This is a genomic window from Shewanella sp. 10N.286.52.A9, assembly GCF_041468985.1.
Lineage (GTDB): Bacteria > Pseudomonadota > Gammaproteobacteria > Enterobacterales > Shewanellaceae > Shewanella > Shewanella japonica.
In genome coordinates this window covers 115,344-230,686 of record NZ_JBFRJQ010000012.1, presented here as the reverse complement: position 1 = coordinate 230,686, position 115,343 = coordinate 115,344, and the positions used below count along the sequence as shown (strand labels likewise).

Annotated in this window: 107 protein-coding genes, 1 tRNA gene and 1 pseudogene; 25 read left to right on the top strand and 84 right to left on the bottom strand. The window is 40.8% G+C overall.

Going from position 1 to position 115,343, the window contains the following annotated elements; genetic code table 11:
• Nucleotides 1-59: 59 nt before the first annotated feature.
• Both xni and AB4128_RS11915 read left to right on the top strand, forming a co-directional pair.
• The gene (gene xni / locus AB4128_RS11920; protein WP_372037764.1) at nucleotides 60-836 is read left to right on the top strand and encodes a flap endonuclease Xni; all 777 of its coding nucleotides are present in this window, start codon (nucleotides 60-62) and stop codon (nucleotides 834-836) included.
• Between the two features lie 4 nt (nucleotides 837-840).
• Complete coding sequence (locus tag AB4128_RS11915) at nucleotides 841-1,308, top strand: DUF3192 domain-containing protein (protein ID WP_082420081.1); 468 nt, start codon at nucleotides 841-843, stop codon at nucleotides 1,306-1,308.
• Nucleotides 1,309-1,456: 148 nt separating this feature from the next.
• On the opposite strand, the gene AB4128_RS11910 is transcribed toward AB4128_RS11915, so the two are convergent.
• The gene (locus tag AB4128_RS11910; RefSeq protein ID WP_372037763.1) at nucleotides 1,457-4,219 is read right to left on the bottom strand and encodes a prolyl oligopeptidase family serine peptidase; all 2,763 of its coding nucleotides are present in this window, start codon (nucleotides 4,217-4,219) and stop codon (nucleotides 1,457-1,459) included.
• 486 nt (nucleotides 4,220-4,705) lie between these two features.
• Here AB4128_RS11910 and AB4128_RS11905 point away from each other — a divergent pair, with 486 nt between their 5' ends.
• On the top strand, nucleotides 4,706-5,716 hold the full coding sequence (locus AB4128_RS11905; protein ID WP_055024975.1) for an isocitrate dehydrogenase: 1,011 nt from the start codon (nucleotides 4,706-4,708) through the stop codon (nucleotides 5,714-5,716).
• A 115-nt stretch (nucleotides 5,717-5,831) separates the two neighbouring features.
• On the opposite strand, the gene rlmM is transcribed toward AB4128_RS11905, so the two are convergent.
• The 4 genes from rlmM to AB4128_RS11885 form a co-directional block, all read right to left on the bottom strand.
• On the bottom strand, nucleotides 5,832-6,923 hold the full coding sequence (rlmM, locus tag AB4128_RS11900) for a 23S rRNA (cytidine(2498)-2'-O)-methyltransferase RlmM (protein WP_055024976.1): 1,092 nt from the start codon (nucleotides 6,921-6,923) through the stop codon (nucleotides 5,832-5,834).
• Between the two features lie 213 nt (nucleotides 6,924-7,136).
• Entirely contained in the window at nucleotides 7,137-7,514 is a 378-nt protein-coding gene (locus AB4128_RS11895; protein WP_055024977.1) for a DUF423 domain-containing protein, read from the bottom strand.
• Between the two features lie 19 nt (nucleotides 7,515-7,533).
• Nucleotides 7,534-8,268, bottom strand: a complete 735-nt coding sequence (locus tag AB4128_RS11890) for an alpha/beta family hydrolase (protein WP_372037762.1) — start codon at nucleotides 8,266-8,268, stop codon at nucleotides 7,534-7,536.
• 145 nt (nucleotides 8,269-8,413) lie between these two features.
• Nucleotides 8,414-9,325, bottom strand: a complete 912-nt coding sequence (locus AB4128_RS11885) for a transcriptional regulator GcvA (protein ID WP_055024979.1) — start codon at nucleotides 9,323-9,325, stop codon at nucleotides 8,414-8,416.
• Nucleotides 9,326-9,506: 181 nt separating this feature from the next.
• On the opposite strand from AB4128_RS11885, the gene AB4128_RS11880 reads away from it, so the two are divergent.
• Nucleotides 9,507-9,743: a hypothetical protein gene (locus AB4128_RS11880; RefSeq protein ID WP_055024980.1), complete on the top strand. Its 237-nt coding sequence runs from the start codon at nucleotides 9,507-9,509 to the stop codon at nucleotides 9,741-9,743.
• 163 nt (nucleotides 9,744-9,906) lie between these two features.
• Here AB4128_RS11880 and thiI read toward each other — a convergent pair whose 3' ends face one another.
• From thiI to pomA, 3 genes are all read right to left on the bottom strand, one after another.
• Nucleotides 9,907-11,361, bottom strand: a complete 1,455-nt coding sequence (gene thiI, locus AB4128_RS11875; protein WP_119968977.1) for a tRNA uracil 4-sulfurtransferase ThiI — start codon at nucleotides 11,359-11,361, stop codon at nucleotides 9,907-9,909.
• A 424-nt stretch (nucleotides 11,362-11,785) separates the two neighbouring features.
• Nucleotides 11,786-12,718 carry a flagellar motor protein MotB gene (locus AB4128_RS11870; RefSeq protein WP_055024982.1) on the bottom strand — a complete coding sequence of 311 codons (933 nt, stop codon included), beginning with the start codon at nucleotides 12,716-12,718 and terminating at the stop codon, nucleotides 11,786-11,788.
• Nucleotides 12,719-12,721: 3 nt separating this feature from the next.
• Entirely contained in the window at nucleotides 12,722-13,489 is a 768-nt protein-coding gene (pomA, locus tag AB4128_RS11865) for a flagellar motor protein PomA (RefSeq protein ID WP_055024983.1), read from the bottom strand.
• Between the two features lie 414 nt (nucleotides 13,490-13,903).
• On the opposite strand from pomA, the gene xseB reads away from it, so the two are divergent.
• The 3 genes from xseB to dxs are packed head-to-tail and all read left to right on the top strand — an operon-like array spanning nucleotide 13,904 to nucleotide 16,910.
• Entirely contained in the window at nucleotides 13,904-14,140 is a 237-nt protein-coding gene (gene xseB, locus AB4128_RS11860; RefSeq protein ID WP_055024984.1) for an exodeoxyribonuclease VII small subunit, read from the top strand.
• Between the two features lie 2 nt (nucleotides 14,141-14,142).
• Nucleotides 14,143-15,024: a (2E,6E)-farnesyl diphosphate synthase gene (ispA, locus tag AB4128_RS11855; RefSeq protein ID WP_372037761.1), complete on the top strand. Its 882-nt coding sequence runs from the start codon at nucleotides 14,143-14,145 to the stop codon at nucleotides 15,022-15,024.
• A gap of 20 nt (nucleotides 15,025-15,044) precedes the next feature.
• Nucleotides 15,045-16,910 (top strand): 1-deoxy-D-xylulose-5-phosphate synthase, encoded by a 1,866-nt coding sequence (gene dxs, locus AB4128_RS11850; RefSeq protein ID WP_372037760.1) that lies wholly within the window; start codon nucleotides 15,045-15,047, stop codon nucleotides 16,908-16,910.
• Between the two features lie 214 nt (nucleotides 16,911-17,124).
• Here dxs and grpE read toward each other — a convergent pair whose 3' ends face one another.
• Nucleotides 17,125-17,742: a nucleotide exchange factor GrpE gene (gene grpE, locus AB4128_RS11845; RefSeq protein ID WP_372037759.1), complete on the bottom strand. Its 618-nt coding sequence runs from the start codon at nucleotides 17,740-17,742 to the stop codon at nucleotides 17,125-17,127.
• A 98-nt stretch (nucleotides 17,743-17,840) separates the two neighbouring features.
• Between grpE and nadK the strand changes: the two genes are divergently transcribed.
• Nucleotides 17,841-18,719, top strand: coding sequence for an NAD(+) kinase (gene nadK, locus AB4128_RS11840; protein ID WP_055024988.1), 879 nt, complete (start codon nucleotides 17,841-17,843; stop codon nucleotides 18,717-18,719).
• Between the two features lie 58 nt (nucleotides 18,720-18,777).
• Here the strand turns inward: nadK and AB4128_RS11835 are convergent, their stop codons facing one another.
• Together AB4128_RS11835 and AB4128_RS11830 are read right to left on the bottom strand one after the other, a co-directional pair.
• Nucleotides 18,778-19,848 carry a GTP-binding protein gene (locus AB4128_RS11835; protein WP_372037757.1) on the bottom strand — a complete coding sequence of 357 codons (1,071 nt, stop codon included), beginning with the start codon at nucleotides 19,846-19,848 and terminating at the stop codon, nucleotides 18,778-18,780.
• A gap of 44 nt (nucleotides 19,849-19,892) precedes the next feature.
• Nucleotides 19,893-21,176, bottom strand: a complete 1,284-nt coding sequence (locus AB4128_RS11830; RefSeq protein WP_119968982.1) for a DEAD/DEAH box helicase — start codon at nucleotides 21,174-21,176, stop codon at nucleotides 19,893-19,895.
• A 232-nt stretch (nucleotides 21,177-21,408) separates the two neighbouring features.
• On the opposite strand from AB4128_RS11830, the gene AB4128_RS11825 reads away from it, so the two are divergent.
• The 4 genes from AB4128_RS11825 to AB4128_RS11810 all read left to right on the top strand — a co-directional run bounded on the left by AB4128_RS11825 (nucleotide 21,409) and on the right by AB4128_RS11810 (nucleotide 26,062).
• The gene (locus AB4128_RS11825; protein ID WP_192021304.1) at nucleotides 21,409-22,035 is read left to right on the top strand and encodes a peptidylprolyl isomerase; all 627 of its coding nucleotides are present in this window, start codon (nucleotides 21,409-21,411) and stop codon (nucleotides 22,033-22,035) included.
• A 289-nt stretch (nucleotides 22,036-22,324) separates the two neighbouring features.
• The gene (gene yiaY, locus AB4128_RS11820; protein WP_119968983.1) at nucleotides 22,325-23,473 is read left to right on the top strand and encodes an L-threonine dehydrogenase; all 1,149 of its coding nucleotides are present in this window, start codon (nucleotides 22,325-22,327) and stop codon (nucleotides 23,471-23,473) included.
• 379 nt (nucleotides 23,474-23,852) lie between these two features.
• A complete protein-coding gene (locus AB4128_RS11815) occupies nucleotides 23,853-24,218 on the top strand; it encodes a hypothetical protein (RefSeq protein ID WP_055024993.1) in 366 nt (121 codons plus the stop codon).
• A gap of 542 nt (nucleotides 24,219-24,760) precedes the next feature.
• Nucleotides 24,761-26,062, top strand: a complete 1,302-nt coding sequence (locus AB4128_RS11810; protein ID WP_055024994.1) for an NAD(P)/FAD-dependent oxidoreductase — start codon at nucleotides 24,761-24,763, stop codon at nucleotides 26,060-26,062.
• Nucleotides 26,063-26,145: 83 nt separating this feature from the next.
• On the opposite strand, the gene AB4128_RS11805 is transcribed toward AB4128_RS11810, so the two are convergent.
• From AB4128_RS11805 to AB4128_RS11790, 4 genes are all read right to left on the bottom strand, one after another.
• A complete protein-coding gene (locus tag AB4128_RS11805; protein WP_055024995.1) occupies nucleotides 26,146-26,514 on the bottom strand; it encodes a hotdog domain-containing protein in 369 nt (122 codons plus the stop codon).
• Nucleotides 26,515-26,731: 217 nt separating this feature from the next.
• Nucleotides 26,732-27,769: a low-specificity L-threonine aldolase gene (gene ltaE, locus AB4128_RS11800; RefSeq protein ID WP_327272452.1), complete on the bottom strand. Its 1,038-nt coding sequence runs from the start codon at nucleotides 27,767-27,769 to the stop codon at nucleotides 26,732-26,734.
• Nucleotides 27,770-27,939: 170 nt separating this feature from the next.
• On the bottom strand, nucleotides 27,940-28,764 hold the full coding sequence (locus tag AB4128_RS11795; protein WP_055024997.1) for a mechanosensitive ion channel family protein: 825 nt from the start codon (nucleotides 28,762-28,764) through the stop codon (nucleotides 27,940-27,942).
• 22 nt (nucleotides 28,765-28,786) lie between these two features.
• Nucleotides 28,787-29,371, bottom strand: coding sequence for an OmpA family protein (locus AB4128_RS11790; protein WP_372037756.1), 585 nt, complete (start codon nucleotides 29,369-29,371; stop codon nucleotides 28,787-28,789).
• Nucleotides 29,372-29,991: 620 nt separating this feature from the next.
• Here AB4128_RS11790 and AB4128_RS11785 point away from each other — a divergent pair.
• On the top strand, nucleotides 29,992-31,464 hold the full coding sequence (locus AB4128_RS11785; protein WP_055024999.1) for a peptide MFS transporter: 1,473 nt from the start codon (nucleotides 29,992-29,994) through the stop codon (nucleotides 31,462-31,464).
• A 147-nt stretch (nucleotides 31,465-31,611) separates the two neighbouring features.
• Here the strand turns inward: AB4128_RS11785 and AB4128_RS11780 are convergent, their stop codons facing one another.
• Nucleotides 31,612-32,757, bottom strand: a complete 1,146-nt coding sequence (locus AB4128_RS11780) for a response regulator (protein WP_055025000.1) — start codon at nucleotides 32,755-32,757, stop codon at nucleotides 31,612-31,614.
• Nucleotides 32,758-32,806: 49 nt separating this feature from the next.
• On the bottom strand, nucleotides 32,807-33,592 hold the full coding sequence (locus tag AB4128_RS11775) for a VacJ family lipoprotein (protein WP_055025001.1): 786 nt from the start codon (nucleotides 33,590-33,592) through the stop codon (nucleotides 32,807-32,809).
• Between the two features lie 386 nt (nucleotides 33,593-33,978).
• Here AB4128_RS11775 and AB4128_RS11770 point away from each other — a divergent pair, with 386 nt between their 5' ends.
• Together AB4128_RS11770 and AB4128_RS11765 are read left to right on the top strand one after the other, a co-directional pair.
• Nucleotides 33,979-36,120 (top strand): hypothetical protein, encoded by a 2,142-nt coding sequence (locus AB4128_RS11770; protein ID WP_372037755.1) that lies wholly within the window; start codon nucleotides 33,979-33,981, stop codon nucleotides 36,118-36,120.
• 90 nt (nucleotides 36,121-36,210) lie between these two features.
• Entirely contained in the window at nucleotides 36,211-36,510 is a 300-nt protein-coding gene (locus AB4128_RS11765; RefSeq protein ID WP_372037754.1) for an EscU/YscU/HrcU family type III secretion system export apparatus switch protein, read from the top strand.
• A gap of 12 nt (nucleotides 36,511-36,522) precedes the next feature.
• Here the strand turns inward: AB4128_RS11765 and AB4128_RS11760 are convergent, their stop codons facing one another.
• The 50 genes from AB4128_RS11760 to AB4128_RS11515 form a co-directional block, all read right to left on the bottom strand.
• Nucleotides 36,523-36,921 carry a DUF2802 domain-containing protein gene (locus AB4128_RS11760; RefSeq protein WP_372037753.1) on the bottom strand — a complete coding sequence of 133 codons (399 nt, stop codon included), beginning with the start codon at nucleotides 36,919-36,921 and terminating at the stop codon, nucleotides 36,523-36,525.
• An 85-nt stretch (nucleotides 36,922-37,006) separates the two neighbouring features.
• Nucleotides 37,007-37,501 (bottom strand): chemotaxis protein CheW, encoded by a 495-nt coding sequence (locus AB4128_RS11755; RefSeq protein ID WP_055025005.1) that lies wholly within the window; start codon nucleotides 37,499-37,501, stop codon nucleotides 37,007-37,009.
• Nucleotides 37,502-37,509: 8 nt separating this feature from the next.
• Nucleotides 37,510-38,742, bottom strand: coding sequence for a chemotaxis protein CheW (locus AB4128_RS11750; RefSeq protein ID WP_372037752.1), 1,233 nt, complete (start codon nucleotides 38,740-38,742; stop codon nucleotides 37,510-37,512).
• Complete coding sequence (locus tag AB4128_RS11745; RefSeq protein WP_055025007.1) at nucleotides 38,726-39,517, bottom strand: ParA family protein; 792 nt, start codon at nucleotides 39,515-39,517, stop codon at nucleotides 38,726-38,728. The genes AB4128_RS11750 and AB4128_RS11745 overlap by 17 nt, the downstream gene beginning before the upstream one ends.
• 41 nt (nucleotides 39,518-39,558) lie before the next feature.
• Complete coding sequence (locus tag AB4128_RS11740) at nucleotides 39,559-40,029, bottom strand: membrane anchored protein in chemotaxis locus (RefSeq protein ID WP_372037750.1); 471 nt, start codon at nucleotides 40,027-40,029, stop codon at nucleotides 39,559-39,561.
• On the bottom strand, nucleotides 40,022-41,161 hold the full coding sequence (locus tag AB4128_RS11735) for a chemotaxis response regulator protein-glutamate methylesterase (RefSeq protein ID WP_372037748.1): 1,140 nt from the start codon (nucleotides 41,159-41,161) through the stop codon (nucleotides 40,022-40,024). Before AB4128_RS11735 ends, AB4128_RS11740 begins: the two co-directional genes overlap by 8 nt.
• 24 nt (nucleotides 41,162-41,185) lie before the next feature.
• Entirely contained in the window at nucleotides 41,186-43,492 is a 2,307-nt protein-coding gene (locus tag AB4128_RS11730) for a chemotaxis protein CheA (protein WP_372037746.1), read from the bottom strand.
• 16 nt (nucleotides 43,493-43,508) lie between these two features.
• Entirely contained in the window at nucleotides 43,509-44,246 is a 738-nt protein-coding gene (locus tag AB4128_RS11725; RefSeq protein WP_372037745.1) for a protein phosphatase CheZ, read from the bottom strand.
• 14 nt (nucleotides 44,247-44,260) lie between these two features.
• Nucleotides 44,261-44,644 (bottom strand): chemotaxis response regulator CheY, encoded by a 384-nt coding sequence (gene cheY, locus AB4128_RS11720; protein WP_080916243.1) that lies wholly within the window; start codon nucleotides 44,642-44,644, stop codon nucleotides 44,261-44,263.
• 41 nt (nucleotides 44,645-44,685) lie between these two features.
• Nucleotides 44,686-45,405 (bottom strand): RNA polymerase sigma factor FliA, encoded by a 720-nt coding sequence (locus AB4128_RS11715; protein WP_055025013.1) that lies wholly within the window; start codon nucleotides 45,403-45,405, stop codon nucleotides 44,686-44,688.
• Nucleotides 45,398-46,279, bottom strand: coding sequence for a MinD/ParA family protein (locus AB4128_RS11710; RefSeq protein WP_055025014.1), 882 nt, complete (start codon nucleotides 46,277-46,279; stop codon nucleotides 45,398-45,400). The genes AB4128_RS11715 and AB4128_RS11710 overlap by 8 nt, the downstream gene beginning before the upstream one ends.
• Before the next feature lie 4 nt (nucleotides 46,280-46,283).
• On the bottom strand, nucleotides 46,284-47,672 hold the full coding sequence (gene flhF / locus AB4128_RS11705; RefSeq protein ID WP_065108527.1) for a flagellar biosynthesis protein FlhF: 1,389 nt from the start codon (nucleotides 47,670-47,672) through the stop codon (nucleotides 46,284-46,286).
• 30 nt (nucleotides 47,673-47,702) lie between these two features.
• Entirely contained in the window at nucleotides 47,703-49,802 is a 2,100-nt protein-coding gene (gene flhA, locus AB4128_RS11700) for a flagellar biosynthesis protein FlhA (RefSeq protein WP_055025016.1), read from the bottom strand.
• Nucleotides 49,803-49,938: 136 nt separating this feature from the next.
• The gene (gene flhB / locus AB4128_RS11695) at nucleotides 49,939-51,069 is read right to left on the bottom strand and encodes a flagellar biosynthesis protein FlhB (protein WP_372037744.1); all 1,131 of its coding nucleotides are present in this window, start codon (nucleotides 51,067-51,069) and stop codon (nucleotides 49,939-49,941) included.
• Between the two features lie 7 nt (nucleotides 51,070-51,076).
• Nucleotides 51,077-51,883: a flagellar biosynthetic protein FliR gene (gene fliR, locus AB4128_RS11690; RefSeq protein ID WP_055025018.1), complete on the bottom strand. Its 807-nt coding sequence runs from the start codon at nucleotides 51,881-51,883 to the stop codon at nucleotides 51,077-51,079.
• Nucleotides 51,884-51,887: 4 nt separating this feature from the next.
• Nucleotides 51,888-52,157, bottom strand: coding sequence for a flagellar biosynthesis protein FliQ (gene fliQ, locus AB4128_RS11685; protein ID WP_055025019.1), 270 nt, complete (start codon nucleotides 52,155-52,157; stop codon nucleotides 51,888-51,890).
• A gap of 9 nt (nucleotides 52,158-52,166) precedes the next feature.
• Nucleotides 52,167-52,913, bottom strand: a complete 747-nt coding sequence (gene fliP, locus AB4128_RS11680) for a flagellar type III secretion system pore protein FliP (protein WP_055025020.1) — start codon at nucleotides 52,911-52,913, stop codon at nucleotides 52,167-52,169.
• 5 nt (nucleotides 52,914-52,918) lie between these two features.
• Nucleotides 52,919-53,332, bottom strand: coding sequence for a flagellar biosynthetic protein FliO (fliO, locus tag AB4128_RS11675; RefSeq protein WP_065108528.1), 414 nt, complete (start codon nucleotides 53,330-53,332; stop codon nucleotides 52,919-52,921).
• Between the two features lie 41 nt (nucleotides 53,333-53,373).
• Complete coding sequence (gene fliN, locus AB4128_RS11670) at nucleotides 53,374-53,760, bottom strand: flagellar motor switch protein FliN (RefSeq protein WP_055025022.1); 387 nt, start codon at nucleotides 53,758-53,760, stop codon at nucleotides 53,374-53,376.
• 9 nt (nucleotides 53,761-53,769) lie between these two features.
• Nucleotides 53,770-54,798: a flagellar motor switch protein FliM gene (gene fliM, locus AB4128_RS11665; RefSeq protein WP_055025023.1), complete on the bottom strand. Its 1,029-nt coding sequence runs from the start codon at nucleotides 54,796-54,798 to the stop codon at nucleotides 53,770-53,772.
• Nucleotides 54,799-54,825: 27 nt separating this feature from the next.
• Nucleotides 54,826-55,350, bottom strand: a complete 525-nt coding sequence (gene fliL, locus AB4128_RS11660; RefSeq protein ID WP_055025024.1) for a flagellar basal body-associated protein FliL — start codon at nucleotides 55,348-55,350, stop codon at nucleotides 54,826-54,828.
• A 95-nt stretch (nucleotides 55,351-55,445) separates the two neighbouring features.
• On the bottom strand, nucleotides 55,446-56,948 hold the full coding sequence (locus AB4128_RS11655; protein ID WP_372037740.1) for a flagellar hook-length control protein FliK: 1,503 nt from the start codon (nucleotides 56,946-56,948) through the stop codon (nucleotides 55,446-55,448).
• Nucleotides 56,949-57,161: 213 nt separating this feature from the next.
• Nucleotides 57,162-57,608 (bottom strand): flagellar export protein FliJ, encoded by a 447-nt coding sequence (gene fliJ, locus AB4128_RS11650; protein ID WP_372037738.1) that lies wholly within the window; start codon nucleotides 57,606-57,608, stop codon nucleotides 57,162-57,164.
• Nucleotides 57,608-58,945, bottom strand: a complete 1,338-nt coding sequence (fliI, locus tag AB4128_RS11645; RefSeq protein WP_055025027.1) for a flagellar protein export ATPase FliI — start codon at nucleotides 58,943-58,945, stop codon at nucleotides 57,608-57,610. Before fliI ends, fliJ begins: the two co-directional genes overlap by 1 nt.
• Nucleotides 58,914-59,987 carry a flagellar assembly protein FliH gene (gene fliH / locus AB4128_RS11640; protein ID WP_372037736.1) on the bottom strand — a complete coding sequence of 358 codons (1,074 nt, stop codon included), beginning with the start codon at nucleotides 59,985-59,987 and terminating at the stop codon, nucleotides 58,914-58,916. Before fliH ends, fliI begins: the two co-directional genes overlap by 32 nt.
• A 71-nt stretch (nucleotides 59,988-60,058) precedes the next feature.
• Nucleotides 60,059-61,105 carry a flagellar motor switch protein FliG gene (gene fliG, locus AB4128_RS11635; RefSeq protein ID WP_055025029.1) on the bottom strand — a complete coding sequence of 349 codons (1,047 nt, stop codon included), beginning with the start codon at nucleotides 61,103-61,105 and terminating at the stop codon, nucleotides 60,059-60,061.
• A complete protein-coding gene (gene fliF / locus AB4128_RS11630; protein WP_218919256.1) occupies nucleotides 61,095-62,714 on the bottom strand; it encodes a flagellar basal-body MS-ring/collar protein FliF in 1,620 nt (539 codons plus the stop codon). The genes fliG and fliF overlap by 11 nt, the downstream gene beginning before the upstream one ends.
• A gap of 107 nt (nucleotides 62,715-62,821) precedes the next feature.
• A complete protein-coding gene (gene fliE, locus AB4128_RS11625) occupies nucleotides 62,822-63,163 on the bottom strand; it encodes a flagellar hook-basal body complex protein FliE (protein WP_055025031.1) in 342 nt (113 codons plus the stop codon).
• A 228-nt stretch (nucleotides 63,164-63,391) separates the two neighbouring features.
• On the bottom strand, nucleotides 63,392-64,738 hold the full coding sequence (locus tag AB4128_RS11620) for a sigma-54 dependent transcriptional regulator (protein ID WP_065108531.1): 1,347 nt from the start codon (nucleotides 64,736-64,738) through the stop codon (nucleotides 63,392-63,394).
• Nucleotides 64,731-65,954 carry a PAS domain-containing sensor histidine kinase gene (locus AB4128_RS11615; RefSeq protein WP_240433822.1) on the bottom strand — a complete coding sequence of 408 codons (1,224 nt, stop codon included), beginning with the start codon at nucleotides 65,952-65,954 and terminating at the stop codon, nucleotides 64,731-64,733. The genes AB4128_RS11620 and AB4128_RS11615 overlap by 8 nt, the downstream gene beginning before the upstream one ends.
• Nucleotides 65,955-66,086: 132 nt before the next feature.
• On the bottom strand, nucleotides 66,087-67,517 hold the full coding sequence (locus AB4128_RS11610) for a sigma-54 dependent transcriptional regulator (protein WP_055025033.1): 1,431 nt from the start codon (nucleotides 67,515-67,517) through the stop codon (nucleotides 66,087-66,089).
• A 438-nt stretch (nucleotides 67,518-67,955) separates the two neighbouring features.
• Nucleotides 67,956-68,360: a flagellar export chaperone FliS gene (gene fliS, locus AB4128_RS11605; protein ID WP_055025034.1), complete on the bottom strand. Its 405-nt coding sequence runs from the start codon at nucleotides 68,358-68,360 to the stop codon at nucleotides 67,956-67,958.
• A gap of 14 nt (nucleotides 68,361-68,374) precedes the next feature.
• Nucleotides 68,375-68,695, bottom strand: coding sequence for a hypothetical protein (locus AB4128_RS11600; RefSeq protein ID WP_055025035.1), 321 nt, complete (start codon nucleotides 68,693-68,695; stop codon nucleotides 68,375-68,377).
• 5 nt (nucleotides 68,696-68,700) lie between these two features.
• The gene (fliD, locus tag AB4128_RS11595) at nucleotides 68,701-70,068 is read right to left on the bottom strand and encodes a flagellar filament capping protein FliD (RefSeq protein WP_055025036.1); all 1,368 of its coding nucleotides are present in this window, start codon (nucleotides 70,066-70,068) and stop codon (nucleotides 68,701-68,703) included.
• Between the two features lie 61 nt (nucleotides 70,069-70,129).
• Entirely contained in the window at nucleotides 70,130-70,513 is a 384-nt protein-coding gene (locus AB4128_RS11590; RefSeq protein ID WP_119969042.1) for a flagellar protein FlaG, read from the bottom strand.
• A gap of 114 nt (nucleotides 70,514-70,627) precedes the next feature.
• Complete coding sequence (locus tag AB4128_RS11585; RefSeq protein ID WP_080916253.1) at nucleotides 70,628-71,446, bottom strand: flagellin; 819 nt, start codon at nucleotides 71,444-71,446, stop codon at nucleotides 70,628-70,630.
• Nucleotides 71,447-71,710: 264 nt separating this feature from the next.
• Entirely contained in the window at nucleotides 71,711-72,532 is an 822-nt protein-coding gene (locus AB4128_RS11580) for a flagellin (protein WP_065108534.1), read from the bottom strand.
• A gap of 112 nt (nucleotides 72,533-72,644) precedes the next feature.
• A complete protein-coding gene (flgL, locus tag AB4128_RS11575) occupies nucleotides 72,645-73,847 on the bottom strand; it encodes a flagellar hook-associated protein FlgL (RefSeq protein ID WP_055025040.1) in 1,203 nt (400 codons plus the stop codon).
• Nucleotides 73,848-73,858: 11 nt separating this feature from the next.
• Nucleotides 73,859-75,793, bottom strand: coding sequence for a flagellar hook-associated protein FlgK (gene flgK / locus AB4128_RS11570; RefSeq protein ID WP_372037730.1), 1,935 nt, complete (start codon nucleotides 75,791-75,793; stop codon nucleotides 73,859-73,861).
• On the bottom strand, nucleotides 75,793-76,872 hold the full coding sequence (gene flgJ / locus AB4128_RS11565) for a flagellar assembly peptidoglycan hydrolase FlgJ (RefSeq protein WP_282166714.1): 1,080 nt from the start codon (nucleotides 76,870-76,872) through the stop codon (nucleotides 75,793-75,795). Before flgJ ends, flgK begins: the two co-directional genes overlap by 1 nt.
• Before the next feature lie 17 nt (nucleotides 76,873-76,889).
• Nucleotides 76,890-78,002, bottom strand: a complete 1,113-nt coding sequence (locus tag AB4128_RS11560) for a flagellar basal body P-ring protein FlgI (protein WP_372037728.1) — start codon at nucleotides 78,000-78,002, stop codon at nucleotides 76,890-76,892.
• Nucleotides 78,003-78,012: 10 nt separating this feature from the next.
• On the bottom strand, nucleotides 78,013-78,687 hold the full coding sequence (gene flgH / locus AB4128_RS11555; protein WP_055025043.1) for a flagellar basal body L-ring protein FlgH: 675 nt from the start codon (nucleotides 78,685-78,687) through the stop codon (nucleotides 78,013-78,015).
• Between the two features lie 23 nt (nucleotides 78,688-78,710).
• Nucleotides 78,711-79,499 (bottom strand): flagellar basal-body rod protein FlgG, encoded by a 789-nt coding sequence (gene flgG, locus AB4128_RS11550; RefSeq protein ID WP_055025044.1) that lies wholly within the window; start codon nucleotides 79,497-79,499, stop codon nucleotides 78,711-78,713.
• An 11-nt stretch (nucleotides 79,500-79,510) separates the two neighbouring features.
• Nucleotides 79,511-80,254 carry a flagellar basal-body rod protein FlgF gene (gene flgF / locus AB4128_RS11545; protein ID WP_065108537.1) on the bottom strand — a complete coding sequence of 248 codons (744 nt, stop codon included), beginning with the start codon at nucleotides 80,252-80,254 and terminating at the stop codon, nucleotides 79,511-79,513.
• Between the two features lie 206 nt (nucleotides 80,255-80,460).
• The gene (flgE, locus tag AB4128_RS11540) at nucleotides 80,461-81,825 is read right to left on the bottom strand and encodes a flagellar hook protein FlgE (protein WP_055025046.1); all 1,365 of its coding nucleotides are present in this window, start codon (nucleotides 81,823-81,825) and stop codon (nucleotides 80,461-80,463) included.
• A gap of 75 nt (nucleotides 81,826-81,900) precedes the next feature.
• Complete coding sequence (gene flgD / locus AB4128_RS11535; RefSeq protein WP_055025047.1) at nucleotides 81,901-82,671, bottom strand: flagellar hook assembly protein FlgD; 771 nt, start codon at nucleotides 82,669-82,671, stop codon at nucleotides 81,901-81,903.
• Nucleotides 82,672-82,695: 24 nt separating this feature from the next.
• The gene (flgC, locus tag AB4128_RS11530; protein ID WP_055025048.1) at nucleotides 82,696-83,112 is read right to left on the bottom strand and encodes a flagellar basal body rod protein FlgC; all 417 of its coding nucleotides are present in this window, start codon (nucleotides 83,110-83,112) and stop codon (nucleotides 82,696-82,698) included.
• A 2-nt stretch (nucleotides 83,113-83,114) separates the two neighbouring features.
• Entirely contained in the window at nucleotides 83,115-83,513 is a 399-nt protein-coding gene (flgB, locus tag AB4128_RS11525) for a flagellar basal body rod protein FlgB (RefSeq protein ID WP_065108539.1), read from the bottom strand.
• A 149-nt stretch (nucleotides 83,514-83,662) separates the two neighbouring features.
• A complete protein-coding gene (locus AB4128_RS11520; RefSeq protein ID WP_055025050.1) occupies nucleotides 83,663-84,496 on the bottom strand; it encodes a protein-glutamate O-methyltransferase CheR in 834 nt (277 codons plus the stop codon).
• A 153-nt stretch (nucleotides 84,497-84,649) separates the two neighbouring features.
• Complete coding sequence (locus tag AB4128_RS11515; protein ID WP_055025051.1) at nucleotides 84,650-85,570, bottom strand: chemotaxis protein CheV; 921 nt, start codon at nucleotides 85,568-85,570, stop codon at nucleotides 84,650-84,652.
• A gap of 299 nt (nucleotides 85,571-85,869) precedes the next feature.
• Between AB4128_RS11515 and flgA the strand changes: the two genes are divergently transcribed.
• The 3 genes from flgA to AB4128_RS11500 all read left to right on the top strand — a co-directional run bounded on the left by flgA (nucleotide 85,870) and on the right by AB4128_RS11500 (nucleotide 87,501).
• Nucleotides 85,870-86,592, top strand: a complete 723-nt coding sequence (gene flgA, locus AB4128_RS11510; RefSeq protein WP_080916258.1) for a flagellar basal body P-ring formation chaperone FlgA — start codon at nucleotides 85,870-85,872, stop codon at nucleotides 86,590-86,592.
• Nucleotides 86,593-86,664: 72 nt separating this feature from the next.
• Nucleotides 86,665-86,994, top strand: a complete 330-nt coding sequence (gene flgM / locus AB4128_RS11505) for a flagellar biosynthesis anti-sigma factor FlgM (protein ID WP_055025053.1) — start codon at nucleotides 86,665-86,667, stop codon at nucleotides 86,992-86,994.
• 81 nt (nucleotides 86,995-87,075) lie between these two features.
• Entirely contained in the window at nucleotides 87,076-87,501 is a 426-nt protein-coding gene (locus tag AB4128_RS11500) for a flagella synthesis protein FlgN (protein ID WP_055025054.1), read from the top strand.
• Between the two features lie 141 nt (nucleotides 87,502-87,642).
• On the opposite strand, the gene AB4128_RS11495 is transcribed toward AB4128_RS11500, so the two are convergent.
• Nucleotides 87,643-88,101: an LPP20 family lipoprotein gene (locus AB4128_RS11495; RefSeq protein WP_065108543.1), complete on the bottom strand. Its 459-nt coding sequence runs from the start codon at nucleotides 88,099-88,101 to the stop codon at nucleotides 87,643-87,645.
• Entirely contained in the window at nucleotides 88,098-88,805 is a 708-nt protein-coding gene (locus AB4128_RS11490) for a FlgO family outer membrane protein (protein WP_055025056.1), read from the bottom strand. Before AB4128_RS11490 ends, AB4128_RS11495 begins: the two co-directional genes overlap by 4 nt.
• 296 nt (nucleotides 88,806-89,101) lie before the next feature.
• Here AB4128_RS11490 and AB4128_RS11485 point away from each other — a divergent pair, with 296 nt between their 5' ends.
• The 3 genes from AB4128_RS11485 to AB4128_RS11475 all read left to right on the top strand — a co-directional run bounded on the left by AB4128_RS11485 (nucleotide 89,102) and on the right by AB4128_RS11475 (nucleotide 93,027).
• Nucleotides 89,102-90,283 (top strand): flagellar assembly protein T N-terminal domain-containing protein, encoded by a 1,182-nt coding sequence (locus tag AB4128_RS11485; RefSeq protein WP_372037723.1) that lies wholly within the window; start codon nucleotides 89,102-89,104, stop codon nucleotides 90,281-90,283.
• A 59-nt stretch (nucleotides 90,284-90,342) separates the two neighbouring features.
• A complete protein-coding gene (locus tag AB4128_RS11480) occupies nucleotides 90,343-92,826 on the top strand; it encodes a 6-hydroxymethylpterin diphosphokinase MptE-like protein (RefSeq protein ID WP_372037722.1) in 2,484 nt (827 codons plus the stop codon).
• A gap of 125 nt (nucleotides 92,827-92,951) precedes the next feature.
• Nucleotides 92,952-93,027: transfer RNA gene (locus AB4128_RS11475), tRNA-Arg, on the top strand.
• Nucleotides 93,028-93,094: 67 nt separating this feature from the next.
• Here AB4128_RS11475 and AB4128_RS11470 read toward each other — a convergent pair.
• The 13 genes from AB4128_RS11470 to AB4128_RS11410 form a co-directional block, all read right to left on the bottom strand.
• Nucleotides 93,095-94,159 carry a putative sugar O-methyltransferase gene (locus AB4128_RS11470; RefSeq protein ID WP_372037721.1) on the bottom strand — a complete coding sequence of 355 codons (1,065 nt, stop codon included), beginning with the start codon at nucleotides 94,157-94,159 and terminating at the stop codon, nucleotides 93,095-93,097.
• Between the two features lie 134 nt (nucleotides 94,160-94,293).
• Nucleotides 94,294-95,331 (bottom strand): pseudaminic acid synthase, encoded by a 1,038-nt coding sequence (gene pseI, locus AB4128_RS11465; RefSeq protein ID WP_372037720.1) that lies wholly within the window; start codon nucleotides 95,329-95,331, stop codon nucleotides 94,294-94,296.
• Complete coding sequence (locus AB4128_RS11460; protein WP_055025067.1) at nucleotides 95,324-95,557, bottom strand: acyl carrier protein; 234 nt, start codon at nucleotides 95,555-95,557, stop codon at nucleotides 95,324-95,326. The genes pseI and AB4128_RS11460 overlap by 8 nt, the downstream gene beginning before the upstream one ends.
• 13 nt (nucleotides 95,558-95,570) lie before the next feature.
• Nucleotides 95,571-96,494, bottom strand: a complete 924-nt coding sequence (locus AB4128_RS11455) for a ketoacyl-ACP synthase III (RefSeq protein ID WP_372037719.1) — start codon at nucleotides 96,492-96,494, stop codon at nucleotides 95,571-95,573.
• Entirely contained in the window at nucleotides 96,494-97,078 is a 585-nt protein-coding gene (locus tag AB4128_RS11450) for a hypothetical protein (RefSeq protein WP_372037718.1), read from the bottom strand. The genes AB4128_RS11455 and AB4128_RS11450 overlap by 1 nt, the downstream gene beginning before the upstream one ends.
• Nucleotides 97,079-97,093: 15 nt before the next feature.
• Entirely contained in the window at nucleotides 97,094-97,741 is a 648-nt protein-coding gene (locus tag AB4128_RS11445; RefSeq protein ID WP_372037717.1) for a NeuD/PglB/VioB family sugar acetyltransferase, read from the bottom strand.
• A gap of 26 nt (nucleotides 97,742-97,767) precedes the next feature.
• Nucleotides 97,768-98,838, bottom strand: a complete 1,071-nt coding sequence (gene pseG, locus AB4128_RS11440; RefSeq protein ID WP_372037715.1) for a UDP-2,4-diacetamido-2,4,6-trideoxy-beta-L-altropyranose hydrolase — start codon at nucleotides 98,836-98,838, stop codon at nucleotides 97,768-97,770.
• Nucleotides 98,835-99,521 carry a pseudaminic acid cytidylyltransferase gene (gene pseF, locus AB4128_RS11435; protein ID WP_372037714.1) on the bottom strand — a complete coding sequence of 229 codons (687 nt, stop codon included), beginning with the start codon at nucleotides 99,519-99,521 and terminating at the stop codon, nucleotides 98,835-98,837. The genes pseG and pseF overlap by 4 nt, the downstream gene beginning before the upstream one ends.
• The gene (gene pseC / locus AB4128_RS11430; RefSeq protein ID WP_372037775.1) at nucleotides 99,518-100,666 is read right to left on the bottom strand and encodes a UDP-4-amino-4,6-dideoxy-N-acetyl-beta-L-altrosamine transaminase; all 1,149 of its coding nucleotides are present in this window, start codon (nucleotides 100,664-100,666) and stop codon (nucleotides 99,518-99,520) included. The genes pseF and pseC overlap by 4 nt, the downstream gene beginning before the upstream one ends.
• 690 nt (nucleotides 100,667-101,356) lie before the next feature.
• A complete protein-coding gene (locus AB4128_RS11425) occupies nucleotides 101,357-102,136 on the bottom strand; it encodes a class I SAM-dependent methyltransferase (protein ID WP_372037713.1) in 780 nt (259 codons plus the stop codon).
• A 249-nt stretch (nucleotides 102,137-102,385) separates the two neighbouring features.
• Entirely contained in the window at nucleotides 102,386-102,892 is a 507-nt protein-coding gene (locus tag AB4128_RS11420) for a prepilin-type N-terminal cleavage/methylation domain-containing protein (protein WP_055025076.1), read from the bottom strand.
• 195 nt (nucleotides 102,893-103,087) lie between these two features.
• A complete protein-coding gene (locus AB4128_RS11415; RefSeq protein WP_055025077.1) occupies nucleotides 103,088-103,609 on the bottom strand; it encodes a protein disulfide oxidoreductase in 522 nt (173 codons plus the stop codon).
• A 175-nt stretch (nucleotides 103,610-103,784) separates the two neighbouring features.
• Nucleotides 103,785-105,863, bottom strand: a complete 2,079-nt coding sequence (locus AB4128_RS11410) for a protein-disulfide reductase DsbD family protein (RefSeq protein WP_372037711.1) — start codon at nucleotides 105,861-105,863, stop codon at nucleotides 103,785-103,787.
• Between the two features lie 442 nt (nucleotides 105,864-106,305).
• Between AB4128_RS11410 and AB4128_RS11405 the strand changes: the two genes are divergently transcribed.
• Together AB4128_RS11405 and AB4128_RS11400 are read left to right on the top strand one after the other, a co-directional pair.
• Nucleotides 106,306-108,891: an acylase gene (locus tag AB4128_RS11405; protein WP_372037774.1), complete on the top strand. Its 2,586-nt coding sequence runs from the start codon at nucleotides 106,306-106,308 to the stop codon at nucleotides 108,889-108,891.
• Nucleotides 108,892-109,272: 381 nt separating this feature from the next.
• Complete coding sequence (locus AB4128_RS11400) at nucleotides 109,273-110,685, top strand: endonuclease/exonuclease/phosphatase family protein (RefSeq protein WP_065108565.1); 1,413 nt, start codon at nucleotides 109,273-109,275, stop codon at nucleotides 110,683-110,685.
• Nucleotides 110,686-110,756: 71 nt separating this feature from the next.
• On the opposite strand, the pseudogene AB4128_RS11395 reads toward AB4128_RS11400, so the two are convergent.
• A pseudogene (locus tag AB4128_RS11395) lies at nucleotides 110,757-111,110 on the bottom strand (winged helix-turn-helix transcriptional regulator).
• A gap of 115 nt (nucleotides 111,111-111,225) precedes the next feature.
• Here AB4128_RS11395 and AB4128_RS11390 point away from each other — a divergent pair.
• Complete coding sequence (locus AB4128_RS11390) at nucleotides 111,226-112,014, top strand: SDR family NAD(P)-dependent oxidoreductase (RefSeq protein WP_372037710.1); 789 nt, start codon at nucleotides 111,226-111,228, stop codon at nucleotides 112,012-112,014.
• On the opposite strand, the gene AB4128_RS11385 is transcribed toward AB4128_RS11390, so the two are convergent.
• Complete coding sequence (locus AB4128_RS11385; protein WP_055025082.1) at nucleotides 112,011-112,670, bottom strand: glutathione S-transferase; 660 nt, start codon at nucleotides 112,668-112,670, stop codon at nucleotides 112,011-112,013. The genes AB4128_RS11390 and AB4128_RS11385 overlap by 4 nt on opposite strands.
• A gap of 126 nt (nucleotides 112,671-112,796) precedes the next feature.
• On the opposite strand from AB4128_RS11385, the gene AB4128_RS11380 reads away from it, so the two are divergent.
• Nucleotides 112,797-115,088 carry a peptidase U32 family protein gene (locus AB4128_RS11380; RefSeq protein WP_372037708.1) on the top strand — a complete coding sequence of 764 codons (2,292 nt, stop codon included), beginning with the start codon at nucleotides 112,797-112,799 and terminating at the stop codon, nucleotides 115,086-115,088.
• The last annotated feature ends 255 nt before the right edge of the window (nucleotides 115,089-115,343 follow it).

The following is a 115,343-nucleotide window of genomic DNA, read 5'->3' as shown; positions in this document are numbered from 1 at the left end:
AAAACTATTCAATCTAACGTGGGCTCACTTGAGCCTTACCACCAGCGACGAAAATAAACATGAACAAACTGTTGATCATTGATGGTCTGAACCTTGTTAGACGTATTCATGCAGTACTACCAGATGAAAATGATATTGCCAGCGTCAAAGAACGTACGTTAGCCGCTGCCAAAAAACTGTTAGTTCACCATGAGCCCACCCATGCGATTGTCGTCTGGGATGGTGATGAAGAATCTTGGCGAAAACAGTTATACCCTGATTATAAAAAAGGACGTAAGCCGATGCCTACGCCTTTAAAATCGGGATTAGCCGATATTAAAGCGGCGCTTTCTGAAGCACATATACATTCTCATGACGCCGTCTCAGAAGCAGATGATGTCATCGCTACCCTAGCGACTAAAATCACTGAAAATAAAGGTAAAGCAATTATCGTCTCTACTGATAAAGGTTTCAGCCAAATCATTGATGACAATATCGTCATATGGGATCACTTCAAACAGCAACATTTCGATTTAACTGAATACGAAAAAAAGCTTGCTGTACAACAAAGTCAGATACTTGATTTTATCGCGCTAGCTGGAGACAGCGGCAATAAAGTACCAGGGATAGCAGGTATTGGGCCGAAGTCAGCAGCCGATTTATTAAATAAGTTCAGAAGCTTAGCAAACCTATACAAGTCCATTGATAACTTAGGTGCAAAACAAGCGCAAAAGCTCATTGATGGTAAAGACATGGCGAGAGTGAGTTACAAGTTAGCCCAACTACAATGTCATATGCCCCTCAATATCAATCTCAAACAATTCAGAGTCATTAGCAATAGCGAAAGGAATACCTAAGCAAATGAATTCAAAAATGTCCTTTATCATCGCCTCCATGTTCATTGCCTACATCGTCTTCGCAATTGCCGTTGTGATGGTTTATGAACCGAAACCAGAAGATAGAAGTTGGCAAGAAAGACAAGAGTTTAATCACAATATGCTCAGTGAAATCAATATAGGCCAGCCTATTGAGAACATTAGAAAATTAATGGGTCGAGCGGACTTTACCGAAGCGAAAGCAACTGACAACGCTAACTTTCAGATCATGTTTTATCGAACCCATCATGTTAAATCTGACGGCATCACTACTAAAGATGAGTGCACGCCATTGTTATTTAAAGATGGAAAATTGATTGCGTGGGGACAAGAGACTTACGATCAGTTTTTACAAATTCCCATTTTAAATAATGTCATCCCAGCTTCTCCCCCTGCAGTCGCCGAAACAGATTCTGATGACCATAAGACCCCTTTATCAGAAGGTGAAAAGTAAACTGATAATTGCCCCTAACATCTCAGTTTTAAAACGAGAATTCGACTGTCAGCCTATTGAGCCACAATCGTGTGCAAGGTTACTTTAGCCATAAAAAATGCCACATAATGTGGCATTTTTATTAATCATAATTAAGTCTATTTAACTGTTATTGATACTCTTTATAAGCCTCACCTTTCTCTAACCATTCAGGGGCTTTAGCACCTTTAAGATAATGGTCAAAGTACTGCTTCATTCTGATTGTATAGTCGAGTTTATTCGGATATTTCTTCAAATGATGCGGCTCGTCTTCATATTGTAAAAACACCACATCCTTACCAGTGCGTCGCATTGCAAGGTATAACTCAACGCCTTGCTCCCATGGCACCGCATCATCTTTATCACCAAACATGATCATCATTGGTGTCTGAATACGTTCAGCATAAAATACTGGTGAATTCTCAATATATTTTTGTGGGGAGTTAAATAAACTTTCTCCAATTCGACTTTGGCCTGTTTCATACTGGAACTGTCGAGCTAAACCAGAACCATGACGAATACCACTGTATGCACTCGTCATATTAGACACAGGGGCCCCCGTTACAGCTGCTTTAAAGATATTGGTTTGGGTAACCGCAAATGCAGTTTGATAACCACCCCATGAGTGTCCTTGAATACCGACAGCATCAGGATCTGCAATGCCCATATCAATTAACTTTTGCACACCAGAAGTTAACCCTTTAACCGCTGATGCACCTGGATAACCAACTTCAAACCGAATGTCCGGTAAGAAAATCGCATAACCATTGTCAGCGTACCAAGCGAAGTTAGGACGATGATTAATAGCCATATGCGGGAATGAATGTAATCGGTCGCTCATAAAGCGATAGAAATACACCATAACAGGATACTGTTTACCTTCTTGATAATTAGTCGGCTTGATCAATACACCGTCAGTTAATCGGCCATCTGCATCACGCCATTGCACTAGCTCGGCACTGGCCCAATTAAAATCATCTCGCTGTTTATCTAACGCCGTTTGCTTAACACCATCTTGCGGTGCTGCAATGTCAGCGGTGTAAAGGTCAGGATAAAGATCATAACGCTCTTTTGAATACACGATAGTGTCAGCATTTTTACTTTTTGCTAGCACTTTCACTTTCGCATCGGTTTCCATCAAGGTTGTTAACCCAGGCACACCTACAACGGCACTGTATAAGCTATCCGCTTTGGTTTTTTCGTTGTAACCATGCACCAACACCGTTTGCTGCTGTGCTATCGTTGCTGGGACATTCTTGTCTTCATACAACCCTTCAATTCTCATTTGCGTACTGGTTTTACGCCCCTCACCGGCCGTCAGCATAAAGCCATCGAATGATGCACTGCTAAATTGCCAAGCATCATACTTGTCGTAAGCAATAATACCTGAACCATCAGCTAACCAAGGGCCAAAGCCATAACTCGGTGCATTACCTGGGTAGTCATGATCTTCATTGGCAAAGCTCACGCTAATGTCTTTAGAGATGGTATGCCTTCTTACTCCTGCAATGTCATAGAGAAAGAGTTGACCTTGCTGATAATAAGCCACAAATCTCGCATTAGGTGATAGCGTCGGCATTTCATTCGTTGGGTGCTGGGTTAAAAGCTGCTGCTTTCGGCCTGTATTTAAGTCCACTAAATACACATCTTGATAAAAACCAGCCCAAGTGATCATTTTTTGATAAGGCACATCTGATGTGGCCAATAGATATCGTTTTTGCTCACCATATTGCACATTTGGTACATCTTTATCTGCTAGTTGCACAATACGGTTGGCATTGACGTGAAGAACAGCTAAGTAAGTACGTTGTAATTCTTTACTGTATTGTTTGACTTCATGGGGCTTAATTTTAGGATCATCCCCGTGCCATACTTTCAGGTTTCGTAAGCCGGTTACGACTTCAGTATCAAACAAATCAGCTTGCTGTTTTATTTCAGGTAAAGAAACCACTTTATCAACCTGTGGAACTCGACCTACAAATAACCGCAAACTATCTTCTGAGAAGAAGATTTTTGAATATTGATTAAGTGTCCATTCATCCGTTGTAGGCGTTGGCTTAACCTGGCTATTTTTCAAATCAATAATAGATAACTGATACTCACGTTCATCTCGCTTAACGGCGGCATCACCACTGGTAAACGCAAGCCATAATCCGTCGTCAGATACGCTTAACTCTCCAAATTGTTGAGTTTGGCTTTGGTGTAGTTGGTTTAAGGTATTATTGATTAAATTAACTTTTTTAATGGTGTGGCGCTGATTATTGATATCGTTGCTCGCAACAACAAAGTTTTTACCGACTCTGTCAAAAGCAAACTGTGTCACATGCTCAAACTCATGAGCATTATTATCAGCTAGATGAATAAGTTTGATTTTACTGCCAGTGTCTTTCTCATCAACTTTGGCTTTATCGTCTTTATCCGCCTCCTTATCAGCCTCTTCGGATTCTTCAGCTTCAAACCATATCGCGACAAACTCACCATTAGGGCTAAATTCTGCGTGTTTTACCTTTTCAAACTGCTGTTGTTCTCCAGTGCTGGTATTTAGCAATACCAAACCACTATGAAGCTCAGACTTTTTGAGGGTCTCTGCAGATAATAAACTCGGCTCAATTTTCGCTATTGCAAAAGAGCCTTGGCTATTAAGCTGAAGTGCCGAACCACCATCAATAACGTACTGTTTTTGAGTCGCGGCAATATTCACTAAGGCGCGACTGTCGCCTCTATCAGGCATCGCTTCAACCGCAATAACACGACCATTATCAGAAATAACTGGCTGTTGTAGGGTTTCAAAATGCATGATGTCATTTAAGCTTAACGTTTTTGGCTGCTGCGCAGCGTTTACTGCAACGGACGCGGCGAGTAACGTCAGTGGTAGAAATGTATGTAACTTCAAAGTCATCCTCGTGAGTTATTATTATCGAGCAATTAAACAAATGGATCTTTATTCAATCAAGCGCTTTGACACATACGCAATGAATACGAGCTAACATTTAATCGACTTGAGTGATGTTGAGGTAAACCATCCAGCTATTTACTGGTGCATTTTTAACCTGTTAGACCAAAGTCGTCTGTAAAAATATTCTTATCTACCTAAGCTACTCAGGTAAAATCATTGCCGCGCCAACCTTTTTGCAACATGTAAAGTGTATTTATGACGCTAATTGAATCTTAAATTTACGCTATTGTGAATATATTAAAGCAATCAGCTGAGGATTAACTTAAAAAATACAAAAAATATGTGATTAAACTCACTAAATCCTGTAAAAAAAATTCTAAATTCGTTAAAATGCGGCGCATTAAAACGTTAGTAAATCGTTCTGTTACAAGCTTGTTAACGTGAACAGAGAAATGCAGTAACTACTAGGTGGAAGGACTATCCATGCCAAAACGTACTATAACCGTAATCCCAGGTGACGGGATTGGACCAAGCATTATCGATTCCGCTTTAAAGATTCTCGACAAAGCTGGTTGCGACTTTGAATATGAATTTGCAGACGCCGGTTTAGCCGCTTTAGAAAAACAAGGTGAATTAGTACCTCAGCGTACCTTAGACCTTATTGAAAAAAACCGTATCACTCTTAAAGGTCCATTAACCACTCCAGTGGGTGAAGGCTTTACTTCTATCAATGTTAGCTTGCGTAAAAAGTTCAGCTTATACGCAAACGTACGTCCAGTGCTTTCGTTTAAAGGTACTCAAGCACGTTACGACAATATTGATATCATCACCGTTCGTGAAAACACCGAAGGTATGTACTCTGGTTTAGGCCAAAAAGTATCTGAAGATGGTGCTACTGCAGAAGCAACTAGTATCATTACTCGCCAAGGTGCTGAACAAATTACCACTTTCGCTTATGAGCTTGCTCGTAAAGAAAACCGTAAAAAAGTAACGATTGTTCACAAAGCAAACATCATGAAGTCGACTTCAGGTTTATTCTTGAAAGTGGCGCGTGAAGTAAGCCAGCGTTACCCAGATATCGAAACAGAAGAAATGATTGTTGATGCAACATGTATGAAGTTGGTCATGAATCCAGAAAATTTCGATGTATTGGTAACAACTAACTTATTCGGTGACATTTTATCTGACTTATGTGCAGGTTTAGTGGGCGGTTTAGGTATGGCACCAGGTGCTAACATCGGTAGCGACGCTGCGATTTTTGAAGCCGTACATGGCAGTGCACCTGATATTGCGGGTAAAAACTTAGCAAACCCAACTTCAGTTATTCTTGCATCTATCCAAATGCTTGAGTATCTAGGTATGGCTGATAAAGCTGAAATGATCCGCAGTGCAGTATCTGCAGTGATCGAAGAAGGCGACCGTACGACTCGCGATTTAGGTGGTACACACGGTACGACTGACTTCACTCAAGCCGTTATTGACCGTTTAGGCTAATCTTTGCATTATTAAGCTAAATTGATAATAAAAAGCCCTTAGTGAGATTCACTAAGGGCTTTTTTATAGCTGAAACAATAAACATCACAAAACAATGCCAATATCGCTTCAAGGATTAATTAAAGTTCCATGGTGTATTTGGTTTAACCCATAAATGCACTGTCACTTCATCACGGTCATGATAAAGATGCTTACATTGGATTTTAAAATCTTCGATTTCGTTTTCTTTTAAAATCTCAGCCATGGTATCGAGGATTTGTCTCACCTCTTTATAACGGCTTTTCATTGGTAGCTTAAGGTTAAAAATAGCTTCTTTAAACCAACCATTTATCGCCCATGCTTCCATAAGCTCTGCAACCCGTGAAGGCTTCTCAACCATGTCACACACCAGCCAATAGATGTTCTTTCGCGGTGGCTCAAAACGGAAACCATCAGCACGGTAGTGACGAACCTGACCTGTATCCATCAACTTTTGATCCATAGGACCATTATCAACAGCGGCGACAAACATACCGCGGCGAACGAGCTGATAGGTCCAACCGCCAGGACATGCCCCTAAATCAACAGAATGAAGACCTGAGCGACAGCGCTGTTCTTGTTCTTCTTTTGTTAAGAAGTGCCCAAATGCTTCGTCTAATTTCAAACTTGACCGGCTAGGTGCATCAGCCGCCATTTTAAGACGTGGGATCCCCATAAAATGAGGCGAGCTATTATTAGTCAGTGAGTAACCAACGTACGCTTGACCTGGTCCAACAAAACAAACGTGAATAATGGGTCTTTTGTCATTTTCTTGAGCAAGCAATGAGCCTGACTTTTTCAAACCTTGCCTTAGTGGCACGGTAAACTTACGACAAAAACCCGATAATTCCTTCGCTTCATTAGTATCCGGCGTTTCAACACGTAACTCCCCCGCTTTTGACACTTCCGCTAAAGCTGCAACAATTGGAGAGACACGGTCTGATTCTGGCAAATCTTTTAGTAAATCATTTGCCGCAAACATTTGTCGCGCGAACACCAAAGAGTTGAGCTCAATTCTTTTTGCGAGTTGTTCACCACCATCTTCTTCAAAGCTTTGGAAAATAACATAAGCATCATTGGTATTGGTTTTTACAAAACCACCAATATTCAATTCAGCTGCACGCTGTTGAATTTCTGCTGCGCAATCTTTCTCATAGCCTGCACGGCAGAATAAAAATAGGTTTTTCATGATGAACCTTTGGTGTCGATAACGAGACTGTACGTTCCATTAGAATAATGACGTCAGTGCTTGTGATTAAAAATAGTTTGCTGGGCTGCATTATACGCAAAATTCATAATTCTGTGTGAAATGAAACGAGAAATACAGAAACTAAAAAAGCAGCTAAAACGATGTTTCAGCTGCTTTTAATAAACTCACATGGCTTTTCAGTAGGTTAACTCATTAATCTTTCTGATACTTAGCAATGGCAACTGCAAATAATATCCAACCGATTAACATGCATCCCCCCCCCATTGGAGTTATTGGTCCGATCCACTTAGCCCCAGTAAAGGCATAAAGATACAATGAACCAGAAAACAATAAGATGCCGATAAAAAACAGATACCCAGCCCAATCAAGTAGCTTTGACGAGATCCAATGGCCTGCAAACGCAACAGCGATAATCGCAAAGGTATGATAAAAGTGATAATCAACGCCTAAGTTAAAAATGGCAATTAACTCAGGTGAGGCAATATTTTTTAATCCGTGTGCACCAAATGCGCCAAGCGCAACGGCTAAAAAACCATTTAGCGCTGCTAAAAGTAGTAAACCTTTTTTCATCATGATTGCCTTTAAATGATCAATTTATATGTGCATTAATGAAATGCTGACATTGTTGAATACAAGTTTGCAGATTAGCCTCTAATGTGGTCCCTGACGACTTCCGTGGTTTAAAACTATGATCGCCATCCTTAATCCACTGTATTTCAATCGATTTGTTTAAAGGCCATTGCGGGAGTTCTTCTTTACCGCCAAATTTGTCACGCTCCCCTTGCATAACTAATAACGGTACAGTGCAATCATTGACTGGTGCTAATCTAGGTTCTCCACCTTTTAATGGAACAAAAGGATAACCAAGGCAAATCACGCCTTTAATCAATTTAGCGATCTCTGAAAATTCAGGTACAAGTTCGACCTTCGCCATTTCAGCTAACTCTGGTGTCATCAATATGGCCGACATTCTGCCACCCATAGATTTCCCCATTAAAATAATATTCTCAACCGCTAAGGTTTGCTGTTTATTTTGCGCTATTACTTGCTGCAATACTTGTTGAAAATGATTGAGTAGTTTTGGCGCCCTATCTGGAGGTCTGCGTTTGCCATCTTGCATGTTGGCTTGCATATACAAAAAGTTAAAACGTAACACTTGAACGCCAGTTTGGCTCAGTCCAGTTGCCACAGCCTCCATAAACTCATGATGCATATTAGCGCCAGCACCATGAGCAAAAACCACTAAGGTTTTGCTCTGCTCACCTTGTAAAATATATTCTATTGCTTGACCATTGATTTCACTAGAGCACAACTTATCTGTCATTGATTGGGGTTCACTTATTGATGAATAATTGTTGAATGGTAAGTTGAGGCCTCTTAGCAACACTTTGCTTTAAACGCCTCATAGTTTCGTGCAGCTTAAGCACAGCAAGTAATAAATCACTTCTAGAAAGTAACGACTTATTTATCTAACCAGCTAATAGCTCACTGCGTGACTCTTCAGCAAACATATCTACCATCCATTCTCTGAAAGCTGCCACTTTTCCGAGTTCTGAGTGGCTCTGCTGACACACAAGGTAATAAGCATCTTTACTGACTAATACTTCCGAGAACGGACACACAAGTCGACCGGCTTTAATATCAGGCCTTGCCAATACGCTATACCCCAATGCCACACCTTGACCATGAGCCGCAGCTTGCAATACTAATGATGAATGGCTGAAGATAGGGCCAGAATTAACATTAATTTCACTAATCCCGCATTGTCTAAACCAAGCCTGCCAATCTTGACGACTTGAGTCGTGTAATAAGGTGTGATTTTTTAAATCGCTGGGTTTTTCAAGAGGCTTAGGACCGCTCAATAACAGCGGTGAACAAACAGGAATTAACACTTCATTACGGAGTTTATCTGCACGTAGCCCAGGCCAATTACCTTGACCATAATAAATCGCGACATCGACATCATCAGTCAATGAGTCGACCTCGCTATCTACAGCTTTAATTCGCACATCAATGTCTGGGTTTTTCTCACTAAACTTTGCAAGTCTTGGCACAAGCCATTGAATTGCAAAGCTTGGAGACATGCTTACCGTTAACGAACCAATCGCGCTTCTGGCTAATAGCCTATCGGTAGATTCGCCTAATTGGATAAAAATATCTTTGATATCGAGGAAGTAGCTTTGGCCTTCTTCAGTCAATAATAGCGAGCGATTTTTGCGTCGAAATAGTTTTAAGCCCAAAAAATCTTCTAGTGCTTTTATCTGGTGACTGACTGCTGCTTGCGTGACAAATAGCTCTTCTGCCGCTCGAGTAAAACTTAAGTGCCTCGCAGCAGCCTCGAATGCTTTGACTGCATTCAAAGGTGGCAATCTTCTCGACATAGTGATCAATCTCTCGTTTTTTAATTAGTTTTTCTAATGATTATCGTTATTTTTTGTCGTTTGTAAAGAACACTGTGTTCGTTTAAATTATAACCATTGAAATTTAGTGAGTTGGACAATCTCTACCAGGTAATAAGGGAGTGTCCGACAGTGTGATTTGTCACCTCGGAGGCGACCCTTTATGTTTAACTTAACAACGTTAGCAACAGCTGCTTTACTCTCTTCATGTGCATTTATGGCCACAGCAAATGATACCACAATTGATATCAGCGACCTTCAAGCATCAATTAATGCTGAACTTGAGCAAAGCATGAATGAAATGCAAAACAACATCGATGTTAACGTGAAAAACACGCTAACCGAAGAGAAAGAAGACAAAGCGACAATCAAAACGGCTGAAACACGTATTGCTGATTAATTTACTGTAAAAACCGTTTCAAAAAAACCGCATTAACCATTTTATTGGTAATGCGGTTTTTTTATATTCAATATTCACAGCTATTTCAGGTAAAAAAATAGCCACTAGAATTAATCTAATGGCTATTTAGCATTAACATAGTTTATTCGAATCGACGAATCAATTAAGGACGGTAAACCTTAACGTTAGTGTAGCCTTGCTCAGTTAAATACAGAGCTTGTAATTTACTCATCACACCACGATCGCAATACAATAGGTAAGTTTTTTCTTTACTTAAGTCTGCAAATTGAGTGGCTAGTTTGAAGAAAGGGATCTTCAATATTTCTGTATCAGCTATTTTTAGCGGATTTTGCTCTTCTTCATCTTGAGCACGAATATCAATAACCACTTCGTCATTATCGATTGCAGCGACTGTTTCAGTTTCACTTACCGTTGTTTCGACCTTTTCTGCAATTTGCTTGATATCAATCACGACAGCGTCATTAACGACTCTATCGACAAGATCTTCTGAAAACTTCAATTCTTCAGCTTCAATTTTAGATAAAATGGCTTTCACTGTTGGTTTCTGTGAAATCACACCACAATATTCAGGAATAGCTTTAGCAAAATCTTCTGTGCCAATTTTACGGCTTTCATTAATGATATCTTGCTTATCCATGGTGATCAGTGGACGCAGAATCAATAAATCGGTGCAACGGTCGATTACATTGAGGTTAGTCAAGGTTTGACTTGAAACTTGACCGAGACTTTCACCTGTAACTAGTGCTTGAATACCGTACTTCTCTGCAATTTTAGTGGCCGCACGCATCATCACACGCTTTAAAATAACGCCCATTTGACCATTATCGATTTTCTCAAGGATCTCTTCTACAACTGGCTCAAAAGGCACTGTAATAAAGCGAACTTTATGAGATTCTCCATACTTTTGCCATAAGTGGTAAGCAACTTGTTTAACGCCAATCTCATGTTGAGCGCCACCTAAGTTAAAGAAACAGTAATGTGTACGTGCGCCCTTTTTGATAAACTGATAGCTAGAAACACCAGAATCAAAACCACCCGAAATAAGTGATAACACATCTTCTTGAGTGGCCATAGGGAAGCCACCTAGACCTTCAATACGACGTACAACCATGTATAGCTTTTCATGATCAATCTCAAGATTCACTGTCATATCAGGATTTTTTAACTTCACGCCAACAGCGTCAGTGTGCTGGTTTAAACCACCACCGACATAACGTTCGACTTCAATTGAATTGAAATCATGTTTACCTGTTCGCTTAACACGTACACAGAAGGTTTTACCTGCTAGTTCATCTTTATATACAGGCAAAACTTGCTGGTAAATGTCATCAATTGACTCAAATGAGTATTCATCAACTTGAATCACATGAGCAATACCAGGGATACATTCTAATCTAGCTGAAATCGCATCAATTCTTGCTTGTTCATCGCTCGCTACATGGATCATGATACGATCCCATTGGCGTTGCACTTTTACATCATCATCAACTTTTTTAAGTACATTGCGAATGTTTGTTTCAAGGATTTTAGTAAAACGCATTCTCACCGTTTTACTTTTCATCATGATTTCTGGGTATAGCTTTACGATAAACTTCATTGGATTTCCGCGGGCTTCTGTTTCGGTATTACCTTACTAGCAAACTAAACCAATGATATAAAACAAAAATATATCAAAATTTAATATGTAAAAAGGCTTAAAAATGATGGCTAGAAAAGCAACCAGCCATTAAAGGCGGGATTATAACAAAAATTGTCTATTTACCAAACACAATAAATCACCAGATTTGAGCACAGGCTTATTGATTTATCAGGCTTCAGGCTAATAAAAAAGCCGCAGTAATAACAGAATTAATCTGATACTAAAACGGCTTGATAACTCACCATAAAAACAATAATCAAAACAACAAACTTAACAAAAACGCCACTGATGATAATCCTACCATAGGTTATTATTAAGCCATTGTATGTCGCTAAAAACTTTGGTTAAAAAACTATGGTACAAAAAACCTATGGCGCAAAATCTATGGCGACATAACCTCAATTTCATCTGACTCTTTAGCTTTACCTTGCTCAATGGCAATTTCCACTCGACGATTACGACTGCGATTTTGGTTAGAGTCATTGGGTACTAACGGGGCGTTGGATGCCATACCAACCACTTGCATTCTCGCTTCATCAAACCCTTTCACTTTTGCTAGCTCATGGGCGACAGCAACAGCACGTTTACTAGACAAGTCCCAGTTAGAGCTATAAAGCTCATTACTAATATGCATTCCGTCAGTATGCCCCGAAACCGTGACAATACCAGGGACATCTTTTAATAACTCACCAATTGAACGAACCACAGGCTTAAAACGAGGCTGTAGAAAACCAGATCCCGAAGCAAAGGAGCCTTTTTCACGAATTCGAATAATAATTTGCTGACCTAATGATTCAATTTCTATGGCACCATCAACAATCTCTTCATTGAGCTTTTCAGCCATCTTCTTAACTTGATCGTTAATATTCTCTTGTTCTGATGAAGCTTGAGATTGCTGAGCTTGAGCTTGTTGCTGCGCAGTAGCAGAAGAATTGCCGCCTCGGTTTTCACCTTGTTGCTTTTGAACGCCGCCAGCACTGGCATCTTCACCTGCTTGATACTCAATCGTTTGTTGAGTCATCTCGTTGGTTTGTTGGTTAATAATTTCAATCGGAGTAGGATCGGGCTTGCCTGGGCGAAACTCCAGCGCAATCACAGAGGTACCTTTGGGAATATCTTTCACTTCGACTTTATTTTGCACCCCGAAGGCGTATTTCATTGAACCGGCAATTTGCTTAAACTTCATCACATCCATTTCGGAAAAAGCCAATAACAGTACAAAGAAACACATTAGCAGCGACATTAAATCAGCAAATGTCGCTAGCCATAAAGGTGCGCCAGGTGGCGGACAATTACACTTGGCTTTTTTGGCCATGAGTTACTCTCCGTCCGTGGTATCAATTTGACGTTGTTTTTCAGCTAAGTAGTTTTTCAAAAATCCTTCAATTACACGTGGATTCTGACCATCTTGAATCGCTAATACAGCATCCATGATTAAATTACGATTGAGGAGTTCTTCACTCATTCTTAACTGCAATTTATCCGCGATTGGAATAGCAATCATGTTGGCAATGATTGCACCGTAAAGTGTGGTTAATAATGCCACTGCCATTGATGGCCCAATAGATTTCGGGTCATCCATATTTGATAACATGGCAACCAAACCAATCAAGGTACCGATCATCCCCATTGCAGGTGCTACATCACCTAAAGATTTAAAAATGCCGATACCGGTTTTATGACGTTCTTCGGTCAAGGCTATGTCTTTTTCTAAGGCTTCTCGTACGACATCGCCATCGTGACCATCAACCAACATATCAACTGCTTTTTGCATAAAACTGTTGGTGATTTGCGCTTCTTCTAAAGCTAAGAAACCACCTTTACGAGCGGCATCTGCCATATTGACTGATTGCTCGATGAGATCTTCTGGCTTGTCAATTTTGAACATAAAAGCTTTAGCACCAATTTTAACAGCGCCAAGAAACTGCTTTAAATTGTACTTCATCATGACCACAAACAATGAACCGATAAATACGATCATAATCGACGGCACATCAACAAAGATGGAAATACCACCACTGCTGACCATTGACCCAATAATAAATGCAAATGCGCCTATCAAACCGATTAGGGTTGCTAAATCCACAATGTCTCCTTGATTGCAGTCTTAAAATGCTGCCTTAGCTGATAAATCACTACCAACGCAGCACTTATCTTTTCAGTATCAATGTAACACCCTGTGCAACAGGGATAATAGTTCAAATATCAAAAAACACTGAAAAAACAGCATTCGATTATAAAATAACGGCCAGTGCTAAAAAATTCATCAATTATTAGGTCACTATTTACGAGTGGGCCATCAATTAAATGAATGCGAATGAAGGAAACTGGCTTTCGTTATAGTTATCGGTCAAACTTAGCCCAAGTTTAGAGATTTTTTACTAATTGTATAAATTTTCAGTCTTAAAGCGTGCTATTGAGCAAATAAACAACGACTGAATTTGACCCTTAGGTCGCCCTGATATACCTTGTCATCCGCAAATCAGAAGGAATCATAATTGTGGCTAAAAAACCTGAGAATCTAAGTTTTGAAGAATCGTTATCGGAGCTTGAAAACATCGTCGCAGATCTTGAGCAAGGTGAAGTCACACTAGACAATGCCCTCAAACAATTCGAGCGCGGAATTAAGCTTGTACGTCAAAGCCAATCTAAGCTTGAACAAGCCCAACAAAAAGTATCTATCCTACTTGATGAAGATGATACGAATCTGACCCCATTTACCGTTGAAGGCGAATAAGCGTGTTAGACCAAGCTATTGAAAAATATCAACAACGTGTCAATCGAGTTCTTGAAGCAAAACTAAATGAACTTGATGACAATGCTCCCCAATTAAAAGCTGCGATGATTCATGGTGCTTTACTTGGCGGCAAGCGTATTCGTCCATTTATGGTATACAGTATCGGTGAAATGCTTGGTGCTGATAGTCGCATACTCGATAATGCCGCAGCGGCCATTGAGTGCGTCCATGCTTACTCATTAATCCATGACGATTTACCCGCTATGGATGATGATGCGCTTCGCCGTGGCCAACCAACGGTACATATTGCTTTTGATGAAGCAACGGCGATATTAGCAGGTGATGCACTACAAACACTGGCATTTGAGCTCATTTGTCAGCCAGTCGAAGGGATCAATCCACAGCAACAATTGGCAATGGTAACGGCACTAGCTAAAGCCTCAGGCTATAGTGGTATGTGTGGCGGACAAGCAATTGATCTGAGTTCGACAGATACACGTATTAATATTGAACAGCTGACCCAATTACATAACAAAAAAACTGGTGCGTTAATAAGTTGCGCCGCAGAATTAGCGTTAATTGCTGCTAATACCTCTGACACAGAGCAGCAAATCATCAGAGAATTCGCCGAAAATATTGGTTTAGCTTTTCAAGTTCAAGATGACATTTTAGATATCACTGCCAGCACCGAAGAGCTTGGTAAACCACAAGGCAGTGACGAAGAAGCCAACAAAAGCACTTTTCCGAGCTTACTTGGACTTGACGGTGCTAATGAATGCGCCGAAAAACTAATTAACGATGCACTTTCAGCGCTGGCTAAATTGACCTACAATAGCCAGTTAATTGCAGACTTCGCCCGCTATATCATTGCGCGAAGATTATAAAAGAGACAGTTTATCTCATTATGAGTTTCGATAATTCTCAATTTCCAGTGTTAGCACAAGCTAATACGCCTGAAGATTTAAAAAAGCTACCGCAAGGTATGCTGCCACAGCTGTCTGATGAGTTAAGACAATTCTTACTAAAATCAGTAAGTAATTCCAGTGGCCATTTTGCATCAGGCTTAGGCACAGTCGAATTGACCGTGGCGCTTCATTACGTCTATAACACGCCATTCGATCGTTTAGTTTGGGACGTTGGTCATCAAGCTTACCCGCACAAAATTTTAACTGGTCGTCGTGAACAAATGCATACTATTCGTCAAAAGAATGGTTTGCATCCGTTCCCATGGCGTGAAGAAAGTGAATACGATACGTTCAGTGTTGGTCACTCAGGTACGTCAGTTAGCGCTGCTTTAGCGATGGCAGTTGCAGCTGAAAAAGAACAAAAAGATCGTAAAGTTGTTGCCGTTATTGGTGATGGTGCTATGACAGGCGGCATGGTATTTGAAGCCATGAACCACGCTGGTGATTTACACAATGACATGTTAGTTGTGTTAAATGACAACGAGATGTCAATTTCTGAAAACGTCGGTGCACTCAATAACCACCTGGCACAATTAATGTCGGGCCGCTTTTACACCACGATCCGTGAAGGCAGTAAAAAAGTCCTCAAAGGTATGCCGGTCATTAAAGAAATGGCAAAGCGCACCGAAGAGCATCTTAAAGGCATGGTTGTGCCTGGTACACTATTCGAAGAACTTGGATTCAACTACATCGGCCCTATCGATGGTCATGATGTAGATTCGTTAGTCGAAACATTGCGCAATATGCGCGACCTTAAAGGTCCACAAATTCTTCATATCATGACCAAGAAAGGTCGTGGTTATGAACCTGCAGAAAAAGATCCTATCGGCTGGCATGCGGTCCCTAAATTTGATCACACTCAATTTAGAAAGCCTAAAGCGAAACCAAGCTCACCAACCTTCTCGCAAGTGTTTGGTAAATGGTTATGCGATGTTGCCAAAGAAGATGAGAAGCTTTTAGCGATTACGCCTGCAATGCGTGAAGGTTCAGGAATGGTTGAGTTTTCGCAAAAATTCCCTAAACAGTACTTTGATGCCGCCATTGCAGAACAACATGCTGTCACCCTCGGGGCTGGTTTTGCGTGTGAAGGGTTCAATGCGGTTGTGGCAATTTACTCAACCTTCTTACAACGTGGCTACGATCAAATCATTCATGACGTCGCCTTACAAAAACTGCCAGTACTATTTGCCATAGACCGCGGTGGTATTGTGGGTGCCGATGGTCCTACACACCAAGGTGCATTTGACTTAAGTTTTTTACGTTGCGTACCTAATATGGTCATAATGGCACCATCTGACGAAGATGAGTGCCGCCAAATGCTTTATACAGGTTATTGCTATAAAGACGGTCCTACCGCGGTTCGATACCCTCGTGGGAGTGCTACTGGCATTGAGCAAACTGAAGTTATGACTGCTCTGCCAATTGGTAAAGGCTTGATAAAACGTCAAGGCAAACGAATTGCCATTGTTAATTTTGGTACGACATTGGCCGCAGGTTTAGAATCTGGCGAAGCACTTGACGCTACCGTTGCTGATATGCGCTTTGTTAAGCCACTCGATGAAGCTTTACTGGCTGAATTGGCCACTAGCCATGATGTGATCGTGACATTAGAAGAAAACGCCATTATGGGCGGTGCTGGTAGCGGTGTTATTGAAGCGTTGCAAAAAATGAAAATCATTAAGCCTGTTTTACAAATTGGTTTACCTGATGAATTCATTAAGCACGGCGCACCCGATGAGATAATTAAAGAATTAAAACTCGATGGTGAAGGTGTACTCGCTCAAATCAATGCCTATTTAGATTAACGTACTCCTTGTTTAATTGCCTCATCTGTTAAACGGTTGAAGCGAGTATTTGATTTAAATGGCGATAAAAAGACATAAAAAAGGACTGCAATTGCAGTCCTTTTTTTATGATACTTAATCGCTATTTTAAAGCTTGAATAGTCTCTTAGTGTGAGTCTATTCGTTTGAATATCTGCGCTTGAGTATCTGTACTTAAGTATCTATGCTCGAGTATCTATGCTTGAGTATCTACGCTTGGGCCACCTTGAGAAACCATAACCATAGCTGGACGGAGTAAGCGTGAATTTAAGGTATAACCCTTCTGCATAACCAACATGACAGTGTCTTTTGGATATTCTGCGCTAGGTTGCATACCAATTGCTTGGTGATGTTCAGGGTTAAATGCTTCGCCGATTGGGTTAACTTGTACCACTCCGAATTTCTCTACTGAACCTAAGAAACCTTTCATGGTTAATTCAACACCTTCAACGATAGCTTTAGTCGCTTCATCTTCAGGATTAACACCTGTTAACGCACGCTCCATGTTGTCCAACACAGGTAGCAGTTCGTTTACAAACTTCTCTAAAGCGAATGCACGTGCTTTTTCAACATCTTTAGCCGCGCGAGTACGGATATTTGCTGTTTCTGCTGCCGCACGAATTTCTACATCTTTACGTTCAGCTAATGCTGTTTCAGATGCCGCAAGTTGTTGTTCTAACTCTTCAATTCTAAGGTTAGCTTGAGTTAACTCATCAACTTCTTGTGTTGCTTCAGTTTCAACTTCTGTTTCGATTTCAGTGGTTTCAGCTGCATCAATAACGTCTTGATCTGCTTTATTTGACTCGTTGCTCATTTTCACTCCAGCTAAAAATGCTTTGTTTCTGATTACTATGGGCATATTATGGGGATCAATTTCTTTGTTTCAAGCCTTTGAGCAAATCAAATACTAATATGACCAAAAAGTTCCAAACAATTGGCCTAATCGGCAAACCACACCACAAGGGTACAAACCTCACTTTGAAGCGTTTGCATCATTGGTTGTCGATGCAAGGTTTCGATATTTTAGCCGAAGAACGTGTCGCTTCAGAACTGAAAGTCGACATTGAATCGGTTGATTTAACAGAATTAGGTGAGCGTTGCGATTTAGCCATTGTGGTAGGCGGCGACGGAAATATGCTTGGAGCTGCCAGAGTATTAGCTAGGTTTGATATTGCAGTGATTGGTGTAAACCGTGGCAACTTAGGTTTTTTAACTGATTTACCTCCAGATAACTTCGAAGCGTCGTTGTCGAAGGTGTTAGACGGACAATATGACACTGAGTACCGTTTTTTGCTTGAAGCCGAAGTCCATCGCCATGGCATGCTCAAATCAAGTAATACCGCTGTCAATGAGGCCGTATTGCATCCAGGTAAAGTGGCGCACATGATCCAGTTTGAGGTCTATATTGATGATCAATTCATGTATAGTCAGCGGGCTGACGGCATGATTGTCTCAACGCCTACAGGCTCGACCGCTTACTCATTATCTGCTGGCGGCTCAATTCTCACCCCTAACCTGCAAGCATTAATTTTAGTGCCAATGTTTCCACACACCTTATCTTGTCGCCCTATTGTTGTGGATGCAAGCAGTACAATTAAGTTAGTCGTCTCGCCCGATAATGGCGAAAACCTTGAAGTAAGTTGTGATGGGCATGTGCATTTATCTGTATTGCCTGGTGATGAGATTTTAATAAGCCGCAGTGAAGACAGGCTTAGAATGATTCATCCTAAGGGGCATAATTACTTTAATGTGTTAAGAGCTAAATTGGGCTGGGGCAGTAAGTTATTTTAAGGTGCTGAAATATTGATGCGCGCAGAAGGCGCATCAATATCCCCCTGTGTTAACAGATTTAATTTGCTGTTAAGCAAGCGAGCAATTGCTCGGTAAGGGTTGTTTCATCTAATGCAGATAGCGAAATTATCTCGATGCGAGAATCCATCGCATCATCCAGTTCCATCACTGATAATTTGCCATCAGACATATTAAAACCCGCAATCCCTTCTTCTGTGATCATCACAGCCTTAATACGTACTACATTCTGTGCAATTAATTGATTAATGAAACTAATAAGCTTATCAAATTCAAAGCATAAACTAGGTTCAAAAATCCAACCAATACTAAATGCTCCCTCACCTTGATTAGATTTAACCCAATAACCACCTTGATTAAACTCGACAGGCTTTGGTAATGGCTCTGATGAAGAAACAGGCTTAAATATTGAAGCTGAACCTTGTGTTAATGACGTGCTTTTGCCCAAGTTAGTAGATTGCTTAATTGGTGTTGTCGATTTAGCGCGAGGTAAAAGTGGCTTATCAATCTCATTTAATAACAATTTAATCGCGCTTTCTGCATTAGCGCTAATTAGTATCGATTCTTGGTTAACTCGGCCAATTAGTGCCGATAAGCTTTCATACTCTTGTGCTTGATATAAATCAGCTTTACTTGCATAAACTATATCAGCAATGCGTAGCTGCTGATTAAAATTTTCATTATCACGATAAGCTTCAATGAGCACTTTACGTGCATCAACCACACATACCGTTTGATTGACCGATAGTACTTGGCGGTTATATTCGTTGGTTAATACTTTTAAAATCTCAGCTGGATGCCCTAAACCTGTAGGCTCGATAAAAAGTCTGTCAGGTTTGGCTTTTTGAATCAGTTGGTTAATAGCAACTTGAGTCGGGATCCCAGCAGCACAGCACAAACAACCACCAGCAACTTCTTTAATCACCACTTGCTCGGATGAGTGAGTGCCAGCCATAAGACTGGCATCAATACCAATTTCACCAAACTCATTAACTAATATGGCCCATGTTTCATTTTCAGGTTTTAACTTGAGTAAAGACAAAATAAGGCTAGTTTTACCTGCGCCTAAAAAACCCGTAATTACATTTGTTTTGATAGTCTTGAGGATCACCCAACATTTCCTTGTTCAATTAGTACTTAAAAAAGCCGTAATGATCACTTAGCTTTTTTAGCATATTTACCTTGTCGACTTGGTTTGGCTTTATCATTGCCACGATGACCATTTGGTCTTTTATGTTTAAAAGATTTCTTTGGCTTAATCGCTTCAACTTCACGGTATCTGGCTGGTAAAGGAGCGCCAGCTTCATAGCCAGGCTGAACATGGACTTCTATTTGGCATTGAATTAACGATTCAATATCACTTAATAATTCCATTTCATTTTGAGCTACTAACGAAATTGCCTGTCCAGCAAGTCCTGCTCGCCCTGTTCGACCAATTCGGTGAACATAATCTTCAGGCTCTGGCGGTAACTCAAAGTTAATCACCAAAGGTAAAGCCTCAATATCTAGGCCTCGAGCAGCAAGATCGGTAGCAATCATGACACGCAGTTTACCGCTTTTAAATTCTTCTAACGCTCTATTTCGTGCTCCCTGAGTTTTATCGCCATGAAACACTGCAGCTTTAATACCGTCTAATTTCAACTCTTTAAGAAGGTGTTCCGCAGTTTCTTTCATACTGGTAAACACCATTACTTGTTGCCAATTATTTCGGCCAATCAGTTCTGATAACAACTCTGCTTTACGTCGTTTGTCCACTTGAAATACCGATTGAGAAACCGTATCGGCAGTGGCTTGATTTGACACATGCACAAACTCAGGCGACTTAAGCATTTTTGCCGCTAAGCTTTTGACATCTTCTGAATAGGTCGCTGAAAACATCATGGTTTGATGTTGGCGATTGACTAAACGTTTTACCTTCTCTATGTCTTTGACAAAACCAAGATCAAGCATCCTGTCAGCTTCATCAATCACTAAATGAGTGACAAAAGATAAATCCAAATCGTACTGGCCAATAATGTCAAATAATCTACCAGGCGTAGCAACGAGAATGTCTACCCCTTTATTTAACGCTTTACGTTGGGGGTTAATGCTCGCCCCGCCATATACTGCGACGCTCTCAAACGGTAAAAATTGAGCGTAATCAACAATGTTACGCTCAATTTGGATTGCTAACTCTCGTGTTGGCGTCATAATTAACACACGGAGTCTTTGCCAAGCAGTTTTAGTCTCTTGTTGCTCAATTTGTTGCGACAACAATGATAATAATGGCAACGAAAACGCAGCGGTCTTACCTGTACCTGTTTGAGCACTTGCTAAAACATCTTTACCTTCAATCACAAGTGGCATCACAACCTGCTGTACTGGCGTCATTTTGTCGTAGCCGCACGCCTTAACCGCATCTAAAATAGGCTGTGAAAAGCCAACAGAATCAAAAGTCATATTTTTCTCTAATCTACACAAGTAATAATGGCGCTATTGTAGCGGCTCAATGACATTTAAGCGATGTATTCAAGGCTGGATCAGTCCCTTTCACTATTAAATACACAAAATTCAATAAATACTGTTTTTAAGTGCAAAGTAACAGTTTGTATCTTGTGGTTTTTTTTGTTGATTTACCTAGACCAATTAAGCAACATAACCGCAACAAAAACAAAACACAAAAAGGCCCACAATGAAATTGATGTACCCGTTGTTATTTGCATTGACCTTATCTGCATGTGGTGGAAGCTCAGATTCAAGCACAACCGATCCAGTAGAACCTGTCGATCCCAATCCACCTGTAGAAGAAAAAGAGCTTCAAGCTGATATTTGTTACATCATGTCGACATCGCTAGGTGACATTACACTTGCTATCGATACAACAAACACACCGATCACTGGCGAAAATTTTAAAACCTATGTTGAAGAAGAGTTCTACAATGGCACAATTTTTCACCGTGTAATTCATAACTTTGTTTCGCAAGGTGGTGGCTTCACATCAGGATTAGTCGCAAAACCAACTAATGATCCCATTGAGTTAGAAAGTAACGTCGGCTTATCGAATGCTCGCGGCACCATTGCAATGGCAAGAACCAACGTGGCAAATTCAGCAACATCGCAGTTTTATATTAACGCGCTAGATAATACACAGCTGGATTACAGTTCAAGTACAAGCCCTGGTTATGCTGTTTTCGGTCAAGTTGTACAAGGAATGGAAGTCGTTGATCAAATCAATATCACTGATACTAATAGTAGTGATGTGCCGACGACGGATATCGTCATCAACACAGTAACTGAAACCACTTGTCCTCAAGTTTAACGACCTGAATGATAGCGGGTATATTCTAGTTTTATCGCTAACGGTTTCTCTTATTTAAATGCTGATAACGCTTTTAGTTATCAGCATTTTTTTTAGTGGATAATGTGCTCAATATCTCGCAAAAAACTAAAATAAGCGCCAAATCCCCATTTCGTATTAAAACTACAAAATGACAAAAATTTAGTATCAATATATGATTTTCATCACAAACCACAGTGCATTTGGTTGTTACTTTAACGACAGAAAAGAATTTTAACTTTATTAATTTCAAGCGTTGAAGAGGTTTATTATGGCGACTAAATTTTTCATTCCAAGTGTAAATGTTCTCGGTCAAGGTGGTGTTGATGAAGCAATTAATGACATTAAAACATTAGGCTTCAAACGTGCTCTGATAGTCACTGATACGCCATTAGTTAACATTGGTTTAGTAGATAAGGTCGCTGCTAAACTCATCGATAATGGCATTACAGTATTCATCTTTGATGGCGTACAACCTAACCCAACAGTGAGCAATGTTGAAGCCGGTTTAGCCATGCTAAATGCACATGAATGTGATTTTGTTATTTCATTAGGTGGCGGTTCACCGCACGACTGCGCCAAAGGTATTGCATTGGTCGCAACCAACGGCGGCAGTATTAGTGACTATGAAGGTCTGGATGTATCAACTCGTCCACAATTACCTTTAGTTGCTATCAATACAACAGCCGGTACGGCCAGTGAAATGACGCGCTTTTGTATCATTACTGACGAAACTCGTCACATTAAAATGGCTATCGTCGACAAAAACACGACACCAATTTTATCAGTAAATGATCCTGAGCTTATGATTGAAAAGCCGGCGGCATTGACTGCCGCTACTGGTATGGATGCACTAACGCACGCAATTGAAGCATACGTTTCAATCGCTGCCACTCCCATTACCGATGCTTGCGCGATTAAAGCAATCGAGTTAATTAAAGCCAATTTAGTCAATGCGGTAGAGCAAGGCGATAATATTGACGCTCGTGAACAAATGGCATACGCGCAATTCTTAGCGGGTATGGCATTTAATAATGCAAGCCTTGGGTATGTCCATGCAATGGCGCATCAACTTGGTGGTTTTTACGACCTACCTCATGGGGTTTGTAATGCATTGTTACTGCCTCATGTTCAGGCTTACAACGCAAAAGTGGTTCCAGGTAAGTTAAAAGACATCGCTAAAGCAATGGGGGTAGATGTTGCTCAACTATCCGATGAACAAGGTGCTGAGTCTGCAATTGAAGCAATTAAAGCGTTATCTGTTGCAGTGAATATACCTGCTAACTTAACCGAGTTAGGTGTGAACCCTGAAGACATTCCAGTCTTAGCTGACAATGCGTTAAAAGATGCATGCGGATTGACTAACCCGCAACAAGCAACACACGCAGAAATTTGCGAAATTTTTACCAACGCTCTATAAGTTAATAAGTACCTAATCAGCATAAGCTGACTCATTGTCTTACATGATGTGTTAAGAAAGACAGAAATTGTACTGCGGCAAGCTAATTTGGTTGCAGCAGTACGATTTTCATTCAAGTATCGAGCTACAACAACTGGCAAGTTTGGTATACCTGCTTGGCAGTAATTCACGCATGTGCTTATAGGCAAACTATCAATATTTAGCGTAAAAAAATAAAGTACCAACTACAGATAAAAACACATAAACAACTGTTTAATATATACTTTTAATTACCATCATTTAAGAACTGTTAACTGGCTCTAACTTCTATAAATAACCATTGACCAAAGTTAAATTAGCAGTCTATGATGAATTACATTCTTAAAAAAGTAGGTAAGCTATGACAGCAATCACTCATGTGTATAACTACACAGTAAGATGTCCTCATTACAAAGAAAATGAAAAACCAGCAAGCTGGTTAAATCATGTCGAAATTAACCAATCTAGTGAAATCGCACTAAATAGAATTACTAAGTGGCACTGTGAGCCAGGCTCAAAAGCATTCGAAAATGGTGAGTTTGTGGTTAGAAAATCTGACACTGACGATACCTACTATGCAATGCAAAGTAACCGCATGTTAAATAACGCCCACTCACTGGTGACGTTTAAAATATTCTTAGACCAATGCTGCCAAGATGCGGATCCCGAAAAAATTGTAGCTCACCTTGTTGAAGATTATAACGGCCGACTGGCTAAAGCTCAGTAAATCAGTCATAACAACTTAATAAAGCACAATTGTTTTCCAAAATCTCCACTGACTCGTATATCGTTCTAAATGGAAAACAGTCATATCAACCCGACAATACGTTGTGATTGTCGGTGTTGTTTTAACTGTAATTAACTTTCCAACTCCGCGCCCATTTTGTGATCGACTCTTCGTTTTTGGTAACAGCATTGATATGCGATCACAGTTTATCGATCAAAATCTGACGAACTCCCCTGTATTACTATATAAACACTGCTCAAATTTCTATTTTAATATCAGAACACAGTGAACTTACCGGCTCAGTCAATTGAACTTAGTCTCACTGAAAACAAGTGATTTAAAACGCTTTTACAATTAGCCCCGCTTTATCAAACTTATGTTTACATTATAAAGATTAAGACGAGTAGATAAAGTTCAATATGGCCAAGCTATTCGATTTCTGCCATTAACCAAATTAACAAGTGAGCTAATTGGCGTTCATATAACGCCCCAAATAGAAATTAACTGAATTTTTAAACTTACCTTTATAGGAGCATCATCAGATGCAAGCAGTTCCAAATATCGTCATTATTGGTGGCGGCGCAGGTGGTATGGAAATCGCCACAAAACTTGGTCATAAAGTTGGCAGAAAAGGCAAAGCAAAAGTCACATTAATTGATTGCGCCGAAAGCCATGTGTGGAAGCCGTTATTGCACGAAGTGGCAACTGGCGCCTTAGATATTGGCCTAGATGCAATCAGCTATCGAGGCCACGCATCAGCCCATGGTTATCATTTCCAGCAAGGTGCGATGATTGATATTAATCGAGACGAAAAACAGATTGTTTTGGCGCCAATTAATGACGAAGAAGGTCAAGAGCTGTTACCAGCGCGCCATATTCCATATGATTATGCCGTAATCGCAATTGGTAGTGTTGCAAACGACTTCAATATACCTGGCGTTAAAGAACACAGTTTATTCCTAGATAACACTGAACAAGCCATGTCTATTCGTAAAATATTACTGAATAAATTCATGCGCTACGCAAGCCACCATCAACTTGATGAAAAAATCAAAATTGCTGTCGTTGGCGCTGGTGCTACAGGTGTGGAAATGTCAGCGGAAATGCACCATGCAGTTGAACAGCTAAGTGGCTTTGGCTATAAAATTGATACTAGCTTGCTTGAAGTGACCTTAATTGAAGCTGATGAACGTATTTTACCAAAAGTCGATAAGGTAGAGATTTCAAATTCAGTTACCCGTGAGCTGAAACAGCTTGGCGTAAACGTGATGACAAATACGCGTATCACACAAGTAACCCCTGAGGGTTTATCAACAACTGAAGGCAACTTAATTCCTTCAGACATGGTTATTTGGTCTACTGGTGTAAAAGCGCCTGACTTCCTGAACAATATTGGTGGCCTTGAAAGCAACCATATCAATCAGGTGATGGTAAAGCAGAACATGCAAACGACGCTAGATGACCATATTTTCTCAATTGGAGACTGTGCAGCTTGCCCACAAGAAGATGGCAGCTGGGTACCGCCTAGAGGTCAATCAGCAAGACAAATGGCGTTAATGACAGCCGATAACATTATATTAATGCTTGAAGGCAAAGCACCTAAGAATGAATATGTGTATAAAGATTTAGGCTCTTTGGTGAATTTATCTAAGTTTCATACTGTCGGTAATTTAATGTCATTCATGGGCGGTGGTGTATTAGTGGAAGGTAAAATTGCCCGATTCGTTTACACTTCTTTATATCGTCGTCACTTGATTGAATTACACGGTGTAGTTAAAGGGACATTAATGATGTTGGCTAAAGGCATTGGTCGCATCATTCATCCACATTTAAAACTACATTAAAGGCAGGTAAGCCCTTTTAGGCTTTTAATGCGTTTTAGCAAAAGCCCATTTCAATATTGAAATGGGCTTTTTTGTTTTAAGCCTTACGCAGCATTCGCTCTGATCCCATGTGGCACAGGCAAACCACGTTCATTGATATTCACAAAAACAACTTTATCAACCACCGCAATAGGCGCGTTTGTTGATTGATTTCTTGCTTTACAGCGAAGTGTTATAGAGCTTTGACCTAAGCTAATAATTTCCATTCCAAACTCAACTACATCACCCAAGCTTGCTGAGCACATAAAATTAATTTCCGACACTAGCTTGGGCATCAATAATTTACTGTGCATTTCACATCGAGCATAAAGAGACGTTTCTTCATTTAGCCACTTCATCAACTGGCCACTACATAATTTCTTATCTGAATTTAAATCAACTAATTTGACAATATGACGGCCTAAATATTCCATGATATTGATCCTTTTATAGAGAATACCCCTAAAGAGGTAGCAACATTGATACCACTAAGGTAAATAATTGAAATATAAGGAGTAGAACAAAATAAACTTAACCCAAAAGAGATGGTTTGCGCTACAAATGAGCATAACATGAGTAAGATTGCACGATAAAAGCGCAACGATAGTCGCTCGCTACGCTTCGTCTTTGATTGGCAATATTTTAGATAAACTACTTAGTGAGAGCCTGAGGCAAACATGCTTTAAGTGCTTTAACAAACGTCAGTATGTCTTGTCGGCTAATATCTTTATGGGTCACAAAGCGAAGAGAATAACTAGAACTGATTAATATCCCTTGTTGTGCGAGTAACAAGGTTAAATGCTTTACATCAAAGCGTTTATCTAACGTCGCAAAAACCATATTAGTCTGCACTTGTGAAATATCTACGTTAAGCTCAGGCATCTCAAGTAAATGTTGCGCGAGTAAAGCTGCGTTATCGTGATCTTCTGCTAATCTATCAACCTGATCGGTAATCGCAAGTTCTGCGGCGGCTGCGATTATCCCAGCCTGACGCATACCACCACCTAACATTTTACGCCATCGAATTGCTTTATTAATTAATCGCTCATCGCCTAACAATATTGATCCAATTGGCGCCGATAACCCCTTTGATAAACAAATAGAAACAGAATCAAAATATTGGGTAATATCACTTATCGCTACATTTTGAGCCACTGCAGCATTGGCAACTCTAGCACCATCAAGGTGAATTTTTAAATTATGATTAAACGCTAACGCTTGGGCATCAGCCAAATATTGTTGCGGTAGGACTTTTCCCCCAATCGTGTTTTCAATGCTCAGCAAGCGAGTTCTGGCAAAGTGCACATCATCGGGTTTAATTGCTGCTTCAATATCCGTTAATAAGATACTGCCATCAGCTTGATTATTTAGCGGTTGCGGTTGAATACTCCCCAGTACGGCAGCCCCACCACCCTCAAATTTGTAATTATGAGCCTGCTGACCACAAAGGTATTCATCGCCTCGGTCACAATGGCTTATCAAGGCCAGTAAATTGGCTTGAGTGCCTGAACTAACAAACAAGGCACTGTCAAAGCCGAATCGCTCAGCGGCCATGTCTTGCAAACGATTCACCGTCGGGTCATCGCCATAAACATCATCGCCGACTTCAGCATTCGCCATTGCCGCTCGCATCGCATCGGTAGGTTTTGTGACTGTATCACTACGAAAATCTATCATGTTTGTTCTCATCAACATCAAGCTTGTAATAAGCAGCTAAATTAAAGGCATTCATTCTACCTTAATTAATCATGCCTTCATTATTTAATGTCACACCATTTGAACCAATTCAGCCTATGTTGATTAAATTTGTCACAAAAAAAACCAGCAACAAGTGCTGGTTTTTTAAAAGAGTTACCGACTTATTTGGCAGGCATCTCTTTTAAGTGAAGATCCATTTGTGGGTATGGAATTTCAATATTCGCTGCATCAAGTGCATTTTTAATTTGTTCAAGTAGTTCGAACTTAGCACCCCAATAATCTGGTGTCTTTACCCAAGGACGTACAACAAAGTTAATTGAAGAATCAGCAAGCTCAGCCAGTGCGATTGTGTACGCAGGATCTTTTAAGACATAGGCATTGTTGTCTAACACTTCAGTTAATATTTTCTTGGTTTGAGCAATATCAGCACCGTAGCCAACACCAATAACCATATCGATACGACGTTTTTCTTGTGCAGAATAGTTGGTAATTGTGCCATTCATCATTGCTGAGTTAGGAGCAACAATCACCTTGTTATCAGGCGTTAAAAGACGTGTTGAAAAGATAGTGATTTCATCAATCGTACCAGAGACACCTGCCGCATCAACGTAATCGCCTACGCGACATGGACGAAATACAACCATAAGCACGCCAGAAGCAAAGTTTGATAATGAACCTTGAAGCGCTAAACCTACCGCTAAACCAGCCGCACCTAATACAGCAACCAATGACGCTGTTTGCACGCCAATTTGGCCTAAAGTGGCGATAATGGTAAATACAAAAACAACGCCCCAGACTAAGTTACCGACAAAAGAGGCAACTGTTTCATCAATTTTACGGCTTAGCATCATCTTAGTGGTTAAGTTCTTAGCCACGTTTGATAAGTACTTACCGATAATAAAGATAACAATTGCCATGACCACTTTCAGTCCGTAAGTGACAATAAATTCTGGCGCTTGTTGCATTAAGCCTTCAATATTTTCCATTGTTTAACTCCCTAAATATAAATTATTTTGTACTTTTACTATTTAATAAAATGTCTACTCGTCTATTTAATTGACGTGATTCTTTAGATAAATTATCAGTCATAGGCTGACTGCTGCCCTTGCCTAACACTTCTATAAATTCTGTATTAACGCCATACTCTTTACTTAGTAATGACTTCACTGCTTTAGCCCGTGCTAAAGACAAGGCGTTATTAAACTGTTCTGATCCAATATTGTCTGTGTGCCCTACCAACAACACCTTTGCGGAATGCCTAATCTCAGGTAAAAATGCCTGTAAAGAAGCTCTCTGCGTTTGCGATAAGTCTGCATCAGCAAATTCAAAGAATAGCCGCATTGGAGATTCAATAGCTGAAACTGAATAACGTTGCACATCAGCAACACCTGCAGCTTTTTCATCGATGACATTCGTTTCACTTGATAACAAAGTAAGGTCCTGGCAGCCATTGGCTAAAACAACCGCATCAGCGGGTGTATCAGGACATGCATCTTTTTTATCTGGTACGCCGTCTTTATCGGTATCAACCCACGCCGAACAAGGTAAACTCAAACTTAATAAGCAAGCTAAGACAAATACTTTGTAAAACATCTTGCCTCCACGCTTATAAATCCAAGATTAGGCATGCGAAAACAGCACATGTTACTAACACGTAAATCAAACAATTGAATATCTAATTAAGACAAACAGATCCAAAGAGTTACATTTTATCTTCTTGTTAACAGATTGCAAAGCAATTAACCAAACTTACTCTAGTATAGGTAGGATTTTTTAACTTGCTTATCCTTAGCCACTCTCGCTTCAACACTGCATTAACCAAAACAGTGAAATACAAGCTTGAACCTGCACCAGCGTTAAACGAATACAAACCCACTACAAATCTCAACAAAGGTATCTAAAAATCCAACGAAGTTGTGATTTTATACAAGTATTTACAGAGCCAGATGTCGCATTAGCATTGACTTTTAAGGCCTTTAAAGGGTATATAAGGTTAGCTTTTTGAGGTTTTAATGATTAAAACTTTAAAATGATGACATTTAATATAATAAATAAACAACAAAGTGATTAATTTTATAGCAACTAAATTGAAACACTAACGGGCGTAGACCCTTAAATAATCAATACGTTGAAATTAATCACCATTTGCAGACAACAATTTCTGTGGCGACCCTTGTCCCGCAGGCAATCACAAGCTTAAGGTGGAAGACTTAATGAGCAATGCAAAACCACAGGGGACCATGCTTGGTCATCCCAAGGGGCTTTTCCTGCTGTTTACAACAGAATTATGGGAAAGATTTAGTTACTACGCAATGCGCGCCATTTTGGTGCTCTATCTAGTCGATAAGGTTCAATCAGATGGTGGTCATGGTCTTGGTTGGACACAAGCAGATGCAATCTCTCTTTATGGTACTTTCACAGGTCTAGTATACTTAACACCGCTTATTGGTGGTTGGTTAGCTGATAATTATTTAGGTCAACGTAAAGCCATCATGATTGGTGGTGCATTAATGGCTGCTGGTCAATTTACTTTGGCATTTCCTCATAGTTGGGCACCAGGTGCCGAAACGACTATTTTCTATATCGGTCTATTTACTCTTATCATTGGTAACGGCTTATTTAAGCCAAATATCTCTACTATGGTAGGTGACTTATATGAAGAAGGTGATCACCGTCGTGATGGTGCATTTACTATCTTCTATATGGGTATCAACGTAGGTGCATTCCTTTCAGGTATCATTGTTGGTTCGGTTGTTGCTGCTTACGATGGTAACTTCCAAATGGGCTTCTTGTGTGCAGGTATCGGTATGGTACTTTCACTGATTATTCAATTTGTTTTTGCGCAAAAATTATTAGGTGACATTGGTCGCTACCCTGCTGCAAAACTTGAAAAAGAGAAGCAAAAAGAAAAAGGTGATGTACGTAAAGAGCCATTAACTAAAGTTGAGCGTGACCGTATTAAAGTGATTATGGTTATGGGTCTGTTCACCATTATCTTCTGGGCTGGCTTTGAGCAAGCTGGTGGTCTGATGAACTTGTTCACTAATGACTTTACTGACCGTATGATTGGTAGCTGGGAAGTACCAACAACTTGGTTCCAGTCTTTAAACGCTATGTTTATTGTTATTTTTGCGCCAGTGATAGCCTCTATTTGGGTACGTCTTGGTAAAAATGAGCCTAACTCACCTGTAAAATTTGCTTTAGGTTTAGTATTACTGGGTATTGGTTTCCTATTCATGATTGGTGCGGTATTAGAAATGGGCGGTGATGCCAATGCCAAATCAAGCATGTGGTGGCTTGTAGGTGCATACTTCTTCCATACTATGGGCGAACTATGTTTATCTCCGATCGGTCTATCAATGGTAACTAAACTTGCTCCACTGCGTATTGCTTCTCTAATGATGGGTGCTTGGTTCCTATTCGTTGCTATTGCAAACAAAGTTGGCGGCATTGTAGGTTCATTCATTGGTCATGGTGGCGAGAAAGAAGAGCAACTTGCTAATGCAATGGCTATTTTCGCTGGTATCGCAATTACTTCTGCTGTATCAGGCATTATCCTTTACTTCATGGCTGACAAGCTCGTTGACTGGATGCACGGCGCTGAAGGACACAATGAAAGCGAAGAAGAAGCATTAGCAGAAGAAATCGCTGTTACTGCTGAACACGAAGCGATTAAACCAAGTTAATCGATAAGTGTTAAAAAGCTAAAAACCTCGCAATTGCGAGGTTTTTTTATTTTACTTTCTTAATGCTTGTTGGCTAATGACTTATCACTTATTTAAAAACTTGAAACAGCCCTAAATAAACCCACCTTGTCTTATACTAGTAACCGACTAGTTAACCGCTAACTCAATAAAACCACCAGCAGGTACAGTTTCATCATAATATAATCCGTCAAATTCATTGTTCAAAAGTTTATTACGATGCTGACTAATATTACTGGCGATACAAATTTTTTCTTCAGGCATTAACGTTCTAAACTGCATACTTGGTTTATTCCATTCAACAGTTCCCAGCTGTAACGATTCAGACATTGCCAATGGCGCAAGCCCATTATTATTACGTAAATAACAGCGTAAACCGCTACCAGCCTGCCCTATTGCCACTCTAAAGTTACTTAAATCAATGCAGACATAAACAATATCTACAAATAAATTAATGCCAGAATTAACCATACGGTCATTTAGGTAGCTCAACATATTAAACGGCTCAATGAGTGTGGTGCTCAATCCATTTCTAAATAACTTTAGTTTTTGATTTACGAAACTTCTTAATAGTACGCAGCCAAATGCAGCACGATTATCCTCGGGATGGAAATGAGCCATATACATCATTAAGTGATTGTCACCCACCATCGTTGAGTCAATAAAGTAGGCACTGACATCACTATTTTTGCAGAGGCTATAATGAATTTTAGCTGATGGATAACACACATTTGATGCAGGAAATAATTGCTGCTGAACACTTTTAGCCGCTTCTGAATTATGTTCAAGCAAACTGAAATTATCGGTTAACTCTTGGTAGGATAAATCCTGACTCATGTTTGCCGCTGAATTAATCACCGCGTCACTATCATTAAAATCGAGATGTTCTAATTGCGTGTTTTGTGGGGAAATAGCTTGCAAGATGGCTTGTTCGATAATACTAAAATCAGCCAAAGGTTTAACCAAATAATCACTGGCGCCATATCGCAAAGCCTCAACAACATCGGCCATGACATTGTTTCCAGAAATGACAATTGAAGGCACTGCTGGATTAATTTTAATAATTTGCTTGAGCATCCCTAACCCATCGAGTTTAGGCATACTCAAGTCTGCAATCACAATATCAACAGTATGAGCCTGAAATTCACTGACACCTTCGTTACCATCTGCGGCTTCGAATACAACGGCACCTTGCTGGACTAAAAAATCGGCCAACAATTGCCTAAAAACTGAATCATCTTCAACTAACAGCACAGCGACATCTGTTAATGCCATACTTTTCCCCGGCAGATTATCTACCGGCGAAATAATTAGTCCGGCAGGTTTACTCGAGCTCTAATAGGTATTCTTCGAGTAACTCGTCATCGTCTTGTTTTGAAGGCACATTGCCGTCATAAACTTTATAATCCATATACTGAAAATAGGCTTCTTTTACAAAGGTATATGGATCAAGCGCATTATCCAATAAGCGTTCTTGATCAATAGCAGCTGCACGAGAATCAAGGTTTTTTAAACCCCATTTCAAAATTGACTGCCATAACAAGAACTCTGATAAAGGAAAGTATAGACCATCAACCCAATCTGAGGCGAGTTCCCTTGTCACATAGGGGCCAAAAAAAGGCGCCATAAAATAAGGCCCATTTGGTACACCGTAATAGCCCAAAACTTCGTTAAATTGATCTTGTTTTCTTACCATCCCCATCATGTCAGCAACATCAATGATGCCGAATAAACCTAAGGTGGTATTAACTGTGAAGCGGCCACCAGCATTGGCCGCCCAGCCCCATTTTCCTTGTAATGCATTATTCACAAGTGAGCTTGGCTCTTCAAAGTTACGTACAAAGTTATTGACACCTGATTTAACGGGTAAGGGTAAATAATCGTTGTAGCCGTGGGCTATGGGGCGAAATAAATGCCTGTCTAGCACCAAGTAATTAAAGTCCCACATTGCACGGTTAAAACCTTCAATAGGGTCTCTTGGGTCGTTATAAATAACTTCAACTGCTGGTTTTACGGTTGCTTGAGGTGCATTGGTTGAAGCTTCTTCAGCGTGCGCTAAAAAAACCGAATTACCCAACATCAAAGAAAGTAACATCCATTTATACTTCATACATCTCTCTTTAGGGAATTAGTAACTACCAGCAATTGACAATAATTATGATACTAATGAGTACGTTATATACATATGATGAGATCAAATAGAGACTACAAAGAAAGTTGGAAATCATCATATTCTTGCTGATAGTGTTAAAGCTTAATCTTAGTAAGTCGATAAAAGAGCACTGAGGTTATAACTTGTTCATTGAGCTTATCGGCAACGATAAATAACAAAATCATTTAAACAATAAGTCAATATTTGTAAGTTTAGCAATGTTACAAATACCACCAAGTGACTTACGATTAGGCTACACAATGACTTTTAAGGATACGTGTGGCCAACAAGATATCAACCATTAAATTGTAATAGAACATATTATAAGGTGCTATTGCCCTGTTATGACAACTATCAAAACAAGTGCACATATAGACAAAAGTGAGGTAGGTGCCGCATTAAAAAATGCAGCTAAACCCCACAGTCTAAACTCGTCCTCGTCAAGGCCAGCATCGTCACAATTAGAACAGGGTGCTGTGCTGGTTCCTGCTAAAATAATTGCTGATAAACCAATAGCTAATTCTTCAACAAGTCGTGCACAAGTGGATAAGCCTCAACCAGCAGCGAATCCAAGACAAGTTACACTTGATATAAAAGGTAAACAGATACAATTTAAACCGAGCCTGCAAGTCAACCAACTGTTGCAGGCTGGCGCTAAAGTCATGATTAGCGCCGAGCAAGTCACTCAGTTGACAACCAGCACACAGCCAAGCCCAACACAAGCCGTTAATCTAGGGCAACAACAAATTGTCATTGTGGGCCAGCCTGTTAGGCTTAACTTACCGGATGAAATTTTAAATATTGCCTATTCAAATGGAATTTCATCCAAGCAGCTTTTGACGTTAGCATCTCGACCACAAGGTTATCCGCTACCAATTGTAAACATCAATACCAATGTAATGAGATTCGATAATGGCACCAATGTCACTGTTTCAACATTACCCACACTACCTAGTGGTACCCAAGTTGCCTATGTATCTCAGATCGCAGGCAAACTGCAGCTCATATTAAGTCCAGTAAGACTTATAGAGTCGGTACCAATGACACTAAAAGTCGACCATATTACCGATGCGAGTACTAAGGCGGCGCCCAGCTTGACCTCCCAATTAGACCAACGCATTATCACTCGAAATGAACCGGTCCAGGTCTTATCGCAATTTTTAAAAAAGCTTGAGCACATGCCTGCAGCTATAGAGAGTAGTCATGCCAGACCGGTACAATCTAATACAACCACGTACCCAGTGCAGAACCCTTCTACAGAGTTGATTGCAAAACAAAGCCATCAAGAACAAGCTTTGTTTATAAAAATTAAAGATGTATTAACGAGCCCTTTCAATAACAGAAGCATTGACCTTCTCAACAGCAATGTTTCGCAATTATTATCTAAAGGGGCGTCGTTATCTCCAGATCAGTTTAAACAACTCACCAACCTTATTCTACAAATGGCTCAATCAAGCAATGCTGGGAGCTTGAGGGTGACGCAGGATCAAATAGCTGCGATTACTGCGCAGGTGAATAAGTTAACCCCTCAAGCTAAGCTTGATGCCGCTCATATTAGCGCAGCAACTAAACTAACTGGCGAAACTTTGGCGAATACAGTCTCGAATAGCACTGTGGCTGGTAATAGTCTAGTTAGTCATAGTAAGTCACCATTTGAAGTACTAAACCAAAATTTATCTAAAGCTGGTGCAATGCCCTCTCAGCAAGCCGATACTGCTCAATCACAAAGCCTAGCATCACAACTATTAAAAATACTGCCTAAGCTCGATCCATCGCCAATAACTGAGTTAGTTAATCCTCAACTTCTAAAGGCTGAACTAACACAGCTTGCAAACCTTAACCTGAGCCAAACAGCATCTATTCCAAATAGCACGCTAATGGGCGGAGCAATAACAAGTCTATTTCAATTATTGCTCGGATTTAAACTCAAAAGTGTTAATACCAGTATGAGCCCGAAGCTGCAAAACTATATGGCTAAATTACAACAGAAAGTTGTTAGTTCAATGACCGCCAATCATCCGATGCTAGCAGCATTAGATAAAGCGGGCAGCTTAGAATCACTCACTAAATTTGCATCAAGTGTGAACCTTTACCAACAAGCGAGTAATGAAAACAGTCAAACGCAGACTTGGTATTTTGCTTTACCTTATTCTATTGGGCAAAGAAATGAGCAGTTTGAAGGCAAATTTGAACAGTCAACAGCTAAGGATGAAGATGAAAAACAGCAAGGCTGGCGTCTCCAGCTTAAGTTTAACCTTGCCCACGGCCCATTACTAATTAGTGCCCATAAACAAGGTGAGTACCTAGACTTAGTCTTCGCTGGTGACAATCCTGCTATTTTGTCAAAAGTGGATTCATTTCAAGAAGCATTAGCTGAAAAAATAAACCAAGCAGGCTTACAAGCGCGAGAGATAAAAACCACTGTAGCCCCAGTTGCCGCGACCTTATTACCTGGCGACCATTACTTGGTGAAAACCAACGCTTAATAAAGCTGGGAGAGTAAAACCAGTACAAGTGAAATCAGTGTTTAGTCAAAACACGTTTTTAATTGAAAGCAATTAAAGAATAGGATATGTATGAGTAAGATTAAGAAAGCGGTTGCATTGAGCTTTGATGGAAAAGAAGCGCCAAAAGTAACAGCAACAGGCAAGGATTTAGTCGCGCAAGAAATCATTGCTTTAGCAGAAGCAACGGGGGTTTATATCCATCAGGATGAGCATTTAAGTGATTTTTTACAATTGCTAGAGCTAGGTGAAGAAGTTCCCAAAGAGCTCTACACGCTAATCGCAGAGCTCATTGCATTTATCTATATGCTAGATGGTAAATTTCCTGAGCAATGGAATAACCTTCATCAAAGGATCTTAGATAAAGCCTAATGACAATGTACGCTATTTTTTATGTAAACGAATGATAAGTTCAGCTTCGGCTTTCGGTAATTCACATTCTTCCATTAATTCTTGTACCCCAGCGCCTAACCCCACCATTTTTAATGCGCGAGAATATAACTTAGACTGGGGATCTTGCTGACTGGCCTCTTCAATCATATCTGATTGTTTAGCAATCTTTTGCTCGAGTTCTAATACTCTTTTACCTACCCCTATAGTGCCACTTCTTAGCTCTTGCAGCTCGCGCTTGACCGACTCGCGCTGTCGATCATTTTCTTTCACTAACAAGGTAAGTGCATCAACTTTGCTTTGCAGCTTAGCTGTTTTTTTACTAAACACAGCCCAAAAAATTGCCCCTGCAACAACAATAATAGCGATAAGAATCAGCAACTCTTGTGACATTTATTTTCCTTGGTAAATTTTTTAGTCATTAAAACACAAAAGCCAGCAAAAAATAATGCTGGCTTTCATTGGTATAGCGTTAACACTATAACTGAGTGATTTCAGCCCACTCATCATCCGATAATAATTTATCTAAGTCGACTAAAATAAGTAACTCATTGTCACGGTTGCTCACACCTTGGATAAATTTAGCACTTTCTTCAGTGCCGACATTCGGTGCATTATCAATTTCAGAGCGGCGTAAGTAAACGACTTCAGCAACGCTATCCACTAAAATACCAATAACTTGTTTTTCAGCTTCAATGATAACGATACGAGAAGAGTCATCGACCTCAGCCGAATCAAGGCCAAAGCGCGAGCGTGTATCAATAACAGTAACCACATTACCACGAAGATTAATAATACCCAGTACATATAATGGCGCACCTGGTACAGGGGCGATTTCAGTGTAACGTAACACCTCTTGTACTTGCATCACATTAATGCCGTAGGTTTCATTATCTAACTTAAATGTTACCCACTGTAAAACTACATCTTCTTTACCCGTAGCAACCGCTGCTACATTTCTTGAGTCTGTCATAAATAACCTCAGTCAATCGAATCTTGACAACCTAATCCTGCATCTAGCATTTCAATAAGCGCTTGCACGTTTAAAATGCCACACATTTGTTCTTTTACCACACCAGCAAGCCACGGACGCTTACCAGGTTTTTCACGCCAATTAACTTGTGATTTATCTATTTTTACAGCGTTAACTAATGACTCACAAGCCAAGCCCCAATCACTGTCTTCTAGCATTACTAAATACTGATAATCTACGCTTTCAGCCAATTCTTTAGTGTATTTCTCTGGCATAACCCAGCGGCAACTATCCACTACATTAACTTTTTGCTCCCTGCGTGTTTGTACTCCTAAAAACCAATCCGGGCGACCTATTAGATGACTAATATGCTCTATTTTAACAATACCACCTAGACTTACCAATGGCACAGCAAGTGTCAGCCCTGCAACATTAAAAAACAGTACCTGAAACTCATTATCAAGCACTTCTTGCAAGTTTTGAGTGACACTTGGTGGTGTTGCTCCAGTTTGTAAAGCAGGAGATGACTCTCGTTTACTATCAAGGGTGTCTTCCCTTGAATGGTTTTTCTTTAATGATATATCGGCAGTTTTTTCAGATACTTTACTGACAGATGCGCCAGAAGTGTCAATTTTTTTATCTAGGCTGTTTACCTGAGTTTCAGGGCTTGCTTGGGTAAGCTTTTCCCTCAATAACTGTGCTTTTAATTTAATATCATCTTGAACCTTGCTACTTGAAGGTTGTTTAATATCCGCAGCAAGATTTTCTTGTGCTTTTTCTAATGTTGGCTCGACAACACCTTGCTTCTTAATCGTTGCACTAGCGGCTGGTTCAGCATGTTTCGACACGACTGAAAGTAATTTAGATAAAGCCGCTTTATCAACTGGAGGTTCAGCAAACGCTTTGCTCTGTTGTGATGTGCCAGCAACCCTAGCCTCGTTGAGCTGCGGAACATCGTCAGTTGGAGCGACAGGCTTGTGTACCACTTTGCTGTGCTTTTTCTTGAAATCTACTGAATTGATATCTCGAGGGTTAGCTGCTGTTTTTTCATTTATTAATGCCTCGTGAGTATCAATAGTCTTTTTCGTTGCGGCAATGGAGTTAGTTGCATTGTCTGTTTTAGCAGTTGTTGAATTAGATAAGGGAGTTTCGGAGTCAGCTACGCCTGCCGGCTCTTCTGGAGCTTCTTGTAATAAAACAGAAAAAAAATCAAAAACAGTTTCGTCAACCGATTTTGACATGCTTAAACTCCTTGGCGAGCAAAAAATCTAATAGTCGATTATAAGCTTTCATTCCTCGGCTGCTCGGGGAGTAGTGAGAAGCAGGGACATGCGCAAGACTCGCATCTCTAAACTTAGTATCGACAGGAATAACATCTGGCCACAAGGTATCAGGATATTTTTCTTCTAACGACTGCAATGCAATAGGTGATGCTTTGGTTCTTCTATCGAACATGGTAGGTAAAATGGTAAAACTATAGGTCGTTTTTTTAGAACGCCCCATTAACCCCATTGTTTTAACCATACGTTCTAAGCCTTTAATCGCCAGAAATTCTGTTTGCACAGGAATAACGATATGCTGGCTCGCAGCCAATGCATTGACCATCAACACCCCTAAAATAGGTGGACAGTCGATGATAGCCACATCGTATTTATCTGCAAGTAACGAGGTCACATTTCTAAGTACTAACCCCATCCCCTCTTGATGACCGAGCGCTCTATCTAGGGTAGCAAGGGCCATTGAAGCAGGAATAATATCCAATCCATCGATGGATGTGGGGACGATATGCTTTTCAACACTTTCAAGAGTGAGGGTCTTATGTGAAAGGAAAATATCATATAGTGAGCTTGGGATTTCTTCTGAATCAATGCCGAGATAGTAACCCAATGAAGCATGAGGATCCGTGTCAATCATAAGCACTTTTTGGCCACGTTTTACTAACGCACCCGCTAAACTTGCCACCGTTGTGGTTTTGCCGACACCACCCTTTTGATTAGCAATTGTCCATACTTTCAAATCACGCCTCATTACTCATAAGTGTTTGCACTATATTATTGTTATTGCTTGTTATTGCTATTACTAGGCTCAGCCTCACGTGTGGTAACTCTGATCCCCCCATGGGGTAAGGTAATCACTTTCACACCTTGTGCATTTTCAGTTACAACTCCGTTTGAAATGACTGAGTTTGAAAATTGCTGCTCAGCATTAGTGTTTGCCGCGGGCTGTGATGAAACCGCATCACTCCCTGGGCCAAACGTCATTGTTATTCCTTCTCCATCAGCCGCTCTTGCCGCCAAAGCTTTAGTTTGATCAGGGTATTTCGCTAACCAATTGGCAATATCTGCAGCCTGTTCATCGGGTACCATCAATAATACTTGCGATGCTTTAAGCTCTTCTACTTGTTTTGTTAATTCTCGGTTTTCTTTAGCAAGCTCAAAATAAAGTGCGCCAAGCGCAATCACTCCAATAACCAACAAAAACACGACAAGCATGTGCTGGGTCGACATTGAATGGCTCACTTTAGCCACGAGCAGTCTCTTTCAAAATCGCTTCAGCCATATTATCTAAGGCTATAGAGTGTGATGATATTCCCGCTGATGTAACGGCTTGAGGCATGCCATAAACAACACAACTCGCCTCATCTTGCGCCCAAATAGTGGCACCAGCGGCCTTTAACATTCTAGCACCTTCACGGCCATCTGCTCCCATTCCTGTTAGCACAACGGCCATAACATCGCTGCCAAATGCTTTTGAAGCAGAAGCAAAGGTAATATCGACACTGGGTTTGTAGTTCATGTCAGCATTACCTGCAATCACTTTTAATCGCCCTAGCGCCCCCGCTTTTTCTATCATCAATTGCATGCCACCTGGCGCTAAATACGCACAACCGGGTTTCAAGGTATCGCCAGTTTGTGCTTCTTTCACGTCAATTTTGCATAAGCTATTGAGTCGACTGGCAAATGCTGGAGTAAAAGCAGCAGGCATATGTTGAATTAGCAATATTGGATGAGGATAACTAGCTGGAAATGACGTCAAAATTTTCTGCAGTGCGACTGGACCACCTGTCGATGTGCCGATTAGCAATGCTTTATATTTTTTACCACTTGCTCTAATGGATGACACAGATGTGGCATTAACTGGTTGTTCGCTAGCTGCACTCGTTTTTGAACGCAGTGATGTCAGCGAACTGGTAGACTTGCCTGTTGAATGACTACTCAACGGACGAGAAGTCGCATTGGCACGAGCTATAGGTTTATACAGTCTTCTACGACCTAACGCTTTTACCCTTTGTTGTAGTAGCTTAATCGCATCATCTTTATTAGATGCGATATCTTCAAATCGTTTAGGTAAAAAGTCTAACGCACCCGCATCTAATGCATCAAGCGTCGCCTGCGCACCATCATGGGTTAATGATGAAAACATTAAGATCGGTGTTGGATTCGAAGCCATGATATGGCGCACGGCAGTAATACCGTCCATAACAGGCATTTCAATATCCATAGTAATCACTTGAGGCTTAAGCTTCTCAGTCATCTCAATGGCTTCTTTGCCATTAACTGCAACACCAACAACTTCTAGGTCAGGATCTTGATTAACAATCTCACTGACCCGTCGTCTAAAGAAACTTGAGTCATCTACAACTAATACTTTGGTAGCCATTTAAGTCCTTAAAAATTGGAACTCTTACTTCTTATTCTTGGCGTAATATTTCAGCAATCCAGGTACATCTAAAATAAGTGCAATACCACCATCAGAAGTAATTGTTGCCCCAGCCATTCCTGGCGTACCTTGTAACATACTGCCAAGAGGCTTAATCACAACTTCTTCTTGGCCGATTAAGGCGTCAACGACAAAACCAATTTGCATTGTCCCTAACTGAACAATCACTACATGGCCTTGCTGCTTATCACCATGAGTAAAGTTGGTCTTATTTCGGTGTAACCATTGCTCTAGATAGAATAGCGGTACCGCTTTATCACGCACAATGACAGTTAATTGACCATCTACTACATTTGTTTTAGTTAGATCGAGATGGAAAATTTCGTTAACACTTGATAACGGTAAGGCAAAGACTTGTTTAGCCACATCCACCATCAAGGTTGGCATAATTGCTAACGTCAGTGGCACTTTAATTTCTAAAATGGTGCCTTTACCCTTCACAGAATCAATATGTACGGTTCCGTTAAGCTGGGTAATACGTGTTTTAACGACATCCATACCAACACCACGGCCGGAGATGTCTGAAATTTCAACTTTGGTCGAAAAGCCTGGTGCGAAAATCAAGTTATAAGCTTCATTATCAGTCATTCTAGCGGCTGAATCTTCATCCAATACACCACGACTAATAGCAATTTCTTTTAACTTATCAGCATCCATTCCAGCGCCATCATCTTCAATTTTGAGAAGAATATGATCACCTTCTTGGCTTGCCGACAGGGTAATTGTACCTGCACGTGACTTGCCATTGGCTTCACGCGTGATAGGCATTTCAATACCATGATCCACTGAGTTTCTCACCAAGTGAACCAAAGGATCGGCTAATGCTTCAACCAAGTTTTTATCAAGGTCGGTATCTTCACCCACCATGACTAAATCAATTTCTTTATTTAATGTTCTCGCTAAATCACGTACAACTCGAGGGAAGCGACCAAACACTTTCTTGATCGGTTGCATACGTGTTTTCATCACTGCGCCTTGAAGGTCAGCAGTAACAAGATCGAGGTTAGCTAAAGCTTTAGACATCTCTTCATCATCGCGAGAAATACCTAAACTTACTAATCGATTTCTAACCAGAACCAACTCACCGACCATATTCATAATTTGGTCGAGTCTCGAGGTATCTACGCGAACAGTTGTCTCACCTTGAGGCATTTGCGCTTTTGCAGGCTCTGCCTTCTTAGCCACAGCTGCTTTAGGCGCTGCTGGCGATTTTGCAACCGGAGCAGCTTTCTCTACTTTAGCTGCAGGAGTTGCAACTGGTTCAGCAGCTTTAGCTTGGGTAGTTTGCGCTTTATCTGCAGCTGACTGACTTGCGTTTGATGGCGATGAGCTTGTTGATGATGAAGCAGGCTTTGAGGATGTCGATGCTGTTGCTGCAGGTTTAACGGCCGCTGGTGCAGACCCCTTTCCATGCAACTCATCTAATAACTTTTCAAATTCGTCATCAGTAATATCATCGGCATCTACGGCAGGTTCTTGTTCAACTGGCGCAGGAGTCGCTTTCGCTGTTGGCGCGGCATTAAAACCACTTGAACCATGAAGCTCATCTAATAGCGCTTCAAATTCATCATCGGTGATTTCATCGCTGCTGGCAGCTGGTTCAGATTCAGCAACTGGCGCAATTGCAGGTTCAGGCTCAACTTGAGACGTTGGACTTTTTCCTTCACCATGAAGTGCATCAAGTAAAGCTTCGAATTCACTTTCGTCGATATCATCAATAGAGCCTGACGCATCTGAGATTTCGTCATCAAGTTGTGCTTCAACTGCAGGTTCTTCAACAGTCTCTACAACGTCTTCAGAAATTGATTCAATAAATTCTTCGACAACTTCAACTTCATGATCGGCATGAGCTGCACTGCCAGCAAGCTCTGATGGCAAAGGCTCACCAGAACTTAATAATTTGAGTTTTTCCAACAACTCAGGATCAGCATCATCTTGTTGCTGACCTTGCTGAGTTTGTTCGAACATGCTGTTGATGGCATCAACTGCTTGCAGAATAATATCCATTAATTCTGCATTTACTTGGCGCTTGCCCGTTCTTAGTAAGTCAAAGGTATTTTCTGCCTCATGACAGACATCGACCATTGGGCCTAAACTTAAAAATCCAGCACCACCTTTAACAGTGTGGAACCCTCTAAAAATAGCATTCAGTAAATCAGCATCATCAGGATTATTTTCAAGAGCGACAAGTTGCTCTTGCAGAAGCTCTAAAATTTCACCAGCTTCAATTAAAAAGTCCTGGAGTATCTCTTCATCAACATCAAAAGACATTAAATTTGACTCCTAGTTAGAAACCCAGACTTGAGAGCAGATCATCCACTTCATCTTGGCCAGTCACCACGTCTTCACGTGTTTCAGCATTCAAGATAGGGCCTTCTGCTTCAATTTTATTTTCATCAACGACCCGTGCCGAGTCAGCTGCATTTTCGCCAAAGATGGTTAGCATTGACACTAAACTGCTTTCCACTTCTCTGACTAAATCAATAACACGACGGATCATTTGCCCGGTTAAGTCTTGGAAATCTTGCGCCATCAATATCTGATTGAGCAATTCTCTTAATCGACTTGAGTCATGTTCGCTATGAGACATGATATGTTGGACGTCATGACACAGAGCCTTAAACTCATTAAGAGCAATGTCTCTACGCATCAATTTATCCCACATTGGCGTGACCGATTGAATGTTATTTATTATTGTATCGGCCAAAGGTAAACATTCTTCAACTGCATCCATGGTTTTATTTGCAGCTTGCTCTGTCATATCGATGACAAAGTTCAATCTTTCTTTTGCGTCAGGTATTTCGTTGTTGGCAAGTTCGGCTAAACGCGTATCTAATTGGAATTCATTTAATGAACTGTGTAATTGACGTGTCAATTTACCCACTTCATCAAACAACTCTCTTTGAAGCGGCGCTGATAAGTCACGAATGACGTCATCAGCTTGTTCTTGTTGTCCATCTTCAAGTAGTGCTACGAGCTGCCTGGCTTGCTCAAGGTCGATTAACCCCGATATTGCTGCCTGCATAACTTATCCTTAGCTTATGCTAAACGCTCAAAGATTTTATCGAGTTTTTCTTTTAGCGTTGCAGCGGTAAACGGTTTAACAACATAACCATTCACACCAGCTTGCGCTGCTGCGATAATTTGTTCGCGTTTTGCTTCTGCGGTCACCATTAAAACAGGTAAATGTTTTAATGAATCATCAGCACGAATAGCCTTTAGCAAATCAATTCCTTGCATGCCTGGCATATTCCAGTCAGTGACAACAAAATCAAATTCGCTTTTTTGTAACATTGGTAAGGCGGTTGAGCCATCATCTGCTTCTTGGGTATTATTAAACCCCAAGTCTCGCAACAAGTTCTTGATGATGCGTCTCATTGTTGAAAAGTCATCAACAATAAGAATCTTCATATTCTTGTCCAAGGTTTCCTCCGGTGAGCTTCACACTGTGCTTTTATTAATAATTATACCTGTGTCCAATGCTTAAGCTTGCCTTTAAGACGCAGCATTGCCTGACTTAATATCTGGCTAACACGCGACTCGCTGACCTCAAGAATGGCACCGATTTCTTTTAAATTTAATGCTTCGTCATAATATAGCGACAAAACTAACGCATCTCTTTCGGGTAATGTTGTAATTGCTTCGGCTAACGCAGATTTAAACTGAGTTTCAGCTAAGGAATCAAAATTTTCATCGTGAGTTGTTTCCTCACTTACAATCACATCTTCAGAAACACCAAGATCTTCTATTCCGATGACTTTACCGACTGACACATCATTGAGAATATGGTGATATTCTTCTAATGTCATTTCTAGCTTTTCAGCAATTTCGGTGTCTCTAGCATCACGGCCAAGTTCTTGTCCTAGTTCATCAATAACCTGAGCCACTCGGCGCTGATTACGGTGCACAGAACGAGGAACCCAGTCTCCGCGACGGATTTCATCAATCATAGAGCCACGAATTCTGATGCCTGCAAAGGTTTCAAATTTTGCCCCTTTGCTTCCATCAAACTTCGTTGATGCTTCTAGCAACCCCATCATCCCTGCTTGTAATAAGTCATCTAATTGCACTGATGCTGGCAGCCTTGCTAGCATGTGATGTGCAATTCTTTTTACCAACGGAGCATACTGTTCAACAATTGAAGTTTTATTATCAAACTGAGTATACGCGGCGGCTTTATTCACTCGTAGTATCCTCTTGTGGATCTTTACGCTGAACTAAACGTTCAACAAAAAATTCAAGATGTCCACCAGGCTGTTGCGGTATCGGCCAGCTCATAATTTTATTCGCTAAACCATGGTATGCAATGGCCGCAGGAGACTTAGGAAAGGCTTCGATAACTAATTTTTGTTTACGTACAGACTTACGTAAGTTCTCATCGAATGGCACCGTAGCAACCAATTCTAAAGCCACATCTAAGAATCTATCGGTTACTTTACTCAGTTTGGCAAATAACTCCATACCTTCGCGTAAACTTCGTACCATATTTGCTACAATTTTGAACCGGAACACACCATGTTCACGACTCAGGATTTTTATCAAGGCATATGCATCGGTAATTGATGTCGGTTCATCACAAACCACAATCAATACATCTTGTGAAGCACGAGAGAAACTTAACACCATATCTGAAATACCTGCTGCCGTATCGACAATCAGTACATCAAACTGGGTTTTCATTTCGCTGAAAGCACGAATTAGTCCAACGTGCTGAGCTTGAGTCAATTCAACCATCGCTTGTGTACCTGAAGTGGCCGGTACAATACCGATCCCTTTAGGACCACGAACGATAATATCATCCAGTTCAGCTTCGCCAGACAGTACATGAGATAAGTTACGTTCAGCTCGAATACCGAGCATCACATCGACGTTCGCTAAGCCTAAATCGGCATCAAGTACGAGTACTCGTTTACCTTTCTCTGCAAGGGCAACAGCTGTATTAATTGACACACTGGTTTTACCCACGCCGCCTTTACCGCCACTTACTGCGATTACTTTTACTTTGTCGTTATTTGGTTGATTCATCATACGTAAACCACTTGCTTGATCTCGGGTCATATTTTTACTCGAATGCGTAGGCCATGTCATTTGACCACGCAGTGTCAGGTGACGTTTGAGGTTTGGTGTCGTTTAATGCTGCTAACGCTTGTTTTGCTAACATTAGCGTATCTGCAACTTGCATATCTTCTGGAACACGTTGACCATCAGTTACATAACTTAATGGTAACCCATTTTGAATCAATACACTTAATGCGCCGGCAATCGATACGGATTCATCTAGTTTTGTCAAAATAACTCCCGATAACGGGATGCGTTTAAAATGCTCAACTGCATCTTGTAACACTCTGCGTTGTGAAGTTGCTGACATGACTAAATAACTTCTAATCGGTATTCTTGTATTTGCCATTAAATCATCTAATTGCTGATATAGGCGTAAATCACGTTGTCCCATACCTGCAGTATCTATTAATACTAACTTACGATTCTTAAACTGATAAAGAATTTGTTCTAATTCAGCTAAATCATGTGCCTGTTTAACAGGACAGCCCATTATTTTGCCATAAGTTGCTAATTGCTCAAAGGCTCCAATACGATAATGATCGGTTGTAATTAATGCAACTTGCTCTGGGCCATGATGTGCAGCAAATCGAGCAGCTAGTTTTGCTAGTGAGGTCGTTTTTCCAACACCTGTTGGACCAACAAAAGCAACAACGCCACCAGTGCGCACAATATCATCACCTTGATTATCTAATAAATTCGCTAAACTCTGTGGTAGTGCTCTAACCAAATCTGCTGGGGTATATTGTTGACTAAGCCCTGCTAATTTTGCGGCAACAGCAGGAGAAAACTCAGCATTAATGAGTTTACTTTCAAGCATAGCCCCAACTGGGTCTGTACGTTTTTTCTGATCCTTCATCAATGATGAAACTTGATGGGTCAACAATCCTCGTAATGACGCCATTTCTTCGCGCATGGCTTCCATTTCTTCAGATTGACTATGATTTCTTGATGAACTTCTTGGTTGGTCGAATTGCGGCTGCGGTTTACTGTCAGCTTTAGCGGCTTTAGTATCTTGAAGCTGTTTTGCCCAATCAGGTAATTCCGTTTCTTCTACTCGCTGAGTCATCTGTTGCTGTAAACGATTATGCTGCTTTTCTAATAACGCTTGCAGAGAGTCTGCCGCTGGTGGTGGGCTCACTTTGGTCTGTGCTTTAACTGATGGCTTGTTGATACCTAACGAAACTTGGTCATCACTCACGTCCATAAAACCTGGAACAGGTGAATTCACTGCAACATCAGCTTTTGGCTCGTCGTAATCAACAGCTGCAACAATTTCTATACCACCAGTGACTTTCTTATTTGACATGATCACAGCATCTGACCCCAAGGTGTCTTTCACTTGAGCTAATGCTGAACGCATGTCTTTGGCAAAAAATCGTTTAATTTTCACTTAACACCTCTTTCAAACAGAAAGTCATCGCTATTGCCCTACTGCAGATACTATGCGTATTTGCTTTTCATCAGGAATTTCTTGATAAGAAATAACCCGTAAATTCGGGATAGTATATTTAACAAATCGTGACAGCGTTGACCTTAGCATACCTGATGTCAATAAAATGGCTGGCTGACCGACCATTTCTTGCTTCTGAGAAGCGTCTAATAATGACTTCTGCATGCGTTCTGCAAGGCCTGGTTCAATATTTGGCCCTTCACCGCCTGTCGCTTGCATAGACTTGTGCAACATCTGTTCCAACTCTGGCGCCAATGTTATGACAGGGATTTCTAATTCTGGTCCAGATATCTCTTGAACAATCATTCTCTTCAATGCAATCCGCACTGCGGCTGTTAATACTTCAGTATCATTACTCTTTGTACCGTATTCTAACAGTGTTTGCACTATTGTACGTAAATCTCGTATAGAAACACCTTCATTGAGAAGGTTTTGCATCACTTTAACCACTGAGCCAAGTGGCATGATGTCTGGAATAAAGCCATCAATAAGCTTCGGAGAGTTTTTAGCTAGCATGTCCATTAATTGCTGTACTTCTTCATAGCCCAGTAATTTCGCAGCATTGTTCGTCAATAACTGACTAATATGAGTCGCTACTACCGTTGCGGTATCCACGACCGTATACCCTAATGTTTGGGCATGTTCACGCTGCTCAGGTGCTATCCATACTGCTTCTAAACCAAAGGCTGGGTCAGTTGTCTCTATGCCATCAAGTTTACCGTAAACTTGTCCCGGGTTGATGGCAAGTTCACAGTCGTGCCTAACTTCAGCCTCACCAACAACAACCCCCATCAGCGAGATTCGATAACTATTTGGTGATAAATCCAAGTTGTCGCGAATATGCACAGCGGGAACAAGGAAGCCTAACTCTTGAGATAGTTTTTTACGCACCCCTTTAATACGGCCAAGTAATTCGCCGCCTTGACCTTTATCCACAAGAGGAATTAAGCGATACCCCACTTCTAGTCCAATAGTGTCAACATGTTGAACATCTTCCCAGCTCAGCTCTTTGGGTTCAGCATCTTTAACTTCTGCTGGGCTGCTCACAGCTTTTTCAAGGGCCGCAGTTTTAGCGTCATTATTACGTTTATAAATCATGTAAGCTGCAATGCCAGTAATCACAGCAAAAGTTAAGAAAGCAAAATGAGGCATTCCAGGGACAATACCCATAATGAACAATACAGCAGATGCAATCGCCATTGATTTATGACTATCAAACATCTGGCTAATCATCATACCGCCCATGTCACCAGATTCATTTTGACGAGTGACCATTAACGCAGCAGCAATCGATAGTAACAATCCAGGAATTTGAGCAACTAAGCCATCACCAATAGTGAGCAGAGTATAAATTTCAACGGCACTCGAAAAATCTAGCCCATGTTGCACCATACCAATAACAAAGCCACCAAGAATGTTGATGACCAAAATCATGATACCCGCAATGGCATCACCTTTTACAAATTTTGACGCACCATCCATCGCACCGTAAAAGTCTGCCTCTTTAGTCACTTCAGCACGTCTAACTCGAGCTTGGTCTTGCGTCAATGTACCTGCGTTAAGGTCTGCATCAATCGCCATTTGTTTGCCGGGCATAGCATCCAATGTAAAGCGAGCGCTGACCTCAGAAATACGTCCAGCACCTTTAGTTACAACGGCAAAGTTGATAATAATCAAGATAAGGAAAACCACTAAACCGACAGCATAGTTACCACCGATAACGACTGAGCCAAATGCCTCAATGACTTTACCTGCAGCATCTCCACCGTTGTGGCCTTCTAACAATACAATCCGAGTGGAAGCGACATTAAGCGCTAGACGTAATAAGGTCGCAACGAGAAGCACACTAGGGAAAGCAGCAAAATCTAATGGACGATCAGAATAAATAGCAACTAACAGCACGACCAGAGCAAGTGCAATGTTAAATGAAAACAAGATATCGAGTAAAAATGCGGGCATTGGTAGCACGACCATGCCGAGTGCAGCAAGTACCAATAGCGGTGTACCAACACCTTTGAAAGTACTGAATCTAACTTGTTTAACTTGGCCTAATGCTGCTTTTACATCCATCAGTAGGAAACCTTTATAGTAATATTCTTGACGCTAACGTCTCTAATTAGCAATTACTACGCCAAAAGAAAGGTTCAAACAGAAATACTCAGCTGAGTGGCCAAGTTATAACCAAAAAACAATAAATAAATCTCAGTTAGTGTTTTAAGTCATCGGGGATGGGTTGATTTAAAGGAATAGGTTTAGGGCGCTTCCCTTTGCCTTTTTGATATTGTTTAAGTTGAAAAACATAGGCCAGAATTTGAGCAACAGCAGTAAAGAGCCCTTCTGGCACTTGCTGTTCAATTTTCGTAGTATGATAAATGGCACGGGCTAAAGGCGGTGCAGAGACAATCGGTACTTCATGCTCTCGAGCAATTTCGCGTATTTTAAATGCGACATCATCCACACCTTTCGCCACTAAAAATGGCGCAGATGATTGCATAACATCGTATTTTACAGCCACAGCGTAATGCTCGGGGTTTACCACAATAACATCGGCATTAGGGACTTCAGACATCATGCGCTTATTCGCCATTTCATGCTGCATTTGCCTAATACGCCCTTTCACTTCAGGCTTACCTTCAGTGTCTTTATATTCATCTTTTACTTCTTGTTTGGTCATTTTTAATTGTTTGTTGTGATTCCATATTTGAAATGGCACATCAATAATTACAATGAATAACATCGAAGAACACAGTAAAATAAACATCCACACTAATAGATCTAGCGCATGATATACATTGCCAGGCAAGTGGTCAGTCGACAGTGTCAAAATGTCAAAGAAGTAAAAACTTAACAAGAAATAGGCTGAAATGGCCACCACAGAAAATTTGGCAATCCCCTTAGTCAGCTCTACCAATGCTTGAGTACCAAACATCCGCTTAAAGCCTTTGGCAGGATTCATTTTACTGCCTTTAGGCATAAAAGCTTTTACAGAAAACGTCATACCACCAAGAATGATATTACCGATAAATGCGATGACAGTTAAAAAGCCAATAAAGCTGAATAACGGAAACGCGAGCTCTGTGCCAATTATTCCCCAAACGAGAAACATGGAGTTGGTATCAAAAATCTGGTCACGTTCCATGGTCAAAATTTGCGTCATGATGGTGTGCAGACTTCGCGCAAGGTTTGGCCCCACAATAGCAAAGCCCACTGCTGATGCGAGTAATACCGCCGCAGTACCTAATTCTTTTGAACGTGCCACCTGCCCTTTATCACGCGACTGTTGCAGTCGCTTGGCGGTGGGTTCCTCGGTGCGTTCTTGACCAGTATCTTCTGCCATCAGTAATTTACCGAGTTATCGAGCCGTCAGTTTGACAGGTCAGTTGCAAAATATCACACATCAATACTTGGCCTTGCAGCCAAACCTCATCGAAATGAGACATGATGGGTCCTAAAGTTAACCACAAAATTAGCAATCCACTCACCATAGTGACTGGAAAACCAATTGCGAAAATATTCAATTGAGGTGATGCACGAGTCATTACCCCAAAAGAAAGGTTTATTAATAATAAGGCGACAATCGCTGAAATTGACATGGTGAGTGCAGCGCCAAACATATAGCCACCAAACTCAGCAAGTCTGCGATAATTTGTAATTGTGAAGCCCTGATTTGAAATAGGAATAGTATCAAAACTCGCCACCAGCATAGTAAACATCAGCAAATGCCCGTCCACGGCAAGAAAAATCAATGTTGCCAATAATAAAAAGAAATTACCTACAACGGGTGTCTGCTGCCCTGAGCCTGGGTCAACCATTGACGCAAAACCCAAACTGGTTTGCATACCAATAATTTGTCCAGTTAATACAAAAGTTTGCATGACCAAAATAGTGACAAACCCCATTGCAGTACCGATAAGAATTTGTTGCGCTGTAATAAACACTGCACTTAACGAAAATAGCTCAATATTGCCGACGGGTTCAGGTAACACTGGCGCCACAGCAATGGTAATGGCGACTGATAATAATAAGCGGACTCTTGCTGGAGTGGTGTTAGCGCCAAATACCGCCATGACCATCAACATTGAGGAAATTCTAAATAACGGCCAGACATAAGCTGCTATTGTTTGGCTAATTTCCTCAAATAGAATCTCCATCAAGCTAGCCTATCACTTGAGGGATCATATCAACCATGGTGTAAAAGAAATCCATCATGGTTTGCACTAACCAATGGCCTAAAAACATTAATGAAAAAAGCGTCATTAACAGCCTTGGTAAAAAGCTTAAGGTTTGCTCATTAATTGAGGTGGCCGCTTGAAACACAGCGACAATTAAACCGACAAAAAGACCCGGTAAAATAATCGCTGATACGATCAATACAATAACCGACAGCCCTTCGCGAAATATATCAATTAACGACTCTGGTGACATAGTTGTCCCTTACGTGCCGAAACTGTTGGCAAGTGTTCCCATGACTAATCCCCAACCATCAACTAATACAAACAACATAATCTTGAATGGTAAAGAAACAATCATCGGCGATAACATCATCATACCCATCGCCATCAAAATACTCGCAACCACTAAATCGAGCACCAAAAATGGCACAAACAACATAAAGCCAATTTGAAAAGCAGTTTTTAATTCGCTGGTGATAAAAGCAGGTACCAGAACACTCATAGGCACTTGCTCTGGAGATGAGATATTGGTGTAACCAGAAATTTCAATAAAGGTTTCTAAGTCTGTGGTTCTGACTTGAGACAGCATAAATGCCCTAAGTGGCTCTTTGCCTACCTCATACGCTTGCTGCATCGTCAGTGATTCATTGATATATGGCTCAACCGCTTGGTCGTAAATTTTGTCGAAGACTGGCGCCATGATAAAAAATGTCATGAACATGCTCATACCAATCAACACTTGGTTTGAAGGGGTTTGCTGTAATCCAAGCGCTTGACGCAAAATAGAAAGCACGACAATGATACGGGTAAATGAAGTCAGCATGATGACCATGGCTGGAATAAAGCTCATCGCCGTCATCAATAACAAAATCTGCATTGTTACTGAATATTCAGTGCTACCATCGGCCCCTGTTGTGACTGTGACGGCTTTTAAAATACCGTCTTCTGCAAAGCTATAAGGGGTGAAAAATAATGCCGTCAATAATGTCAGAACAATCCATTTTTTCATTATCGTTATTCCTTGGAAGCTGACTTAGCTTGCTCTTTGGCTTGCTTTAAACGGCTTGCAAATGAAGTGGTTTCAACTTGTACTGCGCTGTCTAATTTTTCAATCAGATTCACTTGCTGCGCGGTCACGCCGAGTAAATATTGTTGGCCTTCTAGCTCAACAAGCACCAGTTTTTCTTTTTGCCCTAACGGCGTCATTGCAACGGTTTTTATGACACCTTGGTTAGATTGAACGAGGTTTAGCTTTTTAACGATGTATGCCAGTACAAAAATGATCGCAATCACTAATATCAGGCCACCCATCATACTGGATAAGGCTGCAATATTTGATGTTTCCGCCCCCCGAGTAGCCACCACGGGTGACGCAGCCTCATTGACAGCAGAACTCGCAATGGCGAACAAACTAACAGCATTTAACACAAATAAATCCTTTACTAATTGATGGGTGTTTTATCTCTATTTTACTTAAGCTTTTTGATCCGTTCAGTTTGGCTGATCACATCTGTTAGGCGAATACCAAATTTATCATTCACCACAACCACTTCACCATGGGCAATCAAGGTACCATTAACCATAACATCTAATGGTTCACCCGCCACCCTATCAAGCTCAACAACTGAGCCTTGGTTAAGTTGCAGTAAATTACGAATACTAATAAAGCTTCGCCCTACCTCCATCGAGATGGTGACAGGAATGTCCATGATGCTATCAAGTTTTTCTGCTTCTTCTTTTGAAATAGGCGCAGACTCATCAACTAACTCATCAAGCTCGACTTGTTCAGCAACATTTGCTTCTTCAAGAGCTTGCTCTGCCATCGCTGCTGCCCAATCATCAGTATCATCACTCATTACTTCACCTTATAATTCTGAAATATCACGCGCTTTACCTTTCTTACGCGTAATTAATTGTAGTTCCGATTTAGCGGTTTCTGGTCGAGGTATTTTCTCGCTGATTTTTAACGCTAAGTTATCTCTAGATTTACCTAATTTACATCGATAAGTCGGTAAATCTTCGATTCGCATCATGATGTGTTCTGGTAATTCAATCGGTATCACATCACCAGCTTTAAACTCCATGACATCTCTAAGAGTCACTTCATGTTCAATAATATTGGCATCGATTCCAACCTGTACGTCCATGATTTCATCACGTAATGCTTGGCCCCAGCGCATGTCGGTATCTTGTTTATCACTTTGAACACCCGCATCTAATAATTCTCGAATCGGCTCAATCATTGAATACGGCATCGTGATATGAAAATCACCACCGCCGCCATCCACTTCAATGTGGAATGAGTTAATCACCACAACTTCAGTTGGGCTAACAATATTCGCCATTGCAGGGTTAACTTCAGAGTCAAGGTACTCAAATTCGACATCCATCACTGGCGCCCAAGCATCCTTGTAGTCTTCAAAAATAATTTTCAGCAATAGTTGTACAATGCGACGCTCGGTCGGGGTAAATTCACGCCCCTCAATCTTGGCGTGGAAACGTCCATCACCACCAAAGAAGTTATCAACGAGAATAAATACCAGACGCGCTTCCATCGTGATAAGTGCAGTCCCTTTTAGCGGACTGAAACGCACCATATTTAAACTTGTTGGCACAAATAACGTATGCACGTATTCGCCGAACTTGAGCATTTGTACGCCATTAATCGAGACTTCGGCTGCACGGCGCATCATATTAAACATGCTAATGCGAAGATGACGAGCAAAACGTTCGTTTACAATTTCCAGCGTCGGCATTCGCCCACGCACAATTCTATCTTGAGATGAGAAGTCATATACCCGAGTATCGTCATTCTCATTAATGTCATCTTCATCGACATCATCAACACCATGGAGTAGCGCATCAATTTCGTCTTGGCTTAATAAATCACTCACGTCATCACCTTGGCTTTTTCACTGGCGTTATTGCATTACGAAGCCAGTAAATAGTACTTTTTCGACTATTTTTCGACCCGCTACAGGTTGCAATGTATTTTGCACGTTTAGTAAGGCCATTTGTCTTAACTCGTCTTTTCCAGCTTGAGTACTGAGCTTTTGAACATCAGCAGCACTAAATGTTGTCAGTAACGCATCTTCAATTAAAGGAATATGCATTTTAGCTGTTTGACCATCGTCGCCACGTACCATTAGTTGAACTTTAATTTCAACTAACCTTGCTCTATCGACTCCTGGTAAATTAAACAAAAACGGCCTAGGCATACCGACGTAGTTCGCTTTACCTTTGGTTGAATCATCTTCCACCACTTCACTTGTTGCTGCTGTGCCCGGTGTCGTTGAAGCAGACTCTTCATCTCCACCTAAAAAGAACATTGCAGCACCTGCGATAACCGCAAGCAACACCACACCTATCACAATAAAAATGATGAGCTTCTTTTTACTTTTAGGTTGGTTCTCTGTGGTTAACTCTAAAGACTCTTCTTCAGCCATAATTCATTCCATTTATTTATTGCGCTGCCAGTAAAATTATTAACATTCGCTATAGCGCACCAACAGTCTTAACTTGTTGGCTATAGATTACCGACTTAGGCGTAATAATCTATAGCAGAATTGCTACTCAGTGAATGTTTTGCTGCAATGTCGAGTTCTTGTGCTGATATTTCATCCAACATCGCATCACCATTGCTGTTTTGTTCATCATATTCAGATTTCGACTCGTTATCACCATCTTGAGAAACATGACTATCAGCAAGTTGAAGTCCTTCTTCAGCTAACATTTCGCGTAACTTAGGAATCGCTTGTTCGACGAGATCTCTTGTTTGTGATTGTGCGACTTGGAACTGTACTTGAGTTTGCTCACCGTGAACTTGAACTCTCACGACCATATGGCCGAGCTCGGCAGGATCAAGTCGAATTTCAGCATGTTGAACGCCTTGTCCAACCATAGTGATTAATTGCTGCTTCATCACTGGAGCAAATTTTTGAATCATATCTTGCATGTTCACCGCAGCTTCAGCCCCTTGGCGTAAAGATAGCTGAAATTGTGGGACATCACTTTTATGTTGCGCCGTAAAGCTGCTTTGATTTTGTAATGCTTTTACTTCAGTTGACTCAGGTGTTAACTCAGACGTTGCTGCGCTAGCAGCTGAACTGGCCAACGCTGCATTTTTAGCTATTTGTTTATCCATTGACACAGTTAACTCAGCTTTGGACAAATTGATTTGAGGCACTTCTTTAGAGGATGACTTCGTCTCTGCTTGGGTTGCTTCGCCTAATATCGTGCCTTTTTCGGCATTGAGATTCGCCTCTGCAGAATTTTTACTGGCTTGCATTTCAAGTGTCGTATTAACCACTGACTGAGGATTCACTAATGATGCATTATTTGTTTGATTGGTATTAGCTTGCGTATTGGACGCTAAATTAGCGACGTTTTTAACTGAGTCACTGTCAGCCGCACCTTCATTAGCATTTGCAAGCACAGCTTGCTTATCTGTCAGAGCCATTAAAGGCAACGCTTGTTCACCGCTTAGCTGATGCTGACGATTGAAATCAGCAATCAATTGATTAAGCTGCGCTGGCGTAAGGCTCGCTAACTTCTCGCTATCCATTGATGAAAACTCACTTAACTGAGTGAGCTGTTCAGCCGTCAACGATGATAGAAAAGCGTTGACGGTTTCATCAACCTCAGTCTCAAGTTGTTCATCAGAGTTGATTGTCTGAGTATTTGCCAATAACTCAGAATCCAGCATGTCAGAATCTATTGCTGAGCCTTCGTCCGCTAAAAGCTCTTCATCTAACGGCAATTCTTTGCCACTTGGATCTGAAGGCCCGACTTTATCAAAATTTTCAGACATACCAATTTGCGCAAAAATTAACTCTACATCAGCCTCTTCAATTGCGACATCAGACTGCTCTTCTACATTTGTCTCGCTACTTTTTGCCAACTTGGTCTTTTCAATATCCATTTGTGACGCTTGGTTAAAAACAGATAGAAAAGATTGATTATCAGCACCTTGCGATTTATCTGAACCAGTAACACTTGCAACTTTACCACTATTGCCTAATAAAATATTACTCATCTGCTGCATAACCAACTCCAAATCACTCCCCTAATCGAAACCATTAACAAGGTCATTTCTGGGGGTTTATCCATTGTCACAAAGCTGACACTTTGCGAAGTTAATACAAGTAACAAGCAAATTAAATGCCAAACTTTTATCTTTGTAAAAAGTTGAAAATTGGTAAGAGTAATGACAGTGAAATGAAACTAATGATGAATTGATAAAAATAATAAAAAGACCTTAGCGAGATTTCATGCGGATAAACTGCTGCATAGCAAATTCATCTGATGCTTTTTGTTCCTTTTTATTGGCAAGCTGTTGAGCTTTTTGGGCGTTTTTTTCAAGTAACAATTCAACTGCTTTGCGCTTTTGTTGTTTCTCTTGCCAGTGAACCTGACGATAACCCGTTTGTTTCTCAGCCTCTTTTACCGCATTAACTTGTTGTAATAAGGCTTGATCTACTTGCTTTATAAATTCATGAAAAGAATGATACTGGCTTGCACTGAGGGTTTTCCCTTGGTTTTCGCCCATTTGTTTCATGTATTCAAGTCGATAATTATTAAGCGCATCAAGTTGGCTTTGATGTTTTTGTTGTTCAAGCTGAGCAGACTTTAGCTGAAGCGCAGCTTGCTCTTCAGCTTCTTTGTTCAACTTTAATACGGTTAACAAGGGATCAGTTCGGCGCATTATTTACATTGAGCAGCAATCTGCCCAACCATAGTTTGACTATCATCAAAAGTAATTACATCTTTAAAGCCTTGCCTTAAAAAGGCATTCATAGCCGGTTGTAGGCGAATCGCATTATCAATTCGAGGATCACTCCCTTGGGAATAAGCACCTATCGAAATAAGATCTCTGTTTTGCTGATACAAGGAATACATTTGTTTAACCAGTCGCATAGACTCAAGGTGTTCTGCTGAAATAACCATAGGCGCAACACGACTAATAGATTGTTCAATATCTATTGCAGGGTAATGCCCTGAATCTGCAAGAGTCCTTGATAAGACAATATGGCCATCTAAAATCGCTCGAGACGCATCTGCAATGGGATCTTGTTGATCATCACCTTCGGTTAATACCGTATAAAACGCAGTAATAGAACCTTGACCTGGTCCACCATTACCGGCTCGTTCCACTAAACGTGGCAGCTTGGCAAATACTGAAGGCGGATAACCTTTGGTTGCTGGCGGCTCCCCGACGGCAAGGGCAACTTCACGTTGCGCTTGAGCATATCGAGTTAAACTGTCCATCAATAACAAGACGTTATAGCCGAGATCTCTAAAGTATTCAGCTATTCGTGTAGACGTTTCACACGCTCGAAGTCGCATTAACGGTGAAGTATCTGCTGGCGCGGCGATAACGACCGAACGAGCTCGACCTTCAGGGCCCAAAATTTCTTCAATAAATTCTTTTACTTCTCGACCACGCTCTCCCACTAAGCCAACAACAATAATATCTGCCGTAGTCCCCCGGGTCATCATGCCAAGTAGCACACTTTTACCGACACCAGAACCAGCAAATAATCCCATACGCTGACCTTTACCTACGGTTAGCATGGCATTAATCGCTCTGACTCCCACATCCAAGGGTTCTGAAATAGCCCGTCGAGAAAGCGGATTAATCGGTGGTGCATGTCTTGACGCTTGCTGTTCAGTGTTTAATGGGCCTAAACCATCCAACGGTGCCCCACTACCATCAAGCACGCGCCCTAATAAACTTAAACCGACATTTAACCCAGATTGCTCCCCCAAAGGTTGAACTCTTGCTCCTGGTAACACACCTCTTAATTCTTCTACCGGCATCAAATACAAGAGCTCATCATCAAATCCAACCACTTCAGCAATTAGCTCACCAGCCATAGTTTCAATTGAACATAAACTACCGACAGGTGCACGACAGCCCGTTGCCTCTAGCGTTAACCCTACAACACGCACCAATTGCCCACTTGCAACAGGGCGCAAAGGGCTGACTTTTTGGCTTTGTATTTTGAGTTTATTCAGTAGCTGATGTTGACGGCTTTGCATCGTCGATATCCTCAGCAGTTACAGAAGTGTCAGGAGCTTGACTCGCTTCCTCTACGGGCGCGTCTGATGCTGCTAGATTGGCTATTTCAGGGGACTGCTGGTTTGGAGACAATGCAGCGTCAGGCTCACTCTCATCTGCAATCGTTGTTTCTGGCTCATGTCGAACTGGTGAAGATGTCGTCGTTGAATCCAAATTACTTGCTGGTAGTTCATCGACAATATCAGTTTGATAAAAATTGGAATCCGATTTCACCGTTTGAACATTATGCTGAATACCTTGTGCTTGCTCTTGAAGCTGAGAGAGCACCTGCTTCATTCTCTCTTCAACTCGCAAATCCACGCTTGAACGTAAGCTATTAATAATACAGTCACCGGAATTCAGAGAAGGATCGGCATCGATTTCCCAATGGTTTTTTGCTAACTGAGCATCACTGTACATTTTGGTGACTAAGGTGGCGTCGTCAGGATGTAATCGAAGTTTTACTTGCTGTTCTTTAATAGGCAGTGAGTCAACACCTTGGCGTAACACAGATAAAATATGTTCTGGATGAGTTTTTAGCTCATGGCCCACAATGGATTTTGCCAGATTAATAGCAAGGGTGAGCATTTCTGACTCAATTTCAGCGTCGAGAATCATTAACGGTTGCTCAAACTGTTGCACAATGCCCGTTAAGCGCTCCAACATCTCATTCGCTTTATTCAATCCCTCTTCATAGCCTTGTTGCTCGCCTTGGCTAAATCCTTCTGAGTGACCTTGTTCTAACCCTGCTAATTTCCCCTGCTCAAGCCCTTGGTTATACCCATCAGCTTTGCCTTGTTCAAATCCTTCTTGCTCTGCCTCTGCTCGAATTTGCTCAATCTCAGCCATGGTTGGCGGTAATAACGGTTTGTCATCCGCTTGCGGTGGCGGATTATTGGCACCTAAGTGACCAAATAAGTTTGACGGAGCATCAGCTTGAGATTCAGTCACATCAGGTAATTGCCAGTGACTAAAATCATGTTCTTCATTTTCAAGCGGTTTGTTGGTTTTAGCGTCCGTCATCTTAATGGCCTAATTGACTGCAAAAATACTGGTTAAGTCGGTGATGTCACTCACTCGTTTAGCACAAGTGATTATAAGAACTCTTCTCCACCACCGCCGCCAAGCATAATTTCACCACTATCACTCAAGCGTCGTGCAATTGCGAGAATTTCTTTTTGAGCCACTTCCACTTCACTGATCCTAATCGGTCCCATAGCCTCAAGATCGTCACGTAGTAACTCACCTGCACGCTTAGACATATTACCCACGATTTTATCAGATAACTGGTCATCGGCCCCTTTCAAGGCTTTCATAAGTACATCTTGTTGTACTTCTCTGAGCAAGACTTGAATGCCACGGTCATCAACGTCAATCAAGTTCTCAAATACAAACATTAAGTCTTGGATCTGTTGTGCCATTTCCTCATCAGATTCACGCATGGTTTCCATAATCTGACTTTCTACGCCGGTATCAAGGAAGTTCATAATATTCGCAGCTGCTTTTAAGCCGCCCATTTTAGCCGCTTGTGCGCCGCCTTGGCCTGCAAACTGTTTCTCCATGATGTCATTTAACTCTTGCAATGCAGCAGGTTGCACTTCTTCCAAGTTAGCAATACGCATCATTAAATCTAAGCGGGTATTTTCTGGGAACTGACTAAAAATTTCAGCCGCTTGATCGGGCTCTAAATAAGATAAAACAATAGTTTGGATTTGCGGATGCTCATTCTGAATAATGGTGGCAACCTGACGTGCATCCATCCATTTCAATGAATCCAAACCTTTGGCACCACTGCCCATGATAATTTGTTCAATCAAATTACCCGCTTTATCTTCACCAAGTGCCGCTGTTAATGCTTTTCTGACAAATTCTTCACTATTAAAGCCAATAGATGAGAATTTTTGGATTTCTTCAAGAAATAACTTATGAACGCCAATGACTTTTTCTTGGCCAAACTCTTCCATAGCAGCCATTGCCATACCGACTTTCTGGACTTGCTTAGGTTCAAGGTGCTTCAAAATCGAAGCTGCATCAGCTTCGCTTAGGCTTAACAGCAAAATAGCCGTTTTCTCGATACCCGTTAAGTCATCAGGGTTAAACCCTTTAGTTGCCTCTGCAACTGCTACGTCATCATTTGCCATCTTCTTGTAACCAACTCTTAATTACTTGGGTAGAAAGTTCAGGTTCATTAGCCACTAATGCCCTAATCGACTTGATCATATCATCATCTTTATGCAGGTTCGGTATTTGAATCGAACCGTCATCAGCATAACTGTAATCAGCTTGCTGAGTATTTAACATGCCTAATGTGTCTGCAGCGTACTGATCTTCAATTTCAGCAAGCTCATGGCCCAAACGTGTTTCTTCAGGCATCTCAACTTCGTTAGATTTCAATAACCTGTTTAGCATTGGACGAATAACAAATAATATCAGAACTAGCACTAATAATGCGCCTAGTATTAGCCTTACCGCTCGCCAAAACCATGGTTGTTCCCACATTTCAAGCGCTGGCAATTCTTCAATTAGTTGGTCCATAAATGGAACCGTTACCACCTCTAACGTATCACCACGTTGACTGGTAAACCCCATCGCCCCTTCTAATAAACGTCGGATATTAGTCAGCTCTTGTTCGGTTCTAGGTACTCTTGTTACCACACCATTTTCATCAACTGGTCCTGGCTTGTAGTCAATAGCAACCGATACACTTAACCTTCTAACCACGCCAACTTGCTGACGAGTATGGCTAATCGTGGTATCAAGCTCAAAGTTACGAGTCGCTTCGCGGAAACTGTCTCCAGTAGCCGCTGTGGCTTCAGATTCACCCACTTCTTGTGGAATATCAGACTCCATAGGTGGTTGGTTTGATAATGCACCTGGAATACCACCCATTGCCTGACCCGATGAATTACGCTCAATGGTCATTTCGCTGCGTACTGCTGGTAAATCAGGAGAAAAACGTTTTGCTGTTTGCTCAACGGCTGTGAAGTCCATATTGACATCCACTTGCGAGGTAAAGTTTTCAGGGCCTAAAATCGGCATTAAAATAGAATCAACCTTATTACGGTATTCAGATTCTTTTTGTTGAACTAACTCTTGTTCACGGCGAGCTCTTGCTGAAGCGCCATCTTGGCTTCCAGAGTTAAGTAAACGGCCATTAGAGTCAGTCACTGTGACTCGAGTAGGCTCTAAACCCTGAACAGCAGAAGCGACAATATCAACAATGGAATCAATTTCTTCTTGGCCTAAGCTGCCACGGCGCACGTTAACGACTACGGTTGCGCTAGGTTTAGATTTGTTTCTGGCAAATACATTTTCTTTTGGTAACGCTAGAATCACTTTGGCACGAGTAACACTTTTAAGCTCTTCAATTGCACGAGCTAAATTGACTTCTTGGCTTTGTTTTAATCTCGCCTGCTCCATGCGTTGACTCACACCAAAGCCACTATCTTTACTCAAATAATCAGTTGGTTGGCTTGAGGTTTCAACACCTGCACGGCCTAATAGTAATTTTACATCTTGATACTTATCTTCTGGAATACTGACTACATCACCAGAAATTTTATAGGCAATTTTATTTTTATCGAGAACGTCCAGAACCTGGATCATTTCATTGGTTTCCATCTGACCTAGAGGTCTAAACTCAGGCTCTTGCGCCCAAATCATCATGAAAACCGCCAGCACCAAACAGACTGCCAACGCTAATATCATGGTGATTTGACGCATGAAATCAGCACTGCCAAATGAACTCATTAAGCCAGATTTGTTCTCTTGCTGAATCCCTGTGCTATCAACGGTATCTGAATCTAATACGAGATCTGTGCTCACAATAATTACCTACTTTCTAATCTGATAAGAGCCTAAACAGGCATGCTCATAATTTCTTTATAAGCTTCAACAAGCTTGTTTCTTACTTGCACAGTTGCTTCAAATGCCACACCTGACTTTTCACGAGCTATTACAGTATCTGACAGTGTGACTGTCGAATCCCCCATTTCCAAACGTGTCGCTAGGTTGGCGGAATTTTTTTGTAAAGCGGTAACACTACCAACGGCTTGAGAAAGTAACTCTCCAAAATCAGCCCCTGATGTATTACCCACCTTCTGAGTCATATCCGGTTGAATTGGAGAACGAAGATTAGGTGAAATTTCACCACGAAGTGATTGCATTTCTTGTAAAAAAGGATTTCCGCTAACCTGCATTGTAAACTCCTATTCGTCGGATATTTGACGACTAAAAACCAGTTACAATAGATTTAGCAATTAGGATGCCAATAATATAAAAATGCGTATTAACAATAGATATTGGGGGTAAAAAGCAGTGAGTTTGCTCAATGTGTGCGCAGCAATCGTCATTGTAGATAAGAAAACCTAGCGAAAGTGCTAGGTTTTCTGGCTGACGTTAACAACAGATACGTTAACAGGAGAAAATTAAGCCGGCACTTGAATGCCCATATCGCGCATTTTCGCCATTTTATATCGTAAGGTTCTTGCGCTAATTCCCAGCTTTTCAGCTACCGCTTTACGGCTGCCATTACACTGATTTAATGTTTCTAAAATAATCACATGTTCTTGGGCTTTTAATTCTCCCCCTAAGCCATCTGTTTCTGTGCTCGGTTTAGCTTGTTGCTCAGTAGGCTGCAGCGGCACTTCGGCACTATCAAGCACAATATCATTGCTTGTCACCTCTTCACCTGTATGCAATATCAGCGCTCGTTGAATGACATTATCAAGCTCGCGCACATTACCAGGCCAGCGATAAGTCAGCAGCCTTCTACAAGCCACATCATCGATTGTGGGTACTGGTGAAATATTCGCAAGCTTTGCATGTTTCACAATCAAATGACGAGCAAGCGGTAAAATATCAGCAGGTCGCTGATTTAATGCAGGCCAAGTAAGCGGAAACACATTAATGCGATAATATAAGTCTTCTCTAAAGGCTCCTGAAGATGCCATTTCTTTCAAATCACGGTTGGAAGTTGCTAACACTCGAACGTTTAGCGATATCGTTTTACGACCGCCAAGGCGCTCTACTTCCCTTTCTTGCAGCACACGTAAAAGTTTAGCTTGCAGACCAAGCTCCATTTCAGAGATTTCATCTAATAAAATCGTCCCGCCTTGTGCCTGCTCAAATTTACCAGGACACGCCTGATAAGCGCCAGTAAAGGCGCCTTTTTCATAACCAAATAGGGTTGCTTCAAGCATATTCTCAGGTATAGCGGCGCAGTTAATGGCAATAAAAGGCTCATCTGCTCTGGCACTGTTTTGATGAATGTATCGTGCAAGCACTTCTTTACCTGAACCGCTCGGCCCCATAATCATCACTGATGCATCGGAACTTGCGACTCGTTGTGCAATTGACAGTAATGCCAAACTTTTGTCATCAGCCACAACAGGTTGATCGAGGTTTTGTTTTAACGGCAAGTAGCGTGACACTTGATTGAGCAGCACCTCTGGCGCAAATGGCTTCGCCAAATAATCCACCGCGCCTAACTTAATGGCACTTACCGCATTATCAATGGTGGCGTAAGCTGTCATTAATAATACTGGAATCTTATTATTATTTTGCTGGAGGTAATTTAATAAGCCGATGCCACCAATGCCATCCATCTGAACATCACTGATAACCAGATCAAAATCATTAGATTTTAACGCTATGATGGCTTCTTCGGCTGAACCAACATCAACACAATCGTAATGAGCTAGCATCAATGTATCCAGTAATGCTTCTCTTAACGATGCATCATCCTCAACGAGTAGTAATTTTGCTTCACCCATGAGAAGTCTCCGTTTGAGTTAAACTTGCCTTAGCGTTGACTTGTTCATCAACATTATGCACTGGGAATGAAAGCCTGATAAGGCAACCTTTATCGGGTTGCGATGACACCTGCACCGTGCCGTTATGGTTTCTCACAACGGTTTGCACTACAGCAAGCCCAAGTCCTGTACCTTGGCTTTTTGTGGTAAAAAAGGGCTCAAGTATTTGTTGCTGCATATCAGCAGCTAGCCCTTTACCATTATCAATCACATCAATATTCAGACGATGATCGGTTGAACTGGTTATGATACGTACTTCAGTTGCATTGGCTTCTAAGCTGTTCATCACTAAATTGTTAATCGCTGAACTTAATGCATTGCCATTAGCTAAAATCGCATCACTAGAATGATTAAAATACTGTAATTTACACGACTTGTTTTCAGCAATAGGTTCACAGTTAGCTAACACAGGTTCAATAATTGCTTCAGCCAATAAAGCCTCTGAGACATCATCTTGTTTATTCTTAGCCATTAGCAGCATGTCATTAACTTGTCGCTCAAGTTCATTAAGGCGATCAACTAACTTAGACTGAAAGCGTTTTTTAGCCGTTTCAGCCAACTTAGGGCTGGCTAAATTCGACGCATATAACATTGCAGCAGAAAGCGGGGTTCTGACTTGATGAGCCAATGTTGCGACCATTTTCCCAAGCGCTGATAATCGCTGCAAATGCGATAAATTCTTTTGAAGTAAGCGGGTTTCAGTTAAATCCGTCAATACAATTAACTGACCAGGCTCCGGTGTTAAAGGGGTAATTGCTAACTTAACTCGACGACCATTTTTAAGAGAAACCTCATGACCATCATCTTCTTGGGGAGAGAAAGCGCGATTAATAATTTCAAACCACTTGGCACCTTGTAAAGGTCTGCCTAATAATTCAGTGGCCACAGGGTTAGCAAGAGTGACAACACCATCCCCATTAATAATCACAACGCCAGATGGCATAGCTTGTAATATATGTGCCATTTGATTTGACATATTAGCCGCCTTTTGCGGAACCGCTCGCTCATTTTGTTCAATAAACTGCTGATTAAAAGGCGCCGATGAACTGACTGAGCCAGTTAAGTCAATTTTAGCAGTGCTTTGCTGAACTGAATCGTCATCTATATTAAAGGCATAGTGCTCTGCTGATGCTTGCGCCGTTACTGATTGTTCTGAAACTAGTTGCGCTGAAAACATAGCCACTCCGTCAAAATATTTACTTTTAACAGGCTAATGCATTTGGTATGCCACTTTAATCAAACTTATCAAGAGGCATAAAAAAGCATGCCAAAAGGCATGCTTTAATAGAACATTTTTTGCGCGATGATACTAGTCTTTACTCATACCGTATTTACGCATTTTCTCAACAAGTGTCGTTCGGCGAATACCAAGCATTTCTGCAGCCCTTGCAACGACGTTATCTTGCTGCTCAAGTGCTTGACGGATCATATCGATTTCAAGCTCGGCTAATAAATCTTTTAAATTCACGCCTTCAGGAGGTAATTCGCTTGGGAATCGTGTTTCAGGGATTTCGATTGGCTCATCATCACTGAAAATTGAAGCTAAGGCGTCACGCTCTTGTTGCTCCTCACTGATTTCCACGCTGTATTCAGGCACATCAATATAACGATACTTACGTGGTAAGTCATTGACATCGACAAGCCCGCCTGGGAATAAAATGGTTAGCCTTTCAACTAGGTTAGACAGTTCACGTACATTACCAGACCAGTTATGTTCTTTTAATGACTCTATCGCACGTTGGGTAAAACGAATTTTACCGCGACCTTCATTAAACACACGGCTAACTAATTCTTGCAGTAACAGTGGTACGTCATCACGTCGTTCACTTAACGACGGCATTTCAATTGGAAATACGTTTAGTCGATAGTATAAATCTTCACGAAACTCATTCTTATCAATCATGGTTTCAAGATCACGGTGAGTCGCAGCAACCACGCGCACATCTGTTGTAATCGTTTTAGAACCACCGACACGTTCAAAGACTTTTTCTTGCAGTACACGTAATAGTTTTACTTGCATCTGCAGCGGCATATCGCCAATTTCATCTAGAAATAATGTGCCGTTTTCAGCTAGTTCAAAGCGACCTTTACGGGTAGAAATCGCGCCAGTAAAAGAGCCTTTCTCATGGCCAAATAACTCACTTTCTAATAACTCTGGTGGAATAGCACCACAATTGACAGGAATAAACGGTCCATCACGTCGCTCTGACATATAATGAATATTACGAGCAACCACTTCCTTACCTGTACCAGATTGACCCAGCACTAACACAGTGGCATCAGACGTTGCGACTTGGCTTATTAGGTGACGAACATTGGCAATCCCTTCACTACGACCAACAAGTGATCTAAACAGTTTGGTTTGATTAGCGCTGGTTGGTATTTGAGGTTGCTTAGCTTGACCGTAAATTTGGCAAAAATGAAGCAGCTCAGTGAGCTGAGGATAGTTTATTGGCTCTTCGATTGTACCAAGTACATTCACACCATTAATCTCTTGCGAACCGATTAATAGAACGGGTTGCCAAGGGATTGAGGATTGCACATCTTTAATGAATTCAGCTGAAACAGATTCAGTGTCGATAACTAAAGCTCTAAAACGAGAGTCACGAGTTAACGGCGCAAGATCATCAGTTGAAATGAGGTGATGTTTTTCATCTAAAAATTCAAAAATACAACAAAGACGAGACACGCGCTCAGAAGGTTCAGCAACAATTAAAATTCGTTGTTCTATTTGCATCATTAAGAAGGCCAAAGCTCTAGTTATTAGTAATTCAGAGTCAAAATTCTTCGTTATCAAAAATCAATAACGCTCACCTGACTTGAATGTAGTTTATCACGCTATATTTCTATGAGTCAGATGACACAATTATAATATAAACATTAACATAGAAGATCGCGAACACATATTTTTTAATCTTTACTTAAATATAGCCAAAACTGCAATAAAGTTTAAACGAATACGCAAAAATAAATACTGTATTATCAGAGCAAGAGAATCAAGCTTGATCAGCCAATATTCTACCATGCTATTGATTTAAGTCACTAACAGCTGTTTTTATATACAACCAATACGATAAGCCAGACTGGAAATGCCATTTATGGACGAAAAGAAACGTTCATTTTTACATGTCGAAATACGAAAAAGGCGCCTATGGCGCCCTTTACAATGATATCAAAATTAACTCGCTTCTGACGTCATTTGATGCATCTCTGCAGGGATTGCATCCCAACCTTCTTTAATCGTTCTAAGGATATTTGTGACATCATCAATGGCTATCACATCATTATTCACGTTTGCCTCTGAAATACGGCGTAACATGAAATCATAAAGATCACTTAAATTGCTTGCAACAGAGTCTTTGACGTCCATATTAAGACTATTATTCAAGCCATTTATGATACCTATTGCTTTGTTAATCGCGACACCTTTAGCCTGTAAATCATGATTTTCAATTGCGTATCGGCTTTGCGCTAATCGTAATAAAGCACCATCGAACATCATTTGAATAATTCGATGTGGAGAAGCAACAGCTATCTCACTGTCGATTGATACCTTTTGGTAAGATTTAATTGATCCTCTCATAGGATTCACCTTTGCTACTTATTTGAGTCTATAGATTGATAAACATTAATTTGGCGCTGATTTTTCTTTCTAGCCTGAAGTAAAGATTGAATGTGTTTTTGCAATGCTATGACCTTCTGCTCAAACACTTTGCCAATAGAAATCTGTTGTTCTAACATTTTTCTTTCAGTTTCTTCATCTTCAAATTTCAGGTTATCGAGTAAAATTTGACGCTCACCTATAAGTACTAGCAAGTTAGATACCAACTCATCAGAAGATTCATTTTCTGAAGGAGTATTATCAATATTTTTTAGCAATTCTTCTATTTGCAGGTTTTTTTCAGATAGTTGTTTCATATAAATTAGCTACTTGGCACAGAGCCTGGTAATGAATTTAATCGCTCTGTTAATCCAGAGCTTTGTTGATTCAATGATGCAACGACCAAATCCATGGCATTAAACTGTTTAAATAAACGTGCTTCAAGTAACTCCATTTTCAAACTAAACGCATCACGCTGATCGTCTAAACGGCTTTTCTCACTGGTTAAACTATTATTACGGCTATCAATTAACCCACCCGTTTTAACATAACCTTCGACCATGGTATCTAATTGGCTTGCAATACCTGTGTCAGGAGTCGCAAATAATCCTTCAACTAAATCCATGTTTTCACTGATAGATTCATCTAGTTTTTCGGTATTAATTGACATTTTTCCGTATCGATCAGTTTCAATACCAATGTCATATAATGCAACGCTCTGTCCGTCAACATCGACTCGATTACTGATCATGCTTCTCATTTGGGATTCTATCGAACGAATCATTGAATCCCCTTGCAGCGCAGCGGCTTCTTCTTTTTCAGTGTCATATTTAGACATATCACTGATTGAAGTCACTAATGTATTGTATGCATCCACAAATGCTTGCACATTTTCTTTAACTAGCTCGTCATCTTGCTCAATTTTTAATGTTGAGGTTTTTGATACATCAGCATCAGTTAGCGAAAGCGTGACACCAGCAATGGCATCGGTAATTTCATTAGATTGAGAAGTAACCTTTTGACCATCAATATAGATGACGGCATTTTCCGCATTTTGAAGTGTCGTCAAATTTCCAGCGCCAAACATGTCATTTAACCCAGAGCCGGCAGTATCGTTCGCAGTAATTGTCACTTCATTGTCGGTACCTGGCTCATCAGAGCTAAACACGATACGGCTACCATCATCACTTTTAATGATCGTTGCAGTTACACCAGAGTTGTCTGTAGCGCCATTGATTTTTTTGGCGATATCTTCAAGTGAGTCGGTGGCTTCAATATCTACTGAGAAAGCTTCACCATTAACCGATAAATCCAGGCTACCAGTTCCCACCCCTAAACTCGGGTCGGCCACATTGGCTCCAGCCACTTTATGAGAAGAAGCCAGCTGTTCTACTTGAATTTGATAACTGCCTGATTGTGCATTCTTATCGGCTGTAGCGCCAAAATAAATGCTTTCGCCAGTCGACACTTTACGAATATTAAGTGCATCTGGGTCACTCAGCTTCTCTAGTGCATCTTGGAATGTCGATAATTTACTTTTCAACGAACCAATGGCTGACACTTTTGCATCTATTGTCGCTTCACTTTTATCGAATAATGCTTCTTTAGGGAGTTTTTCAGCATCGACGAGTACACCGACAATGGTGTTGATATCAAGACCTGAGCCAATACCAGTTGCTGTTAATGCCATAAATTCCTCACCTATTATTCAATAATTCTTACATTAATATTAACGCAAAAAAACGCCTTAATTATGCCTCTGTATTAAGCAAAATCCCTGCCACTTCAGCTAATTTTTTCGACAGTTCTAACGCTTCTTCATTAGGTATTTGCCTAATGACATCACCCGAGTCAATATCCATGACACTGATCACATTTTTCCCAGAGTCATCATCCACTTTAAAGGCAAGCCCTTTACGCATTATTGACGCCATATCATTTAGGTCATCAGTAACTTCGGCTAACTCTTGATTATTTGACTCTTTATCAACATAGTCTTTAGCTTGTTGATCTGACTTTACTAACTCAGCAACTTTGGTTTTTTCTTCTGCGACCTGAGCTTTACTCTCAGTCAGTTGACGAGTCCCCATATTATCAGTAAGGGTATTTGAGGTACCAGTAAAATTGATATCCATAGCCATCTTACGCCTCTTAATTAGTTTAGTACGATAATCAATATCAAAACGACAAAAGGGAGACCTAACAAGATCTCCCTTCTCTAATCATCAAAATTTAATTAACTAATCAAATTATAGAAGAGATAATGCCACTTGAGGTAACTGGTTAGCCTGTGCAAGCATTGCAGAACCTGTTTGTTGTAACACTTGGTTTTTAGTCATTTCAGCGGTTTCTTTCGCGAAATCAACATCTACAATACGTGATTTAGCATCTGCAACGTTTGCTTGTGTATTTGCACTGTTAGCGATGTTATGTGCAAGACGGTTTTGTTTCGCACCTAAATCTGCACGTTGGCTATCAATTGTTTTAATTGCCGCATCGATTTTAGACAGAGCAGAAGCACGGCCCGCTGATGTTGCGTTAGTTAGTGAGGCAACTGATAAGCTTGTAGAGTCACTTGTTTTAACTGTAATAGTGATATCTTCACCATCTTGGTGACCTACTTGGAAGTTTTTACCACCTGAAAAACTACCATCTAATAATTTAGTTTCACCAAATGCGGTGTTATTACCAATTTCAGTAATTTCTAGTGCAAGTTCGTCCATTTCAGCTTTAAGAGCCGCTAAATCTTCAGTACTGTTTGCACCATTCTCAGATTGTACCGTTAAGTCACGCATACGCTGAAGCATGTTTGTTTGCTCTTGCATTGCGCCTTCAGAGATTTGAGCGATTGAGATTGCGTCATTAGCGTTACGCATACCCACTTCTAAACCACGAACTTGAGAGTTCAAACGGTTCGAAATAGCTAAACCAGCCGCATCATCTTTTGCGCTGTTAATACGTAAACCACTTGATAAACGCTCCATTGAGGTTGCTAAGTTACCTGTAGAAGCATTTAAGTTCTTTTGCGCTTTCATTGATGTTACGTTTGTATTTACTGTAATAGCCATAATTTGTTTCCTCTTTATACCTGGCTTTAAAACTTGCCTGTCTCTATTGCCAGGCGGGTCTATTGGGTTACAAATACTTTAACGGCAGCAATTTAGGTTACTTTAGAATTTTTTTGAACATTTTTCGCACATTAAGCCTTAACCACATAAAATCAATAACTTAAATAAACAAAAAAGCCATACTTGTTATTATTTAAACAAGTATGGCTTAATTTTTAGCCCGAAAGATTTTATAAAAAGCTTTAGGGTGTTAACTCGGTGTCATTAACCTAATAATGATAGCGCCACTTGTGGCAATTGGTTAGCTTGAGCCAACATTGAGCTACCCGTTTGTTGCAACACTTGGTTTTTAGTCATTTCAGCGGTTTCTTTCGCGAAATCAACATCAACAATACGCGACTTAGCATCTGCAACGTTAGCTTGCGTATTTGCACTGTTTGCAATGTTATGTGCTAGACGGTTTTGTTTTGCACCTAAATCTGCACGTTGAGTATCAATATTTTTAATTGCGGCATCAATTTTGGTTAGCGCTGATGCACGTCCTGCTGAAGTCGCATTTGTTAATGCTGCAACAGATAGACTTGTCGCATTACTTGTTTTAACTGTAATGCTGATATCTTCACCATCTTGGTGACCAACTTGGAACGTTTTACCAGCAGAAAAGTCACCTGTTAATAATTTCGTGTCACCGAAAGCCGTACTATTACCAATCGCGGTGATTTCTTCCGCTAATTGATCCATCTCAGCTTTCAATGCTGCTAAATCGTCAGGGCTGTTTGCACCGTTTTCAGATTGAATAGTCAAATCACGCATACGCTGCAACATGTTTGTCTGTTCTTGCATCGCACCTTCTGAGATTTGCGCTATCGAAATTGCATCGTTCGCATTACGCATACCAACCTCTAACCCACGAACCTGCGAGTTCAAGCGGTTAGAAATAGCTAGACCAGCCGCATCATCTTTTGCACTGTTAATACGTAAACCACTTGATAAACGTTCCATCGAAGTACTTAAATTTTGCGTCGACGCATTTAAGTTCTTCTGTGCTTTCATAGATGTAACATTGGTATTTACTGTAATAGCCATAAATAAATCCTCATTCTTAGTTTTGTTGCCAAGACTTTGGAGCTTGGCTAAATTTTACAATTTAACGTTGGTCTTTCTTGCTTTATATATCTTGCAAGATCTGAACGCCTTACTAGATATAATCAAACAACGAAATAGAACCGACTTTGCCGAACACACTCGACACGGCATTTAATGCCAGTTGCTGTTTTTCAAATTCAGTTATTGCTGCGGCATAGTCCAAATCTTCAAGCATGGATAATGCGCTATCATTAACGATTTTTTCTTCAGCGTGATTCGTAGAGATACTCTCTAAACTTTTCAAGCTATTGCCAGCAATACTTCTTGCTGTACTGACTTGATTTTGACCACTATCGATATTATTCAATAGCTGTGCCAACTTTGAGTTTCCTTGAGAAGTATTTGGAATAGTAGGATCTTCAAGCATCGCAATCGCTTCATTAAAGGTATCTAGAATACTGACGGTTTCTTGAGGTTCCATGGTAAAAGAGTCACCCGCGACAGGCTGACCTGACAGTTGAACTTCTATGCCGTTAAAACTTACCGGATTGCTAGGATCAAAGTTTGCAACCGTTGATACGACTGTGCCGCCCGAATCTTCAATTTGTAAATCAAGGACACCTGCGTTATCAACAAACTTAAAGGTATAGGTATCTTCTACGTGTGCGGCAGAATCAAAAATGGCCGCCTTATCAACAACAAAATCACCCTGTTGAGATGGCAAATAATTGACACCATAATCACCAAGCGGATTAGGTGCGTTCATAAACACAGTGTCACCTGGCACATTTGTTCCGATGGTAACACCCGAGGCAACGATACTTTGCCGCTCGCCACTGTCACCGCTATAAATTATTTGACCATTATTATCAAACGCAAAAGGTGGATTATTAGTATTGTTGCCAGCAAAGATATAATTACCCGATTCGTCTTTTGTGTTGGCAATCGACATTAACTCTTCGAGACTATCTTTCATTTCATCGGCAATCATTTGCCGTTCCGATTGAGATAGGCTGCCGTTTGCGGCGCGCTGTAGTTGCTCACGCATACTACTCATAATTGTTTCTGTGCTGCCTAACTTACTTTCGCTTAATCCAAGGTGCTTTTGTGCATAGTCAATATTCTTGACGAATTGATCCACCAAGGCGTTTTTCTGTTTTAAGTTATCAACACCAATAGCTGCAACAGGATCGTCTCCCGCGGTATTGAGCCTTTTGCCACTTGCCAGTTGTTCCAAAATTTTATTGGTTGAAGACTGACCTTTAGACAGACTTAAAGTATTTTGATGAAACATTTGAGCAGTTGAAATACGCATGACTAATTCTCCTAACGAACAGAACTAAGCAATGAATCAAACATTTGCTGAGCTGTTGTCATGATCCTGGCTGAAGCTTGGTAAGATTGTTGATAACGCATTAAGTTGGCAGCTTCTTCGTCTAAGTTCACTCCCGACTCACTTTGTACACGGTTATATGCTTGTAGATAAACAGCTTCATTTGATTCAAAAGACACGGCAGCGGCTTTGGTTTTGCTAGCAATATCAAGCTTACTACCTTCAAACACGCCAGCTAAGGTCGTTGTGCCGCCATTCATTAATTTTTCATCTGACAGTTTCGCCATTTCTATCGCATTGCTGTTATCTCCTTCGGCAAATGATAAATCGAAGGTATAACTGTCGGTTACGCCGGCTGTTGACGTGTCGCTAATTTCAAAATCAAAGCCATATGGTGTACTAATTTGTGGAGGAGTAAATGCCGTTGGGCCACCAATTGCTGCGCCACTGGCGTCAAAAGCTTGATAAGTATTTGTAACGGTATCGACTTGAATAGTGATTTCACTATCAGTCACAGGGAAATTAGCATTTGTTCTATCTATGCTAGTTAACTTAACACTGGTGTCACCCGAGTTAGTGGGTTCACCAGTAATTTTAGGGGCAGCTGCTGCAATACCTTTGGGATCGGTCATTTCGACACCAATACCTGCTGCGGCGCCTGCATTAGGTCTAATTTCAAACTTATCACCATCTGCAAAACCTGCTGGCACCGAGTCAATTTGGATACTGAATCCATCTGCGCCCGTTAACTGGTTATTGACAGCATCATAGGTCAAAGCTTGTACTTCACCTGTTTTAGTATCTTTTAACTCATAGGTTGAAGGTGCAGTAAACGACAGTTCATATGAACTTCCTGTCAATTCACCGACATCATCTATGTTGACTCGGATTTTGGCAGTACCAGTATTTCCGTCAAATTCACCGACACGCCCAGCTGACATCAGTGGATCATTTATATCAGTAAATATATTTTGACCAATTTCACCATTTAAATCATAGCCATTTGACTGCATTTCATTGAATGCATCAGCAATACCTAACGCTAATTGACCTAATTCTTGGCCAACAGGCACTAAGGTTTCATCGCGAAATTTAAATAGCTCCCCAAGTTGACCGCCTAGTTTTGATCCATCAATAACTAAACTTTGATTACCAGTGGTCGTGGTCAAACGAGATTCATTGGGATAAGGGTCTCCAGTCGTGGTACCGATTTGCATTGAAACTTCACCAGACACCAGCATCACAGAGCCGCCTAACATGACACTTTTAGCACCATTCTCAAGCGGAATAACGTTGACTTCGGAATACTCACTTAACTCTAAAATAAGTGCATCTTGTTTATCTAGTAACTGGCTGTCTGGACTTTCGCTTTTCATTAGCTCTAGATTAATGCTAGCCAGCTCATTGCTGATTTCATTGATGCGATCAGCCATCGCACCGATTTGACTATTAGTCTGTTTCATCTGTGAGTCGAGATGAGACTGCATTTGATTTAGGCTACTTGCAGCTTGTTGCGCTGCGCCAAGCATACTGTCACGCATACCGATATCGGTTGGTAAATCGGCCACACTATTAATGCTTGAGAAAAAGTCGTTTAATCGATCTGGCACCATTGAACCAATTTGTGAATAGAGCTGATCCATCTCATTCATTTTGGTGTAACGAGTTTCTGCGGCGCTCATTGAGGTTTGACCTATACGTAACTCTCTGGCAGCAAAATCATTGTAAATCCGCTTAACATCAGTAACGTAAGTACCCGTACCATAAAAGCTGTTACCAATCTTTTGGGATTCTAACGACGACTGCTCGGCAACTTGACGGTGATAGCCAATCGTATTGGCGTTAGCAATGTTATTACTGGTAACGCCCATTTGAGATTGAGCCGCCAGTACGCCGGTGCGGGCGATATTTAATAAATCAACAGCCATTAGTTAGTCTCTCCTGGTAATGCAGACTTAAGTCCATTAGTCACTGTTTCCATCACTTTTAGCACTTTCTTTGCGTATTGAGGATCAGTGGCGTAGCCAGCTTTTTGTAACTCGTTAATAAATTTTGCAGGTTCTGCAGCCACTTTTTTGGCCTCTTGGTAACGTTCACCATTGGCAATAAAAGACACAAAATCATTAAAGCTTTGTTCAATACTGTCGTACATTCTAAAGTCAGCTCTTTGTTTAACAGCCTTGCCTTGCTCATACTCCAAGGTGTTCACCGATGTCTTATCACCCTGCCAGCGAGTGTCGGCTTTAATGTTAAACAGGTTATTACTAGCCGTGCCGTCTTGACGTCTGATCATTTTCTGACCCCAGCCTGTTTCAAGTGCTGACTGAGCAAGCAACACTTCAGGTGTTGTTCCCAGAGCTTTAGCTGCTTTTTCAGCATGAGGATAAAGCGTATTAACAAAATGCGCAGGGTTGCTAAATTCGGACGGCGCTTTATTGACTGATTGCGGCAATTGATTGCCATTAGCGGCAACTGAAGTGTCATTTTCGCCTGCTAGAATTTTCGCCATTGCTTGCTCATCGATCACCGAGTGATGACTGGCAAGCTGATTAACATTTACTACTGGTTCATTGGGTATTTTTTGTGCAAACGACGTTATTGGACTGACCGCAATGTCTGCTGATTTGTTATCAAATAAACCATGTTGAATGTTTGCATCAATATCGCCACGAAGGACAGAGGCAGGCTTAAATGGTGTATCTTGAGGTGATAATTGCTGAACCATTAAATCAGCAATGCCCAGCATACCTTTATCAGACAAGTCCACTGACATCTGTTGATCACGCATGTTCTCAAAAAACTCAGTGGTTTGACTGTTCATTGGACTGTCTGATTTAAAAGCTGCGTTAGCATCACGCATGCTTTTCATCAGCATTTGAATAAAGATACCTTCAAACTGTTTAGCGACTTCTTTAAGTGCCGCTTTCTCGTCTTTCTGAGCCTGAGAACGTAATGAATCTAGTCCTCCTAGATCCAGAAAGTGCGATGAATTTGACAGCTTTTCCATAGTCGTACCGACAATATTTAGATGATGATAAGTTCACCATGCAAAGCGCCTGCCATCTTTAACGCTTCTAATATTGCAAGCACATCAGAAGGCGCTGCGCCAACCAGGTTTACTGCTCGTACTAGCTCATCTAATGTCGTACCTGGGTCAAACAAAAACATTCGACTGTCTTCTTCAGCAACATCAATGGTGCTATCTGTAGTGACAACCGTTTGACCATTTGCAAATGCATTTGGCTGCGAAACTTGCGTTGCTTCTGCAATGGTGACCGTTAATCCGCCATGCGTCACAGCTGCAGGCATTAAACGCACATTTTGGCCAACGACAATGGTGCCAGTGCGAGAGTTAACAATCACTTTCGCAGATTCATCAGCTATCTCGACTTCAACATTTTCTAATGTCGCTAAAAAAGAAACTCGCTGTGATGCATCACGAGGCGCACTGACTTGAATAGAGGTTGCATCTAACGCTCTTGCCATACCTGGACCTAAAAAGTCGTTAATTGCATCTGCCATACTTTTAGCGGTAGAAAAATCTGAACGACGTAGGTTAAAAGTTAGGTGATCCCCAGTCGCAAATGGACTCATCACACTGCGTTCAACAATCGCGCCACCAGGAATACGCCCAACTGTTGGCGTATTTTGAATCACTTGCGAACCATCTAGACCTTCTGCACTGAAACCACTGACCACTAGGCTGCCTTGCGCGATAGCGTAAACATTGCCATCAACCCCTTTTAAAAAGGTTTGCAGTAAAGTACCACCGCGTAAGCTTTTTGCTTCACCTAAACTCGATACGGTAATGTCAATATTTTGACCGGGCTTAATAAATGCTGGCATCTCTGCATGCACCGCTACCACCGCCGCATTCTTGGTTTTAGGGTTCACATTATCAGGTAAATTAATGCCAAAGTTTTTCAGCATGGTTCTGAATGTTTGTTCAGTGTATTTGGTTTTTTCACCTGTGCCTGGCAAACCAACCACAAGGCCATAACCAATCAGTTGGTTACTACGTACACCTTGAACGTTGGCAATATCTTTAATTCGCTGTGCTTGAACTGGCGCAGAAAATACCGATAATGCAACTGAGGCGGTAAGGGCAATCGAGATAAATAAAGATGAAATTTTCATGGCATACTCCTTAGAAAGGCCACCATTCGCTCATAAAGAATGAGCTTAACCACCCTACTTTTTGAACATCTGCAAATGTACCTGTTCCGCTATATTGAATGCGGGCATTGGCTACTCGAGTTGACTGAACTGTATTCTCAGGAGTGATATCTTGACTTCTTACCATGCCGGTAACACGAATAAATTCATCGCCATTGTTAATCGAAATCCATTTTTCACCACGGATAACCAAGTTGCCATTACTGAGCACTTGCATCACGTTAGCTGAGATACTGCCATCAAGGCTGTTTGATTGGTCAGCATCAGCTTCACGCTTGGTGTCCATCGCATCAGAATAACGTAAATCAAGTGGTACACCTTTAATCGTCACATTGCCGCCACCAGCATAGATAGGGTCAACACTCAAATTAGAGTCTTTTTTGATTTCGTTATTGGCGCTTTTTTTAGCTTGAGTCGATTCATTTAACAGCACTGTGATAATGTCACCGACTTTATGTGCTCGTATATCTGAATATAAGCTAGACGATTGATGGTCCATGTAAATCGACCCCGTCGACACCATTTTAGTTGGTGGTGCTTCTGGATACACTGGCGCATAAAATGGATCATCAGGTATAGGTTTTTGTTGCGTTGAACTACAACCGGCAATGAAAATAACGGATGCTAACGCTAGGTATTTATTCATAATCCAGTTCCTTTCAATAACAATTATAGGTTCTGAGTCACGTAAGACATCATCTGATCAACAGCTGATATCACTTTAGAGTTCATTTCGTAAATACGCTGACTTTGAATCAGGTTTACTAGCTCTTCAGTCACATTAACGTTTGATGTTTCTAATGCCCCTTGGCGAATAGCGCCTAGGCCATCTAAAGAAGCTGTTCCCTGAATAGGCGTTCCACTTGCGCCAGTTTCGGTATACAAGTTTTGCCCTAATGGATCTAACCCTGATGGATTAATGAAATCGCTCATGGCTAACTGTCCAACAACTGTGCTTTCTGTCGCGCCAGATAATTTTACTGATACTTCACCTTCGGCAGAGACTGTAATTGAAGTTGCATCATCAGGTATGGTGATTGACGGTTGCACGACATAACCAGAACCTGGAGTCACAATCTGGCCATTTTCATCTAAGCTAAATTGACCATTTCGGGTATAAGCAGCGGTGCCATCAGGCATCTCGACTTCAAAAAATCCAGGGCCTTCAATCATTAAATCTAACGAGTTATCAGTGGTTAACATGTTACCTTGGGTGAACATTTTTTGAGTTGCCACGACCTTAGTACCGGCACCAATGTTCAAACCATTCGGCAGCTTAGTATTATCAGCACTTATACCACCAGCTTGATTAACTGTTTGATATAGCAAGTCTTCGAATACTGCGCGGCTTTTTTTGTAGCCTACGGTGCTCGCATTCGCCACGTTATTAGAAATAACTGCAATATCGGTTTGTTGGGCATCTAAGCCTGTTTTACTGATCCATAAAGCGGGATGCATAATTATTACTCCTAACTAACTCTCATTAAGGATGATGAAGCACGGTCTAGCTCTTCGGCATTTTTCATCATCTTCACTTGCATTTCGTATTGACGCTGGATATCAATTAACGCCACCATTTCTGAAACAGCGTTAACATTACTGCCTTCAACAGCCCCTGTTTCGATATTCACATTAGGATCGTTCGGCGCATTTAAGCCCGAAGTCAGCCTAAATAACCCATCTTCACCACGCATCATTTCTTCATTTGATGGATTAACTAATTTAATTCGGGCCACTTCTTCAACCACATCCGCAGTTGCGCCCTGAGGTCTTACAGAAATAATGCCATCAGGCGAGATTTGAACTTTGTCGATTGGTAGCGGCAAAACTATCGGTCCAGCCTCTCCCATAACAGGGTTGCCTCGACCATTAGTTAATAAGCCTGTACTGTCAAAACTTAGACTACCGGAGCGGGTATACGCTTCACCGCCATCAGCACCTTGCACTGCAATCCAACCTTTATCTTTAATCGCAATGTCTAAATCACGACCCGTAGTTTTAATTGGGCCTGAACTAAAATTTTGCCCAGGGCTTTCAGTCATAGAAAAGACACGTGTCGGTAAGCCTTCCCCAAATGCTTGCATAGAGCGAGCTTGAGCCAAATCAGCTTTAAAACCATCGGTATTCGCATTGGCTAAATTATTGGCACGAACAGCCAAAGCATTCATATTTTGCTTTGCCCCACTCATGGCAACATACAGTAATTTGTCCATCTGCCGCTCCGTCAAACTTTTTACATAACTAAAGATATAACTAGAACTAGCAATGAGTGTGCCAATATATAAATTGTGAATAGAGAATGGCTAACTAAATGAAATGTATTTGAAAAGCAGGAAGTGAAAAGAAAAACAATAAAAGGCAAAAAATGAAAAGGCAAAGAGTTGCCGTTGCGGCAACTCTTTGTCAAAACAAGTCAAACTTATCGAATTTGAAGAATCGACTGATTTAACGTGTTATTCACTTCAAGTGTACGAGAGTTCGCTTGGAAGTTACGTTGTGCAGAAATCAAATCCACTAACTCAGTGGTCAAATCAACGTTAGATTGTTCAAGCGCCGATGAACGAATACTACCAAAGGTACCACTATTTGCTTCACCTGCTAGCGCTGGACCAGAATCTAAGCTGGCTTTCCAAGAAGTATTACCCACTTGGGTTAAACCTTGCTCGTTAGCAAAACGAACCAAAGCAACTCGAGCTAATGGTTCAGTCGAACCGTTACTGTAACTTGCTGTCACTAAGCCATCTTCGCCAATACCTACGTTAGTCAAACGACCGACGGTGGTACCATCTTGAGTTAACTCAGTCACTTCAAATGGAGATGCATATTGAGTTGGATTATTAAATCCAACGGTGACTTTTTGACTGCCATCAGCGCCAGGGCCTAATACGTTAGCACCATTAACACCCAGCTCAACAGTTTCAACTACCGCAGGATCTGAGCCTGTATATGCGCCCGCATCATTGAACTTTAATACCGAGCCTTTCCAGCCTGATGCATTTTCAGCAAATCTTGTCGTATCAGCAACACCGTCACCAGTCGTATCAGCGCCGTATGAACCACCATTTGCTTGGTCAAGGTCAACTTGTTTGCCATCTACAGCATAGAATGCAACCCAGTTACTTTCACCGGTATAAGCCCCTTCTGTCGGCTTAACAAAATAGGTGGTCATAATGTGCGATTCACCAAGTGAGTCATAAATCGTCACTGAAGTCGATTTATTAAACGTGTCAGGATCGTTTGGATCAAAGTTAGCAGGATCTAATGGCGTTTCACCCACATCAAGGTTCATCTGTAGGCCAATATTCTCAGTTTTCACTGGGCTACCTGCCGTATCAGGGATCTTAATTGGTTGAGTCGTCGTTAAACTAACCGAGGTAGAGTTACCGTCAGCATCGACAGGGAAACCTTGTAAATAGTTACCAGCAGAATCAGTCATGTAACTTTCTGAGTTAACTTTAAATGCGCCAGCACGAGTGAATGCGTGATCTTGAACTCCCACACCTGATGATGTCACAAAGAAACCACCGCCACTTATCGCCATATCTAAAGAGTTACTAGTAAACTGTAAACTGCCTTGCTGAAATTGCTGTGCAACCTGAGTCGTTGTCGCACCGCCACCAACAGCAGTTTTGCTGTTTGAGAAAATTGAATTAGCATATACGTCAGCAAACTCGGCACGAGATTCTTTAAAGCCTACGGTGTTAACGTTAGCAATGTTATTCGCAGTGGTATTGAGATCTTTTTGAGCTGCAGAAATACCACTCAAAGCAATGTTAAACGACATAATTCACCCCTTTCCTACTCATTCTGTTTGTTTTACTGACTGCCACAGCTGCCAGCTTTAAATTTGATAAGCTAATTAACTTTCAGTGACAGCTAAGACATCTGACAACTGAATACCACCAATACCACGTAGGTTTAATATTGCCCCTGTAGTGGTGTTACCCAGTGACACGCTCGTCACATGCGCATAGGTCGATACTGCTAAATCTTCTGATTTTCCATCAATTTTGCCGTTCGCTTTTATCGCGTAATTTCCTTCAGGAGCTGGATCGCCATTTTTATCTAGCCCATCCCATGACACATCAATGTTACCGCCAGCAGAGCCGTCAACTTCAAAGGTTTTAATGACTTGGCCACTTTCGTCTTCAATACTGACTGTTATCGTATCGATAGAAGTTGGTGTACTTATCACGCCATTGACTTCTGGACTATCTGACGATATGTGCCCCGTATCAGACGGAATTAACACTTTACGGCCTACTAAACTTGAAGCCTGCAGCGCCTGACTCGAACTCGTTAAGTTATTTAAGTTAAGAATTTCTTCATTCAACTTGGCAATACCGTCAACGGTTGAGAATGATGCCATTTGCGAAATCATTTGATCGTTTTCAACAGGCTTAAACGGATCTTGCATTGATAACTGTTGACTCAATAAAGCAAAGAAATCTGATTGAGTCAGTTCCTGGCTATTAGGTTCAGGTGTTTCTGGCTCTCCTTGTAAGGCCACACTGTCTAAAAATGCATTCCCTGTACTGGCTGTTTCTTGTGTATTGGATGCAATACCAGTACTACTAGCAGATTGAGTCTGTGGTAAAGACTGACTGCTGTAAGGATTAATGAGGCTCATCTTTTACCCCCCACAAAATTCATATTACTTACCCATACGAAGTGTTTGCTGCAGCATAGATTTTGCCGCATCAGCCACTTGGACATTCATTTGATAAGAACGAGAGGCTGAAATCATATCCGCCATCTCTTCCATCACATTGACATTCGGTTTGTAAATAAAGCCGTCACCATCAGCCATAGGATGATCAGGAGAAAACTCCTTTAATAACGGTTTATCACTTTCAACAATGCCCTTAACACTGACACTGTGAGAACTATTTTGCTCATGGCTTGCTTTGGCCATTTCGGCTTCAAAAATTGGATGGCGAGCCTTATAAGTCTGATCAACACTACTGGAAACTGAATCAGCATTGGCAATGTTACTGGCGGTAGTATTAAGTCGCACTGATTGTGCTGACATACCAGAACCCGACACATTAAAAATATTAAATAGACTCATGATTAATCACCTCTAATAGCTTTACGCATGCCTGAGAACTTGCTTTCAAGAAAACCCAGTGACATTTGATATTCCAAGGAGTTCTGCATAAAGGCCGCTTGTTCTTGTTGAGAATCAACGGTGTTACCATCACCTGTATCTGGTTGATTAGGCACTCTAAACTTTACGTTTTCCTGGCTTAACGCTTTCAAGTCGAAATGTTTGTCAGTTGTTTGACTCATCTGTAATCCACTTTGCTTAGCGCGTGCGCTGTTCATTGCTGCGGCAAAGTCGACATCTCGAGCTTTATAACCTGGCGTATTAGCATTGGCGATGTTGCTGGATAGCACTTCAGCCCGTTGTGCACGTATGCCCAAAGAGTATTGATGTATACCTAAACCATTTTCAAAATTAATCGCCATAAAATTGCCTCCACCAGCTAACTGACAGAATTAAAGCAAAGCTTATGCCAAAAAAATTAGATTATTAGAAATGAAATGATAAAAATGAAAATGCCAACGAATGCTGGCATTAATAAATAAAAATATTCAACTATTACAATAAATTATAGTTAACTCTTCTTCTGGTAATATATACCAGGGTTGCACCTAACCATATTGAACTCGTCCGTTAATCCCGAGATAGACTCTGACGCCCCTAAAAACAAAATACCGTTAGGGTTTAAAGCGGCAGCAAATTGCCGCAATATTTTTGCTTTTGCCTCTGGGGCAAAATAAATCAGAACATTACGGCAAAAAATAATATCAAACTTTCCTAAAAGGCTATAACTTTCAAGAAGATTGTGTGCCCTAAAGTTTACCAAACGCTTTACATTATCTTTTACTTTCATGTTACCGGAAGGCAAAGGATCAAAAAATTGGCGCTTACGCTCAGGTGATAACCCTCTAGCTAGGGCTAAACTATCGTATTCAGCATTTTTACAACGCTCAAGCATTGACGGAGATAAATCTGTCGCTTGAATGGTTGCATTACCAGGTAATGCGCCTGGTTTACGTTGCTGGTATTCCAAAATCGTCATCGCAAGCGAATAAGGCTCTTGCCCTGAAGAACAAGCAGCTGACCAAATTTTTAACGGTCTTCCTAAGCGACTGTATTCAGGTAATAACGCATTATTGAGCAACTCGAACGGATATTTGTCCCTAAACCACAAGGTCTCATTCGTTGTCATTGCATCAATGACTTCCGCCCTTAAATGCCTTTCCGTTGGCTTCATCGACCTTTTAACCACTTCTGATAATGACGGCAAATCATATTTACCCATCAAAGGAGCTAATCGGCTTCTTACTAAATATTGCTTGTTGTCACCTAATACAATGCCGCTGTGCTGTTCTAAAAAGAGCTTAAACTGATTATATTCTGCTTCAGCGAGTGATTTATTCGTCACATTTACATCCTATTATAAGAAATGACACTAGCGTCACTTCAGAGTGAACAGGTTACTTTTATTAACTTATCACGACTATCGACAAGCACAACGTATTGCTCACAATAACTGTCTGACTATCTATTTAATCATAGTCAGACTTATCAATATTGCTTATAAAATTAGGTGTTTATTTACAGCAGATGCTAATTCATCTGGATTAAACTTGGCGATAAAGTCATTGGCACCCACTTTCTCAACCATTGCTTGGTTAAATACACCACTAAGAGATGTATGAAGTACCACTTTAATGTCTTTCAACTTAGGATCGTCTCTAATTTCAGCCGTTAAGGTATAACCATCCATTTCTGGCATTTCGATATCCGAAATAATCAAAGGAATTTCGTCAGCAACATTATCCATCTCAGTCGCAATCGCTTTAAGCTTTTCTAGCGCATCTTTACCATCAATGGCGGTATCAATTTGCAAATTAAGCGACTCAAGCGAACGAATAATTTGTTTACGCGCCACTGCAGAATCATCAATGACCATGATGTGATAATGCTGGTCACGATCAATGGTTAACGCTTCATTAGCTTCTTCACTGATTTCAGTCTTAACAGGTGATATCTCGTCTAAGATTTTTTCAACATCTAAAATCTCAACCAATTCACCTTCGATTTCAGTTACCGCAGTTAAATAAGAGTTACGCCCAGCCCCTTGTGGTGGTGGCATAATCGATTCCCAGTTCATATTGATAATACGTTCAACTGAACTGACTAGGAACCCTTGAATACTTCGGTTGTATTCAGCAATGATAATAAAACAATTCTCTGTCGATGTAAGAGGACGCCCACCTGTTGCAGCACTCAAATCAATCACAGAGATGGTTGAACCACGGATATGGGCAATACCTTTAATCAGCGGACTCAAACGAGGTAATGTCGTTAACGGAGGACATTGCAGCACTTCTTTTACTTTAAATACGTTAATGCCAAAACGCTGACGTCCATTCAACTTAAATAGTAACAACTCTAATCTGTTTTGACCTACAAGCTGCGTACGTTTATTAACTGACTCAAGAATACTCGACATAACCCTGCCTTGTTTTATTTATACTGCCCCTAAGGACTTTATTACTTATGACTTAAAGCGACCATAAGCCATATTTGTCAAATTGTAGCATACGCTGCAATTATTTATGTCGCGATGACTATCGCATTTAGGTAATAGGCATACTTATTGCTTATTTAAACCGTATCGGTGCTTTCAAGCCAAAAAAGTCAAACTTATGACTCTTTATTTACCCGATAACCATTTATCCAAAATCAAAGCGTTGTTAGCTTAACTTAAAAGTATAGAGGTATTCTGGCCACCACCGCTAGAAACAAGATATGAAGAAAAACACATTACTGTTATTGCTCATTCTTTGCATTCATTTACCGGTTTTTGCCAGTGAACAAAGCACTATTACCTATACTTTATCGACCATCACCGAGCTAGCTAAAGAGACAGTTGCAAAAAAAATTGCAACCAGTCCAAATGCCAACCCCAATGCGAAAGTGAATATCATTCCCCAAAGCTTAGAAGGAAGGTTAACGCCACCCGCTTGTTACCCTCCTCTTTCTGTTGCTATGGCAAGCGACCGACCGATTAATCGAACCAATACCGTTAAAATTAGCTGCATCAGCCCAGACTACGATTACCCTTGGCAAATGTACTTATCGGTTAAAGTCGAAGTCATGTACCCCGTCGTCACCGCAATTGGCATCATTGAAAAAGGTGAGCTCATCACTCCTGAAGCCATCGAAATTAATTACGTTGACCAACACAGTATCCGAGGACAGTTTTTCTCAGACACAAGCAACATAATCGGCACCCGCTCTAAAAGACGTGTCGCAGCTAAAGCCCCATTGCTGAATAATAACCTATGTTTTGTCTGTAAGGGGGATTCGGTATCCATTTACGCAAAAACAAATAGCTTTGAAATAAAAACAGCTGGTGAAGCATTAAGAGATGGCAATATAGGCGATGCAATAAGAGTCAGAAATGCCAACTCAAACAGACGATTAGATGTCATTGTCACCGGAGTTGGCGAAGTTGAAGTTAGGATGTAAAATATTCCTAAAGTTTTTTCCAACAGGGTCGATAGCCTGTTAGGAAAACCATAAATTACGCTGGAGCCTAAAATGGCAATTGATATTAACAATCTTAAAACAGCATCACACACTCAGTTGCGTACTAATCGTGACTCAGGTGCTGCCCCAAAAGCTGCCGAGTCAGCTGGGCAACAGGCTGCACCTATTAAAAGTGATTCGGTCAGCATTACCTCGCAAGCACAGCAGCTGCAAGGAGCCCAAACTAACATGGCATCTTTACCTGAAATTGATCAAAGCAAAGTTGATGCAATAAAGTCAGCCATTTCAGAGGGACGTTATAAAGTCGACCCTGAAAAATTAGCGGCGAATATTGCAAGCTTTGAAGCTGACATGAGCGGACTAAATTTCGACCAAGAGTAGCGTCATACCTGCTCTTGGATAAACAATCATCATCGCATTACGCCTTGTCGTTATGATGTGGGTTTTTATAAAGAGTAAATTATGAATGAATTACTACAGCTGTTATCTTTTCAGCACGGCACTTTGTCGTCGCTGAAAAAACTTGTATCTGCAGAAAAGCAGGCCTTAGCAGATCAAGATGCCGACACCTTGCTAGCACTTGCACGCGAAAAAGTGGAGTGTTTGAATACGCTTCAACAAAATGATGAGAAATTAGCTAATCATCCAGATAAATCTTTGCTCAATTCAGAGCCTAAACTCATTGAGAAAGTCGCTGAAGCTAAAACCATTCTCGAAGAGTGTAAAGACATCAATAATCAAAATGCTAGCTTAATCGAACTGAATATCGCGAGCTTAAATCGCTTTTCTCAAGCCATGCAAATGAGTAGAAATGCCACCAGTTTAACTTATAACGACAAAGGCCGAACGTCGACAATTTCATCTTTGGGCCAAAACCTCAAAGCCTAAGTTAAGCTAATATCGATTTAAGCCATGTAAACAGTTCATCCTAGGTCAACTGCAATCTCTCCAATGGCAAAACAGCATCGCTAATGACCAACATAAAAAAACCGCCTTTATTGGCGGTTTTTATATCTGTCGAAATTTACATTAAAAGTATGTCACTTCTTTTACACGACGGGGGCGGTTTTGTTGCTGATAAAGATCCCACACCTGAGCAAAATCCAGCTCTAACTCAGTCACATACATATCACCCGCAGGATAGCTTTTTACTACTTTCGCGCCTTTAATCATTCCTGACACATTGGCAGAAACGGTTTCGTTATTGAGCATCCAGTCGCTCATTTGGCTATGAGCATCAATCTGTTGACCATATACCTGCTCTGCTAATTCTCGATATGCCGCGATTTTTGACGCTTGCATGGCCATTAGAACTTTATGTGACTGCTCTTTCGCAGGCTGAGTCGCTAAAGGCGCATAACCAATTGCAGTTAACTTAGGGAACTGATCTGGCGCTTCTGTTTCCCATTGCACATATTTATCATTACTTGCACAACCACTTATCGAGATTGCCAATAATGAAACCAATAGAACCACTAACTTATTCATAATTTCGCTCCCAATACTACGGCATTACCTTGACCAGACGCTTCATGGCGAAAAAGCAATCCATCTTGAAAAATGACTTGATTTGAAGGTGATAAATAGCCAGGTAAACTATTCATATTCACAAAAGTTTGTACTGCTGACACCACCCGATTATTAGTCACATTCACAATTCTTGCATTAAGAACTAAGCCCATTGGTGTGGTATCCATAGTCGAAACGACAACGTGAGAGACAGGCAAATCAGACGGAAGTAACTTCCAATCTCGACTTAAAATAAACTCGCCCTGCTCAGTTGAACGTAATGCATTCGCCACGTTTAAATCGACCAAGTTAAATTCATGACTATGAAAAGCGGCAACAAAACCTTGCTGTAACTGTAAGCCTAAAGCATCCGTTTTGCTGTAATCACTGGTATTAACCGGAGTGGTTACAAGTAAAGGTTGGTCAGAGCGTAAACTGTCATTTTGTAATACCAATTCATTTACGACTTTTTCAGCCAATATATTTACATGTGATTTAGGGGCTAGACCGGCTTTAGTAATGTCATATTGTAAAGGCGCAGGCTGCACTTCAGGTTCATCACTAAACCAAAAGCTAGTTTCAGTAGGCTTTTCTACATAAGCTAACTCATTTGTCGACACAGGCGGCTCGCTAGCGCAAGCAGCCGCTAGCAACGCAATGGGAAAAATGATTAAACGGCTCATGGCTTATTCCTTATTACAATGACGTCTCAGCATTGATGTGATGTTAGGTTCAGTAATGTTGCCACTAACAGGCTTTAGGCCCAATCAGAGCACACATTAAACACACTATAGATAATGTATCGACCACACATTCAAAACCTTTACCTTGAAATGAAGAATTTATCTCCATCTGTTCACTGCTAAAAGCTCATACAGGCATGGTTTTTGCTTTTATTATGATAATTAATTTAAGTCGTGCTAAACCGTCATAGAGTTGGCACCCTTTTTCTTCGATATTGTGAAAAGCGAACATGAACATGCCAAACGTTAGCTCTAAATATTTGACGATTATCATGCTGGTTATTCTTTCAGCTTGTTTCAGTCACTCTGTATTAGCGCAAAGAGTTGAAGTGTCAGGAAAAGCCAAAATTATTGACGGCAATATAGATAAAGCCCGCGAGGATGCGATTAATCAAGCATTAAACTATGCCAGCTTAAAAGCGGGTGTAAACTTTAATAGCCAGCAAAGTATTAATCAGGGCAACTTAACTCAAGATGCATTTCAAATAAAACGCATGGGTCAAGCTAACGATATTGAGCTCGTGTCTGAAATCATCAGCGCATCAGATATCACGGTTATGTTGCGGCTCAATCTTGAATCTAAACCCCAAGCACAGCAATGCCACAGCCAACAATTAAAAGCGGCAATAATGATCCCCCAAGCCATCATGCGTGACCGCTCACAACTTCGATACGGACAACTTGCTAACTTTGAACAAGCTTTATCACAGCAGTTTGGCAATTTATTAAATAATGGCTCTGACTACAGTTTTGCTCGTATGCACGCCGATGAGAAGCTTGACCATACCAACCAACTCATCAACTTCAAAGGCCAACGCATACCAAGCTGGCTTGGCGAAATAACCGACAGCCAATATATCTTACAACCGGAAATCCTCGATATTTCAACCGAGCCATACTCGAGTTCTTTATTTGGATTATGGGATGAGACACCTTTAAGACAAATTAATTTACGGTTTACCATGTTCCATGGCATTAGTGGTGAAAAAGTGTGGAGCAAAGACTATCAAGCAGAAGCTGAGTGGGATTTTGAACGAGATGAAACCGTTTCACCTTCAACCCAACGATTTTGGGGCTCAACTTATGGTCAAACTATGAATCAGCTTTTACAACAAAGCACTCAAGATATTGATAATTTACTAAATTGTCGACCTTTACTCGGTCAAATCGTTGCTAAGCAAGGTAATAGAATCATCATTAATTTAGGCCGTCGAAATAACGTCAAAATGGGTGATAACTTCCAAATCGTGTTACAACAAAATATTCCTGATAGAGTGAATTTAATGCGAGCTGTTGCGACTAAAAATAGAGCCACGGTCACAATAGAACAAGTTTCAGAAGAAAGCGCCACAGCCTTACTAGAAGGTATTGAAAGCTCTGGCAACATACAGATCCAAGATATTGTGATTAAGATTTAAAAATCAGTGAACGTGAATCGATAAAACATATACCAATAGACAAGAAGGTTTTACTTACAATGGCTACATCACAATCAGTTTTTAATAATCAGTTCGCCATTAGTCAATTTGATGAGTACTACTTGCCCTGCATCAACAGGAATACCTTTGAAAAAGAAGACTCTATAACCGCTTTTAAAAAGAAGTATAAACAGGATATTTTTAAGGAAGATACATTACACATCATTCTAGGTCTCGATTCTGGCTTATTGGTTAATTATATTCTTGAGTCTCCACAGGTAGCAGGAAGTAAATACATTTTTGTAGAGCTTCCAGAAGTCATGTCGATGTTAAATATTGATATACCAGAGGAGCAGCAACACTACCTTAAAGTGCTAAGTCTTGAAGAACTTAATGAACATATAGAATCGGGCGAAGATGATTTATTCCTTATAAAAGATCAAATCGCCATTACACTCTCATTAGCCGCCTCTGCAGGCGTGGTTGAAGAATATTCAGGCTACTACAGCCAAATTTATAAGTTAATAAAACAACAAACCACCTCACATAAAGCAAATTTTACTCAAAAGTCATTTTTTGTAGAACAATTTTTCAATGTTGTCGAAAATAACCAACCAGCTTCGATATTGAAAAATAAATTTGCAGGTAAAACTGCAATAGTGATTGGTGGTGGCCCATCACTTGATGAACATATTGATTGGATTAAAGCTAATTATGAACAGCTTTTCATTCTTACCGTATCAAGGTTCGCATCAAAGTTGTCTGCTGCTGGGATCCCAGCTCATATTATTGTTTCAGTAGATCCTCAAGATACAAGTTTTGAGGTTAACCGCGATATGATGCGCCTCGCAAATGAAAGCCTGTTTATTAACTCACATCATGTCAATCATCGAATCATTGCCCAGTGGAATGGAAAATCATTGTTCTTAGGCAATCGGTTCCCATGGGAAGAAACTAACAACATTCTTACCATTGGTCCTACGGTAACCAATAGCGCTATCAGAGTGGCAATTGAAATGGGCTTTAAACAAGTGCTTTTAAGCGGCGTTGATTTATGTCACTCCTCTGCAGGCGTCACTCATGCAAAAGGAAGCGTTGAAGCCAGTGCCGGAAGTAATAATAGTATTATTCATGAGTGGGTAGAAACCTACTCAGGTAGCATTGCTGAAACGCCAATTCAACTGATACATGCAGCACTCGCGCTAAAAGAAGAAGCTGAGACTTACCCTAATGTTGAAATCGTTAACCTATCTATAAATGCAGCTAAAATTCAAGGTATTACCCATATACCAAAAGAACAAGTTTCAATTGTTTCAGCTGATTGCAGTCCAAGTCAGTTACTCGAAATGGTTCCATCAGCTAGTGAAAACAAACAAGAAAAATTACAACGTATTCAAACTGAATTATCTGCTGCTAACGAGGCTTTTAAAGCAATAAGCAAGCTGGCTATCAAAGCCTTACACATTAATAATGAAGCTAAAAAGTTGAAACAGCACTCTGCAGCGTTTCAAGCTAAAGCGAGTGAAATCGATAAAGTTGAGCAAAAAATAAATAAGAAATTTCCAAAATATAATATGTCGATAAAGGTATTCGGATATTTTGAGTTTACGCAATTTCTGACAACAAAGAAGACTCAGGATTGGTCCTTTAAACAAATGAATTCGATGACTCATTTGTACTATAGTGCTTATCAAATCATTACTGAACAGCTTCAAGAGTTAACTGAGACCGCACTAGATATTGTCAAATTAAGACGTGAAGAAATAAGCGACGCACCATCAATAGAATTGATTACCGAAGGCTGGAAAAAGCACAACCAACCGGGACGAGTCAATATTTTTCAAGCAATGCTCGACAACACAGTCGCTAGCTCTTTGACACTAGATGAAAAATCCAAACTAAAATCAGCAAGTGACAGCTATCAAGATCAACTCACAAGCTTTGCTCATCCATACTTTTCGATGAAGAAAAAGAACCAAAATTTAGACAATACATTAGCCAAAATTCTAGATTTGAAACAACATAAGAATATCGATGGTTTAACACTACTCACTAACAATATAGAGCCATTAATTGCCAATGATAAGTTTGCACATAGGTTATTCCATCTCGCGTTGCATTATGTACATTTTTTAGAAAATAACTTTGATGCAGCTTTAGCTGCGTTACTGGAAATTGAACCCACAAGTAGAACTGAAGTCGAATTAAAGCAGCAGTTATTGCTGGCGCTTAAATTACACAAAATTGACTTAGCAGAAGAAACAATAACGTCTTTGGCTCAGTACAGTGACGAATATTACCCTCAGCATGCCCATATATTGTCCTTACAAGGTAAAAACCAGCAAGCATTGGATTTGTATTTAAATTATTTAGACAAATACCCTACTGACGAAAGTACATTGATTAAACTCGGCGTCTTTTTAGCAGGGCTTGGGCAAATCGAAGGGGCTAAATCAGCTTTCGATAATGTGATGCAAATCAATCCTGATAATGTCACCGCTAGAAACTACCTAAATCAGTTAGCAACAGGTAATGCATCTTAAAAGTCTATGATGTTGAAACTATGCGTTAGTTGACGATTAAAGGTCAACTAACTCAACTGCTTAACTATTAAGCATTTAAATTTGAAGCCTTTTAATCATATTAAAAGCTTGTATAATTGCCCTGTCTCCCTATAGCTCAACAGGATAGAGCAGTCGCCTCCTAAGCGATCGATCAGGGTTCGAGTCCTTGTGGGGAGACCATAACATCTTATTAAGATGCCAATAACTCCCCCCCTCTAACTCTTATGTGAACTTTACTTATAAAGACTTAACCCAAACTCTTGTGTTTATAGAGTCGCAATTCTGAATTAAATCCGTCTACCGTTTCAAACCCAAATGGATGAACATTCGTTGATACCAACTGATAATCAGGTAAAAAGGTATCGTAATCATCACCTTTAATTTGCTCTTTAACCCCTGCATGGCTGCCATCTGTTGCCAATTGTTTTCCTTCACGTAGATTTCGTAAAAGCACGTATTTACAGTTGAGTCTGGCAACATGTTCAAGATAGTTCTTAACAATATCAGGCTCCATTTCTTGAAAAGAAATAAAGTTAACGAGCAAGTCTAAATCGCCGCTCACCTGAGGCAATTGCCATGGACACAAAACGGCCCCTTTAAAGCGTTCAGAAAGGTTAGGTAAAGATGGTTCTTGCATCGATTTAACCGTTTGATAATCAGCAATATTATCTTTTCCAAAATGCGATTGGAGGTAGTAAGTCGAAAATAAGCAGGTCGGTGCAATATCAACATTCATATAGAATGTGTTGTTACGGCTATCGCTTAATAAAATCTCGCCGAGGGATCCAAAACCACCACCGATTTCAAGCACTGTATTAATTGGAACATCTTTAATTTGCTGTTTAAGGAAATTAAGACCCAATAAATAATTCAAACTAGAGCGACTAAACTTACGGTTTTCGAACTCAAAATGTTCAATTGGTGTACCTATCGAGCTTTCACTGAACTTATCAGTAAACGGCTGCTTGTTAGTCTCACTTGCTTTATACACTCTAAAATCACTTCTTGCATGGCTTTCACCCGACAAGAAATCCTGCATAGATAGAATTGCTTTTTGATCTCCAGCTAAATGAGCTTCGCAAACTCCGACCAGGTCTTGATACTTTTCAGGACGCGTCGCCCAACCATGAAATTTATAGGTTGGTACAAAAAACGATAATGCACTCTTAAGACTTCGGAAATTTTCAATACCATGAGTTTCAATATCTTGCTGCAAGCCATTAGCACCAAATTGCCAAAAGCTGGTTGGCAAATACTTGGAATCAACTTGCTTCATATCTTTACTGATTATTTCAATTTGTTCAGTCCACATGGAACATCACCCTTTCATTTTTTATTATTAACGTCCTGTTAAAGTTAACAAAAACAATAAATCAGGAAATATGTAAAATACATTTTAGCTAGTAGCCCATACACAACGACTCCATTGCGTTACGACCAGTTTCACTATTGTTGTAGAAAATCTTTTTTATCAAGATCTTCAGCCAATACTGGCTCACCAACATTGACGCTGCGAGTCAATGTTGCCCCAATTAAAGACTTCATATGCTTTGGATGTAAACCACTGCCATTACGCAAAACTTTAATATCCTCTTCACCTATCAGCTCACCGGCAGAGCGATCTCGGCAATAAAAAATTGAGCGGCGGCGAAGTTTATCTTGTTCAGACACACTGTAATTGACTTTACCTAAACATGATTCGACATTTCTGATCTGATTTACCATGTCACGAAACTCATCAGGCTCCATTGAAAAAGCAGAATCTGGGCCGCCATCATGTCTGTCTAATGTGAAGTGTTTTTCAATGATTCTGGCTCCCAGGCTCACAGCTGTCATCGGCACTAATGAGCCCATGGTGTGATCGGATAACCCAATCGGCACGTTAAACTTTTTCTGCATATCGGTGATCATATGAAGATTGGCATCGTTTAAGCTTGCGGGATATTGAGAGGTACATTTAAGTAAAGCAACATTAGTATTGCCTGCTTCGAAACAAGTCTTAAGCGCTAAATCAATGTCCTTATCATCCGCGACGCCAGTGGAAATAATCAGAGGTTTGCCTGTACGTGCGGCTTTATCAATGAGCGGAATGTGGTTAATTTCGAAAGAAGCAATTTTATAGTAAGGAACATTAAGTGTTTCAAGGAAATCCACCCCCTCAAGATCAAACGGACTTGAGAAAAACGCCATACCCAATTCGTTGGCAAGGGCTTGTAAAGGCTGATGCCATTCGTAGGGCAATGCGGCTTCTTGATAAAGACTCCACAAGGTACGTCCTTTCCACAAACCTGCTTTCCGTTTGCCAAAATAGTCATTATCGACATCTAGACATAACGATTCTGGACGGTATGTTTGAACTTTAACAATATCCGCTCCAGAATCAGCCATCGCCCTTACCGTGTCGCAAGCTCGTTGTAAGCTACCATTGTGATTGGCTGACAATTCGGCAATCACTAAGGCTCTTTTAGGTAACCAATCAGTCATTTAATTTACTAAAATAAGCGATTAAAGCGGCTGGGGAAGTTAACTCGTCAATCAGCTCATCAGGAACTTGATGACCTGTAAGCTGCTCAAGTTCGACAAATAAATTAAACATATCTAGGCTATCAAACCCTGCTTCTTCAAAGGTTTTATCAAGCACTAGACCTTCGGTATCAACCGCTGCACCTGACTCTTCTAAGGCTTTTTTTATTACGTCTAAATTGACCATGTTGGCCTCCTAATTATCTATACATTAATGCACTGGCCCACGAGAAGCCTACACCAAATCCACTTAGTACAATGTTATTCCATTCACTACTCATTGCATGTTTTTCTATCAAAAGAGGAATGGAAGAAGAAACCGTATTACCCGTGTCCTTCAGGTCTTTAATAAAGCGCTTTTTGTCCGTAAAACGCCGTGCAATGGTATCCACAATCGCGGCACTACCTTGGTGAATTAAAAAAGCATCCACTTCAGCCTCTGTTAATTCGCAAACGCCCAACAACTCTTTGATATGCTTAGGGACATTCATAGAAGCAAAGTTGAATACTTGTCGCCCATTCATCGACAAAATGCCTTCTTGAACTTGTAGGCTTTCTGCCCCCTCTCCGTCCGTGCCGAACAGGACAGGGCCCAGTTTGAATACAGGATTTTGTGAAATCCAACTCACAGTAGCAGCATCGCCAAATAACATGGAAGTGACTCTGTCAGAAGTATCAATAACCTTCGAATAAGGATCTGCTGTTATCAACAAAGCTTGTTTCATTCCAGCAGCTTGCAACAACCCTTTAATAATATAAAGGCCATACACATAGCCTGAACAGCCAAGTGATACATCAAAAGCGGCAATCGTTTTTGGTAGTCCCGCTTTTTGTTGCACTATTGCTGCGGTATGAGGCAGTTTTTCACCATCACCATTTTGAGTCACGACAATCAGAGCATCGATTTTTTCTTTATCAAAACTAGGCTGTTGCTTAACGAGCTGTTCAATGGCTGCGACACATAAATCAGAACATTCTTGATCTTCGGCCTTACGAGGCAACTTAACGGGGCCTAATTTAGACTCAACAAATTCAGCAGTTTCGCCAAAGTGACTACCTTGCTCTACATTATCAATTGAGGAGGTAGGGATATAGCTTGCAATAGCTTGAATACCGATTTCCATTATTGTCCCTCCACGATAAATCTAATTTGACCTAGCTTTACTCCGTCTAGCCACACTTCAGACACTGAAAATTTGCCATGTAGCATGGATTGAAGCTTTATTTCTGCGCTTTGATATTCTGTTGGTAAATTTTGTGTCAGGTTTAACTGGCCGAACAACCATTTCCCTTTGCTAAGAGGAGCAATTTGGTTATGCATTTTTTTGGTCAACGCAACAAGCACTTCAATACAGGTGTAATCGTCAACCGGTTTGTGCATCTTTATTGTTGCTGGTGATATTGTTAGTTCCGCATTAGCAACTAACTCATCTTCATCAAATTCATAACGGCCTTCAACAAGAGTATTTCCCTCAACCCACCAAAATGGAACTGTGTCACCATCACTGAGGCTAAATTTACCTGTTGCCACTACCGTGCCTGCTTCAGGTCTTTGGGTTGTTAACTCACATTGAAACCGTGCAAGCTTTCTAAAACTCAGTTGGCTCAACCTTGTGTTTTCAGGCATGTGTTGAGCGACATAATCAAGCGTAAACCGATAAAAATCAGTCCCGTGTAAGTAGTTTCGGTTACCTTTAAATTCAAACATATAACCACCTCTTATCTAGCTGACTCGACGGGCTGGATTCCCAAGCCATGTAGTGCCTTCGCCAGCATCTTTTAACAGCGCAGAGCCCGCTCCAATAACAGAAAAAGCTCCAAGGTTTAAACCATCACGTACTACGGCATTGGCAGCAACATGTACCCCTTCTTGCACGCAGGCATATCCACACAAACACACATTAGGACCAATATCGACATAATCAAAGATTTGTACATCATGCCCCACATTCGCTCCAGCTCGAACAAGCACATTACTGCCGATTTTAACCTGAGGTTGAATAGATACATTCGAGCAAATCACACTACCAGCACCAATTTGCGAATCAAAACCTATCATTGCACTCGGGTGAATTAAGGTCGCCATCCGCTTAGAAGGAATGCCCAGCGACTTTAATAAATCAGCCCTTTCTCGCATTTTCCCAACACTTAACAAAGCAAATACAAAGAGTACATCTTGGTCTAAGTCGCGCCACTGTGAAGGTTTCCCTAGCACTGGCCAATGAAACAGTAATTCATCAGTACTGTGATGATCATTAAGAAATCCGGCTAGCTCAATATCATCACCAGCGCGCTGCATATCCAGTATAATTTGCGCTAATACTGCCCCATTTCCGGCGCCACCAATGATAACGATTCGCTTTTTACCCATACAATTTTATTCCTAATTTTAATCACTTAGTTGAGTATCTGTGTCATCCAAGTATTTTTCTTATCCCACCCTAACATGACCTTTTTTGCACTCGCAGACATCGCTGACAACATTTCAGGTTGTGCGAATAATAAAGCCATCTTTGACTCAAGTTCGTGCGTTAAATTTTCACTCACTTTTCCGAGGTGAATAATGGCATTTAAGCTGGCTAGTTGTTCATTAGGTACGGTCTGATTATCTGCAATCGTCCAACAAAGCGCTGGCAATGCTGCGGCGCAACGTTCCCAAGAAATCCCGCCACCAGCACCAATGGCTAAATCAGCATCTGCCATCAGTTTTGATATTCGTGTCGATTGAACTTCAAGATTCAAATAGCCTGAATATTGCTGACATAATGCACTAAGTCGCTCAATGTGAGGGTATGACGATCCAACCACAACATCGACTTTTTCTAACTTGTTTCGAAATGACGGCTTGGTTAACACATCACAAACTTGTCCCGTGATGTCATCTTTATCAACGCCACCAAAACACACAAACACTTTGTTAAGTTCAGTTCTTCGTTTCGGATTAATCTCGGTAAATTCCTCACGAAGGGGAATGTGCCAAGGGCCAAAAAGTACCTGACCTTCTCCTGGTGTAGCAGAACGTTTATTTAGTGTTGGATCAATAAGAAGCTGACATTCATGTGGCCTATCTCTGAGTCCATCAATGACCAAAGCACGAGCGTGTGTTTCTGATGTTAACTTTTGCTCCCAGATTGCACCTAAAGAGAAATGGTCAACGATGACCCAATCAGGCTTTATACCAGCTAGTGTTAACTCACGTATAGTCTGCTCAGCATCTTTTTCTTCTGTGCATCCCAACCAATGGCTATGAGGATAATCACCATGCTCCTGGGTATATTCTTCAGGCTCTGGCAGCATGACAAGCGGAAACGCTCTCAAAACGTCAGATTGATGACCAATATGATTACGACAACAAAATGTCACTTCTGCACCCAGTTTTTTGAGTAACTTTGCGATAGTCAAACAACGCATGATATGACCGCTACCGATATGGCGGCCACTATCTGCACGGATTACGACTTGTTTCACATTCTTCCCGCTAGAAATATACGTTCAGCAAATACCCAGTCTTCTTCAGTATCAATATCTTGCACTTGATACCTCGGCACAATAAAAGGCGTAGCATGGTTGGAGTACATTATATCTCCTCGTAAAAAAGCTTCAGCTTTACCCCAATAAAACTGTCCAGCATCGTGATAGGCCTCGACGAGATCTTGAGAGCGAGTTTGTAATTGATGCGGGGTAAACATTTCAACATGGCCAGCGTCATTCATAAATAATGCACGCTGGATAGGTGAGGCAAAACTTGTCACGGTAAAGCAAAAGTCTGTCCCCACTTCAATAAGTTGAGCAAAACTTTGCTTTATCGCTTTGGCTGTTACAAACGGTGCTGTTGCATATAAGCAGCAAACATGCTCAACATCACCTAAGTTATCGTTGACCCAATTAATGGTGTGATTTACCACAACACGCGTTGTCGCCACATCATTTGATAATTCAGCGGGTCTAACAAAGGGAACTTCAGCGCCGTAATCTTTGGCAATTTTTGCGATTTCCTGACAATCAGTAGACACAATAACGTGATCGAATAATTCAGATTCAATCGCCGCTTCAATCGATCTTGCAATGATTGGCTTACCACAAAAAGAGCGGATATTTTTCTTTGGAATACGTTTACTGCCACCACGGGCAGGAATAATTGCAATTCTCACTTGATTAACTCCTTTAGAGTGTCACAAATGAATGCTAATTCCTCGGAGGTTAAATCAGGAAACAAAGGTAAAGTGAGGCAAGATTGATAGTAAGCTTCAGCTTGCGGAAAATCACCTTTCTTAAAGCCAAGCTCTTGATAGTATGGCTGCAAGTGAACAGGAAAATAATGAACATGTACACAAATGCCCATTTCTCGCATATGGTTAAAAACCAACTTACGATGTAACTTGTTAGGTAATTGTACAATTAATAAATGATAAGAACTGATGCTATTAGACAGTGGAGTTACAATTCTAATATCACTATTTGCCAACAGACTTTGATACCTTCTTACAAGCTTATGTCTACTTTCTATAAACTCATTTATTCGGTTTAACTGGCTATTACCAAGAGAAGCATGCAGATCCGTCATACGATAATTTAAACCTAAAAGCTGTTGTTCATAATACCAATCTCCTTCATTAGGCCTAGATAACAACTCTGTATCTTTAGTAATCCCATGGCTGCGAAACAGTCCCATCTTGTTAGCAAGCTCTACATCATTTGTAGTTGCAACTCCTCCCTCAGCAGAAGTAATAATTTTTACAGGATGAAAACTAAATATAGTTATATCACTATATCGGCAACTGCCAATTTTATTCTCTTTATATTGTCCACCAATTCCATGCGCAGCATCTTCGATGATTTTTACACCATACTTTTTAGCTAATACAGCTATAGTTTCCATGTCACAACTATGACCAGCCATATGAACAGGTATAATGACCTTGGGTAAAGTCCCATTTTCTTTTGCTATTTTTAATTTTGAAGCTAGTGCTTTGGTGCACATATTCGCTGTATTAAAATCAATATCAACAAAGTCAATCTGTGCTCCACAATGTAAAGCACAGTTTGCTGATGCTACAAATGTTATAGGACTAGTCCAAACACGATCTCCTGTAGTTACTCCTAAAGCTAAACAAGCTACATGCAACATAGCACTAGCACTACTTGAAGCCACAGCAAATTTTGCATTAGTCAATGAAGCAATGTTTCTTTCAAATAAAGGTACCTGTGGTCCTTGAGTTAAATAATCCGAACGTAAAACATTTACGACTGAGTCAATATCATCTTGATTAATATTTTGGTGACCATAAGGAATCATCACTATTAAGCCTCATCTAAAATCATTATCAGTTCAACCACGAGGAGTTGACGCAATTCCTCTTAAAGCCAAATATCAATAACCACATACCTAAGAACTAATGCGAAAGCCTTTAGAAAAATGGAAACAGAAGGAATTTAAAAGGAAAATATTTCCCATTACATTCTTACAAGGTGCTTTATAGCAAAATTATTACTACTTACAGCGTTAGGTATAAATAATTAAAAGCAAAAATCACACCACAATAAGCTTACTTAACGCACTCAGGGAAAATTTCTAGCCGCGTATTTCTAAGCCTGTATTTTTTGAGTAATTAACCAACAATAATATGCATTACTTTTAATTACTTAACTAAATCTACCGCTAGCTTGAGTCTATCACTCTATAAGCTCAACTAACTATCGACTTAGGCATTTTTTTATCACCCGAGTCTAAAAAGGTGGTATTTGAAGCTCACATTTTCGCATGTCGCCACCTTTGTCAAAATGTTGACTAACGAAATTGAATACTCTGCACACAGCAACTGACTAATATTTCTAGCATAGAAAATTTCATTCATTCAATCTCTAACAATAATATAGTTGAGCAGCATCACCGAAAGCTTGGCATTTAGCCTTATTTCAACCATAAAAAACGACATAGGGAAACCATATGCCGTTTTATTCACTCAATGAGCTCAATTGATATTCTTTACTTTGGTTTTCTAAATACCAAAGTGAATCTGTCCGTATTGCCAGTCACGGTTTTACGCCCAACCTCGTAACGTAATTCATCATCAGGGCGGTAAAACATATTCGATGATTTCTCTAACACAAATCCTGCGGCTTGCACCTCTAAAATCACATCGACAGGATCTTCACGGCGACGCATTTCATCAGTTTCAGGCATCATGTGGCGTCGAGTATGATCAACAATCACATAAACCCCTCCCGGTTTTAACGCATCAAATGTGGCTTTATTCAGTTTAGTTTTATCTTCTACATTGAAGTTATGGTACTCGCGAATACTGAGCATCATATCGGCATCTGTCATACCAAAATCAATATTACCTAATGTGTAACTTCTTGCTTTTGGGTTCCAGTCCAATGCTATAGGTAGCTTTTGCGCTTTACTCATCGCATCTTTTGCTAACAGATCATTCAAACCTTCTAACCATTCTGCTTTATAGGCTAAGTGCAATTCACCTTGATCTTTTAACAGCGGGGCCAGTATTTTGCTATACCAACCATCACCAGGAGCGAATTCAATAACCTTCATCTCTTTTGTTAAGCCAAAAAATTCCAACGCATAATAAGGAGCACGATTATCATCTCTTTGCTTATCGGCATCTGTACGATGCTCCATTTTCATCACTTCAATGACATCTTGTTGAAATGGCGTAAGGGCAGCAAAAGATGAAAAACTACACAACAAAGAGGTTCCTGCTATCATCGCAGCAATCCAAGTCTTACTCTTATCAATCCTTAACATGTCAATCTTCCTTTTCCGCTCAATGTAATGAGTTGCTAGTCAAACTCGCTTAGGTTAAACAATTATCTTAGTTATTGTATGCCGTAATTTTATGCTGTAATTGTATGTCATAGTGACTATACGTCACTGCCGTTATATGCGCACACACTAATATGTTGCCAATTATGTCTATATTTAACCGACTTACGAGAGACACTAGCCACTATTGCACATCGTAGAATACGAAGAATAACCTTATAACAACCACTCTTAGCAACCGGTTTGGTTTGCAAAAAAACTCGGTTCGGTAGCGCCAGGAAATGCTAAGTAAAAAAAGTAGCAAGTATCAGTGAAGGTATAGCCTTTTGGAAATAACAACACCAAGATCCCTGCAATTTCAAAGGTGCCCCAATCAGCAGTGATCTCAGCATTAAGGTTATTTACTTGCTCAAAACTTCCCTCTATCGCATTTTCAATATTGTCAGCAGTAGGCGAAATAAAACCAAAGCTTGTGGTGATAGTTTCTCCGTTAAGTTCAATAGAGGACGAAGAAAGCTTTTCTTTACCTTCAATTGCCAGCTTAGAGTAAACAATTGAATTAGCGGACTTTATGGCGGCCTCTAAGCTATCGAGACTTGCAATGGATGCATCGGTTTTCAGGTTTAAAAACTTGGGGGCAGCGATGATAGCAAGCACGGCTAAAATAATGATAACCACGACCATTTCAATCAATGTAAATCCCGCATTATTTGACTCAATCAGGTTAAATTTTTTCATAGTTCACCTAAGCGGTTATAAAAAGCAAGGTCAGATTTGTTCAATAAAAAATCATTCTAATATCAGTTATAACCCTACCTAACGCCTTATTCAAGCTAAGAAAACCAATGACCTATATCCATAACCACATAATAAAAAACCAACACTATGCTGGTGTTGGTTTTTTAGTTGGGCGACATTTATTTCAGTAATAAGCTAGGCTGTGAGTAATCGCCACCACATCCCGGGTAAACTGGTAAAGCCGGTGGTGTAATATTGCAATTCACCGTTTTTAAATACCATGACAGTTGGCGTCACTTGCACAGACCACTTACGAGATAAGAAACCTTGTCGATCATTTATCGTACTTAATGTATACCCTTTGTCAGACAAAAAGTGCTTCATTTTTTCATCACTGCCTGAGCTCATTGCGACCGAGACCACTGAATAGTGTGCACTGAGTATATCTACTGCTGGAGTCACAAATTGACATACAGGACACCAGGTTCCCCAAAAGTAGACTAACACAGCATCGTCATGGCTCATGGCCAACACATCAACAAGGTCACCATTTAAGTCGACTGCAGTCATCGTTGGTAATGACTCTGTTGGTAAATCTTTTCCTCGCCAAAGATCAACCACTGTCGATACCAAAATAAACAATACCAACATGATTGATAATTGTTTCAAACCACTGAGTAGTTTCTTACCCCATGTTTTCTGGTTGGGCTCTTTCATCGTTATCTGGTGTTCCAATGTCTTATCGTGTCTAAGAAGGCTCGGTTATCGCAATACAGGTTTTACTACTGATTTCAATTCTGATATTCAGACTCAGGTTTTTACTCAGTATTGCGACTGCTCGTTGACTAGACCGCCAGACTCAACATTTGTATTCACATTGGTTGATAAAAACTTATCGAGCTGATGCTTGCTCAATTGCAGCAAGCACTTGTTCTGTCGTTAAAATGACCGGGAGCTTTATTCCATCTGGTGCATTAGGGCCGTAAACCACGTTAAACGGCACCCCGAATCGGCCATGACTTTGTAAGTAATCAGTAATCGGTTGCGATGCTGTTGTCCAATCACCTTCCACTAACGCCATATGGTCTTGTTTTAGCGTTGAATAAACAGGGTCTTGTAAAATCACCCCAACCTTGTTGGCTTTACAGGTAATACACCAATCAGCGGTTACATCCACAAATACCGTTTTGCCTTGAGCCACACTACTTGCAATATCTGTTTGCTCAAGAGGCGTCCAAGCGAGATCCGTTGGCAGCGGATTTGACCAGTCGTCAGACGTTGCAAATGCGCCAATAGCAGCAAACATCACCACCATGCTAAAACTTGCAATAACAGCTGGAACGCCATATTGCTTGGCCATAAGCCCAAAGAAACCTAGCACTAACACAGCCGCAATGACCCATAGAGCTATGACATTGATAAAGCTTGATAATAGGCTGATTAGCCATAAACTTGTCATCAACAATAGCACCGAGAAGAACACTTTAACGATATTCATCCAGCGCCCTGGTTTAGGGAAATAACGGGCTATTTGCGGAAACATAGCCACTAATAGCCAGGGTAGTGCCATTCCTATTGCTAATGCAGTAAAGATGACCACTAAGCTAAGTACATCTGCCCCTAAGGCAAAAGCCACTGCGGTCCCTAAAAACGGGGCACTACAGGGGGTGGCGAGTAAAGTGGCAAACATGCCTTGTAAAAAATGACCTCGATGATCATTGCCACCCGTGGTAGCAAGTTTAGTCTGCAAACTCGATGGAAGATTTATTTCGAATGCACCAAGCATATTCAGGGCAAATACTGAAGTGACAATCACCATAAACCCAATAAACCAAGGGTTTTGGAATTGCACGCCCCATCCCACAGCTTGTCCCGTAACCTTCAGCATAATCACAAAGGCAGCCAACAGCCAAAACGACACAATAATGCCAAATGCAGAAGCGATAAATTGGGTTCTTATTTGATTTTTCTGCAAGTCAGGCGCAGCAATAACAGAACTTAACTTCATCCCTAATACAGGTAATACACAAGGCATCACATTAAGAATCAACCCGCCTAGTAATGCAAAAAATAGCATAGTCAGTAATGAATTATCTGACATATCAATTGAGGTTAACTGAACATTCGCTGCGTATTCATACGCTCGCTGATTATCACTTACCGTAATATTCAGTTGTTTCTTATCCAATTGGGCGTCTTCGTTCCAAGTCGATACCTCAAAAAAAGCCGTCCATACTTTCGAGCCATCATCACGTGTTTGTCGACTTACGCTAATAGGATTGAAATTGGTTTCTTTATCGCCATCAACAATGACCTGTGGCTGACGCCAACTGTCATCTAATAACGTCACTTGGAGTAGGTTTTGCGCTTTGTCCCACCCCACATTAACTTGATCATTAGCCGTATCAATATCCACTAATTGTGGCACTGCCGAAATGGCTTTATTGAACTCAAACATCGCTTCAGTGTCTGCTTGAAGTTGATTCGCGGTTAAATCTAATTCGAGCTGATAATCCGTCAGAACACAGACAGTCGTGCAAGATGATAAGGTAAATTTGCCCATCAGTGACGTTGGCTCATTAATATCTTCGACCTTCAGCGCAATAGGGAATACCACCTCACCTTGATAACCTTGGGTTTTATAACCCATGATGGTGTATTGCTGAGGCGTCGGCCATTGCCAATTCACGTCTCCAAGATTCGATGACTCACTCCAATCTATTTTCGGGGCAATGCCGCCCTCACCCGGCGTACGCCAGTACATCTTCCAATCATCATCTAATTGCACATCTAAAATGGCAGGAACCGTATTGGTTTTTTCATCAAGCTCTCCGGTCAGCATAAAGCGAACTTTTACTGGCGGATGATTATCATTGACTAGCCAACCTGTCGTAGCAGCATTGGCCAATGGAGTGATGCTTGCCAGCATCAACATCAAAGTAGAAAAAATGATCGTTTTGACAATATTCAACAAACTTTCCTTATATTGCCCTCATTCTGCTCGAGCAATAAATACGGTTGTAAAATGACAATAAAAAAATGCGTTACCAAGGACATAGACAATGGCAGCTTAATAGACCGAAATAATGACAAAATAGTTCATCTAATGTCACTAAATTAGTGGATAAAGTGTAAATCTGTGAAGCGGTACTTTATTTATTGATTTTCATGACAACACACCCATTTTACCCACTCTCATCTAGCGCTTTATTTCTGACATAAACTGAAACAGGTTAAATATAGACATACGTTTGAATGATTGCTTTAATCGAATCAGGTGTTTTTGTTGTATTTCGATATTGTGGCCCTAAAGGCACAACTGCTCTGAAGTTGAGACACCAAGGAAAGGCAAGACTCACTCATTTATCAATAAAATGAGACAACAATAATAAGGATAATTTTCCATGAAAGTAATGCATTTGAATAAACTCATGCTAGCTATTGGCGTTGCATCTTCAGTTTTTATCGCTGGTTGCGGCAATGACACAGACTACTCTCGCTCCCCTGAAGTTACCCCTGAACCTGAAGTCACACCGCCACTGCAAGCTTTTGCACCAGACGGGATGCTTAAAGCACAAATTCGTCGAACTGCTTATGGCGTTCCACATATTCAAGCCGACAACCTTGAAAGCTTGGCGTTTGGCAGCGGGTACGCCCAAGCACAAGATAACTTATGTATACTTGCCGATGGATTTATCAAAGCCAATTCTGAACGCTCAATGTATTTTGGGCCTCACGCCTCAATTGACTTTGCCACAGGACTTCCAACAGCTGAAGATAACGGCAATTTAATTTCAGATTTTGCTTATAAAGCACTTAAAATTCGCGAGTTAGCCGAAAACCAATACTCACAATTTAGTTATAACTCACGTGCATTAATGGAAGGCTTCAGCGCAGGATACAACCAATATATTGCTGACGTCGATGCAGGGGAACAGCAAGCTTCCCCTTTTTGCGCAGGTCAACCTTGGGTTAAGCCCATTGAAGGGGTCGATGTTGCAAACTATTTATTCTCTATCGCCTTATTACCGGGCGCAGCTAACTTTTTAGATTTGATCTTTTATGCTAATCCTGGTGATGCTGAAGAGTACCTGCCACGTATTGTTGGCCCAGCGCCATCAGCAATGCAAGCCACCTTTATTCAAGATGTGAACACCAAATTAATCGCTCGTGCCAATACCATTACTACACCAGATACCAACCCTCGTGATTTAGGCTCAAACGGCTGGGGACTCGGTAAAGATAAAACTGAAAATGGCAAAGGAATGGTGCTAGGTAATCCGCATTTCCCTCATACGGGCAACTTGCGTTTTTGGCAATCGCATATCACGATTCCAGGCCAGCTTGATGTCATGGGCGGATCACTCGTTGGCATGCCAGGGTTAATCAATATTGGCTTTAACAAAGACCTAGCTTGGACACATACCTTCTCAACTGCCGAGCATTTTGTGATGTATAACCTTGAGCTAGTCAGTGGCGATCGCATGCAATACCTTTATGAAGGTAAACCCATGCCAATCAACAAAGAAACCGTGCAAGTCCTCGTTAATGGCGGACCTGCAGGTATGCTTATTGCGGAAAAAGACATCTACACCACGGCTAAAGGGCCAATTGTAGAAGCCCCTGTCGGACTTGCTCCTTTTGGTTGGGATGATGGCCAAGCCTTTATGATTCAAGATGCTAATATGGCAACTAAAGATCCTATCGATCATTGGTTTGCAATGAATCGCGCTACCAATAAAGATGAGTTTCAACAAGCCTTTAAGAACTATGACGGGGTTATTTTTAATAACACCATGTACGCCGATAAAGAAGGTAATGCCTTTTACATTGATGACTCAACAGTGCCGGGCTTAAGTGACTTTGCCGTATCTTTGCTAAAAACCAACCCGGATATCATTGCGGCTAGAGAACAAGCAGGCTTTACCATCTTACCTGGTAACACCTCTATTTTTGATTTCGACAGCCCAATGCCATACAACCGAGCGCCAAAGCTTGAACGTACTGACTTTGTGCAAAACTCTAATAACTCATTCTGGTCAACTAACCTTGATGAGCCATTAGAGAATTATTCACCAATGTATGGCCCTGAGCGAGGCCAACTATCACTTCGTACCCGCATGGCACTCACCTTAATGGAAGATGCAGCAGGTGATGATGGTAAGTTTAATATTGATGAGCTAGAGACCGCGCTGCTGTCTAACCGGATATATTTAAACGATCTTATTTTTACCGACCTAATCAGCCAGTGTGAGGCACAAGCTGACACGCCAGTCATGGTGACTGATTCGATTTCTAAAGATATCAGTAGCGCTTGTACTGCGCTAAAGGCATGGAACGGTAAACAAGATAACGACAGCGTTGGCGGCGCATTAATTCGTGAGTTTGCACATCAGTTTGATCAAAACAGCATGTTAACTGTGCCATTTGACTACAACAATGCCGCAACTACGCCCCATACCTTAACCACAGATGGCAGTGCGCTCGTAGCACTTGCTCGTGCAACTCTTAATGTTGAAGCGGCAGGATTTGAAGTTGATGCGCCAATGGGGTCTGTTCAATTTGTTGAAAAATCATTGCCTGATGGCAGCGCTTCTGGCACCAAACTACCTTGGCCTGGAACCCACAATGCAGAAGGCGGATTTAATGTATTTTCTACCAGCTTGTCAGGCGATGATACTTTAATACCTCAGCATGAATATGCCGCAGTGATGGACGCGGTATCAGGGGCGCCTTTGGCTTCAGGGTTAACTGCCGAAGGTTATCACATTCGCTATGGTTCAAGCTGGATGATGGCGGTGAGCTTTACTGATGACGGCCCTGTGGCTAAAGGAATCTTAACTTATTCTGAGTCGAATAATATTCTTAGTCCCTCTTTTGCCGATCAAAGTGTGCTTTATTCAACAGAAAAGCAATTGCGACCGTTTCTATTTAATGAAGCTGATATTGCCGCATCCGTTGAGTCCACGACTGAACTAAGCTTTCAAAAAGGTGAATAGCTTACTGTTAACTCGTTAATAATCACTTAGCGGCATCTATAGATGCACCTTTAGCTACATATAAGTTGTCATCAATACTAAGCCCGCATTTCGCGGGCTTTATATTGATACAAGTACAGCTAAAAAGCTCAAGACGTAATGGTAAAATCAAGTTAATCCAACAGCGGCCCACTCAATTAAGCAACTCGCAATAAACACCAACAAAACTAACCCAAGCGCAACCCACAACAAACACTCAAGACTCAATTAAGACACAAACAGATCTGCGGTTAACCCCGCATTTACATTGGTATATTTTATTTGTAGCCCCTCATTACACATGGCTAAAATCTCGCTCAATTCCCAGTAAAGGGAATACATAAATAATAAATGGGGTTCAATATGAAAATGTTTAAAACTGCTGCAGCTTTAGCTGTCGGTGTAGCGTTGCTTACGGGTTGCAACGACGAAACAAACAACTACTATCCAGGTGAACCAGCACCTGAAACAACAGATGTACGCATCGGTGCTTATAACTTGTCATTTGACAGAAACACCTTTGAAGATCTTGTCGCTGAAATGGCGTTAACCGTCGCAGAGCAAGATGAATTAATGGAGAAATGGTTCGATGAGTCACTTAGCGACGAAGAACTAGCTGTAGCAGAAAAGGTTATTCAAATTCGCAACGTTGCAGCAATTATCCAAACTGAACGACCTGCAATCTTATGGATGGGTGAATTCAATAACGATGGGACAGCAGAAAGCCAACAAGCAATTCAAGGTTTCCGTTTAAACTACCTGACTGTGCCACAAAATGCGTTAGGTTCAACATCGGAAGAATTTGAAGCCCTTGAGCCAATACAATTTGGTTATTTTGAAAACTTCGCCACTAATACTGGCCTATTAAGTGGTCACGACTTGAATCACGATGGTAAAGTTGCCCTTCCTGATGATGCTTGGGGCTTTGGCTTCTACCACGGTCAATATGCATTCAGCTTACTGTCTCAATACCCAATTGATACAGATAACATCCGTACTTTCCAAGACTTCAAATGGAAAGACATGCCAGGTGAAACCAACCCAACCATCATTAACTGTGAAGACGAAAACAATCCGATCCCAGAAGGAAAGGCATGTGGTGATGAATGGTACAGCGCTGAGGCATGGGCAGAAAAGCCAATGTCATCTAAGAACCATGTTGATGCCCCTATTATTATTCCTACAGCAGATGGCGATAAAGTCATTCACTTATTAATGTCGCACCCAACACCACCTATTTTCGACACTGTGACTGAAAACAACAAGTTACTTAACCGTGCTGAAATCAAATTCTGGGATGATTACACATCTGGTGAAGGTAGCTATATTTACGATGATGAAGGTAACAAAGGCGGTATCGATAGCGATGCATCATTTGTAATCTTAGGTGACTTGAACGCTGATCCAGAATCTGGTGATGGCTACTTAGATACCATCAAAGACTTAATGTACAGTGACCAAGTTAACCAACTTGCTACTCACGGAATTTACGCACCAAGTAGCTTAGGCGGACCAGAGTGTTTGTCTAACGGTGAATGTAAAGAAGAAAACTGGGGCACTAAGTACCCAGATCTTGTGACCAGCACATCTGGTTTACGCTTAGACCACGTTATCCCTTCAAGTGACTTGAATGTGACTGATTCAGGTGTATTCTGGCCAGCGACTTTTGAAGAAGGTCGTCTAATGATGAATGACGAGCGTGTAGGTAACTGGGGCGGCGGCGGAAAATCAGTCTCTTCTGATCACCGTTTAGTCTGGATTAACGTAGAACTTTAATCCGTCAATATAGTAAGCTGAAACAGTTTATTTCTAATACAAAAGCCCGCAAGCATTGCGGGCTTTTTGTATCAATTTAGTGATGAAAAATCAGTATCAATTTCTTGCTGTAATTTCTCTAACTCATCTAGGATGCGTAAAAACTTTTGGCCAAAGTCAGTTACCTTGTACTCAACTCTTGGTGGAAGCTCGTTGAAAGTGATTTTTTCTAAAATACCAAACTCAACATTTCGCTTTTAACACACATTGAGCACTTTTGTGGTTAAGCCTTCAACATGACTAACCATAGCCCCAGGTCGATTGATACCATTTGCCAATAACTGATACACAGTCAGTGACCACTTACATCCATAAATCGCTTCAACCATACGCGCACTTTTATTGGGTGCTGACTTCTTTGAAAATAAATTTTCTTTTGTTTTCATAAATATGTACCAATAAGTACCTATGACACTAAATTGTGCCTACTTTTCAATAGCCTAAAGCGTTTATTAAACTGAGTCTATAGTCAATATAACTCAAACAATTTGGAGTCAACTGATGAACAATGTAACACCATCACTCGATGCGTTTTCAGCCATCGTCTTAGGCGGTTCAAGTGGCATAGGGTTAGCAAGTGCTAAGCGTTTGCTTGCTCAAGGCATCAACACCTTAATTGTCGGCAGTTCAGTAGAAAAGTTAATCGCTGCTAAAACCGTATTATATGAAATACCTTCAACAGCCACACTACAAACCTTGCAAGCAGATTTATATCAAAGTGATGATATCGCACGATTTATCAGTATCATTGAACAAGCACAGCATCACATTCAATACTTTGTTAACGCAGCAGGTAAATTCATCCCAACCGCCTTTTTAGACCACCAGCAATCAGATTACGATAGTTATATAAACCTGAATCGTGCGAGCTTTTTTATCTCCCAAGCAATCGCTAAAAACATGCGTCAATATCAAGCTGGCGCAATTGTACATGTTGGTTCAATGTGGGCTAAACAAGCGATTAAAGCAACGCCATCATCTGCTTACTCTATGGCAAAAGCGGGTTTGCACTCACTAACTCAGCATATGGCAATGGAGCTAGCTGAATACAATATTCGAGTGAATGCAGTCTCCCCTGCAGTGGTCAACACCCCTATCTATGGGGCATTTATTGAACCTGATGCAATGGATGAAACCTTAGCCTCTTTTAATGAGTTTCACCCCATCGGCAGAATTGGTACCTCAGATGATGTAGCGGCAACAATCGACTTTTTACTCAGTGAGCAATCCAGTTGGGTTACAGGCGCCATATGGGATATTGACGGCGGAGTAATGGCAGGTAGGAATTAACCACAAAACAGAATATCTTCTCGATTTTCTAACCAAAGCGGATGTTTAGTCATGACTTTACTGAACATCTTGCTTTGCAAATAACGATTCAGCCAAATACGTAAATGAGGATATGGAGCGTGTAGATACCATTGCCGCTCAACCCGGGCAAATTGACGAATAAACGGCAGTATTGCAATATCTGCTAAGCTTTCTCTATCAGCCATTAAAAAGCGATGCTGTGACAGTAATTCTTCCAACTTAACGATGTACTTTTCGCAAGCTTGTCTGCATTCCACAATATTAGATTCACTATAACGTTTAGCGCATTTGTAGTTTTCTAAACAGCGCTTAAACTCGCTATCAAAGGTGTAGATTAACGCCAGCATGCTATCTAAAGTGTCATCATCGGCAAACAACAAGTCATCAGGATCGCCTTGGGTCAACGCCCATAACATCACTTCAAAACTTTCTTCTATAATAGTACCCGTTGGGGTCACAACGACTGGCACAGTGCCTTTAGGCGATACCGATAGCATTTCAGCGGGTTTGTCGCTTAATACTAAGTCACGCAGTAATACAGGCTGTTTTGACTTATAAATGGCAATACGAGCTCGCATTGCAAACGGACAATTTCTTAACGAGTAGATTACAGGTAAATCCATGATTTTATTCATTGTTGTCTTGCTTCCCTTACAACTTATATACGGGTTTACTAATTAATTATGTACTTTAACCATATTCATTCGCAACATATACGGGTAACATCCCCCCATTAAAATTAACTGAGAACCTTATAAAGCATGAAACCTAAGATTGAATTATTAGCCCCAGGTGGTGATGTCGATGCAATTAAAGCGGCCATTATAGCTGGAGCAGATGCTGTTTATTGCGGCCTAGATACTTTTAATGCCCGTAACCGTGCTGCTAATATTTCATTCGATCAGTTAGTTGGGATAATTAGATTGGCTCATCAATATGACTGCCAAATATTTTTAACCTTGAACATTGTGATTTTAGAGCAAGAGTTCAAAACTCTCATAAAACTACTCAACAAATTGGTTAACACCACATTAGATGGCGTTATCGTTCAAGATATGGGCTTACTGTACGTATTGCGTAAGCACTTCCCTACGCTGGATATTCATGCATCAACTCAGTTAACCACTCATAATGCTGGCCAAATTCCATTTTTAAAGACCTTAGGTGCAACCCGAGTTAACTTATCTCGAGAATTAAACTTAAGAGAAATAACCGCACTTGCCACGGTAGCAAAAGAGCACGATACCTTATTAGAAGTGTTTGTTCATGGCTCATTGTGTGTGGCATTTTCAGGGCTTTGTTACTCAACCTCTGCTAGTGCGGGTAACTCAGGTAACCGTGGCCGCTGCAGCCAAGCTTGTCGTGAAGAATACGAAACCACAGAGTCGGGCAATAACTTCCCGTTAAACATTAAAGATAACTCAGCATTTTTTGACTTACCTAAACTCATTGATGCGGGTGTTTATTCCTTTAAAGTTGAAGGTCGGATCAAAGGCGCAAGCTACGTCCATACCGTTATCGACAGTTTCCGTAAGCAAATCGATGGCTATATAGAAACCGGAGAACTCACCCAAGATGGCGAACGACTTTATAAAGTCTTTAACCGTGATTTCACCAATGCATTTTTACGTGGTGACTTAAACCAATCGATGTTTATTGATAACCCTCGTGATAACTCTAAAAATCACTTGGTCGATAAGCTTAAAGCCGAAAAAGGCGAATCGATTTCAGTAGTCCAAATCCATGACGCACAGCAACAATTGCAAGTGGATAAAAAACAAATCAATGCCTCGGTCGATGACAAAATTGCGCATTTGAGTATTGAAAAAATTAAACTCAAGTTAACGTTTGCCAGCGAACAAGAAAAGCCCTTAACACTGACGGTAACAACTGAGCAAAATAGCAGTGATTTAAGTGATATTGACTCGAAGACAATTGTGTTGAGTTCAACCAGTTTAATGCGTCCAAGTGAAAAGTTAAGCGTTGATCAAGAAGCCATTGAAAAGCGCTTTAAAAATATTAATAACGCCAACTATGATTTAGTCGAGTTAAACACCCAAGACCTCACTGATGGCATGAGTATCCCTTATCGTGAAATCACCACGCTGAAAAATGAGTTATTAGCTTATTTAAACGATGGTATTGAAGTCATCCCAGAAGTGGAATTGCCAAAGCTTGCACGCCACCCAAAACCTGAAGGCCAAAAGCCGGCGCTTTCAATGTTGATTTGTGATGAATCCGACGCAGATTTAGCCAACATCACTGACGGGGATATTTATTTTAAATTACCCGATGCTTATAAACGTGGTTGCACCAAGTATGTCGACTTTTTACAGCAAAATCCTCGTCTAATACCTTGGTTCCCGCCTGTGCTAATTGGTAAAGATTACGATGTCGCATTGAATATTCTTGTGCAAGTGAAGCCGCCGTTAATCGTTACGAACAATACAGGTATCGCTTATCATGCTAATCGATTAGGCATTAAGTGGATTGCTGGCCCCTTCCTAAATACGACTAATTCATATGCACTATTAGCATTACAAGAAGGCTTTGATTGTGCTGGCGCGTTTATTTCAAATGAAATCAATCGCCAACAAATTAAGCAAATAGCCAGACCAGATAACTTTAAGATGCTCTACAGTATTTATCATCCAATTTTATTAATGGCTAGCCGTCAATGTTTCTTCCAGCAAAGTGTTGGCTGTGAAAAGCCAAGAATTGATAATGGCTGTATGTTGTCCTGTGACAAATCAACTAGCATCAAAAACCTGAAAGGCGACTCATTTGCCATTGATAAACAAAAAGCAGGTTACCCAAGTATTTATAATCAAGATCAATTTTTAAATACTGACATTATTGAAGATTTAAGCCATATGTTTGATGGCTTTATGATTGATCTAACCAATATTGGTGCTGGCGATAGAGAATCACCTGATAAAATGGCGCTCATTAAGCAATTTGAAGCCTTACTCGATGGGCAACGTAATGCCAGTGATACGTTAGCCAAAATGGTCCCAGAGTCTACTCATCTGCAATACCAAAATGGTTTGTAAGTCTGACGGCATTATGACTTAGCATTAAAGATACTATCTAGCCCTGCTTATATTTTGCAGGGCTTTTTTATGCTCATAACAAACTGAAAATCTTAAATTTAACGCCAGCCCACACAAAAATCTGCAACAAATTGTATCACCCAACATTAACTAAATTGTTCATTAATCTCGTTTAAACACTTGTTTAAATTAAGGTTTTTATACTCCTTAGCATATCCTCCTAAAAAATACCTCTAAGCAGTTGTTTTAGCTACT

Bases quoted from the DNA above. Each gene is read 5' to 3' on its own strand.
- xni (WP_372037764.1), top strand. From the start codon at position 60: ATGAACAAACTGTTGATCATTGATGGTCTGAACCTTGTTAGACGTATT.
- AB4128_RS11915 (WP_082420081.1), top strand. From the start codon at position 841: ATGAATTCAAAAATGTCCTTTATCATCGCCTCCATGTTCATTGCCTAC.
- AB4128_RS11905 (WP_055024975.1), top strand. From the start codon at position 4,706: ATGCCAAAACGTACTATAACCGTAATCCCAGGTGACGGGATTGGACCA.
- rlmM (WP_055024976.1), bottom strand. From the start codon at position 6,923: ATGAAAAACCTATTTTTATTCTGCCGTGCAGGCTATGAGAAAGATTGC.
- AB4128_RS11895 (WP_055024977.1), bottom strand. From the start codon at position 7,514: ATGAAAAAAGGTTTACTACTTTTAGCAGCGCTAAATGGTTTTTTAGCC.
- AB4128_RS11890 (WP_372037762.1), bottom strand. From the start codon at position 8,268: ATGACAGATAAGTTGTGCTCTAGTGAAATCAATGGTCAAGCAATAGAA.
- AB4128_RS11885 (WP_055024979.1), bottom strand. From the start codon at position 9,325: ATGTCGAGAAGATTGCCACCTTTGAATGCAGTCAAAGCATTCGAGGCT.
- AB4128_RS11880 (WP_055024980.1), top strand. From the start codon at position 9,507: ATGTTTAACTTAACAACGTTAGCAACAGCTGCTTTACTCTCTTCATGT.
- thiI (WP_119968977.1), bottom strand. From the start codon at position 11,361: ATGAAGTTTATCGTAAAGCTATACCCAGAAATCATGATGAAAAGTAAA.
- AB4128_RS11870 (WP_055024982.1), bottom strand. From the start codon at position 12,718: ATGGCCAAAAAAGCCAAGTGTAATTGTCCGCCACCTGGCGCACCTTTA.
- dxs (WP_372037760.1), top strand. From the start codon at position 15,045: ATGAGTTTCGATAATTCTCAATTTCCAGTGTTAGCACAAGCTAATACG.
- grpE (WP_372037759.1), bottom strand. From the start codon at position 17,742: ATGAGCAACGAGTCAAATAAAGCAGATCAAGACGTTATTGATGCAGCT.
- nadK (WP_055024988.1), top strand. From the start codon at position 17,841: ATGACCAAAAAGTTCCAAACAATTGGCCTAATCGGCAAACCACACCAC.
- AB4128_RS11830 (WP_119968982.1), bottom strand. From the start codon at position 21,176: ATGACTTTTGATTCTGTTGGCTTTTCACAGCCTATTTTAGATGCGGTT.
- AB4128_RS11825 (WP_192021304.1), top strand. From the start codon at position 21,409: ATGAAATTGATGTACCCGTTGTTATTTGCATTGACCTTATCTGCATGT.
- yiaY (WP_119968983.1), top strand. From the start codon at position 22,325: ATGGCGACTAAATTTTTCATTCCAAGTGTAAATGTTCTCGGTCAAGGT.
- AB4128_RS11815 (WP_055024993.1), top strand. From the start codon at position 23,853: ATGACAGCAATCACTCATGTGTATAACTACACAGTAAGATGTCCTCAT.
- AB4128_RS11810 (WP_055024994.1), top strand. From the start codon at position 24,761: ATGCAAGCAGTTCCAAATATCGTCATTATTGGTGGCGGCGCAGGTGGT.
- AB4128_RS11805 (WP_055024995.1), bottom strand. From the start codon at position 26,514: ATGGAATATTTAGGCCGTCATATTGTCAAATTAGTTGATTTAAATTCA.
- ltaE (WP_327272452.1), bottom strand. From the start codon at position 27,769: ATGAGAACAAACATGATAGATTTTCGTAGTGATACAGTCACAAAACCT.
- AB4128_RS11795 (WP_055024997.1), bottom strand. From the start codon at position 28,764: ATGGAAAATATTGAAGGCTTAATGCAACAAGCGCCAGAATTTATTGTC.
- AB4128_RS11790 (WP_372037756.1), bottom strand. From the start codon at position 29,371: ATGTTTTACAAAGTATTTGTCTTAGCTTGCTTATTAAGTTTGAGTTTA.
- AB4128_RS11785 (WP_055024999.1), top strand. From the start codon at position 29,992: ATGAGCAATGCAAAACCACAGGGGACCATGCTTGGTCATCCCAAGGGG.
- AB4128_RS11780 (WP_055025000.1), bottom strand. From the start codon at position 32,757: ATGGCATTAACAGATGTCGCTGTGCTGTTAGTTGAAGATGATTCAGTT.
- AB4128_RS11775 (WP_055025001.1), bottom strand. From the start codon at position 33,592: ATGAAGTATAAATGGATGTTACTTTCTTTGATGTTGGGTAATTCGGTT.
- AB4128_RS11770 (WP_372037755.1), top strand. From the start codon at position 33,979: ATGACAACTATCAAAACAAGTGCACATATAGACAAAAGTGAGGTAGGT.
- AB4128_RS11765 (WP_372037754.1), top strand. From the start codon at position 36,211: ATGAGTAAGATTAAGAAAGCGGTTGCATTGAGCTTTGATGGAAAAGAA.
- AB4128_RS11760 (WP_372037753.1), bottom strand. From the start codon at position 36,921: ATGTCACAAGAGTTGCTGATTCTTATCGCTATTATTGTTGTTGCAGGG.
- AB4128_RS11755 (WP_055025005.1), bottom strand. From the start codon at position 37,501: ATGACAGACTCAAGAAATGTAGCAGCGGTTGCTACGGGTAAAGAAGAT.
- AB4128_RS11750 (WP_372037752.1), bottom strand. From the start codon at position 38,742: ATGTCAAAATCGGTTGACGAAACTGTTTTTGATTTTTTTTCTGTTTTA.
- AB4128_RS11735 (WP_372037748.1), bottom strand. From the start codon at position 41,161: ATGGCTACCAAAGTATTAGTTGTAGATGACTCAAGTTTCTTTAGACGA.
- AB4128_RS11730 (WP_372037746.1), bottom strand. From the start codon at position 43,492: ATGTCTTTTGATGTTGATGAAGAGATACTCCAGGACTTTTTAATTGAA.
- AB4128_RS11725 (WP_372037745.1), bottom strand. From the start codon at position 44,246: ATGCAGGCAGCAATATCGGGGTTAATCGACCTTGAGCAAGCCAGGCAG.
- AB4128_RS11710 (WP_055025014.1), bottom strand. From the start codon at position 46,279: ATGACCCGAGATCAAGCAAGTGGTTTACGTATGATGAATCAACCAAAT.
- flhA (WP_055025016.1), bottom strand. From the start codon at position 49,802: ATGGATGTAAAAGCAGCATTAGGCCAAGTTAAACAAGTTAGATTCAGT.
- flhB (WP_372037744.1), bottom strand. From the start codon at position 51,069: ATGGCAGAAGATACTGGTCAAGAACGCACCGAGGAACCCACCGCCAAG.
- fliR (WP_055025018.1), bottom strand. From the start codon at position 51,883: ATGGAGATTCTATTTGAGGAAATTAGCCAAACAATAGCAGCTTATGTC.
- fliQ (WP_055025019.1), bottom strand. From the start codon at position 52,157: ATGTCACCAGAGTCGTTAATTGATATATTTCGCGAAGGGCTGTCGGTT.
- fliP (WP_055025020.1), bottom strand. From the start codon at position 52,913: ATGAAAAAATGGATTGTTCTGACATTATTGACGGCATTATTTTTCACC.
- fliN (WP_055025022.1), bottom strand. From the start codon at position 53,760: ATGAGTGATGATACTGATGATTGGGCAGCAGCGATGGCAGAGCAAGCT.
- fliL (WP_055025024.1), bottom strand. From the start codon at position 55,350: ATGGCTGAAGAAGAGTCTTTAGAGTTAACCACAGAGAACCAACCTAAA.
- AB4128_RS11655 (WP_372037740.1), bottom strand. From the start codon at position 56,948: ATGCAGCAGATGAGTAATATTTTATTAGGCAATAGTGGTAAAGTTGCA.
- fliJ (WP_372037738.1), bottom strand. From the start codon at position 57,608: ATGCGCCGAACTGATCCCTTGTTAACCGTATTAAAGTTGAACAAAGAA.
- fliI (WP_055025027.1), bottom strand. From the start codon at position 58,945: ATGCAAAGCCGTCAACATCAGCTACTGAATAAACTCAAAATACAAAGC.
- fliH (WP_372037736.1), bottom strand. From the start codon at position 59,987: ATGACGGACGCTAAAACCAACAAACCGCTTGAAAATGAAGAACATGAT.
- fliG (WP_055025029.1), bottom strand. From the start codon at position 61,105: ATGGCAAATGATGACGTAGCAGTTGCAGAGGCAACTAAAGGGTTTAAC.
- fliF (WP_218919256.1), bottom strand. From the start codon at position 62,714: ATGAGTTCATTTGGCAGTGCTGATTTCATGCGTCAAATCACCATGATA.
- fliE (WP_055025031.1), bottom strand. From the start codon at position 63,163: ATGCAGGTTAGCGGAAATCCTTTTTTACAAGAAATGCAATCACTTCGT.
- AB4128_RS11620 (WP_065108531.1), bottom strand. From the start codon at position 64,738: ATGGGTGAAGCAAAATTACTACTCGTTGAGGATGATGCATCGTTAAGA.
- AB4128_RS11615 (WP_240433822.1), bottom strand. From the start codon at position 65,954: ATGTTTTCAGCGCAACTAGTTTCAGAACAATCAGTAACGGCGCAAGCA.
- AB4128_RS11610 (WP_055025033.1), bottom strand. From the start codon at position 67,517: ATGATGCAAATAGAACAACGAATTTTAATTGTTGCTGAACCTTCTGAG.
- fliS (WP_055025034.1), bottom strand. From the start codon at position 68,360: ATGAGAGGATCAATTAAATCTTACCAAAAGGTATCAATCGACAGTGAG.
- AB4128_RS11600 (WP_055025035.1), bottom strand. From the start codon at position 68,695: ATGAAACAACTATCTGAAAAAAACCTGCAAATAGAAGAATTGCTAAAA.
- fliD (WP_055025036.1), bottom strand. From the start codon at position 70,068: ATGGCATTAACAGCAACTGGTATTGGCTCAGGTCTTGATATCAACACC.
- AB4128_RS11590 (WP_119969042.1), bottom strand. From the start codon at position 70,513: ATGGATATCAATTTTACTGGTACCTCAAATACCCTTACTGATAATATG.
- AB4128_RS11585 (WP_080916253.1), bottom strand. From the start codon at position 71,446: ATGGCTATTACAGTAAATACAAACGTAACATCAATGAAAGCGCAAAAG.
- AB4128_RS11580 (WP_065108534.1), bottom strand. From the start codon at position 72,532: ATGGCTATTACAGTAAATACCAATGTTACATCTATGAAAGCACAGAAG.
- flgL (WP_055025040.1), bottom strand. From the start codon at position 73,847: ATGCGTATTTCAACTGCTCAAATGTTTCATCAAAATACTTTAAGTCTG.
- flgK (WP_372037730.1), bottom strand. From the start codon at position 75,793: ATGGCTGTTGATTTATTAAATATCGCCCGCACCGGCGTACTGGCGGCT.
- flgJ (WP_282166714.1), bottom strand. From the start codon at position 76,872: ATGGAAAAGCTGTCAAATTCATCGCACTTTCTGGATCTAGGAGGACTA.
- AB4128_RS11560 (WP_372037728.1), bottom strand. From the start codon at position 78,002: ATGAAAATTTCATCTTTATTTATCTCGATTGCCCTTACCGCCTCAGTT.
- flgH (WP_055025043.1), bottom strand. From the start codon at position 78,687: ATGAATAAATACCTAGCGTTAGCATCCGTTATTTTCATTGCCGGTTGT.
- flgG (WP_055025044.1), bottom strand. From the start codon at position 79,499: ATGCATCCCGCTTTATGGATCAGTAAAACAGGCTTAGATGCCCAACAA.
- flgF (WP_065108537.1), bottom strand. From the start codon at position 80,254: ATGGACAAATTACTGTATGTTGCCATGAGTGGGGCAAAGCAAAATATG.
- flgE (WP_055025046.1), bottom strand. From the start codon at position 81,825: ATGTCGTTTAACATTGCTTTGAGTGGTATTTCTGCAGCTCAAAAAGAT.
- flgD (WP_055025047.1), bottom strand. From the start codon at position 82,671: ATGAGCCTCATTAATCCTTACAGCAGTCAGTCTTTACCACAGACTCAA.
- flgC (WP_055025048.1), bottom strand. From the start codon at position 83,112: ATGAGTCTATTTAATATTTTTAATGTGTCGGGTTCTGGTATGTCAGCA.
- flgB (WP_065108539.1), bottom strand. From the start codon at position 83,513: ATGGCGATTAATTTTGAAAATGGTTTAGGTATACATCAATACTCTTTG.
- AB4128_RS11515 (WP_055025051.1), bottom strand. From the start codon at position 85,570: ATGTCGAGTATTCTTGAGTCAGTTAATAAACGTACGCAGCTTGTAGGT.
- flgA (WP_080916258.1), top strand. From the start codon at position 85,870: ATGAAGAAAAACACATTACTGTTATTGCTCATTCTTTGCATTCATTTA.
- flgM (WP_055025053.1), top strand. From the start codon at position 86,665: ATGGCAATTGATATTAACAATCTTAAAACAGCATCACACACTCAGTTG.
- AB4128_RS11500 (WP_055025054.1), top strand. From the start codon at position 87,076: ATGAATGAATTACTACAGCTGTTATCTTTTCAGCACGGCACTTTGTCG.
- AB4128_RS11495 (WP_065108543.1), bottom strand. From the start codon at position 88,101: ATGAATAAGTTAGTGGTTCTATTGGTTTCATTATTGGCAATCTCGATA.
- AB4128_RS11490 (WP_055025056.1), bottom strand. From the start codon at position 88,805: ATGAGCCGTTTAATCATTTTTCCCATTGCGTTGCTAGCGGCTGCTTGC.
- AB4128_RS11485 (WP_372037723.1), top strand. From the start codon at position 89,102: ATGCCAAACGTTAGCTCTAAATATTTGACGATTATCATGCTGGTTATT.
- AB4128_RS11480 (WP_372037722.1), top strand. From the start codon at position 90,343: ATGGCTACATCACAATCAGTTTTTAATAATCAGTTCGCCATTAGTCAA.
- AB4128_RS11470 (WP_372037721.1), bottom strand. From the start codon at position 94,159: ATGTGGACTGAACAAATTGAAATAATCAGTAAAGATATGAAGCAAGTT.
- pseI (WP_372037720.1), bottom strand. From the start codon at position 95,331: ATGACTGATTGGTTACCTAAAAGAGCCTTAGTGATTGCCGAATTGTCA.
- AB4128_RS11460 (WP_055025067.1), bottom strand. From the start codon at position 95,557: ATGGTCAATTTAGACGTAATAAAAAAAGCCTTAGAAGAGTCAGGTGCA.
- AB4128_RS11455 (WP_372037719.1), bottom strand. From the start codon at position 96,494: ATGGAAATCGGTATTCAAGCTATTGCAAGCTATATCCCTACCTCCTCA.
- AB4128_RS11450 (WP_372037718.1), bottom strand. From the start codon at position 97,078: ATGTTTGAATTTAAAGGTAACCGAAACTACTTACACGGGACTGATTTT.
- AB4128_RS11445 (WP_372037717.1), bottom strand. From the start codon at position 97,741: ATGGGTAAAAAGCGAATCGTTATCATTGGTGGCGCCGGAAATGGGGCA.
- pseC (WP_372037775.1), bottom strand. From the start codon at position 100,666: ATGATTCCTTATGGTCACCAAAATATTAATCAAGATGATATTGACTCA.
- AB4128_RS11425 (WP_372037713.1), bottom strand. From the start codon at position 102,136: ATGTTAAGGATTGATAAGAGTAAGACTTGGATTGCTGCGATGATAGCA.
- AB4128_RS11420 (WP_055025076.1), bottom strand. From the start codon at position 102,892: ATGAAAAAATTTAACCTGATTGAGTCAAATAATGCGGGATTTACATTG.
- AB4128_RS11415 (WP_055025077.1), bottom strand. From the start codon at position 103,609: ATGAAAGAGCCCAACCAGAAAACATGGGGTAAGAAACTACTCAGTGGT.
- AB4128_RS11405 (WP_372037774.1), top strand. From the start codon at position 106,306: ATGCATTTGAATAAACTCATGCTAGCTATTGGCGTTGCATCTTCAGTT.
- AB4128_RS11400 (WP_065108565.1), top strand. From the start codon at position 109,273: ATGAAAATGTTTAAAACTGCTGCAGCTTTAGCTGTCGGTGTAGCGTTG.
- AB4128_RS11390 (WP_372037710.1), top strand. From the start codon at position 111,226: ATGAACAATGTAACACCATCACTCGATGCGTTTTCAGCCATCGTCTTA.
- AB4128_RS11385 (WP_055025082.1), bottom strand. From the start codon at position 112,670: ATGAATAAAATCATGGATTTACCTGTAATCTACTCGTTAAGAAATTGT.
- AB4128_RS11380 (WP_372037708.1), top strand. From the start codon at position 112,797: ATGAAACCTAAGATTGAATTATTAGCCCCAGGTGGTGATGTCGATGCA.